95 protein-coding genes, 1 tRNA gene and 1 pseudogene (2 of these 97 cut by a window edge) are annotated in these 115343 nt (G+C 35.8%); 46 read left to right on the top strand and 51 right to left on the bottom strand.

What is annotated here, in order from left to right; genetic code table 11:
* From DDD_RS04605 to DDD_RS04640, 8 genes are all read right to left on the bottom strand, one after another.
* Window positions 1–115, bottom strand: partial view of an alpha-amylase family glycosyl hydrolase gene (locus tag DDD_RS04605; protein ID WP_015361601.1) — the beginning only. It extends 1313 nt beyond the left edge of the window; only the first 115 of its 1428 coding nucleotides appear in the window; the start codon lies at window positions 113–115; its stop codon lies off the left edge, out of view.
* 59 nt (window positions 116–174) lie between these two features.
* Window positions 175–2535, bottom strand: coding sequence for an alpha-amylase family glycosyl hydrolase (locus tag DDD_RS04610; RefSeq protein ID WP_015361602.1), 2361 nt, complete (start codon window positions 2533–2535; stop codon window positions 175–177).
* Window positions 2536–2869: 334 nt separating this feature from the next.
* Window positions 2870–4849: an alpha-amylase family glycosyl hydrolase gene (locus DDD_RS04615; RefSeq protein ID WP_015361603.1), complete on the bottom strand. Its 1980-nt coding sequence runs from the start codon at window positions 4847–4849 to the stop codon at window positions 2870–2872.
* Window positions 4850–4891: 42 nt separating this feature from the next.
* Complete coding sequence (locus DDD_RS04620; RefSeq protein WP_015361604.1) at window positions 4892–7072, bottom strand: glycoside hydrolase family 97 protein; 2181 nt, start codon at window positions 7070–7072, stop codon at window positions 4892–4894.
* Window positions 7073–7075: 3 nt separating this feature from the next.
* Entirely contained in the window at window positions 7076–9379 is a 2304-nt protein-coding gene (locus DDD_RS04625; RefSeq protein WP_015361605.1) for a glycoside hydrolase family 65 protein, read from the bottom strand.
* Entirely contained in the window at window positions 9380–10042 is a 663-nt protein-coding gene (gene pgmB / locus DDD_RS04630; protein ID WP_015361606.1) for a beta-phosphoglucomutase, read from the bottom strand.
* The gene (locus DDD_RS04635) at window positions 10035–11480 is read right to left on the bottom strand and encodes an MFS transporter (protein ID WP_015361607.1); all 1446 of its coding nucleotides are present in this window, start codon (window positions 11478–11480) and stop codon (window positions 10035–10037) included. Before DDD_RS04635 ends, pgmB begins: the two co-directional genes overlap by 8 nt.
* Before the next feature lie 120 nt (window positions 11481–11600).
* Entirely contained in the window at window positions 11601–12620 is a 1020-nt protein-coding gene (locus DDD_RS04640) for a LacI family DNA-binding transcriptional regulator (protein WP_015361608.1), read from the bottom strand.
* Window positions 12621–12811: 191 nt separating this feature from the next.
* Between DDD_RS04640 and DDD_RS04645 the strand changes: the two genes are divergently transcribed.
* The 5 genes from DDD_RS04645 to DDD_RS04665 all read left to right on the top strand — a co-directional run bounded on the left by DDD_RS04645 (window position 12812) and on the right by DDD_RS04665 (window position 21708).
* The gene (locus DDD_RS04645) at window positions 12812–15694 is read left to right on the top strand and encodes a SusC/RagA family TonB-linked outer membrane protein (protein ID WP_015361609.1); all 2883 of its coding nucleotides are present in this window, start codon (window positions 12812–12814) and stop codon (window positions 15692–15694) included.
* Window positions 15695–15706: 12 nt separating this feature from the next.
* Window positions 15707–17305, top strand: a complete 1599-nt coding sequence (locus DDD_RS04650; protein ID WP_015361610.1) for a RagB/SusD family nutrient uptake outer membrane protein — start codon at window positions 15707–15709, stop codon at window positions 17303–17305.
* 18 nt (window positions 17306–17323) lie between these two features.
* Window positions 17324–18430 (top strand): SusE domain-containing protein, encoded by a 1107-nt coding sequence (locus tag DDD_RS04655; protein ID WP_083892374.1) that lies wholly within the window; start codon window positions 17324–17326, stop codon window positions 18428–18430.
* Window positions 18431–18491: 61 nt separating this feature from the next.
* Complete coding sequence (locus DDD_RS04660; protein WP_015361612.1) at window positions 18492–21221, top strand: alpha-amylase family glycosyl hydrolase; 2730 nt, start codon at window positions 18492–18494, stop codon at window positions 21219–21221.
* Between the two features lie 256 nt (window positions 21222–21477).
* Window positions 21478–21708, top strand: coding sequence for a hypothetical protein (locus DDD_RS04665; protein WP_015361613.1), 231 nt, complete (start codon window positions 21478–21480; stop codon window positions 21706–21708).
* 52 nt (window positions 21709–21760) lie between these two features.
* Here DDD_RS04665 and DDD_RS04670 read toward each other — a convergent pair whose 3' ends face one another.
* The 12 genes from DDD_RS04670 to DDD_RS04725 all read right to left on the bottom strand — a co-directional run bounded on the left by DDD_RS04670 (window position 21761) and on the right by DDD_RS04725 (window position 33605).
* Complete coding sequence (locus tag DDD_RS04670; protein WP_015361614.1) at window positions 21761–22690, bottom strand: DUF58 domain-containing protein; 930 nt, start codon at window positions 22688–22690, stop codon at window positions 21761–21763.
* Window positions 22691–22820: 130 nt separating this feature from the next.
* A complete protein-coding gene (locus DDD_RS04675) occupies window positions 22821–23819 on the bottom strand; it encodes an NADP-dependent oxidoreductase (RefSeq protein ID WP_015361615.1) in 999 nt (332 codons plus the stop codon).
* A gap of 228 nt (window positions 23820–24047) precedes the next feature.
* On the bottom strand, window positions 24048–24365 hold the full coding sequence (gene trxA / locus DDD_RS04680) for a thioredoxin (protein ID WP_015361616.1): 318 nt from the start codon (window positions 24363–24365) through the stop codon (window positions 24048–24050).
* Window positions 24366–24471: 106 nt separating this feature from the next.
* Window positions 24472–25308: a 16S rRNA (adenine(1518)-N(6)/adenine(1519)-N(6))-dimethyltransferase RsmA gene (gene rsmA, locus DDD_RS04685; protein ID WP_015361617.1), complete on the bottom strand. Its 837-nt coding sequence runs from the start codon at window positions 25306–25308 to the stop codon at window positions 24472–24474.
* 104 nt (window positions 25309–25412) lie between these two features.
* Window positions 25413–25736 carry a DUF4286 family protein gene (locus tag DDD_RS04690; protein ID WP_041566932.1) on the bottom strand — a complete coding sequence of 108 codons (324 nt, stop codon included), beginning with the start codon at window positions 25734–25736 and terminating at the stop codon, window positions 25413–25415.
* 20 nt (window positions 25737–25756) lie between these two features.
* Window positions 25757–27547 (bottom strand): tetratricopeptide repeat protein, encoded by a 1791-nt coding sequence (locus tag DDD_RS04695; protein WP_041566933.1) that lies wholly within the window; start codon window positions 27545–27547, stop codon window positions 25757–25759.
* An 11-nt stretch (window positions 27548–27558) separates the two neighbouring features.
* Complete coding sequence (gene serS, locus DDD_RS04700; RefSeq protein WP_015361620.1) at window positions 27559–28827, bottom strand: serine--tRNA ligase; 1269 nt, start codon at window positions 28825–28827, stop codon at window positions 27559–27561.
* An 84-nt stretch (window positions 28828–28911) separates the two neighbouring features.
* A complete protein-coding gene (locus DDD_RS04705; RefSeq protein WP_015361621.1) occupies window positions 28912–30237 on the bottom strand; it encodes an HTTM domain-containing protein in 1326 nt (441 codons plus the stop codon).
* Window positions 30218–31180, bottom strand: coding sequence for a bifunctional riboflavin kinase/FAD synthetase (locus DDD_RS04710; protein ID WP_015361622.1), 963 nt, complete (start codon window positions 31178–31180; stop codon window positions 30218–30220). Before DDD_RS04710 ends, DDD_RS04705 begins: the two co-directional genes overlap by 20 nt.
* Before the next feature lie 118 nt (window positions 31181–31298).
* The gene (gene pth, locus DDD_RS04715; RefSeq protein ID WP_041566934.1) at window positions 31299–31937 is read right to left on the bottom strand and encodes an aminoacyl-tRNA hydrolase; all 639 of its coding nucleotides are present in this window, start codon (window positions 31935–31937) and stop codon (window positions 31299–31301) included.
* A gap of 69 nt (window positions 31938–32006) precedes the next feature.
* Complete coding sequence (locus tag DDD_RS04720; protein WP_015361624.1) at window positions 32007–32639, bottom strand: 50S ribosomal protein L25/general stress protein Ctc; 633 nt, start codon at window positions 32637–32639, stop codon at window positions 32007–32009.
* 24 nt (window positions 32640–32663) lie between these two features.
* A complete protein-coding gene (locus tag DDD_RS04725; RefSeq protein ID WP_015361625.1) occupies window positions 32664–33605 on the bottom strand; it encodes a ribose-phosphate pyrophosphokinase in 942 nt (313 codons plus the stop codon).
* Window positions 33606–33739: 134 nt separating this feature from the next.
* Between DDD_RS04725 and DDD_RS04730 the strand changes: the two genes are divergently transcribed.
* The 12 genes from DDD_RS04730 (at window position 33740) to DDD_RS04785 (ending at window position 42339) form a co-directional block, all read left to right on the top strand.
* Window positions 33740–33821 (top strand) — tRNA-Leu (locus DDD_RS04730).
* Between the two features lie 181 nt (window positions 33822–34002).
* Complete coding sequence (locus tag DDD_RS04735) at window positions 34003–34971, top strand: hypothetical protein (protein WP_015361626.1); 969 nt, start codon at window positions 34003–34005, stop codon at window positions 34969–34971.
* Between the two features lie 200 nt (window positions 34972–35171).
* A complete protein-coding gene (locus DDD_RS04745) occupies window positions 35172–36158 on the top strand; it encodes a hypothetical protein (RefSeq protein WP_015361628.1) in 987 nt (328 codons plus the stop codon).
* The gene (locus tag DDD_RS04750; protein ID WP_015361629.1) at window positions 36155–36670 is read left to right on the top strand and encodes a hypothetical protein; all 516 of its coding nucleotides are present in this window, start codon (window positions 36155–36157) and stop codon (window positions 36668–36670) included. Before DDD_RS04745 ends, DDD_RS04750 begins: the two co-directional genes overlap by 4 nt.
* Before the next feature lie 397 nt (window positions 36671–37067).
* Window positions 37068–37193 (top strand): hypothetical protein, encoded by a 126-nt coding sequence (locus DDD_RS18320; RefSeq protein WP_015361630.1) that lies wholly within the window; start codon window positions 37068–37070, stop codon window positions 37191–37193.
* A 10-nt stretch (window positions 37194–37203) separates the two neighbouring features.
* The gene (locus DDD_RS04755) at window positions 37204–37782 is read left to right on the top strand and encodes a hypothetical protein (RefSeq protein ID WP_015361631.1); all 579 of its coding nucleotides are present in this window, start codon (window positions 37204–37206) and stop codon (window positions 37780–37782) included.
* Window positions 37783–38223: 441 nt separating this feature from the next.
* A complete protein-coding gene (locus DDD_RS04760) occupies window positions 38224–38967 on the top strand; it encodes a MotA/TolQ/ExbB proton channel family protein (protein ID WP_041566935.1) in 744 nt (247 codons plus the stop codon).
* A gap of 22 nt (window positions 38968–38989) precedes the next feature.
* Window positions 38990–39478: a hypothetical protein gene (locus tag DDD_RS04765; RefSeq protein WP_015361634.1), complete on the top strand. Its 489-nt coding sequence runs from the start codon at window positions 38990–38992 to the stop codon at window positions 39476–39478.
* A gap of 3 nt (window positions 39479–39481) precedes the next feature.
* Complete coding sequence (locus DDD_RS04770; RefSeq protein WP_015361635.1) at window positions 39482–40111, top strand: ExbD/TolR family protein; 630 nt, start codon at window positions 39482–39484, stop codon at window positions 40109–40111.
* A 2-nt stretch (window positions 40112–40113) separates the two neighbouring features.
* On the top strand, window positions 40114–40599 hold the full coding sequence (locus DDD_RS04775) for an ExbD/TolR family protein (RefSeq protein ID WP_015361636.1): 486 nt from the start codon (window positions 40114–40116) through the stop codon (window positions 40597–40599).
* A 320-nt stretch (window positions 40600–40919) separates the two neighbouring features.
* Window positions 40920–41546 carry an ExbD/TolR family protein gene (locus tag DDD_RS04780; protein ID WP_015361637.1) on the top strand — a complete coding sequence of 209 codons (627 nt, stop codon included), beginning with the start codon at window positions 40920–40922 and terminating at the stop codon, window positions 41544–41546.
* Between the two features lie 82 nt (window positions 41547–41628).
* Window positions 41629–42339 (top strand): porin family protein, encoded by a 711-nt coding sequence (locus tag DDD_RS04785; RefSeq protein WP_015361638.1) that lies wholly within the window; start codon window positions 41629–41631, stop codon window positions 42337–42339.
* 86 nt (window positions 42340–42425) lie between these two features.
* Here DDD_RS04785 and DDD_RS04790 read toward each other — a convergent pair whose 3' ends face one another.
* The 8 genes from DDD_RS04790 to DDD_RS17935 form a co-directional block, all read right to left on the bottom strand.
* Window positions 42426–43031: a hypothetical protein gene (locus tag DDD_RS04790; RefSeq protein ID WP_041566936.1), complete on the bottom strand. Its 606-nt coding sequence runs from the start codon at window positions 43029–43031 to the stop codon at window positions 42426–42428.
* Window positions 43032–43037: 6 nt separating this feature from the next.
* A complete protein-coding gene (rpoN, locus tag DDD_RS04795; protein ID WP_015361640.1) occupies window positions 43038–44495 on the bottom strand; it encodes an RNA polymerase factor sigma-54 in 1458 nt (485 codons plus the stop codon).
* A gap of 200 nt (window positions 44496–44695) precedes the next feature.
* Window positions 44696–46144: an asparagine--tRNA ligase gene (asnS, locus tag DDD_RS04800; protein WP_015361641.1), complete on the bottom strand. Its 1449-nt coding sequence runs from the start codon at window positions 46142–46144 to the stop codon at window positions 44696–44698.
* Window positions 46145–46296: 152 nt separating this feature from the next.
* On the bottom strand, window positions 46297–48684 hold the full coding sequence (locus DDD_RS04805; protein WP_015361642.1) for an efflux RND transporter permease subunit: 2388 nt from the start codon (window positions 48682–48684) through the stop codon (window positions 46297–46299).
* Between the two features lie 79 nt (window positions 48685–48763).
* Window positions 48764–50956 (bottom strand): DUF5686 family protein, encoded by a 2193-nt coding sequence (locus DDD_RS04810; protein WP_111474634.1) that lies wholly within the window; start codon window positions 50954–50956, stop codon window positions 48764–48766.
* 128 nt (window positions 50957–51084) lie between these two features.
* Window positions 51085–51639, bottom strand: a complete 555-nt coding sequence (frr, locus tag DDD_RS04815) for a ribosome recycling factor (RefSeq protein ID WP_015361644.1) — start codon at window positions 51637–51639, stop codon at window positions 51085–51087.
* 42 nt (window positions 51640–51681) lie between these two features.
* Window positions 51682–52389: a UMP kinase gene (gene pyrH / locus DDD_RS04820; RefSeq protein WP_015361645.1), complete on the bottom strand. Its 708-nt coding sequence runs from the start codon at window positions 52387–52389 to the stop codon at window positions 51682–51684.
* Between the two features lie 53 nt (window positions 52390–52442).
* The gene (locus DDD_RS17935; protein ID WP_015361646.1) at window positions 52443–52610 is read right to left on the bottom strand and encodes a hypothetical protein; all 168 of its coding nucleotides are present in this window, start codon (window positions 52608–52610) and stop codon (window positions 52443–52445) included.
* A 144-nt stretch (window positions 52611–52754) separates the two neighbouring features.
* Here DDD_RS17935 and DDD_RS04825 point away from each other — a divergent pair, with 144 nt between their 5' ends.
* The 4 genes from DDD_RS04825 (at window position 52755) to DDD_RS04840 (ending at window position 58166) form a co-directional block, all read left to right on the top strand.
* Window positions 52755–53318 (top strand): DUF3109 family protein, encoded by a 564-nt coding sequence (locus DDD_RS04825; protein WP_015361647.1) that lies wholly within the window; start codon window positions 52755–52757, stop codon window positions 53316–53318.
* Between the two features lie 362 nt (window positions 53319–53680).
* Window positions 53681–54673 (top strand): ribonucleotide-diphosphate reductase subunit beta, encoded by a 993-nt coding sequence (locus tag DDD_RS04830; RefSeq protein WP_015361648.1) that lies wholly within the window; start codon window positions 53681–53683, stop codon window positions 54671–54673.
* 149 nt (window positions 54674–54822) lie between these two features.
* Complete coding sequence (locus DDD_RS04835) at window positions 54823–57429, top strand: ribonucleoside-diphosphate reductase subunit alpha (protein ID WP_015361649.1); 2607 nt, start codon at window positions 54823–54825, stop codon at window positions 57427–57429.
* Window positions 57430–57719: 290 nt separating this feature from the next.
* Complete coding sequence (locus DDD_RS04840) at window positions 57720–58166, top strand: ferritin-like domain-containing protein (protein ID WP_015361650.1); 447 nt, start codon at window positions 57720–57722, stop codon at window positions 58164–58166.
* Window positions 58167–58237: 71 nt separating this feature from the next.
* Here the strand turns inward: DDD_RS04840 and DDD_RS04845 are convergent, their stop codons facing one another.
* A complete protein-coding gene (locus DDD_RS04845; RefSeq protein ID WP_015361651.1) occupies window positions 58238–60676 on the bottom strand; it encodes a sodium-translocating pyrophosphatase in 2439 nt (812 codons plus the stop codon).
* A gap of 223 nt (window positions 60677–60899) precedes the next feature.
* Between DDD_RS04845 and DDD_RS04850 the strand changes: the two genes are divergently transcribed.
* A complete protein-coding gene (locus DDD_RS04850) occupies window positions 60900–61739 on the top strand; it encodes a bacteriorhodopsin (protein WP_015361652.1) in 840 nt (279 codons plus the stop codon).
* A 184-nt stretch (window positions 61740–61923) separates the two neighbouring features.
* Here the strand turns inward: DDD_RS04850 and DDD_RS17215 are convergent, their stop codons facing one another.
* The 3 genes from DDD_RS17215 to DDD_RS04865 all read right to left on the bottom strand — a co-directional run bounded on the left by DDD_RS17215 (window position 61924) and on the right by DDD_RS04865 (window position 70645).
* Window positions 61924–66690 (bottom strand): BspA family leucine-rich repeat surface protein, encoded by a 4767-nt coding sequence (locus DDD_RS17215; protein ID WP_015361653.1) that lies wholly within the window; start codon window positions 66688–66690, stop codon window positions 61924–61926.
* A 248-nt stretch (window positions 66691–66938) separates the two neighbouring features.
* The gene (locus DDD_RS04860) at window positions 66939–69527 is read right to left on the bottom strand and encodes a DUF5686 and carboxypeptidase-like regulatory domain-containing protein (protein ID WP_015361654.1); all 2589 of its coding nucleotides are present in this window, start codon (window positions 69525–69527) and stop codon (window positions 66939–66941) included.
* A 137-nt stretch (window positions 69528–69664) separates the two neighbouring features.
* Complete coding sequence (locus DDD_RS04865) at window positions 69665–70645, bottom strand: pyruvate dehydrogenase complex E1 component subunit beta (RefSeq protein ID WP_041566937.1); 981 nt, start codon at window positions 70643–70645, stop codon at window positions 69665–69667.
* A 284-nt stretch (window positions 70646–70929) separates the two neighbouring features.
* On the opposite strand from DDD_RS04865, the gene DDD_RS04870 reads away from it, so the two are divergent.
* The 12 genes from DDD_RS04870 (at window position 70930) to DDD_RS04925 (ending at window position 80854) form a co-directional block, all read left to right on the top strand.
* Window positions 70930–71676, top strand: a complete 747-nt coding sequence (locus DDD_RS04870; protein ID WP_041566938.1) for an electron transfer flavoprotein subunit beta/FixA family protein — start codon at window positions 70930–70932, stop codon at window positions 71674–71676.
* A gap of 97 nt (window positions 71677–71773) precedes the next feature.
* Window positions 71774–72742 (top strand): electron transfer flavoprotein subunit alpha/FixB family protein, encoded by a 969-nt coding sequence (locus DDD_RS04875; RefSeq protein WP_015361658.1) that lies wholly within the window; start codon window positions 71774–71776, stop codon window positions 72740–72742.
* A gap of 100 nt (window positions 72743–72842) precedes the next feature.
* Entirely contained in the window at window positions 72843–73454 is a 612-nt protein-coding gene (locus tag DDD_RS04880; protein WP_015361659.1) for a bifunctional nuclease family protein, read from the top strand.
* A 14-nt stretch (window positions 73455–73468) separates the two neighbouring features.
* Complete coding sequence (locus DDD_RS04885; RefSeq protein ID WP_015361660.1) at window positions 73469–75184, top strand: NupC/NupG family nucleoside CNT transporter; 1716 nt, start codon at window positions 73469–73471, stop codon at window positions 75182–75184.
* 79 nt (window positions 75185–75263) lie between these two features.
* Window positions 75264–75662, top strand: a complete 399-nt coding sequence (locus DDD_RS04890) for a hypothetical protein (protein ID WP_015361661.1) — start codon at window positions 75264–75266, stop codon at window positions 75660–75662.
* Between the two features lie 156 nt (window positions 75663–75818).
* Window positions 75819–76643 carry a thymidylate synthase gene (locus DDD_RS04895; RefSeq protein ID WP_015361662.1) on the top strand — a complete coding sequence of 275 codons (825 nt, stop codon included), beginning with the start codon at window positions 75819–75821 and terminating at the stop codon, window positions 76641–76643.
* An 8-nt stretch (window positions 76644–76651) separates the two neighbouring features.
* Window positions 76652–77311 (top strand): hypothetical protein, encoded by a 660-nt coding sequence (locus DDD_RS04900; protein WP_015361663.1) that lies wholly within the window; start codon window positions 76652–76654, stop codon window positions 77309–77311.
* Complete coding sequence (locus DDD_RS04905) at window positions 77302–77856, top strand: hypothetical protein (protein ID WP_041566939.1); 555 nt, start codon at window positions 77302–77304, stop codon at window positions 77854–77856. The genes DDD_RS04900 and DDD_RS04905 overlap by 10 nt, the downstream gene beginning before the upstream one ends.
* A 141-nt stretch (window positions 77857–77997) precedes the next feature.
* A complete protein-coding gene (locus DDD_RS04910; RefSeq protein ID WP_015361665.1) occupies window positions 77998–78288 on the top strand; it encodes a hypothetical protein in 291 nt (96 codons plus the stop codon).
* Between the two features lie 151 nt (window positions 78289–78439).
* Complete coding sequence (egtB, locus tag DDD_RS04915) at window positions 78440–79609, top strand: ergothioneine biosynthesis protein EgtB (protein ID WP_015361666.1); 1170 nt, start codon at window positions 78440–78442, stop codon at window positions 79607–79609.
* The gene (locus DDD_RS04920) at window positions 79606–80568 is read left to right on the top strand and encodes an L-histidine N(alpha)-methyltransferase (RefSeq protein ID WP_015361667.1); all 963 of its coding nucleotides are present in this window, start codon (window positions 79606–79608) and stop codon (window positions 80566–80568) included. Before egtB ends, DDD_RS04920 begins: the two co-directional genes overlap by 4 nt.
* A 4-nt stretch (window positions 80569–80572) precedes the next feature.
* A complete protein-coding gene (locus tag DDD_RS04925) occupies window positions 80573–80854 on the top strand; it encodes a DUF427 domain-containing protein (RefSeq protein WP_015361668.1) in 282 nt (93 codons plus the stop codon).
* A gap of 195 nt (window positions 80855–81049) precedes the next feature.
* Here DDD_RS04925 and DDD_RS04930 read toward each other — a convergent pair whose 3' ends face one another.
* Complete coding sequence (locus DDD_RS04930) at window positions 81050–81562, bottom strand: DUF5004 domain-containing protein (RefSeq protein ID WP_041566940.1); 513 nt, start codon at window positions 81560–81562, stop codon at window positions 81050–81052.
* 294 nt (window positions 81563–81856) lie between these two features.
* Here DDD_RS04930 and rplM point away from each other — a divergent pair, with 294 nt between their 5' ends.
* The 4 genes from rplM to tsf all read left to right on the top strand — a co-directional run bounded on the left by rplM (window position 81857) and on the right by tsf (window position 84713).
* Window positions 81857–82312 (top strand): 50S ribosomal protein L13, encoded by a 456-nt coding sequence (gene rplM, locus DDD_RS04935; protein WP_015361670.1) that lies wholly within the window; start codon window positions 81857–81859, stop codon window positions 82310–82312.
* Between the two features lies 1 nt (window position 82313).
* Window positions 82314–82700, top strand: coding sequence for a 30S ribosomal protein S9 (gene rpsI, locus DDD_RS04940; protein ID WP_015361671.1), 387 nt, complete (start codon window positions 82314–82316; stop codon window positions 82698–82700).
* 190 nt (window positions 82701–82890) lie between these two features.
* Window positions 82891–83712: a 30S ribosomal protein S2 gene (gene rpsB / locus DDD_RS04945; RefSeq protein WP_041566941.1), complete on the top strand. Its 822-nt coding sequence runs from the start codon at window positions 82891–82893 to the stop codon at window positions 83710–83712.
* A gap of 38 nt (window positions 83713–83750) precedes the next feature.
* Window positions 83751–84713 carry a translation elongation factor Ts gene (tsf, locus tag DDD_RS04950; protein WP_015361673.1) on the top strand — a complete coding sequence of 321 codons (963 nt, stop codon included), beginning with the start codon at window positions 83751–83753 and terminating at the stop codon, window positions 84711–84713.
* Window positions 84714–84770: 57 nt separating this feature from the next.
* On the opposite strand, the gene DDD_RS04955 is transcribed toward tsf, so the two are convergent.
* From DDD_RS04955 to trmB, 3 genes are read right to left on the bottom strand one after another with little or no spacing between them, the layout of a single operon-like run.
* Window positions 84771–85109: an MGMT family protein gene (locus DDD_RS04955; protein WP_041566942.1), complete on the bottom strand. Its 339-nt coding sequence runs from the start codon at window positions 85107–85109 to the stop codon at window positions 84771–84773.
* On the bottom strand, window positions 85106–85732 hold the full coding sequence (locus tag DDD_RS04960) for a LysE family translocator (protein WP_015361675.1): 627 nt from the start codon (window positions 85730–85732) through the stop codon (window positions 85106–85108). Before DDD_RS04960 ends, DDD_RS04955 begins: the two co-directional genes overlap by 4 nt.
* The gene (trmB, locus tag DDD_RS04965; RefSeq protein ID WP_015361676.1) at window positions 85732–86400 is read right to left on the bottom strand and encodes a tRNA (guanosine(46)-N7)-methyltransferase TrmB; all 669 of its coding nucleotides are present in this window, start codon (window positions 86398–86400) and stop codon (window positions 85732–85734) included. Before trmB ends, DDD_RS04960 begins: the two co-directional genes overlap by 1 nt.
* 69 nt (window positions 86401–86469) lie before the next feature.
* Between trmB and DDD_RS04970 the strand changes: the two genes are divergently transcribed.
* Window positions 86470–87579 (top strand): glycosyltransferase, encoded by a 1110-nt coding sequence (locus tag DDD_RS04970; protein ID WP_041567332.1) that lies wholly within the window; start codon window positions 86470–86472, stop codon window positions 87577–87579.
* On the opposite strand, the gene DDD_RS04975 is transcribed toward DDD_RS04970, so the two are convergent.
* Entirely contained in the window at window positions 87483–88571 is a 1089-nt protein-coding gene (locus DDD_RS04975; RefSeq protein ID WP_015361677.1) for a sensor histidine kinase, read from the bottom strand. The two genes, DDD_RS04970 and DDD_RS04975, sit on opposite strands and share 97 nt — an antisense overlap.
* Window positions 88561–89247, bottom strand: coding sequence for a response regulator transcription factor (locus DDD_RS04980; RefSeq protein ID WP_041567333.1), 687 nt, complete (start codon window positions 89245–89247; stop codon window positions 88561–88563). The genes DDD_RS04975 and DDD_RS04980 overlap by 11 nt, the downstream gene beginning before the upstream one ends.
* A gap of 283 nt (window positions 89248–89530) precedes the next feature.
* Here DDD_RS04980 and DDD_RS17220 point away from each other — a divergent pair, with 283 nt between their 5' ends.
* Entirely contained in the window at window positions 89531–91285 is a 1755-nt protein-coding gene (locus tag DDD_RS17220) for a T9SS type A sorting domain-containing protein (RefSeq protein ID WP_015361679.1), read from the top strand.
* Between the two features lie 80 nt (window positions 91286–91365).
* A complete protein-coding gene (locus DDD_RS04990; protein ID WP_015361680.1) occupies window positions 91366–92340 on the top strand; it encodes a LuxE/PaaK family acyltransferase in 975 nt (324 codons plus the stop codon).
* Window positions 92341–92418: 78 nt separating this feature from the next.
* Here the strand turns inward: DDD_RS04990 and tyrS are convergent, their stop codons facing one another.
* On the bottom strand, window positions 92419–93717 hold the full coding sequence (tyrS, locus tag DDD_RS04995) for a tyrosine--tRNA ligase (RefSeq protein ID WP_015361681.1): 1299 nt from the start codon (window positions 93715–93717) through the stop codon (window positions 92419–92421).
* Between the two features lie 83 nt (window positions 93718–93800).
* Between tyrS and DDD_RS05000 the strand changes: the two genes are divergently transcribed.
* Window positions 93801–94799, top strand: a complete 999-nt coding sequence (locus DDD_RS05000; RefSeq protein ID WP_015361682.1) for an NAD-dependent epimerase/dehydratase family protein — start codon at window positions 93801–93803, stop codon at window positions 94797–94799.
* 20 nt (window positions 94800–94819) lie between these two features.
* Here DDD_RS05000 and DDD_RS17225 read toward each other — a convergent pair whose 3' ends face one another.
* From DDD_RS17225 to DDD_RS05015, 3 genes are read right to left on the bottom strand one after another with little or no spacing between them, the layout of a single operon-like run.
* The gene (locus tag DDD_RS17225; protein WP_015361683.1) at window positions 94820–95239 is read right to left on the bottom strand and encodes a DUF4296 domain-containing protein; all 420 of its coding nucleotides are present in this window, start codon (window positions 95237–95239) and stop codon (window positions 94820–94822) included.
* Window positions 95236–96576 (bottom strand): dihydroorotase, encoded by a 1341-nt coding sequence (locus DDD_RS05010; protein ID WP_015361684.1) that lies wholly within the window; start codon window positions 96574–96576, stop codon window positions 95236–95238. Before DDD_RS05010 ends, DDD_RS17225 begins: the two co-directional genes overlap by 4 nt.
* Window positions 96573–97304, bottom strand: coding sequence for a polyprenol monophosphomannose synthase (locus tag DDD_RS05015; RefSeq protein WP_015361685.1), 732 nt, complete (start codon window positions 97302–97304; stop codon window positions 96573–96575). The genes DDD_RS05010 and DDD_RS05015 overlap by 4 nt, the downstream gene beginning before the upstream one ends.
* Window positions 97305–97383: 79 nt before the next feature.
* On the opposite strand from DDD_RS05015, the gene DDD_RS18390 reads away from it, so the two are divergent.
* Both DDD_RS18390 and DDD_RS05025 read left to right on the top strand, forming a co-directional pair.
* Window positions 97384–98034: a DUF4271 domain-containing protein gene (locus DDD_RS18390; protein WP_015361686.1), complete on the top strand. Its 651-nt coding sequence runs from the start codon at window positions 97384–97386 to the stop codon at window positions 98032–98034.
* Between the two features lie 29 nt (window positions 98035–98063).
* A complete protein-coding gene (locus DDD_RS05025; protein ID WP_015361687.1) occupies window positions 98064–98804 on the top strand; it encodes a uroporphyrinogen-III synthase in 741 nt (246 codons plus the stop codon).
* A gap of 124 nt (window positions 98805–98928) precedes the next feature.
* On the opposite strand, the gene pckA is transcribed toward DDD_RS05025, so the two are convergent.
* Both pckA and DDD_RS05035 read right to left on the bottom strand, forming a co-directional pair.
* A complete protein-coding gene (gene pckA, locus DDD_RS05030; RefSeq protein WP_015361688.1) occupies window positions 98929–100542 on the bottom strand; it encodes a phosphoenolpyruvate carboxykinase (ATP) in 1614 nt (537 codons plus the stop codon).
* A 54-nt stretch (window positions 100543–100596) separates the two neighbouring features.
* Window positions 100597–100992, bottom strand: a complete 396-nt coding sequence (locus DDD_RS05035) for a DUF423 domain-containing protein (RefSeq protein WP_015361689.1) — start codon at window positions 100990–100992, stop codon at window positions 100597–100599.
* A 53-nt stretch (window positions 100993–101045) separates the two neighbouring features.
* Between DDD_RS05035 and DDD_RS05040 the strand changes: the two genes are divergently transcribed.
* Window positions 101046–102410, top strand: a complete 1365-nt coding sequence (locus DDD_RS05040) for a saccharopine dehydrogenase family protein (RefSeq protein WP_015361690.1) — start codon at window positions 101046–101048, stop codon at window positions 102408–102410.
* Window positions 102411–102478: 68 nt separating this feature from the next.
* Here the strand turns inward: DDD_RS05040 and DDD_RS05045 are convergent.
* Window positions 102479–103165 (bottom strand): annotated as a pseudogene (locus DDD_RS05045) (zinc metallopeptidase).
* Window positions 103166–103316: 151 nt separating this feature from the next.
* On the opposite strand from DDD_RS05045, the gene DDD_RS05050 reads away from it, so the two are divergent.
* Window positions 103317–103697: a group III truncated hemoglobin gene (locus DDD_RS05050; protein WP_015361693.1), complete on the top strand. Its 381-nt coding sequence runs from the start codon at window positions 103317–103319 to the stop codon at window positions 103695–103697.
* A gap of 10 nt (window positions 103698–103707) precedes the next feature.
* Here the strand turns inward: DDD_RS05050 and DDD_RS05055 are convergent, their stop codons facing one another.
* From DDD_RS05055 to sov, 6 genes are all read right to left on the bottom strand, one after another.
* The gene (locus DDD_RS05055) at window positions 103708–105828 is read right to left on the bottom strand and encodes a hypothetical protein (RefSeq protein ID WP_041566943.1); all 2121 of its coding nucleotides are present in this window, start codon (window positions 105826–105828) and stop codon (window positions 103708–103710) included.
* A 99-nt stretch (window positions 105829–105927) separates the two neighbouring features.
* Window positions 105928–106749, bottom strand: coding sequence for an energy transducer TonB (locus tag DDD_RS17230; protein WP_015361695.1), 822 nt, complete (start codon window positions 106747–106749; stop codon window positions 105928–105930).
* A gap of 102 nt (window positions 106750–106851) precedes the next feature.
* Window positions 106852–107580, bottom strand: coding sequence for an energy transducer TonB (locus tag DDD_RS05065; protein ID WP_015361696.1), 729 nt, complete (start codon window positions 107578–107580; stop codon window positions 106852–106854).
* Window positions 107581–107645: 65 nt separating this feature from the next.
* Window positions 107646–108059: a VanZ family protein gene (locus DDD_RS05070; RefSeq protein ID WP_015361697.1), complete on the bottom strand. Its 414-nt coding sequence runs from the start codon at window positions 108057–108059 to the stop codon at window positions 107646–107648.
* Entirely contained in the window at window positions 108059–108436 is a 378-nt protein-coding gene (gene gcvH / locus DDD_RS05075) for a glycine cleavage system protein GcvH (RefSeq protein WP_015361698.1), read from the bottom strand. The genes DDD_RS05070 and gcvH overlap by 1 nt, the downstream gene beginning before the upstream one ends.
* Window positions 108437–108639: 203 nt before the next feature.
* Window positions 108640–115343: the 3' portion of a T9SS outer membrane translocon Sov/SprA gene (gene sov, locus DDD_RS05080; RefSeq protein WP_015361699.1), read on the bottom strand. It continues 508 nt past the right edge of the window; the window shows 6704 of its 7212 coding nt (coding positions 509–7212); the start codon falls outside the window, past its right edge; the stop codon is at window positions 108640–108642.

Genomic DNA, 115343 nt, shown 5'->3' on the forward strand with positions numbered 1-115343 from the left:
GAATAGGTGTGTAGGCAACTTCTGTTGTTTCTTCTAACTCAACGGTCTCTTTTTTGTCTTCTTTACAAGCAAAAATTAGGGTCAATGTTAATAATCCTAAAATGTATTTTTTCATTTACTTTATTTTAATTGTTACGATCAAATTTCAATATTAGTTTTTAAATGAGAAAAGTATCACTTCTTTTCTTCACTTTTTTCATCCTTCATTTGCAAAATCATGAAGTTACCAGGTTTTATCTGGATGTTCTTATCTGTTACCACAGCGTTTATTGCAGTACCGCTTTCGCGAAAGCGTTCATTATTAGCAACCATATTTAAGATCAATCCTGTCTCGTTAAAGAAAACTGTGGTTTGCTCTCCAAAATAGCGACGTTGAATGTCCAAAATACCATTACTCTCTGACATCACTTGAGTCGTCCCGTATAAAAGCGACATGGAATTACGCCTCAGTTTTACTAATTCCTGAACCAACTCGCGCAGGTTTGTCTCCCGATCAGAAAGGTTATCAAACTTCATCATCCTGCGGTTATCAGGATCGTTTGCACCTATCGAGCCATATTCATCACCATAATAAATCACTGGCACGCCTGGCATGGTCATATTAAAAGCCTGCAACATACCTAATCGGTCATAAGCGGTAGAATCACTCATGACTATGTCTCGTGTCCAGCCAGCTTTCTTTGCGTCTTCATCAAATCTCACATCGCCACTCGCATAACTTATGAATCGTGCACGATCTTGATTTCCTGAAATATTTCCCATCAAATGATGGTGACCGTAATACTCTAATCCTTTTTTTAAGGTTTCTGTCAAGTTTGCATAATCGCTATCCGCTTTCGCGAAAGCGGAAACAGCAGCATCATACTGATTAAAATCAAACTGCGCATCTAGCATTCCTGTACTTACATAGCTTCTAATCAAATCGTAAGAACCGTAAGTTTCTCCTATTTGATAAATAGGCCTGTCGGTATTATTGCGTACTTTTTGAGTCAATGTTCTCCAATATTCTTCTGGCACATGTTTGGTCGCATCATGACGAAATCCATCTAATTTATACTCGGTAACCCAATACAAAGCACTATCTGTCATTTTTTCTACCACTTCTGGTTTAGAAAAATCGAGCGTAGGCATAAACGTATCAAACCAAGTGGTTAACCTTTGGTCGTCCCATCGCTCTGTGTTTAAACTTCCATCTTCAAGATATAAGTTAGTCGCCCATTCTGGATGATTTTTATAAACAGGATGCTCTTCATGAACATGATTTGCCACATAATCGAGAATCACATTCATGTCTCTTTTATGTGCTTCTTCAATGATCTCTTTCATGACTTTTTCATCACCAAAACGGTAATCTACCTTTGTATTAGAAATAGGCCAGTAACCGTGGTAACCGCTAAATTTTGTGCGCGGCTCTGGCCACAAGCCGTATGCACCTTCTGGATTCTGAGTAATAGGTGATAACCAAATCGTGTTGATTCCCATTTCTTCAAAGTAGCCGTCATTTATTTTCTCCAACACACCAGCCAGATCACCACCCATGTAATTGGCTGCGGGCAAAATCTCTGGATCGGGAACTGGTTTAGTATTGGATGTGTCTCCGTCTAGAAAACGATCTACCATCATAAAGTACAATACTTGAGTATGGAAATCGCTTCTAGCTAGTTTTGTTGGATCTTTTACAACCTGGCTGTCTTGCACTGGAATCAAAAGGTCGTTTGTGCGGCCATTTTCATCGCTGGCATAAACACGTACGAGTTGTGTTTTAGAAATACGGTCAGAGAAATCTACTTTAGGTAGTTGCACTGTGAATGTGTTTCCTTCTTTTTGAGCTTCTATTTTTTGGTTTTCATAGAGAATCACAACGTTATCTAATTCTCCAGTAGACTGAAAAGTAAATCCTTGATCTAGAATCTCTCCGTAGGACAATTGTGCTGGATTTGCTTTACGGCTGTTATCAATAACACGATTAAAACCGCCCATTCCATTGCTAACCACGTTAGGCTCATTTCCTGTTAGTTTTTCTTCTTTTCCACCTTCCAGAAATAGGTATTGGAATTTACCTTGTGGAACTGTTGCTCGATATATGATTTTACCATCAACCACTTCTGTATCTTGTGGTGCCCAATTGGTAAACTCTCCTTTTATTCGGACGTTTTTAAAATTCCCAGAATATGGAATTTCTATTGTTTTGCTCGTGCTTCTAAAAACAGGAATATCGTTTCTTATTCCTTTTGTCCATAAAGTGATGTGTGTTACAAATGGTGCGCCTCCTATCTCTATTTCATCTACTTCAAATGTAAAAACGCTATCAATATTTACGCCTTCTCGTTGTGCTATCCCTACATTTAAACTTATGCTATCTGGTTTTATATCACCCAAATAATCGGCATAGATTAGCTCTGTATTTCCCGTAGCATTTTCATAAATAGGCGTAGTCATCACCTGGATAACACTGGCTTTTGCTAACTCTTCTTCTTTTTTAGTATCGCAGCTTAGAATTAAAATTGCGATGAGTAGGATTAGTATGTTTTTCATTTTATATTTTCAATCTAAATGTTTCACTTATGCGCAAGCCCCATTGTCCTGCGGACATTTCCCCAAAGGGGAAAATTTTACTGTGTCGCTCTGCTCCTTCTTTAGTTCCCATTGTCTTTTCTTCGACATGCTCAGTACAAGGCGGAAATTATGCATTCCTCTCCTTTTCACTAATGTGTTTTCACTCTTGCGCCAACACCCTTTGTCCTGCGGACACTATGCATTCCTCTCGCAAAAAGCTCGTCGGATGCAAGAAGGGAAACCTAGAAACAAACATCTCGATGCAGCCAACCTCACAGGTTTTGAAAACCTGTGAGGTTTGGCGGTAATTTAATTAAAACCATCTTGGTCCACTACCTCGATGATCTAGATCTATAACTAAACTCGTTTTCCCTTTAACCTTGATGTTTTTTGTCAAATCAAATAGCTCGTTTGTTAAGATATCCTGACCTTTTTTTCTTCCATCAATACCTTCTGCGAACTTATTCAAATCTAAAGTGACTTGTTCTGTATTATTATTAATGATTATCATAACTCTACTTTCATGTAAAGCTAAACCGACTTGTCCCGTAGATCGCAGCTCTTCATGAGCATACCTAAAATAGACATAACAATTATTCTCTGGAACATATTGTAGTAATTTGCCGTTATGGATTACTTCTTTATTCCTTCTGTAATTGAGTAGTTTTTTAGTGAAATCTTGATAGGCTTTTTGCTCTTTTGATGGTTTATCAAATGCATTTACAACATCGCCGTTCCAGCCACCAGGGAAATCTCTACGTATATCGCCATCACCATCAGTATCTCTATTTCCTCCCATTCCTATCTCGTCACCATAATAGATTTGTGGAATTCCTCTAGTGGTTAAAACTAAAGTCATGGCTAGTTTGTATTTGGCAAGGTCACCGTTATACAATCCGTTACCGTTGATGCGATTAGTATCGTGGTTTCCTGCAAAAACTAAGATGTTATCAATATCTGGATATAAGAAGTCGTTGACAAAATTCTCATACACCTTTGACATTCCTTTGTCCCAGCCTTGTTCATTTTCATTAAAAGCAACCATAATAGCATCGTGTAGCGTAAAATCCATGACACTAGGTAGATGTGTATTGTAATCTTGAATAGCGGCAATTTTTGAGTCTTTTTGCCAGTAAGCAATTTGAGCCTGATCATGCAACCATGTTTCTCCTACGATATTGAAATTAGGATATTCATCCATGATTGCTTTGGTCCATTTTGCGATTCCTTCTTTCTCGTTGTAAGAATAAGTATCTACTCTCAAACCATCTAAACCAGCGTACTCAATCCACCAAATGGTATTCTGAATCAAATAATTTAATGCTAAAGGTTCGCTTTGATTGATATCTGGCATGGTGCTTACAAACCAACCTTTTTCTGCATAAATGGCATCTCTTTTACTTACGTTTGGGTCCATTTGTGTGGTCTGTCGGTAAGAAGAATTTGCATATCCAGCTACTGGGAAGTCCTTGCCTTCATTATCATCAAATTGATGAATCCAAGTTTTCGTCGGCAAATCTTGCATCATCCAGTGCGTCGCGCCCCAATGATTAGTCACATAATCCATGATCAACTTCATATCACGTTTATGCAATTCATCACCAAGACGTTTATAATCTTCATTAGTTCCATAACGTGGATCGATCTTGTATAAATCACTTTGCGCATAGGTATGATAAGAGTAACGCGCATCATTATCTTCTAACAATGGCGTACTCCAGATGGCAGTTGCCCCTAAATCATCAATATAATCTAGATGATCGATAATTCCTTGAATATCGCCACCATGACGACCACCTTTGAAGTCGCGGTTTGCTTTTTCAGCAAGTCCTTCTACCGTATCATTAGATGGATCTCCATTTGCAAAACGATCTGGCATGATTAAATAAATGGCATCGCTGGAGTCAAATCCTTTTCTTTCTTTACTATTTTGTTGTCTTTCTAATAAGTCATAAACAATAGCAATAGTATCACCTTCATTACAATCTTCTGTACATAAATTGATATTGTAACGATTAGGCTCGATACTCATATCAAAGGTTACAAATAGGTAATTTGGATTATCAGTCTTACGCACATTCAAAATTGTCAAGTCGCTTCTTACCTCATCAAATTTGGCAATATTTGGGCCATGAAACATAACTTCTACCTCGTTATGTTCCATCCCAGACCACCAAAATCTAGGTTCTATATGTTCTAAAGGTAGTTCTACCTCGGTGTATTGTGCTGTTACCGCTTTCGCGAAAGCGAGACTAAGAAGAATACTTAAAACTATAGTTATATGTTTTATCATGTATCTAAATTTTGATTTCGTTTTATAGCAAGAAAATCATATTTATTTTATTTCCACAATACTAATTCCAAAACCACCGCCAGGAGCCGTAAAAATCTTCAAATCAGATTTACTAGTGACCTTTTTAGTAGTGATTTTATAGGCTTGCGGATTAGTCTTATAATGAGCATCCTGAGCATCTGCATAGATCGTAGCTTTGTACTTTTTACCTTTTTCTAGAAAGTCTAAAGAAATTCTAGAAGTTCTCGCCCTAGTTCCGTTAGAATTACCAATAAACCAGCTGCTGGAATTTTTATCCTTACGAGCAGTCGTGATATAATCTCCTGGCTCTGCTTCTAGATAAACACTCTTATCCCAATCTACAGGAACGTCTTTTATGAACTGAAATGCATCGAGAAATTTGTTATAATTCTCTGGTAAGTCTGCCGCCATTTGTAATGGACTGTACATAACCACATATAATCCTAGCTGATTTGCAATAGTGAAATTAGCATGGGAATTATTATTAGGATTCAATTTAGAAATATCCATTTCAAAAATCCCTGGCGTATAATCCATAGGACCACCGATTAATCTGGTGAAGGGCAAAATAGTTGAATGATTGGGTTTTGAACCACCGAAAGCCTGAAACTCTGTTCCTCTTGCCGACTCATTTCCTATCAAATTAGGATATGTACGCGCAATTCCTGTAGGACGTACTGCTTCATGCGCATTAATCATAATTTTATAATCGGCTGCTTTTTCTAGAACGTATTGATAATGATTTACCGTCCACTGACCGTAATGATGTTCTCCACGTGGTAGAATATTACCTACATAACCAGTTTTCACCGCTTCATAATCATAGGCATTCATGAATTGAAATGCCTCGTCTAAGTGTCGTTCATAATTACGAGTAGATCCGGAAGTCTCGTGGTGCATGATCATTTTAACGCCTTTAGACTTTGCATATTTATGCACTTCTTCTACATCAAAATCTGGATAAGGAGTGACAAAATCAAACACATAATCCTTAGACTGTCCGAACCAATCTTCCCAACCTTCATTCCATCCTTCTACAAGAACGGCATCAAAACCATGTAAAGCAGCAAAATCAACCAATTCTTTTACATGTTCTGTAGTTGCGCCATGGGTTTCATTAGGAGTTAATTTTGTATAGTCTGTTTTTCCTAATTGAATGGCAGGAATGTCATCAGTGTAAGCCCAAGAGCTTTTACCAGTAATCATTTCCCACCATACACCTACATATTTTACTGGTGTAATCCACGAAGTATCTGCAATAGCAACTGGTTCATTCAAATTATAAGTCATTCTAGAAGCAAGAATATCCGTAGCATTATTTCCTACTATAATCGTACGCCATGGAGTAACCGTAGGAGCTTGTAAATATCCTTTGTCTCCATTTACATCTGGAGTTAACCACGACTGAAAAACCATGTTTTTATCATCTAGATTCAGGTGCATGCAACTATAATCTATTAATGCAGCTTCATGTAAATTGATGTACATGCCGTCGTCTGTTTTCATCATTAAAGCTGTTTGAACACCTGTAGGTGAAAACTGCTTTTGAGAAGCATTAGGTGAAATAGATTCTTTGTGCAAACTTCTTATCTCTGATAATCTAGAAGTCGTGTAATCATATTCCTGCGAGTCATAATCGCCAGCGATCCAGTAAGCGGTGTGATCTCCAGTCATAGCAAACTGGGTCAACTCTTCTTTAATCGTGAAATAGGTAAAATCTTGTTGAGGGAATTCATACCTAAAACCTAATCCATCATTAAAAAGACGGAACCTGATAATCATCTTACGATCAGTTTCTTTTTGCTTTAATATGACGGCAAGCTCATTGTAATGATTACGTATTTGAGATTCTTCTCCCCAAACTGGTTCCCATGTCTCATCAAAAGTGCTACTTTCTGTATCGATAATTGTAAAATCATCTTTGAGAGACTTGCTATCATTTTTGATATCAAATCCTAAAGAACTAAGTTTTATAACTTCTTTATTCTTGAAATACAATTGATATTGAGGAATTCCAGCATCTGACAGACGAAACTGCATTTTAAAAGAGCCATCAGGTGATTCTAGTGTTTGTAATTGTGAAGCTTTTTGTTTTTTTTCAGCTTGAAAAAAGCTGGTTTTTAGTTCCGCTTTCGCGAAAGCGGAACTGAAACAAAAAATAATGCAAAAAACTAATTTAAATACAAGCACCAAATTTTTCATGATCTAAGCATTTACGAGTTGTGGTTCTAAAGTAACAGTCTCACCATTAATAATAACATCTTGAGGCGTTTTCCCTTCTAATGTTATGGTAGTACCAGTTTTGGCTATTTGAACATTTAAAATCTGGTTTCTAAAATTGATTTTGAAACTGAAACTATTCCACTGTTCTGGCAACTTTGTTGTAAAACTAGGCTTGTCATCTACAATTTGCAGGCCTCCAAAACCTTCTACAATACTCATCCAGGTTCCAGCCATACTTGTTATGTGACAACCTTCTTCTACTTCTTTATTGTAATCGTCTAAATCAAGACGAGAAGTTCTAAGATAGAATTCATAAGCCTGATCCATACGATCTAGCTTTGCTGCCTGAATACTGTGTACACATGGAGAAAGAGAGCTTTCATGAACGGTTAATGGCTCATAAAAGTCGAAGTTTTTTGCCAGTTCTTCTTTACTGAAGTGATCTTCAAAAAAGTAAAAACACTGAAGGACGTCGGCTTGTTTTATATAACAACTTCTCAAGATGCGATCCCAAGACCATTTTTGATTAATGGGTCTGTGTTCCTTAGGTAAATCAGATACAGGTATAATCTCTTTATCTAAGAAACCGTCTTGCTGTAGGTAAACACCTAGTTCTTTATCAAATGGCTCGTGCATATTATCTGCCACTTCTTTCCATGCTCCTATTTCTTGATCTGTAAGCTCAGTTTTAGCAATAATTCTATCATAATCTGCTTTATGATCTGCTTTTACTTTGTTGATGTTTTCTACAGCATAGTTGATACACCATTTTGCTAAATAATTAGTATACCAATTATTGTTTACGTTGTTCTCATACTCGTTAGGACCGGTAACACCAAGAATCATGTACTTCTTAGCTCGTTGTGAATAGGTTGCTCGCTGGTGCCAGAATTTTGCAATGGCAATCATTACTTCTAGTCCCATTTCTGGAATATAGCTGTAATCACCAGTATATCTTACGTAATTATATATGGCAAAAACCATTGCCCCATTACGGTGAATTTCTTCAAAGGTGATTTCCCACTCGTTGTGAGATTCTTCTCCATTCATGGTAACCATAGGATATAGAGCAGCTCCAGAAGAAAATCCTAGTTTCCCAGCATTTTCAACGGCCTTGTCTAGCTGCTCATATCTATATCTTAATAAATTACGTGCTACTTGTTGATCTTTTGTAGCCATGTAGAACGGAATACAATATGCTTCTGTATCCCAATAAGTAGAACCTCCATATTTTTCTCCAGTAAATCCTTTTGGACCTATGTTTAATCGAGAATCCTTACCTAAATATGTTTGATTCAATTGGAAGATATTGAAGCGTATTCCTTGTTGTGCTTTCAGGTCGCCGTCTATTGTAATATCTGCCATGGCCCAAATTTGCGCCCATGAATCTGCTTGCAATTTAACTAATTTTTCATAACCTTCTTCTGTCGCTCTTTGGAGAACTGCTTTTGCCGCTGACTGAAGCGTTAGATGGTTGTGGTTTAAGCTAGAAACATAACCTGCGTATTTTCTAAGAGTTACGCTTTCGCCTTGAGCGATATCACAAGCTGCCTTATGTCTTACGACGGTATTATTTTGATCAAAATGATCTGCATATTGAACATGCTCACCGTTTTTGAGAAGCTCAGACTGCATGAAAGTAGTCACGTAAAAGTTAGTTTTATTAGTACGACTGCGCACCATACCTTGATGACCATCAGAAACTACATCTTCAATTTCCCAAAAGGCATCATCCCAATTGGTATCTTCATTTGTAATCCCACCATCTACATAGGGTTGAAACGATATTCTCATGTCGCCTTTAACCGCAGTGACCTTATAGTTGATTACTGCAAGTTCATCAATTTCAAGACTCATGAACCTACGAGCGATAACTTTTATAGCCTTTTCTTCTGAAAAATGAGCTATAAAAGTACGCTCTAACCAGCCTTCTTTCATGTTTAATTCAAGACGGTAATCGGTTACTTCTTGTACAGTTGCCAGATCTAGTTCTTCTCCATCTACAAAAACATCGATACCGATGAAATTAGGCGCATTAAGAACTTTTGCAAAATATTCTGGATAACCGTTTTTCCACCATCCTACTCGAGTTTTATCTGGATAATAAACGCCCGCTACATAACTTCCTTGAAAAGTTTCACCTGTATATTTTTCTTCAAAATTAGCTCGCTGACCCATGGCTCCATTACCTATAGAGAAGAGACTCTCACTAGATTTTACTTGAGATGGTTTCCATCCTTCTTCAATGATAGACCACGCGTTTGGTATGATATATTCTTGATTCATTTATTTGTTCTTACTTAGTAGTATATTGATATAATCTTGAGGCATATCTGTAAAGTGTGCAAAAACTTCATCTGCCTCATTTAAAATAGACTGATCTCCTAATCCTATAGAAATCATTCCTGCAGTATTTGCTGCTTGTACTCCTGCGACGCTGTCTTCAAAAACAACGCTCGCTTGTGGATTATAGCCTAACTGATCGCATGCGTTTAAGAAAACTTCTGGATCTGGTTTTGCTTTAGTAACATTGGTTCCATCTACAATGACGTCAAAAAGATCCTTAATCCCTAATTTCTCTAAAATAGGTCGCGCATTTTTACTTGCACTTCCTAAGGCTATAGGTTGTTCTTTTGCTTTGAGTTCTAGTAGAAAATCATGAACTCCTGGAAGTATGTCGTTAACGTCCAATGTTTTTATAAGCTCTAGATATTCTTCGTTTTTCTGATCCATTTTGGCTTGAAAAACTTCTGGAGAAACTTCTTTATTTCCCCACTCAAGAATTTTCTTCAAAGAGTTAACACGAGAAACTCCTTTAAGCTGTTCGTTTTCTTCTTCTGTAAAATTGATATCGAGAGAAGCTGCGAGACGCTGCCAAGCTACAAAATGAAACTTTGCTGTGTCAACGATAACTCCATCGAGGTCAAATATGAATGCTTTTTTATTCATTCTCTAAAACTGGCTGATACATGATCGCCTTTTTGTTAGTTATTAATAAATTTGAAAATGCTGCAATGACTAAGAAAATTCCAGCGATAGTCATAGCGTGTATAGATTCTTCTCCTATTAGATTGTGTAAAAGCACAACGCCACCTACTGCAGCAATAATTTGTGGAATTACAATAAACATATTGAAAACTCCCATCATCAATCCCATTTTTGAGGACTCCACAGAACTAGATAGCATAGCATAAGGCATAGATAATATGCTTCCCCATGCAATTCCTATCAAAGAAAAAGAAATGTATAGATTATCTGGTTCTCCTGGGCTGTAAAACATATATAAAAATCCTAAAGCTCCCAGAAATAAACTCGCCATGTGAATGTACTTTCTATTGATGGCCTTGAATGAGGTATAAAATGTCAGTAATAATGCAAAAAGCATTGAAGTTAGTCCATAGATTCCCATTTTAGAACCTACATCATCACTAGCTTCATTATAGGCTTTATCTGCTGTTTTATAATCTGCAGCAGATTGATCGTTTAAAAATAAAGTAACACGATCTGCATCAAGAATAGGTTCTCCAGCGTCATCCAGTTGTGCGTATTCTACAATATCCGGTTTTGGCGCATCATAAATATGAGTGGTAAGTGCAGGGTTTGCAAGAGTCCACATAGCAAAAAATGCAAACCAAGAAAAGAACTGTACCACACCTAATTTTTTCATTATGGTAGGCATCAATGCATAAGTTCCCATAATAGTTTCCAGCATTCCTTTCTTTTCTTCAGGCTCACCTGCATCATCAAAAGCTGCCATTTCTTCTGGCGAATACTCTTTAGTGGTAAAAATAGTTACTAGAATTGAGGTAATAAAAACAAATGCTCCTACACCAAAGGCAACTTTTACCGAATCTGGAACAACTCCTGGAGCAGCTTCATTAGAAATCTCTAAAGTATTATTCACCCATTTAGGTAAGTTACTTGCTACCCATGTTCCTACTCCTATTATTAAAGTTTGAACAACAAATCCGTAACTACGTTGTGATTCTGGAAGTTTATCTGCAACTAGAGCTCTAAAAGGCTCCATAGAAATATTTATGGATGCGTCAAGAACTAGAAGTAAACCAGCTGCCATCCACACTTCTGAAGAATACGGCATGAATAATAGAGCAATGGAACTAAGTATTGCACCTATCAAAAAGAAAGGACGACGACGACCTAGTGTTTTGTGCCAAGTATGATCACTTAAATACCCTATTATAGGTTGCACAATAAGACCAGCAAGTGGTGCGGCAATCCATAACAGTGGAATATCATCCTTAGCAGCTCCTAAAGTCTCAAAAATACGAGACATGGTTGAGCCTTGTAAGGCAAAACCAAACTGAATACCCAGAAATCCGAAACTCATGTTCCAAATATTCCAGAAACCTAACTTAGGCTTTTGCATATCGTTATTTTTTTAATGACGATAAGCCTTATGACTTATCAAAACTTATTGTGTGTGAAGAAGATAAGTTTTGAAATCTGGATAAAGATATAACTTTATACAGAACTGTAAAATTAAAATTTATGGAGTAGATTCCCTTTCTACTAAAGATGTTTTTACGATAACGGTTTCGTAGCTTTCATTATCGTGGTCACTAGATTCCAGCTTCTCAATAAGTTTTGCGGCAGCAATTCCTCCCATTTCTTCACCCTTTTGCCCTATTGTTGTTAAAGTAGGGCTGGCATATTTAGAAAGGATTCCGTCGGTAAAAGCAACAATAGCAACATCTTCCGGTATTTTCTTACCTAACTTTTGAATAGCTTTGCTTGCAGTCACAGCAAACAATTCATTTACCGCTACCAGCGCATCAAAATCATTATCAGCGATAAATTGTTCTATTTTTTGTTCACATCTATCTATGTCTTCAATTTTCAAAAATTGGTGATCATGAACTTCAAAGCCACGTTGTTGTAGCGCCTGACTGAAACCTTGAGAACGCAATCTTCCTACATTCACATAATCTACAGTACTTATTATCCCTAATTTATTTTTCCCCTTCCTTAATAAAAACTCTGTAGCTTCATGTCCAGCGGCGACATCATCTATAATAATTTTATCGCAAGGTATATCGTTTGAGACACGATCAAACATAACGATAGGCATCCCTTGATTAGTCACCTCTCTAAGGTGGTGAAAATCTTGCTTCTCCATAGTTTCCTTAGAAAGACTCATTATAAAACCATCAATACTACCGTTTGCAAGCATTTCCATGTTCACGACTTCCTTATCAAAACTCTCACCTGACAAAGTAATAATCACCTGATAGCCTTTTTCATTTGCTACTCGTTCCACCCCAGATATAACGGTTGCAAAGAAATGATGCACAATTTCTGGAATTATAATCCCTATTTTTTTTGTCTTCTGATTTTTAAGACTTAACGCAATACTATTAGGCTTGTAGTTAAACTCTTTGGCATATTTCTTAATTTTCTCTCTCCTTTCTTCACTTATTTCATGAGAGTCCCGCAAAGCCTTAGAAACAGTTGATATAGATACATTTAAATCTTGAGCTATCTTCTTTAACGTGATCTTTTGAGCCATTATAACTTAGATTAATTAGATGGATGATTATCTCGCTTTCGCGAAAGTGAAGATACTACAAATTTAAGCTACGAAAAGCCGAAAACGTTTTCGTAGAATATCATTGAGAAAATCTTTTCTTAACATTTAGTTTACATAATTTTACGGCGTGTGAGAAGAAGACAACACTAACTAATAATTAAATCAAAGAAATGAATCAAAAATTCAAAGCAGTTTTACTGTTATTTTTATTGCCCTTTTTCGCATTTGCGCAAAGTGTAATTACTGGTACGGTCCTAGAATCAAACGGTCTTCCAGCTTTAGGAGCTACTGTAGCGGTTAAAGGAACATCTAACGGTACTTCAACAGATTTTGATGGGAATTATACATTAAATAATGTCCCAGAAGATGCGGTTATTGTGTTTTCTTTTGTTGGATATGTAACACAAGAAATCCCTTATACTGGTCAATCGACTATTAATATAACCTTAGAGGAAGATGCTTCTGAACTAGAAACTATAGTTCTTATAGGTTATGGTAGTATCAAAAAAGAAAACGTAACCGCTGCACAAACAACAGTAAGTGATGAAGAGTTTAACAAAGGTGCTATCACTTCTCCTGGACAGCTATTAGCTGGTAAAGCAGCCGGTGTTCAAGTTACAGCTGCCTCTGGACGTCCTGGTGATGGGCCAGTAATAAGAGTTCGTCCTGGATCGACCCTAAGTGGTAATTCAGATGCACTATATGTAGTTGATGGAGTGCCATTAGATCAACGTAATGCCAACTTAAACTCTATCAACCCAGCAGATATTGAATCTTTTACAATTTTGAAAGATGCGAGTGCTACTGCTATTTACGGTAACAGAGCCTCTAATGGTGTAGTGCTTATAACTACTAAAAAAGCTAAATTAAACAGCGACCTTAAAGTAAGTTACAATGTTCAATTTGCAGTTGAACAAGTAGATAATTACACAGAAGTTTTAACTGGTGATGAATTTAGACAATTAGTTGCCGACCAAGGCAGAGATACTTCCATATTGGGAACTGCAAATACAGACTGGCAAAATGAAATTTACCAAAATGGTACAAGGTCTATACATAGTCTAGTTTTAGAAAAAGGATATGAAACAACCTCTATAAGAGCTTCTTTAGGTTATAACAATGAAAATGGTATCCTTCAAAAGTCTGGTTATGAAAGGGCTAATTTAGGACTTAACATACGTCAGAATTTTTTAAAGGGAGATTTAAGATTGACGTTTACCTCTCAACTGGCGCAAGAAGAAAGGAGATTTGCTGATGAGGGAGCAATAGGATCTGCTGTCGTGTTTGATCCTACGCAATCAATTTTCAATAATACCGGAGAATTCGGTGGTTTCTTTGAATACACAAACAATACTGGACCAGAGCCTAATGCTCCTCGCAATCCTTTAGGGTTATTGAATAGCTTAGATGCTCAACAAGATAATGTTCAAGCAAGGTTAAATATGAACGCTGCATATAATATTCGTCAAGTTCCTGGTTTGAAATTTACAGGTAATGCTGGATTTGATTACAATGAATATGATGGTTATTCTATTAGAGACCGTGATTCTGGAGCTGGTTTTCGTGGAAACAACAGAAGTTTTAATGAAGGTTTTAGAAGAAACCAATTGTTAGATGGAAAATTTGATTATAAGAAAACTCTTGAGACGTTTAAAACTGATATGACTCTTACTTTAGGTGGAAGTTATCAAGAATTCTTAAGACAAGATACTGGCAGGTTTTCAGCTAACAATGAATTGCAAGAAAGTCCTATTAATATTGATGAATCTGCTTTAGTTACCGCGTTTGCGAGAGCGTCCTTTGATATTAATGATTTATATGTTTTATCCGCTTCAGCTTCGCGTAACGGTAGTTCTAGATTTTCTGAAAATAACAGATGGGCCAACTTCTACGGAGCGAGTGGTGCCATCAAACTTACCAATACAGACTTTGTACAAAACAGTGGTTTCTTATCTCAATTAAAGCTGCGTGGAGGTTTTGGTCAGACAGGTCAACAAGATATCGATGCATCATTTGCATTTTTATCAGTTTTTACTCCAGGACAGCCACAAGCAGCTGTTCAATTTGGTAATGAATTTGTAACAACTATACGTCCTGAAGGGGCAATAGACCTTAAATGGGAAACAACAGACCAATGGAACGCTGGTATCGATTTAGGTTTCTTTGGCGATCGTATAACAGGTAGTGTAGATGCCTTTTACAGAGAAACTAGCGATCTACTATTGTTTGGTCCTCTTCCAGCAGGTGGTTTAGAAAATGGTAGTCTGCAAAATGCAGGTTCTACTTTGAGTAGAGGTATCGAAACAACCATTGCAGCAAAAATAATTCAATCTGAGAATATAAACTGGACTGTTTCTGGAAATGCAACTGTTCAAGAAATAGAAATTACAGATCTTGCTGGTGCTGAAAATGCACCTGTCCAAGTAGGAGGGATTTCTGGAGGTGTAGGTAATAATATACAAGAATGGGCAGTAGGTGCAGACCCTACTTCTTTTCATGTTTTCCGTCAAGTTTATGATCAAGATGGAAACCCTTTAGACGGTGTTTACGTAGATACTAATGGAGATAACATTTTAAATGATGCAGATCGAGTTAGATATAAGAAAGCTAATCATGATGTTTATTTTGGTTTCACTTCAAATTTTAATTATAAAAACTTTGATATGAGCTTTACATTTAGAGGTGCTGCTGGAGGATACAACTACAATAACATTGCTTCTAACGCAGCAAACTTTGGTAGTACTTTTCCAACGAATACTCAGAATCCGTTATATTTAAATGCGCCTGTCGATATTCAGAATACTAATTTTTCTCAACAACGTTTTTTCTCTGACTACTACGTTCAAAAAGCTGACTTTATAAAACTAGATAACCTATCGTTAGGTTATAACTTTCCAGGCGACAAAGTAGACATAAGAGCCTCTGTTACTGGAACTAACTTATTTACAATTACTGATTATGAAGGTGTAGATCCAGAAGTATTCGGTGGAATAGATAACAATCTTTTTCCTCGCACTAGAGGGGTTATATTTGGATTAGGATTTAATTTTTAAAAAAGCAATAAAATGAAAATGTACAAAACAATTATCTTTTTGTTTCTTGGAATGCTTGCTTTTACCGCGTGTGATGAAGCACTTACGGTAGAGCCGAGTGATAACCGAGTGACAGAAGCAGAGCTATTTCAAGACCCTGCTACTTACCGCGGTATTATCGCAAAAGCTTATGCTGGTCTAGCCGTAGGCGGACAAGCTGGTGGTGATGGTGATGCAGATATTTCTGGAATCGACGGCGGATTCTCTAACTACCACAGATTATACTGGAACATGCAAGAGCTTACTACTGATGAAGCCATTATAGCATGGAATGATGGTACAATTAAAGATTTACATGGACACGTTTGGACTGACGGTAACGAATTTATCAACGCTATGTTTTCTAGAATAAACTATCAAATAGCTGTATGTAATGAGTTCCTAGAGCTAAGTACAGACGCTAAGCTAGACGAATATAATATTCCTAATGACATAAGAGCTAGTGTTGCAGAATATCGCGCGGAAGCTAGATTCTTAAGAGCTTACTCTTACTATCATGGTATGGATCTTTTTGGAAAAATGCCTTTCAGAGAAGCAGGTTATGACCCAGCAGTGTTGCCAGAAGTTAAAAATCGCGCAGAATTGTTCGAGTATATTGAATCCGAATTGCTAGCTATCGAAGATGATATGGTAGATGCAAGAATGAATGAATATGGACGTGCAGATAAAGCAGCTGTATGGATGACTCTTGCTAAAATTTATTTAAACTCTGAAGTTTATACAGGTACTGCAAGGAATACAGAGGCGATCACACAACTCAATAAAGTTATTACTGCTGGCTATACTGTACCAAGTGTTCCTTACGCTTACAGCTTCTATGCAGACAACAATCGTAACGGAGCTGAAAGTGAATTTATCTGGACAATTAACTTTGACGGTTTAAACACTCAAACCTTTGGTGGAACAACTTATTTAACTCATGCACCAGTAGGTGGTAGTATGGACCCTACTGAGTTTGGAATCAACGGTGGTTGGGGTGGTATTAGAACTACACCAGAATTTGTTGAATTATTTCCAAACGAAGAAAATTCTGCTGACATGAGAGAGACGTTTTATACGGACGGACAAACTAAAGAGATTCCAGATGTTGGACAATTTACTGATGGATTTGCAATTCAGAAATTTAAAAATATTAACGTTGATGGAACACCTGGAAGTGATTCGGTTGGAGACTTTGTAGATATTGATTTTCCTGTTTACAGATTGTCTGACGCTTACTTGATGTATGCTGAAGCAGTTGTAAGAGGTGGCTCTGGCGGTGACCTTAATACTGCAGAGAGTTATATCAACCTAATACGAGAAAGAGCTTATGGCGACACGTCAGGAAACATATCTGCTGGACAGATTGACTTACAATTTATTATCGATGAAAGAGCTAGAGAGTTACATTGGGAATCTCATAGACGTCAAGACTTGATACGTTTCAATCAATTTAGCTCAAACAAAGTTTGGGCATGGAAAGGAAACGTACCTAGTGGTACGGTTACAGCACCGTTTAGAAACCTGTTACCTATCCCTGCACAAGAACTAAATCAAAATCCTAATCTACAACCACAAAACACTGGTTACTAATTTAATACATATCACAAAATGAAAAAGTTTTCAATATTAATGTTATCCTTCTTAGCCATTGCAAGTGTTATTTCTTGTGATGACGATACAGAAGAATTGTTCACTACTCAAGTAAAAGAAGGTTTTGCCCTTACTTCAGTACCTAATGCTAGCTACCTTTTATCTTTCGAAACAAAAGATAATCTAGCAGAAAGGTTAACCTGGAGTCCACTAGAGCTTACAACCCCAGTTGCCGTAACTTATGAAGTACAAGCGTCTGCAAATCCAGCTGACTTTGAAAATGCTGCTGTTGTCACCTCTACAAGTGAGCTCTCTACAGCCTTAACTGTAGAAGATTTAAACAATCTTGCTGGCTCATTAGGTCTAACTCCTTTTCAAGCAGGTTCTATAGCTATGCGAGTAAAGGCAAGTCTGGCAGACCCAGCTGTTGAAAGTGAGTTTACAGAAGTAATTGTACTTAACGTTACTCCTTACACAACTGAAAGCCCAAGATTATGGGTTCCTGGAAACTATGCTGCCGCAAGCGGTTATGGTGCTGACTGGGCTCCTGGAGATGCTGCTACTCCTTATCTAGAAGCAGTAGAATTTGGTAGTACTGAATATGAGGGGTTTGTAAATATGGATGTTGCATCTCCTATGTTTAAAATTACTTTAGAACAAGATTGGGATGAAGCATTCGGAGATTCTGGTACACCAGGAGAGTTAAGTTTATCAGGTGGAGACCTTTCCGTACCTGGAGCTGGTTTCTATTACATCACTGTAAATACGGATCCTGATGGAGATGGTGACTTTAGTGATGCAACTTGGACTGCTACACCTACAAGCTGGGCAATGATCGGTACTGCTACACCTAATGACTGGAATGACCCAGATACAGACATGACTTATAACGCAACTACTCAAAAATGGGAAGTTACTTTAATGTTATCTCAAGACCAATTCAAATTCAGAGCAAATGATGATTGGGGAACACCTACAAACAACTTTGGACAGAGTTCAGATAATCCAGATTTATTAGGATTTAATGGTGGTGACCTTACTTTTGATCAAGCGCCAGGAATGTATAAAGTAGAACTAGATTTGAGTACGCCAAGAGCTTACTCTTTCACTGCTACTTCAATTTAGAGATTAATTCAATTCAAGAAAAAGGCTGGCAACGGCCTTTTTTTTGCTTAAAACTGAAATTATGAAAAAGATTACTTTATGTATTGTAGTATTGTTATGTTTCGCTTTCGCGAAAGCGCAAGTAACATTACAGCCCTCCACAGCAACTCAAACAGATCAAGTTACCATATTATTTGACGCTACTGGAACAGCTTTAGAAAATGAAACTGGTACTTTCTACGCTTATACTGGTGTCACGATAAATGGTCAGAGATGGCAAAATATTATTGTACCTACTTTTAATGATAATAATGGAGCACCACAGTTTGTAAACGCTGGTGGAAATAATTATCAACTTACTTTACCAACCTCTATTGAGCAATTCTATAGTGTTGCACCAGGTGACGTTGTTTCTGAGATATGCTTAGTTATAAGAAACTCTAGTGCCACGGTACAAACTAATCCAGATATATTCTTAGATGTTTTTCCTCCTGGATTGAACACAGCAATAACATCTCCTCAAAATGGCGACATTTTTACTGTCAATCAAACCATAACAGTTGCTGGAGACTCATCACAAAATACCTCATTAGATCTAAGTGCAAATGGAACCAGCATAGCTACTGCAACCGCAATGAGCATTAATGCACAGTATACATTTCCTGCTTCTGGAGCTTACACATTTACCATATTTGCAGATAATGGGGCTGATACCTCAACTAATTCTGTAAACGTATTTGTACCTAGTGCTACTCAAAACGCACCTCGCCCAGCCGGATTGAAAAATGGAGTAAATGAAAATGCAGATGGAAGTGTTACTTTTCTACTTGCTGCTCCTTTGAAAAACGATGTAATGCTTATAGGTGATTTTTCTAACTGGAATCTAGATCCTAATTACCAAATGAACAAAGATGGTGATTACTTCTGGGTAACAGTTCCTGCATCAGAATTTACTGCTGATCAGATTTTTCAATACCAATATCTTGTAGATTTTGACATCAAAGTAGCAGATCCATATTCAGAATTAATTTTAGACCCAGGTAGCGACCAGTTTATTAAACCAGGTAATTACCCTAATCTTCCAGTATATCCTGACGGGCAAACTACGGGAGATGTTTCTTTACATAGATATCAAGCTACTCCTTATAACTGGACTACAAATAACTTTCAAAGACCTGATCAAGAAAATCTTGTGATCTATGAAATACTAGCACGTGACTTTTCAGAAGAAGATAGTTTCCAGCAAATTATTGACCGTATAGACTACTTAGAAACACTTGGTATTAATGCTTTACAGTTCATGCCGATAAATGAATTTGAAGGAACCGATAGCTGGGGTTACAATCCTAAGTTTCACGGAGCAATAGATAAAGCATACGGTCCACCAGAAAAGTTTAAAGAATTAGTAGACTTATGCCACTCTAAAGGTATTGCCGTAATCATTGACGTTGTGTACAACCACGCCTTTAGTCAAAGTCCTTTATGTCAAATGTGGTGGGATCAAGCAAACTTTAGACCTGCACCAAACAATCCTTATCTAAACCCAACTCCTACTCATGATTTTAATGTAGGATATGATTTCAATCATGAAAGCCAGTGGACCAAGGATTATGTGAAACAAACCTTAGAATACTGGGTAGATGAATATCGAGTAGACGGTTTTAGATTTGACTTATCAAAAGGATTTACTCAAAACGTAACTATAGGAAATATAGGGGCGTGGAATGCTTATGATCAGTCTCGTGTAAATATTCTTAACGATTATAAAAACACTCTTTGGAATGCAACAAGCAACGATATTTACATGATTCTTGAGCATTTAGGAGATCAACCTGAAGAAGCAGCTCTTGCCAATGACGGTTTTATGTTATGGGGTAAGGTTACTGATGAATTCAACCAGAATTCTATGGGGTTCAACAGCAACACTAACGTTTTCAGATCTTATTTCACTTCTAGAGGATTTAATGATCAACATCTTGTTTCTTATGCAGAAAGTCATGACGAGCAACGATTAATGTATAAAAACCTCCTTTTTGGTAACAGTTCAAACGCTACACATAATGTTAGAGATCTTGCAGTAGCTCTTGATAGACAAGAAGCAATCGCAGCAATTTTATATAGTATTCCAGGACCTAAAATGCTTTGGCAATTTGGTGAATTAGGTTATGAAATAGACATCGACCAAAATGGTCGTACAGGTCGTAAACCTATTCCGTGGACATTAGGTTATGACACTGATGCAGACCGTATGGATCTTTATAACGTAACAGCTACAATGATCAATTTTAAAACATTGTATCCAGATACCTTTAATAACACTAACAACAACCTTGATGTTAGTGGTCTAGTGAAGAGAATCAACCTAGATGGACCTCAATTTGATGCTGTAATCGTAGCAAACTTTAATGTTACTGCACAAAATGTAAATCCTAATTTCTCACAAACAGGAACTTGGTACGACTATTTTAGTAATAATAACGTGATTAACGTTACTAATACTACCGCACCTATAAACCTACAGCCTGGAGAGTATAAAGTGTTCACGACACAACAGCTCAACAATCCTTTAAGCAATGAAGATATAAGTTTACAGAATCAAGCCGTAAGGTTGTTTCCTAATCCTGCAACTGAATCGTTTAGGGTAACTCAAGAAGTAGAAAAAATTCAAATTTATAATGTTTCTGGCCAGCTAGTAAAAAGTTTTCATCAAGCTCAAAACAACTATGAAATAACTGATCTTAAACAAGGAATTTATTTCGTACAGCTTTGGACTGGAAGTAAAGTACAAATTGAAAAATTAATTAAAAGTTAGATATCTATAATTTAGGTATTTGATCTAACAAAATTAAAAAGCACTGTACAATTTATATCGTTGAACCTTGATAGAGCTATAATTGTAACATCAAAGAAGAACGTCGATGAACCCTAATGATTTGATAGTTTCTTTGTAGTAACCATTACTCTTTTCATAATTCAAACGGTTACTAAAAGCCTATCTTCGGATAGGCTTTTTCTTTACCTATTATTCAAAGTATAGCTTTACCTTTAATTCAGTAAAAAACTTCCTAATGAATATCTATTTAAAAACCTTATTAGTTCTAGCGATATTATCCATCGCCTTTACAAGCTGTAGAGAAGAAAAAACAGCCGAAGAAACTGCTAGTGAAATGATTGAAAACGGTGACCAAGTAAAAGTCAAAGAAGACAAAGTGAAAATTGAAAATGAAGATGGATCAGAAACTAAAATCAAATATGACGAATTTGGTTCTGTAGAAAAAATAAAAACAGACGATAACTAACCCTTCACTGTACCTTAAATAGGCTCGACTAAATCATTTAGTTCGAGCTTTTTTATTTGAAAAGTTGACGTTCCAGTAGAAATGTGGTCATCACGACATCAAAACTCTGTTGAATATCAACTGGCATGTATTTGATTCTGTTTTGACCGCAACGTACTCGTAGTTTTTCAAAGTATTCCTTCACCGCTTGCTGGTAATCTTTACGTACATTATCTGCGTAAAGATTGATGAATTCACCAGTCTCTACATCTGTATATCGAGTAGGTTTATTAGAGAAATTAAAATTGACTTCAGTGGCACTGTCGTACGTATGAAATAGCACTACATCATGCTTGTTGTATTTTAGATGTCTTAAGGCTTCAAAAAGTTCGTCTTCATGTCTATCGCTTTGAAACATGTCTGTAAATAATATTATAAGGGAACGCCTTTTAATATTTTCGGCAATTTCATGCAAGTATTTGTACGTATCTGTAGTCTGACCAACTGGCTGTTCACTAGATATTTTATTCAATTGGTCTAGAAGCATGTTATGATGGCGTTCACTACCCTTTTCAGGAGCATAATAGTCGTAATTGTTAGAGTAAACACTTAAACCTACCGCATCTCGTTGCTTCTTTAACAAGTTCATAACACTTGCTGCTGCTAGAGCTGTAAAACCTATCTTATTAAGCGAACCTATTTCTTGCTTTTTAGTTATAGGGTAATGCATAGACGGACTGTTATCTATGATTAAATGACATCGCAGGTTGGTCTCTTCATCATAACGCTTTGTGTACAACTTATCTGTTTTGGCGTACAATTTCCAATCAATGTGTCGTGTACTTTCTCCAGCATTATAATTTTTATGCTCAGCAAACTCTGCACTAAAACCATGAAAAGGAGATTTATGCATCCCGCTTATATATCCTTCTACAACTTGACTTGCAAGAAGCTGTAAGTTTTTAAATCCAGAAGTTTTATTGAGTTCTTTTTGTACATCCATGAGGTGAAGATAATAAAATTATAGCACGATATTTTGAGCAGTTACTCCTGCTTATTTGTTCTATTTTAAAATATAAATGTTCCGCTTTCGCGAAAGCGGAACATCAATCTAGACCATTAAAAAAATTAATTTAATCTACCTTAACTACCATTTTACCAATGTTTTTCCCATCAAATAGGTCGATAAAAGCATTTGGAATTTGATCAAAACCCTCTACAATTGTTTCTTCATGTTTTAATTCTCCAGAAGCTAACCACTTTGATAATTGCTGAATCCCTTCGTTGAATTGATCCTCATAATTTCTAACTATAAAGCCTTGCATTTTCACACTTTTTTTAACGAGCGTAGTTTCTAATCGTGGTCCTTTAGGTTGTTCTGTCTCATTATATAATGAAATCGCGCCACAATTAATAACTCTACCATGACGGTTGATGTTATTCATAGCTGCATCTAGTGTGTAGCTTCCTACGTTATCAAAATACACATCAATCCCGTCTGGAGCAAGCTCTTTAATAGCTGCGGTCATATCATCGGTTTTACCATAATTGATTCCTTCATCAAAATTAAATTTCTCTTGGATCAATTTTATTTTTTCATCGCTACCTGCAATTCCTACTACTTTTAAACCTTTGATTTTACCAATTTGTCCAGCAATAGACCCTACTGCACCAGCAGCTCCTGATACTAAAAGAGTTTCTCCTTTTTCTGGCACACCTATATCAGTCATACCAAAATAAGCGGTAAGTCCAGTCATTCCTAAGACACCTAAATAAGCACTCAAACTCACTTGGTCTCCGTTTACCTTTCTAAGATTTTTTGCATTTGAAGTTTGAAACATTTTCCATTCTAACATTCCTGTAAGAAAATCTCCTTTTTGAAATTTTTCATGTTTACTTTCCACAACTTCTGCTACCACTGCAGAGGCTAGAGGTTGATCTAACTCAAATGGTTCTATATAGGATTTCTCATCTCTCATACGTCCTCTTAAATAAGGATCTACAGAGACAAACTTAGTCTTTAATAACACTTCACCATCTTGAGGTTCTGGCTTTTCAATTTCTTTAAATTCAAAATTTTCTAAAGTAGGAGTTCCTTCTGGACGGCTTTTTAATACGATTGATTTATTCATTTTTGTTTTCAATGTACATTTTTACTACATATAGCATTGCTAGTACTTTCTTAAAAAATACCTGCTTCAGGTTAAAGTTTTAAAAAGTTAAGGAATCAAACAAGGTTTCAGTAAATCTTTTATCGCTTCATATCAAACCTTTAGGTTTTCAAGGAACGCGATTACAAGAAACAAAAAAGCCTACTTCTTAGTTAAGAAATAGGCTTTTATAATAAGTATATATTGATACTACATTAAAGCATCTAAAGCTTCAGTGTAAGCGTTTTTAGGAGCTACTCCTACCTGACGACCTACTACTTCTCCATTTTGAAAAACTAATACTGTTGGAATGTTACGTACTCCGTATTTTGCAGCAAACTCTTGATTTGCATCTACATCCATCTTTCCTACTACTGCTCTGTCAGCATACTCCGTAGAAACTTCATCGATGATAGGCCCTACCATACGACAAGGTCCACACCATGCTGCCCAAAAGTCTACCAATACTGGCTTATCACTTTTTAATACTGTTTCTTCAAAATTTGCATCTGTTATTTCTAGTGCCATGATATTTTTATTTTAATTAATAAACAAAGTTAAACAAAACCAATACCACAAAACAACTCCAAGTATTGTAGTTGCTTATATTGATATATCGGTTTTAAATATGCAATTAGTCTATTTGTTCTATCTCTTGTACTAATCCCACAAACATCTCAACGCTTATTTGCTCGGGACGTAAATTAAAAATCTCTTTTTCCCTCATCTGGTCCGGTAGATTCATCGTTTTCAACGAGTTTCTAAGTGTTTTACGTCTTTGTTGAAAAGCTAGTTTTACCACTTGGCGCAATTTTGAATACGAACATGGTAACGCATCATAATCTGCTTTGCGAGTTAAAAGCAAGACACCACTATCCACCTTAGGCGGCGGATTAAATACATCAGGTCCGACTGTAAATAAATAGTCGGCATGGTAATAAGCTTGTGCTAGAACAGATAATATTCCATAAGTTTTTGAACCGTGTGGCGCACAAATACGTTTTGCTACTTCCTTTTGAAACATACCACCAAATTCTGGTATTTGATCTCTATTTTCAATGGTCTTAAAAACGATTTGTGTGCTTATGTTATAAGGAAAGTTACCTATTATCGCAAAAGAGCCATCACCATAAATCTCTTTCAAATCTTTTTTTAAGAAATCTGCTTCTATGACTTGAAAAGTGTTCTCGTTTACAATTTTAGCATGTTCTATTGGGAAACTGTGCTTTAAGTAAATCACAGACTCGCTGTCTAATTCTAAAGCCGTTACCTTAATATCTTTCCTAATGACATGTTTAGTAAGAACTCCAGTTCCGGGACCTATCTCAAGTACTTGATCATAGCCTTTATAACTTAAACAGTCTGCAATACGTATGGCGACAGTATCATCTTTTAAGAAATGTTGCCCTAGATGTTTCTTTGCAGTAACACCTTTGTCTTGTGATTTATATTTTGGTTTGTATTTAGCCAATGGGTTTTAGTTATCTGTTCGTAGTGACATTTGATGCGTAACTACTTTTCTGTAAAAGTTATCGCTTAATTTAAAATCTCAATTCTTTGTTACCAAGACGGCGATTAATTACGTCTTACATTATACTCGTCAATGAGTTCTAATTCTGTTCTAAAAGACAGCACTCGCTCACCAAATTTTTCTACACTTTCTTTTCTTAGCACTGGAGCGTGATTTTCATAGTATTTAAGTAGCGCCTCTTTACTGTTTGCTTTGTACTGAATAGAAAATGTGCTGTGCCCATCTTCATCCTCGACAAGAACTCTAGTAAATCTAGCGTCCATAAAAAGACCTGTTCCTAATACTTTTGCTATATGCTCTCTGATCCATGGAATCCACTCTGGTTCTACAGATGCATGCATATTACAAGTTACGTTATATATAATCATTGATTTCTTTTAATGAGGCTTTAAAATGCCTTAATATTTTCATCTCCTCGCAGTCTACGATAACGCCTGCGGGCATCTACAAAGTGAATACTATCTGCATGTGAAAAGATTATTTTCTCAAAAAGACTCTTTGCCTTTTCAGGATCTGCAAGCTGTTCTTGGTAAAGTAAGCCCAATCTATAATAAGCATCATCGGCTAGAATGCCATCGCTATAATTATCGATTATCGTTTGATAGTTATCTCGTGCCTTTTCATAATTGCCTTCTATTTCGTACAATTTAGCTTGTTTTAATAAAGCTTCATCTTCGATTGGATCGCCTTTGTGATCTAGCAACAATCTATCATAAAGTGTAATAGCCTCTGCTCTTTTATTTTGATAATGTTTTAATTCCGCTTTCGCGAAAGCTTTCAAAGCAACAAAGGTCGTATCTTCTAAAGAGTGATCTGCAATAACCAGACTAAGCTCCATGGCATCGTTTGCAATTAATTTACTAGCAGCGCTGCGCAGCACCTTCAATTGCGTGAGACTCCAAGGAAAGTCGCCTTGATAATAACTCGTGCGAGCTACTTTAAATTGCGATTCTTGAGAACGCAAATCATTAGGAAGATCATTCTGAATCTGACTATAGAAAATCAGAGCACGGTTAAATTGCTCTTGTAAAACAAGTATGTCTGCCAGCAACATTTTCACGTCTGCCTTTTGAAATTTACTTAAGTTAGTTTTCTCTAACTGCGTGAGTAAATCACTCGCTTTTGCAGGATTGTTATTTTTAAAGGCTAGAAAACTAGCATAATCTAATTGTAATCTAAAGGTTTCCTTTTCTGCTCCATAGGTGGCAAGAAGTTTCTCATATTCTTGATTGATAAACTCATATTCAATGGCTGCAGCAGCGTTTGCCTTTAATCTTATTTTCAATACCTGCGCTAGATATCTCACGTTAATAGATTGCGTTTCTTCAATCATATAATCCAGTATCTCGTCTGCAGCTTCAAGATCGTTTTCATCTATAGCCGTTTCTACAAGATCCTGAATATTATTCATATTAGTTTCTTCACGTTTATAAATGGCTTTCTCCTGAATAAATGCTTTTTTAAAATCCTTTTGCTGCACAAATAGCCATGATAGCAATTGGTTATAAACAGGATCTGGATTACCACGCAATCGCAATAAGAGGACTTTTCTTAAGAGTTGGTTCCCTTCATTTTCTGCATCATCAGTAACGTATTGAGAAAATAAGGCTTGTGCACGAGGGCGATAAGCTGCGTTTTGCTCGATGAGTTTAATGTTTGCATCAAACATTTTTTCTAGATCGCCTTGTTCTCCATATAGTCTAGCCAATTGATAGTTGTAATTGAGCTTATCATTGATGGCCATTCCTTTTTCAAATGCTTCAATCGCCTCATCCAGCTCGTTACGTTCTTCAAATCTTCTCGCAATTTGATAGGTTAAATTAGGCATAGAATCTATCACCTGAATGGCTTCTTTGTAATATAAAGTCGCTAGGCTATCGTTACCTTTTAATGTAGCATTATAGCCTTTTTCAATTATAAACTGTTTATTGCGAGGAGATAGTCTTTGAGCTACATCTATTAAAGAATCTGCACTTTCATAACGTTCTAATTGCTGATAAACTTCTATGATATTAAAGATGGTTCTAGGATTGCCGCGGTTTTGCTCATAGATTTTTTTATAAATACTAAGAGCTTTATTGTATTCTCCTTGATCCATATAGTTTTCTGCTAGTTTTGAATCTTGAGCATAACTCGAGAAACAGAAACAACAAATTAAAATGGTAAGAATACAGCGCATAATCTTTAAAGTTAATCTATCGTATCAAAACCGCAATACGGAATCAAAACTTTAGGAATTTTGATACCACCATTTACTTGATAATTTTCTAAAATACTAGCTAGAATACGAGGTAAAGCTAAAGCACTTCCATTCAAAGTATGGGCAAGTTCTGTACCTTTTTCTGCACGGTAACGCAATTTCAAACGATTAGCTTGAAACGTCTTAAAGTTAGAAACACTACTTACTTCTAACCATTTTTCTTGGGCAGTACTATAAACTTCAAAATCATAGGTGAGCGTAGAAGTAAATCCTAAATCTCCACCACAAAGCCTCAAAATACGATATGGTAATTCTAACTCTTCAAGAATACCTTTTACATGCACCACCATAGCATCAAGAGCTCCATCACTTTTATCTGGATGCTCGATGCGTAAAATTTCTACTTTATCAAATTGGTGCAATCGATTTAAACCTCTTACATCACTTCCATAACTACCAGCCTCGCGTCTAAAGCATGGCGTATAACCAGTCATGGTGATAGGAAAGTCCTTTGCTTCTAGAATAGTATCTCTATAAATATTTGTAATAGGAACTTCTCCTGTTGGGATTAAATACAAATCATCCACGCCTACGTGGTACATTTGTCCTTCTTTATCTGGTAACTGACCTGTTCCATAACCACTCGCTTCATTTACTAAATGCGGTACTTGCATTTCATCATATCCAGCTTCGGTATTTTTGTCTAGAAAATAATTAATTAAAGCACGTTGTAATCGTGCTCCCTTATTTTTATAAACAGGGAAACCAGCACCTGTAATTTTATTACCTAATTCAAAATCAATAATATCATAGTCTTTAACCAGTTCCCAGTGTGGTTTTGCTTCTTCATGAAGTACTGGTATTTCTCCATGTTGAGAAACTACCTCATTATCTTCATCAGTATTTCCAGCTGGTACACTTTCCTGCGGAATATTAGGTATCTCATATAAAATCGTCTGTAATTTTGCTACAGCTTCATTCAATTGATCGCCTAATTGTTTTGAAGACTCTTTTAAATCAGCCGTTTGCTTTTTAAGTTCATTTGCCTCAGCAGCTTTTCCAGATTTATACAACTCTCCTATCTCTTTAGAAAGTTTGTTAGACTTAGCTAGAGTTTCATCAAGTTGCCCTTGAATGCTGCGACGTTGTTCATCTACCTTTATCGCATTCTCTAATAAAGGAAGCGCATCGATGTTTCTTTTTTGCAATGCTTTTGCAAAAACGTCTTTGTTTTCACGTATTTCTGCTATTTGTAGCATGTGATCTGATTTAAATATATAAGGGGTAAAATTAGCGATTATCGTTTACATAACGATAGCAAGTACAACTTAGTTTTCTAGTCTTTACTTTTCTTTATCTAATTGAGAAGGTATGATCCAAGAATGGTGTTTGACATGGCTCCACTCCTCTGCAGCAAGATCTACTTTAGGATCCGTTAGCTGATAAAAAGGCCGTCCATTAATAGATACTTTCAAATCAGCATACACTTCAATCTCCTTGCCTTGCTCAGCGTAAACTTTTTCTAACTTTTGAGCAAACTGCCATACAAAATCTGGCTTTGAAAGAACTGATCGCTCTTGCTTAAAACTCAATAAATTTGCAAGCTGCACCGGTGTCTTTTTACCAGTATCCTTCTCTACAACATAAATAGTACCTTTTCCTGATCTACTGCGCAGCATCATGCGCCAGCTTAGTCTATGTCCTTCTTCAGTCCATAATACGTCATCCTCAATGACCCAATGTCTTAAAGGCAGCAACAACATCACTAATAAAAAAGCTGTTCCTGAAAATATAATAAGGTTCCTCGTTTTTGGGACAATAACTTCAGCAGCTCCATAAAAAGCTTTCTTGCTTAAAAACCTTTTATGGATAACTTCAGCAGAGAAGAAGAATACTAGAAACGATAAAGCTAAATAAGGGAAAATTCCTATTTGAAAAACTATACTATTGAAAATATGAAAGAATACAGATGCTATGACAGCCAGCCATCGCGTTCTTTTCCACAATAAAAACGGGACTATTAATAGGTCAAAGAATAATCCGAAATAAAGAATAGCCTGGTGTGCCCAATCTTGTTGTAAAATATCAAAATTTCTACCACGTGTGCTCATTAAATACTTAGGAAAGCTGCCGTCCAGCCAGTCTGGATAAAACTTTGCTACACTTGCATAGGCATATATAATTCCTAAAAAAGCAACAATGAATGTATAAATCCATCGAGACATGTGCTCTTTCCTAAAACTAGGATTTAAACGAGCATCTATGGAGGCTGACCTATTTGCAGGCAATAACACCATTAAAAAGTTGAGCAACATGAGTAGATAGCAATGATTATTGTAACTGCTCTTTTGCAGCAAGTAAACATAAGCCCATGCAATGGCATAAAATAACATTGCCATTCGGTATTTATAACCTACCATAACTAGTAGTCCCGCGCACCCCATAACAACGTACAAAACGTACATCCAGTTTCCAGGCAGCGGCTCTAGAAACTCAAAACCTATGAAGGTGAAGGTGAACTCAGGTTCGATAAAAAGTCTTCTTACGGCACCTAAAGCTATAGAGCCAAAAGCTTCGCAGGCTATAAGTAAACCGAAAAACATTCTAAAAAGAACTAATGCAGAGTTATCTATTTGAGTAAAAAGCCATTTATCTAGTTTGCTGTGCATAATGCCTGGTCTTTTGCTCGTCTTGTTTCATTGCAGCAACTAAATCTTCAAGATCTTTAAATTTCTCCTCGCTTCTCAAACGTTTATGAAAAAACAATTCCATTTTACGGTTGTACAAGTCTTCATTGAAATCAATGTAATAGGTTTCTATAGTCTGTTGCGCCTCATCAGAAACAGTGGGATTAGTCCCGATGTTAGTCATGCCGTAAACGCGCTTCCCATCTATTACAGAACTTGTCACATAAACTCCAGCTGCCGGAATAAGCTTGTAGGCTTCCTCTACGTGTAAATTTGCGGTAGGATAACCTATGGTACGACCTATTTTTTTACCTGATTTAACTATACCGGTTATACTGTAATCTCTGTTTAAGTAAGTATTGGTTTTTTCTATCGCACCACTTTGTAGCGTTTTTCTAATCTTCGTGCTGCTTACTGCTACTTCTTCTACTTCCTTTTTAGAAATTTCAATGACCTCAAAATCAAATTGGACAGCAAACTCCTTTAACTCAATGATACTAGCAGATCTATTGATACCAAATCTATGATCATATCCTATCACAACAACTTTTGCATTAAGCTGGTCTACCAGAATATTTTTTACATAATCAAAGGCTGTAGTCCTTGAGAATTCTTTAGAAAAAGGATGAATAACTATATTTTCAATTCCTTGGTTAGAAACGAGTTGCACTCGCTCATCTATGGTATTTATTAATTTGAGATCATGATCTGGTTGTAACACCATTCTAGGATGAGGAAAAAAAGTTAGCAAAACGCTTGTAAGTCCTTCGGTCTTTGCTCTTGATACTACTCGATCTAATATTTTTTGATGCCCTTGATGCACTCCATCAAAAGTTCCTATTGTAACTACGGCTTTTTTGGTAGCCTTATATTCCTCAATATTATAGTAGGTATTCAATTCTAGATCTTCTGTATTAAGGTGCAAATTAAAATAATATGATTAGAAATTTAGATTTTTAAGAACCTTTTAATGGAAAAGAGGAGGTTATAGTTCTCGCTTTCGCGAAAGCGGAATTACAACAACCCTTAACAAAATAAACACGCTATTTCCCGTTGTACTGATTCATGGTATTTGCCAGACCAGCATGGGTAAATGATAACGCCATTTTTGCCGCAGTATCAAGACGTTCTGGAAGTGATTTTTGCTCCTCACTATTCCATTCACCTAATACATAATCTACCTGGCGACCTTTAGAAAACTCATCTGAAATACCAAAACGCAATCGCGGATATTTAGGCGTATTTAATGTAATTTGAGTGTCTTTCAAACCGTTGTGTCCACCGTCAGTGCCTTTGGCCTTCATGCGTAGTGTTCCAAAAGGCAAATTTAAATCGTCAGTTATTACCAATATGTTATCGATAGAAATACCTTCCTGCTTCATGTAGTATTTAATTGCTTTACCACTTAAGTTCATAAACGTATTAGGCTTAAGTAACAGCACACTTTTCCCCTTATGAGTGATACTCGCCACATCTCCAAGTTTAAGCGTTTCAAAACTAGCCTCCTTTTCGGTAGCTATTTCATCTAAAATCTTGAAACCAATGTTATGCCTAGTTTCAGAATATTTTGCACCTGGATTTCCCAAGCCTACAATCAAGAATTTTTTCATGGAGTCTTCTTCATTTAAAACAGTTGTGATTCTTGCATCACGAGTAAATATTTTTTTAAACCAATTCAACATGTTGTAAAAATAAAAAAGCTGCAAGATTTATTTCTTGCAGCTTTTATAAAATTATAAGTGCTTTCTGTTTTATTTAACAGCAGCCTCATCATCAGTTTGTGTGGAAGGAACATCTCCTGCTTCCACTTCTTCTTCTTCCTCCTCATCAACAATAGCAGTACGAGAAGTTTTGATCATTACTACAACAACAGAGTCTGGATGCATGATTTCATACTCGTCTACTCTTAAGTCACGTACATATCTTTTATTACCAATTTTCATGTCAGTAATATCAATTGTAATGAAGTCTGGTAAATTTGCAGGAAGTGCTTTTACCTTAAGTTTACGGTTGTTACGACGTAATACCCCACCATTAAGTACACCCTTTGAAGAACCTGTAAGTTGCACAGGAACTTCCATAGTTACCATTTTATCATCAAAAATTTGATAAAAATCAGCATGTAAAAGAAGTTCTTTTACTGGGTGCCACTGCATGTCTTGAGCGATAGCGTTGTACTTACCATCTTTTCCTAAATCCACAACCACAGTGTGCGCATCTGGAGTATAAACAAGCTTTGTAAAAGCATTAATCTCTGCTGAAAAGTGTATAGGCTCGTCTCCTCCGTAAATTACGCAAGGAACCAATCCAGCATTACGTAAGGCTTTTGTTGCTTTCTTGCCCACGCTTTCTCTTTTTGATCCTAAGATCGTGATTGATTTCATGTTATATATATTTAGTTAATGAAATTACATTATAAAGTGTTCACTTATCGACTTGTTGTTCTGTACACTTTGCATTACTTCTGCAAAAAGTGACGCACATGAAAGTACTTTAATTTTAGGACTTTCTTGTTTCAACGGTATCGAGTCAGTGACGATTAATTCTAATAGTTGTGAGTTATTGATGCGCTCATAAGCTTTTCCTGAGAGAATGGCGTGAGTACAAATAGCTCTTACACTTTTTGCACCTCTTTCCATCATGACGTCAGCAGCTTTGGTTAATGTTCCAGCAGTATCTACCATGTCGTCTACTAGAACTACATTTTTCCCTGTCACATCACCTATAAGTTCCATGTGAGAAATTACATTTGCTTTTTGTCTTTGCTTGTAACAAACCACTACGTCGCTTTCTAACGTCTTTGCGTAGGCATAAGCTCGTTTTGAACCTCCCATATCTGGAGAAGCAATAGTAAGATCGCTTAAATTCAAACTCTTTAAGTAAGGAATGAATAAAGCACTAGCAAAAAGATGGTCCACTGGTTTTTCAAAAAATCCTTGAATTTGATCTGCATGTAGGTCCATCGTAATAATACGAGTAGCACCTGCAGATTCTAAGATTTTAGCAATCATTTTTGCACCTATAGGAACACGAGGCTTATCCTTCCGATCTTGACGTGCCCAACCAAAATAAGGTATAACGGCAGTTATGTGTCTTGCACTAGCCCTTTTTGCAGCATCGATCATCAAAAGCATTTCCATCAGATGATCACTGCTAGGCTGAGTAGAACCTATAATAAAGATACGACGACCTCTTATAGACTCCTCAAAAGATGGCTGAAATTCTCCATCACTAAATGTAGAGAAATTCACTTTTCCTAAACTTGCTCCATATTTTTCAGCAATGGAAGCGGCCAGCGTCATACTTTGACGGCAACCAAATAACTTAGCATCTTCTATAGGGTAACTCATAATTTAAAACCTTCTGGTTCTGATTTTAAGGCTGCAAAGGTACTTATTATTTTAGAGACCACGATCTAAATATAAAACGATTTGTATTCTTTAAGTAAATTTATTTATTACTTTTGCATTTCCAATTACAAAACGCCTCAGTGGTGGAATTGGTAGACACGTTGGATTCAAAATCCAATGCTTCACGGCGTGCCGGTTCGATTCCGGCCTGAGGTACTTCCTTTAAAAAAACCCTGTAAACGCAGGGTTTTTGTATTTATCTAAACTTATTAAAAATTCGGTTAAAATGCTCTTATTTGGTAAAGTTCTGTATTTAGAGTATTTTGGTTATAAATTAAGTTCAAATCATCAGCATTCTAAATATCTAGGTTAAATAAAAACTTTTCAAAGCGATAAAATGAAAGATAATAAAGGAAAGAATAGCTATTCCTTCAGGGATAAAATGAACATCGCATTCGTTGCAATTTTAATAATTGCAATCATTGCATTGTTCATCTTTCATATAGTTGCTGAAGACCCAACTGATACAGAAACGGCCTTATTTGCTTTCCTGCAATTTATATTTTCAACATTCCTGGCATGGATACTGGCTAACTATAGTTCTAAGAAAGAGTTTGAGGCCAGTCAAAAGAAATTTGCAATATCTGCATACAGGCGTATTAATGAGATCGAGCGCGGTGTAGATTCACTAATTGCAGTTACAACAACTCATAGTAAAATAAATAATACCGGTGATCTTAAATTTATTGAGGCCATAGGAAACAATATTCAAAATACTATTCAATCCTCTATTGCTGACTGGGCCGATGTCATAGGAGAGGAAATTGCAACAGAAAATGAAATTGAGAAGCTGAAACGTGAGCAAGAAAACCTTCTTAAAACATTTACAGATAAGAATGAGGAAAGTGAAGAAAAGGTAAAAGAAGAACTTGCTGCTCATGATCTTAAAATGAAGAAACTCATTGATTCTCTGCCAAGTTCATTAGCTATTCAAAACAACTCTGAAGAAGCTGTTAGTGAATACAACCTTCATCGCAAAAAGCTTAGAAATAAAATATATCATACAGGTATATTGACAGTAATGTTTAGAGGTGATTTATCTAAAATAAAGAAATATAACGAGGTAACAATGAGATTGCTATCTCATTCAGGTGAAGGCATATTTTTGCTATATAATGAGAGTGATGAAGTATTAGCAACTATGTTTAATGCTAGTCCTCTTTCAGAGTCTAGTTATACCATATTAATATATAGCCTTATTAATACAAAAGAATTAACTGTAGATGTAAAAGATCAGGTTCGTGAATTTGATGTTCCTAACCGAGAAAAGTTAATTGCTGTTGATTTAGACGTTGTGTTATCATGATTTTAAAGCTACTAGCAATTTTTATCGTGCCGTTAATTGAAATTGGATTGATATTATTTATAACTAGTTTAGAAAAAAGAAGAAATGCTACCTTGAGAGTGCAGCAGAAATATAAAATAAATAACCGCTCTGAAACTAACGATAATAGACATCGTAGCCTTTTTTATGTAAGAGCACTGATTTAAAAACAGATAACATATATGGGAATAGAGACAATGCCAGTGAGATTTCATTATTTTGATCTTAAAATGGTGCCATTAGCATCACAAAGAGGCAAATACACGTCATCCTCTTTATTAAAAGCCTGTATAACTGAGATAAATAGGGCTAGAAAAGACGATCATAACGCTATAGTTTTAGATCGCAACCATAAAAATAGTAAGGAACTAAAACGTGAGCTTTTCATCAGTACCATCGCAATAAAACAACCAGAAAACAAATATAAAGGCACTATTCATCTTATTAGAGATAATAAAAATCCTATGCTAGTAGACAGAGAGACTTATAAGCTAGCGCCAATGAATGAAGTTAAGAATGGAAGCATGATTGCTGAAACTACACATTTCTATATTGATTTTTCAAAAGAAATACCTTTAGTATGTTGTGAGTTCAACAATGACGGACCCAGAATAAGTGATATTGAGTATTATTTTAGACAAATAGGCGCGAAAGTTTTAAATTTATCTTATTCATGTCAAGCTGAAAGAAGAAGCTCTGGAGATATAAAAACGTTCTTAAAAAATCTCAACGATGTTATTAATATCAAAATAAAAGCTAAACCTAGTAAACTGCCATACCTTACAAACAAATTAAACGAATCATTTATAGCACGTATGCAAGGATTAAGCAATACTATTGAAAATGCAGCTATAAAAGTAGAGACTTCATTTAGAGCTCCTGGCTTAAGGAAGACTAAAAGCATAGCAGGAATTGCGTTTGTAAAACGAGTTTTAGGTAAAGTAACAGAGGAAGAAGAGATCATAGAGGCATTAGAGGATTTCTCAGTAATTTATGATAGTAACTCTGGTACTCAAGAAACGTTTAATTTAACAGGAAGTTTAGTGGAGTTTACGGTAGATTGTCCTTTGACAAAAGGTCGTACTCTTGAATCAAAACAATTGTTTAACTTAGCCAACGTTGAATTTGATGATTATATAAACAGAACGAATCAAAGCGTTTCATCATGATTTTGGAAGCATATTATAAAAGACCGTTGTTATACGATTACTTGTTAGCAGGAATTGTATGCGCTGGTGTTTTATTCATTAGAAAACAAGGTCTTTTATTGATTCCTAAAACCGAATTGATTAATCAAATAGCTTCAGATCTAGCAACTATAGGAATTACAATATCGGGATTTATACTTACGATAATGACATTATTTATCACGATGAAAAGTTCACAGATCCTTGAGAAGAGAATTTTAACCGAACAAAGTAGCGCATTTGAAATTTGGTTAAGATCCCCTATGTATGAAACTTCAATAAAAATAATTAAATACGGTGTGTTTTCATTACTAGCTGTATCAATAACACTATATGTATTACAATTGTTTATAGTGGATAAGTATGAGAATATAATTTTTTATTTTGACATATTGATATTAATTTTAATTTTTACTACATTTTTAAGATGCTTTTATGTTCTAGATCTTATTTTGAAAATGCAGCAACGTCCACCAGTTGATTTTGATAATTAATTTTATAACCATCAAAATCATAAATTTTGATTAATTTTCACATTTGTTACGTTTATATAGCCATTTTAAACTCAAAAGATGTTTATTTTTTTTGAACATTCGATAACTGGCTATATAAATACGATGATCGACAAATAAAAAGGATAGGGATTCATAAAAAAATAAACATAAGTTATAATCACACACCTTAAGCATATTAAAAATCAGATCAACTGCACAAATACACAGTTATAAAGTTGCTATGTAATGGTAATGTAATAGTAATGTCTTACATTTGTCTCCTTAATGAGGTAGTTTTTTATAAATTCTGAATCATTAAAATTAAATCTATTACAATAAAGTCATAGGTATATAATTATCAGTTATGGGATTCCTGAATAAAAAAACCAGTTTAACAATGTCAAAAAAGGCATCTACAATTAAACCTGCAACTGGACAGGTTGTTCACAAAATTAGACGCGTTTCTTCACAAGAAGTTATGGATAATAGATCCAAAGCATACTCTTTTCTTACTATAGAGTAGTTACAATTTCTTGGATCGATTTGAATACATTTATAAAGGCAAGTCTATAATTAATGGCGTTACCACAGAAATATATGCTTTCAAATGTAAATTTAATAACTCATACGTTCTCGAGGTAGAATTGTTTGAAAATGATATTCAAATAATAAAATACTATCAAAAAAATCATAGAGATAGCGAAAAGCGTTACTCTTTAATGAACGATCAACAACAATTTGATCTTAAAGACGGAAAACCTTTTAACTCGTCGACAAACGTGATTTATATAATGAATACTATTAGAAATTTAATGGTAGAAAAATTACGTGAAAGTAAAAAGATTTCGTTTGGTTTTATGGGTGCTCCTAAAGAGGAAGAGTTAGACATTGAAAATAATGGTCGTAATATTAACAGTGACGGAACAGTTAGGAACACTCAGAGGGCTAATATCTATACATCTTATGTAGATCGATACTTTGCGCCGGATAAATTTATTCGCCGCTCTATGGAATCTAGTAGTAGCCATATGATAAGTCACATTGAAAATAACTCACTAACGGACGAAATTGCAGAAGAGTTTTTTATAAACTATATAAATAACTACGGATAACATTTTTTTTTAATAATCTTCTGTAGCTATGACATTACACTTCTTAATCAACATTCAAAGGAGCACCTTAAGACGACTCATTTAATTACAATTAATTAAGTATTAACATGAAAAATCGCATGCATTAAAAATCCAATGCTTCACGGCGTGCCGGTTCGATTCCGGCCTGAGGTACAAGAAAAGCTTTCTACGTTTGTAAGAAAGCTTTTTTTATTCTCTAATCAGAAACAATTGTTAACAAATAGATAACAATCCTCCTCAAATAGCACTAATAAACTGAAAGCCTTAAGGTTTCTAGTCTATTCAAATAGTACTTAAGCGGCAGAATCAAGTACATTCACTGAAATTTTAATCATACATTAAGAAATGTTATGATATTTTTGCTCAATAAATTATATATTTACCCCTTAACTTGAAAATTCAATAAATCAAATAAGTCAAATGAAACGATCACTTTCAATTTTATTCACGGCAGCCATGACAATAGGTGTTACTGGTGTAGCTTCAGCTTCAGCATTAATCCAAGAAGCTCCAGAAGTAGTTAAAACAGAATCTTTCCACCAAGTCTTAAAGAAAAACTTTATTGATGGAGGACCTGGATTCATGGCAATTGTATTAGTATGTCTTATATTAGGACTAGCAGTAGCAATTGAAAGAATCATTTATTTAAACCTTTCTACTACAAATTCTAAGAAACTTGCTGCAAATGTGGAGCAAGCACTTCAAAGTGGTGGTATTGAAGCTGCAAAAGATGTATGTCGTAATACAAAAGGACCTGTTGCTTCTATCTATTATCAAGGACTTGACAGAGCCGATGAAAGCATCGAAGCTGCAGAAAAAGCAGTTGTTGCTTATGGTGGCGTACAAATGGGTCAATTAGAAAAGAACGTATCTTGGGTTTCATTATTTATCGCTCTTGCACCTATGCTTGGGTTTATGGGTACGGTAATAGGTATGATCGGATCGTTTAACAGTATTGAAGAAGCAGGTACAATGGAACCTTCTCTTGTAGCAGGTGGTATTAAAGTAGCACTTCTTACGACTGTATTTGGTCTTATTGTTGCAATTATCCTTCAAATCTTTTACAACTACATCGTTTCTAAAATTGATAGTATTGTAAATGATATGGAAGATGCTTCTATTACTCTTATCGACATTCTTGTAGATTACAAGAACGGTAAGTAATTAATTCTCATAAAAACAAATCATGGTTTTACATAAAGTATTAAAATACCTAGTTCTTCTTTTGAGCGTTATAGCATTGGGGTTTTTCTTTTACACCTTAGCTATAGGCGATGAAGCAATAGAACTTAATACGGAAGGCAGCCAGGCTGTTACCGTATCACCGTTGATCATACTAGCATATATAACATTAGGACTTACTATCTTGATCGTTGTACTATTCGTATTGAAAGGATTATTTACTAGTCCAGAAGCTCTTAAGAAAGCTGGTATTTCTGTAGGTCTATTGTTGTTAGTTACAGCAATCTCATACGCCCTAGCAGACGATTTGAACACAGTAGGTTTTGTTCCAGTTGAGGAAGGTGGCAAAGTTATTGAGCTAGACAATGGACAAGAACTTTCTACAGGAACTTCCAAATGGATAGGTACCTCATTATATATGTTCTATATACTAGCCTTTGTTGCAGTTGCGACTGTTGTATGGGCTGGAATAAGTAAACAATTAAAAAAGTAAGTTATGGCTAGAAGATCTGCACCAGAAGTAAATGCCGGATCGATGGCAGACATTGCATTCCTATTATTGATCTTCTTCCTGGTAACTACCACGATAGAGGTAGATAGTGGTATTGCAAGTAAATTGCCTCCACCTCTTCCAGAGGACACGCCTCCACCACCTATTAAAGAGAAGAATATATTTCAAGTCATTGTAAATGCTGAAAATAGACTTCTTGTGGAAGAAGAGGATATGGAGATCAAAAACTTGACTAATGCTGCCGTAGCATTTTTAGATAACGGTGGTGGTACTGACCCAAGAAACGCTTGTACTTATTGTAGAGGTGCTAAGGATCCAGAATCGTCCGACAATCCTAAGAAAGCTATTATATCACTAGTCAATGATAGACAAGCATCTTACAAGATGTATCTAGCTGTTACTAATGAATTAGTAAGAGCTTATGCGATCCTTAGAGACCGTGAAGCAAAACGACTTTATAATGAGACGTATTCGTCTATGACAAATCGTTATGCAGAATGGCCTGCTACTGAGAAGGAAAGTCCGGAATATCTTGAGTTAGAAGATAGAATTGATAAGGTAAGAGAATTATTTCCTAGAAATCTTTCTGAAGCCGAACCTCAAAACAGAGAATAATTATGTCTAAATTTAATAAAAAGAAAAATGCTGAGGTACCTGCGGTAAACACTGCTTCCCTACCTGATATTGTATTTATGTTACTGTTTTTCTTTATGGTTGCAACTGTAATGAGGGATGATGAACTTCAAATAGAAAACCAACTTCCTAAAGCTAACCAAGTAGAGAAGCTTGCAGAGAAAAAGAAAGTTGTGACAATTTACATCGGAAAGCCGAGTCCGAATTTCACTAAACAATATGGAGTTACTGAGGTAATTCAATTGGGTGATAAAATTTCTCCTTTAAGTGACGTACAGACGTATGTGAACACAAAGAGAAATGCGATGGATGAGGATGATAAAGATGAAATGATGGTGTCATTAAAAGTAGATCAAAACTCTCAAGTAGGAATTCTAACAGATGTAAAACAAGAATTGAGAGATGCATTAGCTCTTAAAATAAGTTATACTTCTATAGAAGGTGATCCCCTTAGAAATTTGAAAAACTAAAATTTTCAACTTATAAATTATTAAAATAGCCGTTCTAAAAAGAACGGCTATTTTTTTTGACTCAATTTTAATGAAAATACTTCCTGATTACCAGCGGCAGAGCTATTTAAGTTCGATTATAAGCTGAGAGAAACCTTTCAACCCTTCATACTGTAACTACCCTTAGAGTCTGTTATTTACTGGCAAGGTTCTTGAAACTAGTAATTTCAATTCACCTTATCAATAAATCATTTGTCACATTAGACTACAACATTGTTCTCAAACTTCAAAATGTAATCAATGTATGTCTTATCTCTTGCGGCAGTTTAAACAAAAACATCATGGCTCAAAGAAACGCACCAGAAGTAAACGCAGGATCAATGGCAGATATCGCTTTCCTATTATTGATCTTCTTTTTAGTAACAACTACCATAGAAGTAGATAGCGGTATTGCGAGTAAACTACCACCTCCGATTGATAAGCCAGATGATTTTAGACAAAATAAGAGAAACCTGTTTCAAGTCATTGTTAATTCTGAAAACAGGATTCTAGTTAATGAAAAGGATATGGAGCTAAAAGATTTAACAAAAGCTGCCATCAATTTTTTAGATAACGGTGGCGCAACAGATTCCAAAAACATTTGTTCCTATTGCAAAGGAGATAAAGATTCAATGTCCTCAGAAAATCCTAAAAAGGCAATTATATCACTAGTAAATGATAGGCAAGCGTCTTATAAAACCTACATCGCCGTTACTAACGAGCTAGTAAAAGCCTACTCTATGCTTCGAGATCGAGAAGCTCAAAGACTTTATAATGAGACGTACACTTCAATGAATAACCGACTCCATAACTTGCCAAAAACAGAAAGTGACCATCCTGAATATCAAAAACTAGAGCAGCAAATTAAAACTATCAGAGAATTATTCCCTCGGAATCTATCTGAAGCAGAGCCTAGAAAAATAGAATAAAGAACCATTTAAAATAAAGCTCGTTGCTTTTCTTTACCATCGCGATTGTTATATCTTTACTAGATAATAGTTGAGACCCAAAATGAGATCACTTTTACTCTTTACTTTTTTAAGCGTTTGCGCTCATTTAAGTACTGCTCAAAAATCAGAATTTCCAGATAACGCCATTCCTAATGTGGTGGATTCGCTCTATAGGGAAGATCAATTTTATATAGGTTTATCTTTTAACTTAGTTACAAATCAGCCTAGTTCTTATTCTCAAAATGGATTTTCAGGTGGATTGCATGCCGGTTTTATAAGAGATATGCCTATTAATAAAAGACGTAACCTAGCTATAGGTGTAGGATTAGGAGTCTCTACTAATACGTACAATTCCAATCTTTTTATAGGACAAGATGCAAATGGTGAAAGCATCTACAGTATTCTAGATGGTGATATAGATGTAGACCGTAATAGATTCAATACTAATCTTGTTGAAATGCCTATTCAGTTAAGATGGCGCACTTCTACGCCTACAGAATATACTTTTTGGCGCATTTATACTGGTATCAAACTATCGTACATATATCACTATAAAGCGACTTTTAAAAATGAATCCTTAAATGCTTCTCAAACTAATATTCCTGAGGTAAACCGCTTTCAATATGCAGCAACTCTTAGTTTAGGACATGGAAGCTTCAACGCATTTGTTCAGTACAACTTAAACACTTTGTTTAATGAAGATGCGCTCATAGATTTAGAGCAGGTCAACTTACAGCCTATTAAATTTGGGATTGAGTTTTACATCCTTTAGAACTCAAAGCACTTAATATATTCTAGATACTTATAAGCTTAGGAAGTCTTTTATTTGTCTCGCTTTCGCGAAAGCGGAATCAAAAACTAGCTCACAAAATAACTGAAAGCCAAAATCTGACTAGCGAGCCCAAGTGAAAAGCCAAAAATCAACTCATGGCCTTTATGCGCTTTCATACTTAATCTTGAGGTGGCTGTAAGACCGCTTACGATTCCCATAATGGCAAGAGGCAACAGCAAACTTATTCCTTGAGTAAAGGATAGCATGATTAAAAAGCCTAAAACTCCTCCGGTAGCCATTAAATGCAAACTGATCTTATACCTCAACGACGTGATAAGTGTCGCTACAAAACTGGCAATAAGAACACCTATAAAAAAATAATATAATGATAGATGCAATCCATCGGTAAACGTACCTCTTAGTAACATTACTAAAAGAACCATGTAAATACACAATGGTAGGATGCGCTCTTTAGTACGTGATAAATGAATACTATCTACCCAACCTAAGATTTTAAGCATGGTATAAATAAGCAATGGTATCGCAGCGGTAAGTATTAAAATAAGGTACAATTTAAGTCGTACGCTTTCTGGGTCACTATAGTAGTTAAAGTTAAAATACCATAAAGAGACCAGAGAAGGAATAAATAGCGGATTAACCACATAGCTCCACATCCTAAGAAACCACTTCATAATAGTCTAGATTTCCTTTCTCAAACGTGCCACAGGAATGTCTAACTGTTCTCTGTATTTAGCAACTGTTCTACGAGCAATAGGGTATCCTTTTTCTTTTAATAAGTCAGCAAGTTTTTGATCTGTAAGCGGTTTTTTCTTGCTTTCTTCACCTATTACGGTTTCAAGAATTTTTTTAATTTCTCTAGTAGACACTTCTTCACCATCAGAGTTAGTCATAGACTCTGAGAAAAATTCCTTGATTAACTTAGTACCATAAGGAGTGTCCACGTACTTAGAGTTTGCCACACGAGAAACAGTAGATACGTCCATGTCTATCTTATCTGCAATGTCCTTGAGAATCATGGGACGCAAGTTACGCTCATCACCAGATAAGAAATATTCTTTTTGGTAATGCATAATAGTAGACATGGTCACAAATAAAGTCTCTTGTCTTTGTTTGATCGCTTCTATAAACCATTTTGCCCCATCAAGTTTTTGCTTGATAAACATTACCGCATCTTTTTGAGATTTAGTTTTCTCCTTTGCTTCCTTATAACCTCTCAACATATTAGAATAATCTCTAGATACATGTAATTCTGGAGCGTTACGGCCATTCAATGTGAGTTCTAACTCACCATCTTTTATACGTATAGTAAAATCCGGCACTACTTGCTCCACAACACGTGTGCTTCCACCAGCATAAGAACCTCCAGGTTTAGGATTAAGATGTTCTATATCATCAATAGCATCACGCAATTCATCTTCGGTAATGTCGTATTTAGCAATGATTTTTGAATAGTGCTTTTTACTAAAAGCATCAAAAGAATCTCTGATTAATTTAATGGCCAGCTCAGTACTTTTAGAGTTACGCTTTCGCGAAAGCTGAATCAATAAACATTCCTGCAAATCACGAGCTCCTACACCAGCAGGATCTAATCCATGAACTACCTGCAGTACTTTTTCTACTTCTTCTACCTCGGTATATAAATTCATGGTAAAAGCGAGGTCATCTGTAATGTCTTCAAGAGACCTTCTAATGTAACCACTGTTATCGATGCTACCTACAAGAAACTCTGCAATGGCGCGATGGTCATCACTCAATCTCACAGTGTTGAGCTGGTCGATGAGCGTTTGAGTAAATGACTTTCCAGAAGCATACGGAACGCTTTTCTCGTCATCGTCAGCACTATAATTATTTGCTCTTGTGCGATATTCGGGAATATCGTCATCACTCAAGTAATCGTCTACATTGATATCTGTCTCAATAGACTCATTACCATCGTCATAATCATCTTGATTAGAAAATTCATCATACTCATCTTCTGACTGCTCTTTGCCGTCATCCAGTGCTGGATTTTCTTCCAGCTCAGACTTTACTCTTTGCTCAAAGGCTTGTGTAGGCAATTGTATCAACTTCATCAACTGGATTTGTTGAGGAGAGAGCTTTTGAGATAATTTAAAATTTAATGACTGTTTAAGCATGGTTGTTTTCTAACTACGTAAAAATACTAAAAGACTAATTGATTAAAGCTAAAGTTAAGAAAAGAAACGACTCTCCTACATGCTTTACAAATCATAATAATCTAAACCAGATCAATATTAAACTGGCAACATACCATACACCGAATAAAAAATCCCGATTTGAAAGAACAAATCGGGATTTTTAAAACTAATAATTTTATTTAAAACGCTGCATTACCAGGCGTACGTGGATAAGGAATAACATCTCTTACGTTACCCATACCAGTAACAAACATGACCAGTCGTTCAAAACCTAGTCCAAAACCACTATGCACCGCACTACCGAATTTGCGCATTTCTAAGTACCACCACAGCTCTTCTTCTGGAATTCCCATAGTGTCCATCTTTTGCTTTAAGACATCATAACGTTCCTCACGTTGCGATCCACCAGCTATTTCACCTATTCCTGGAAAAAGAATATCCATCGCTCTTACGGTTTCGTTTCCATTAGCATCTTTATCATTGAGACGCATATAAAACGCTTTAATTTTTGCTGGATAATCAAAAAGTATCACAGGACATTCAAAATGCTTTTCTACCAGATAACGCTCATGTTCTGATTGTAAATCTGCGCCCCATTCATTGATAGGGTATTTAAATTTCTTCTTTTTATTAGGCTTAGAATTTCTAAGAATATCAATCGCTTCTGTATAAGAAACACGCTTGAAGTGATTCTTCCCAATAAAATTTAATTTATCTCGCAATGGCATAGGACTGCGCTCAGCTTGAGGCTTGCTCTTATCTTCTTGCTCTAATCTTTTTTCTAGAAACTCAATATCGTCTGCACAATTATCTAATGCATATTGAACAACGTATTTGATAAAATCTTCGGCGAGGTCCATGTTTGCATCTAGATCATTAAAAGCAACCTCAGGCTCAATCATCCAGAATTCAGCTAAATGACGAGACGTATTTGAATTCTCTGCTCTAAAAGTCGGTCCAAAAGTATAGACTTGTCCTAATCCCATCGCATAAGTCTCAGCCTCTAGCTGTCCAGAAACAGTAAGGTTAGATTCCTTTTCAAAAAAGTCTTCTTTATAATTGATGTTACCGTTTTCATCCAGCGGCGGATTCTTTGGATCTAATGTAGAGATACGGAACATCTCACCAGCACCTTCGGCATCACTACCTGTAATGATAGGCGTGTGTGCTTGATAAAAACCGTTCTCATTAAAGTATTTGTGCACCGCATAAGATAAAGCAGCACGTACACGCATCACTGCACCAAAAGTATTCGTACGCACACGCAAATGTGCCTGCTCTCTCAGTGTTTCTAGTTTATGTCTTTTAGGAGATAGAATCGTTTTCTTTACCTCTTCAGGATCGGCGCCCGCAAGAACTTCTACCTTTGTAGCTTGAAGTTCTACACGCTGTCCAGAACCTTCACTTTCCACTAATAGTCCTGTAACAGCAACAGCGCTAGCAACGGTAATTTGATCTAATAATTCTCGATCAAAATTCTCTGGCTCAATCACAGCCTGCAAATTATGAATGGTAGAACCATCGTTAATCGCTATGAATCTATCGTTTCTAAAACTACGTACCCAACCTTTGACGGTCATCTCGATCATACTAGGATCGGACTGGAGTATGGCTGCTATTGTTTTCATTCTGTTGTTACATCTATTACAAGCGGCAAATATAATTTTTATGCACCTATAGAACAATTATTACAGCTTGTAAAACGTATAGAAAGTAAAGTAATGGGTAAAATTATTGTTAATCATTTCGCTTTCGCGAAAGCGAGAACATCAACGCTACTCTATTCCTCTTCATCACTAACTGGCTCCACCAAAGGAATCGCTGGTTTTTTAAGCGTGCGCTCGTTTGCAATACTTCGTTCTAAAGACAGCAGCATACTAGGCAACAGTAATAAATTTGCCGCCATAGCAAAAAGTAAAGTCGCACTTACCAAAGCTCCTAACGCCACTGTACCTCCAAAACTTGAAATCGTAAACGTAGAAAAGCCGAAGAATAAAACAATGGATGTATAAAACATGCTCACTCCTGTTTCTCTCAAAGCTGCATAGACTGACTTTTTAATACGCCAGTTGTTTGCGGTAAGTTCTTGGCGGTATTTGGCTAGAAAGTGAATGGTATCGTCTACAGAGATACCAAAGGCGATAGAAAATACTAAAATGGTAGAAGGCTTAATAGGAACTCCTAAGTAACCCATCAATCCTGCAGTAATTAATAAAGGAAGTAAGTTAGGAACCAGAGATACAAAAATCATACGCAAGGACTTGAACATCCACGCCATAAATAATGCAATGAGCACAATAGCCAGCGATAAAGAAAGGATCAAGTTATTGATCAAGTAATCGGTTCCTTTTTGAAAAACCAATGCTTTTCCTGTTAAGGAAACTTCATAACGATCATCAGGAAAAATAGTTTTGATCTTTTCACGCAGGTTTTCTTCTACACGCTCCATGCGGTCGGTTCCCATGTCTTTCATAAAGGTTGTGATACGAGCGTTACGGCCTGTACTATCCACAAAACTCTTCATTAAAGAAATATCATTAGAGCTTTTCTTTACCAATTCTGACATAGTAACCGCGTCATAAGTAGAAGGCAATTCAAAGTATTCTGGATCGCCACCATAAAATGCTTGCTTACTAAATTTTACCGCACTCACTATAGACATAGGTCTAGAAAGCTCTGGCGTTTCTATAATATGCTCCTCTAATTTATTGAGCTTTTTAAGTGTTTTAAGACCAGTTACTTTTTCGTTTCTACTGTAAACCACTATCTCTAATGGCATGATTCCATCAAAGCTTTCTTCAAAGAACTTGATATCTTTATAGAACTGCATCCCTTTAGGCATGTCTTCAATAAGGCTTCCTGAAACTTTGATTTGGTAGATTCCTATAAAACTCAAGATCAACACAACTACACTAGTAATGTAAATAGGAATGCGCTGTCTTTTTACCATACGCTCATTCCAGTCCGTAAAGGAATTGATCCATGTTTTACCTAAATGCTCTAAATGGCGTTCTTTAGGAATAGGTAAATAACTATAAATGATAGGAATGATCATCAAGCTCAATAAGAAAATAGCTAAAATGCAAATACTAGCTACTACACCAAATTCTACGAGCAGCTTACTCTCTGTAAAAATAAAAGTAGCAAAACCACTTGCTGTAGTCAAGTTAGTCATTAAAGTCGCATTACCTACTTTAGTAATCACGCGCTGTAACGATTTAGCTTGGTTACCATGGTTTTTAATTTCCTGTTGGTATTTATTAATTAAAAAGATACAATTAGGAATACCTATGACAATAATCAACGGTGGTATCAAAGCGGTAAGCACTGTAATCTCATAACCTATCCATCCCAATATTCCAAAAGCCCACATGACTCCTATAACAACGGTAACGATAGAAATGAATGTCGCACGCCATGATCTAAAGAAGAAAAAGAAGATTCCAGAAGTTACCAATAACGCTGCAAGCAAAAACATTCCTATTTCGTCTACGATATTCTGCGCGTTTAGAGTCCTGATGTAAGGCATTCCAGAAGTCCTGATATCAAGATTGTATTTATCTGAATAGGCATTTACTAGAGGCACAAAGTCATCTAGAATAAACTCCTTACGCTCTACAGTATTTACGATGTCTTTCTTTAAATAAATAGCAGTGCGTATCACACTATCATTTTCGGAGTAGATTAAGTTTTTATAAAATGGCAGGTCGTTAAACAGCTTTTGCTTGAAATCTTTTAGGTCTTCGTTACTTCTTAATTGCTCTGTAAGAACAGGACCCACAATAAATTTTTTATTGTCTTCTGTTTTAGAAAGATTAGGTAAATTAGAAGTAGATAAAACCATTTCTATTTCCTTAAAAGTAGCAAGCGAATCTGCTAATTCATTCCAAGCATTAAAATTTTGAAAAGTTTCAAGGTTTTTATTTTCTACACCTAAAATGATAAGGTTTCCTTCTTCACCAAATTTATCTAGAAACTGATTGTACTCTTCGTTAATTGGGTGATCATCTGGCAGTAAGTTAGCCTCAGTATGCGTAAACTGCATGTGCTTCCACTGCGTTGCAAAAGCAATAGTTATAATAACAATAAGCCCCAAAATAATTTCCCTATTGCGCAGAATGAGTCTAGCAATACTGTTCCAAAATCTAAAACTGAATAACTTTTGCATGCGGGAATTTAAGGGGTGCAAAGGTACTTAAAAGACCTAAGTATGAATCAAAAAAAAGTTAATAATGAACAGTCCAGTACTATAGCTCTAAGTAGAATGTAAATTTTAAAGCGAGGTTATCTTCAAAATCTGGCAAGTGGTAAGCTCCATAACGATAACTAGCACTTAATCCAAATCCAAAAATCAATTTATTGAGCTCCAAACCACTTTCTAAATATCCTTTCTCTAGTGAATTTACCGTCACATTTTGATGTCTTTCTACATTATCTATATCGCCCCAAGCAACTTTAGAAACGAGTACCAATTCAGGTTTTAGGAAAGAGAATACATCAAACGGCGCAAATCTATGTCGCACTTGCCCAATCATAATTTTATCAGAGAAAAATTCATTGAAATACATGGTTTCAAAACTGCGACGACCTGCAACTGAGAATCGTTGTAACACCTCATCTTTATTGGGCGCGTTAGGATAAGCGTGAAAAAGATGAGTTAAGGGTACTTCTCCAGTGCTGTAATGTCCTTCTACAAGAAATTCTGTAAAAGAATTATCAGGTCGTTTAATGGCATACTCTGCTTTTCCAGACACTTTTAAGTAATTGAAATTACTTTCTGCTATTCCTCTTATTCCTTGAGTTATTTGCCCGCTAAGAATAGGATACCCACGAGATATTTCTTGATATCCTTTAGGAGTGCGCATAAAATCACTTAAAGGACTCCATCGTGCTCCTAGAGAAACTTCTGCAAGAACATAGTCAGAAAACACCACGTCGTTATCAGGAATGAATTGATAACTGGTGGTTTGAGAAATCCGCTTTCGCGAAAGCGAGACCTCACTAATTACAGATGGAAATAAACGCTGCTGCAGGCTCATTCCATATTGTTTATATAAATAAAAGGTAGGAATATTAATCAATCGCGGTTCAAACAAAGAATACACACGCGCATCTGTGAGAAAGCTCTCCGCAGCAAATTCGGTAATATCATCCTGTTTATAAATGTTTAACCAGGTATTCTTTTCTTTATTTAAACGATAACCTATTCCGATTTTATGTTTAAAAACAGCATCTTTTGTACCGTAAGCGAGGTACCCATTGATCCTAAAATTATCACTCAGCTTTTCATTTGTTTGCCCACCTATCCCTACTCTAAAAGCTTCATAATCATTAAACTTTACGAGATATTTTAAGTCAATATCTACAAAACCAACTGGAAAATAACCCACTTTAAACTTATCGAGAGTTTCAAGATTACGTGTGATTTTGCTAGCAGCAACAATGCTATCCAGATCCATGAAGCGAGCAAGTTCTGTGGTAGAAAAAGCATCGTCACCACGGTATTTATCCCAATAGATTTCTTTTTGAGTCAACGCACTGTCTTGAATCTCTATCTTTAAGCCTTTCCTACCGTAGTCAATTTCTTTGTTAGTTTTAAAGTTAGCATTGATCGCTTCGATAATCAGATACAACTCTTCTGCAGCTTTATCGTCGTCATTTACTTTTTTCTCAATTCCTACTTCTAGTCTACCTCCAAAAAGTTCTAATTCTTTTCTCGTTTTTTCTTGACGTACGTATAATTTCCTAGAACTATTGTACCATAAAGAAGACTTACTTTCATAAGTAAAATCGTGGTAAGCTTTGATGTTTAGGTCACCAGATTTTTCAAAAATTGCTCTTGCGACAGCATAGTTTTCTTGATCAATAAATAAACTTCCTAAAAATAATACATTGTTATTTTCGTCCTTAGGTGAGAAATTTATTTTAGTCACCTTTCTACCAGAGATAATAGAATCTTTTTCTACATTAAAGTCATAGTAGGATATAGCTTTCTTATATAATGGGCTGATGTATTCCTGATCAAATATGATATATCTAGAATCATATACATTCTCAGACTGAAAATTAATGTTATAGATAGGATAAACAGGTTCATCAAAACCAGGCATGTTTGCGCCCGTAATAATTTCTTTATAACCTTCTTTCTGATTATAAATATGAACCGAGGTTTTCTCTGTAAAAAAAACACCTGTTTTCTTAAGCGTTTTACGCAACTCAGTCTTTTTATAGCCCGGACCAGTAAGCGCTTCTGGATCTCCAGATACTTTTAAATTCTCATAAGCATCGTACTTATAGGAATCTAAAACTGTCGTAGGATCATTTTGAGGAATAGCATCAAGCACTTTTTCCATGAGCTGCTGGGCTTCTTGGGTATTTTTATTTTGAGCGATCGTTATCGCACAAAATAAAAATGATAAAAAGTAAACCGTAAACTTCATGAACATAAAACTAGATGGGTTAAAAATAGAACAAGCTTTACTACTAAGATATTGTACTTAAGGAAGTATTAAGAAAATAAAAAACGCCAGCAAATGCGCTGGCGTTTTTTATGATATACAACTTGTAATTAAACAGTCATTATTTCCTTTTCTTTAACAGTTAAATGCTCATCAATTTTTGCAACGTACTTATTAGTTAAATCTTGAACATCACCTTCGGCATTTTTTAATAAATCTTCAGAAATGTCTAATTTCTTAAGATCGTTCATAGCGACTTTTCTATCGTTACGCACGCCTATTTTTGCTTCTTCACCTTCAGCTTTTGCTTGTTTTACAAGATCTTTACGTCTTTCTTCAGTAAGAGCTGGAACATTAATGATAATGCTTTCTCCGTTGTTCATAGGGTTCAAACCTAAGTTTGCATACATGATACCTTTTTCAATTTCGGTAATCATTCCTTTTTCCCATGGTGAGATGCTTAATGTACGTGCGTCTGGAGTAGAAACGTTAGCAACTTGTGAAAGCGGCGTCTGGCTTCCATAGTAATCTACCATTACCGTACTTAACATAGCAGGCATGGCTTTCCCAGCGCGTATGCTTAGTAATTGCTTCTCAAGGTGTGTGATAGCATTATCCATGTTTTCTTTGGTGCTATCGAGTATAAAATTAATTTCTTCTGTCATTGCAATAGTTTTATAAGATGCTTAGCAAATATATTGCCGTTTTTATAATTGTACTTTGGTTCCTATGTTTTCGCCTTTAAGGAGTTTGATTAAATTACCGTTAGTATTCATATCAAAAACAATAATAGGCAACTCATTTTCTTGACTCAATGTAAAGGCTGTAGTATCCATTACTTTAAGACCTTTGCGCAATACGTCTTCAAATGTAATGAAGTCAAATTTTGTTGCAGAGGCGTCTTTTTCAGGATCGGCGGTATAAATACCATCTACTCTTGTGCCTTTTAGAATGACATCTGCTTCTATTTCTATAGCTCTTAAAACTGCAGCACTATCAGTGGTAAAATATGGATTACCAGTTCCACCGCCAAAGATAACAACACGCCCTTTTTCAAGATGTCTCATCGCTTTACGACGTATAAACGGCTCTGCTACCTCATTTATTTTTATGGCAGTTTGTAATCTTGTAGGAATACCAGCATCTTCCAGAGCACTTTGTAACGCAAGTCCATTAATCACCGTAGCAAGCATTCCCATGTGATCACCTTGTACGCGATCCATTCCATTACTAGCTCCAGCAACTCCTCTAAAAATGTTTCCTCCACCTATAACGATGGCCACCTCAACACCTAGATCGGTAACTTCTTTAATTTCTTGAGCATATTCAGCCAGACGTTTTGGGTCTATACCATACTGTCGCTCGCCCATTAAAGCCTCTCCAGATAATTTTAATAAAATGCGTTTGTACTTCATAAGAATAAGATGTCTTGTGCAAATATAAATGAATTAGAAATCCTATTAAATATTTATTTTAAGTCCGCTTTCGCGAAAGCGAGATAGATAAAAGCAATAATCAATTTCCAACTTTGTAGCCCGTCTTCCGTCTTGCTAAAGGGAAGAAAACGCTGCGAGGCTCTTTTCAAATTCGAATTCGAGTTCAAGTTCAAAGAGTCATCCCAGAAAATTTGGCTCATGCTTCTTCATTTTGCCTTAAAAGCGAGTTCCAAATTTATCAGGGATCGGCTGGAAGTTTTCTCAGTCTTTGCTCATATAGACTTAGATTTAAATTTAGGTTTAACTTTTCAAAAGGTATCTTTGCAACCTTAATTACTCCTATTATGTTTCAGCTAGGTAAAACTATAGTTTCTGATGATCTTCTTGAAAAAGATTTTGTGTGTAACCTTACAGCCTGTAAAGGTGTTTGTTGCGTTGCTGGAGAAGCTGGAGCACCGCTAGAAAGAGCAGAGCTAGACATTCTAGATAATGAATATGAAAACATAAAACCCTTTTTACGTCCTGAAGGAATAGCCGCAATAGAAGAACAAGGCACCTGGATAGAAAGAGAAAATGGGGAGTTAGAAACTCCTTTAGTTGACGGTGCAGAGTGTGCATACGCAACTTTCAAAGAAGACGGCACTGCGTTGTGCGGAATAGAAAACGCTTACAGAGACGGCAAAACCACCTTCTACAAACCTATTTCTTGTCATCTTTATCCAGTACGCATTCAAGAATATACCGACTTTAAAGCTGTTAATTACCACAAATGGCAAATTTGTGATGATGCATGTGCTTTAGGTGAAGAATTAGGTGTTCCCGTTTATAAATTTCTAAAAGAACCGCTGACTAGAAAATTTGGTCAGAAATGGTATTCTGAATTAGAAGAAATCGCAAAAGATTTTTAGAGTACTTTTTGAAAATATGCGTTCAAAAAAGCCAATTTAATTTTTTTCTATCTTTCAAAAAGTGGATAACTTCTCAGAAAAAAATAAATTCCAACTGTAAGAATTTACTTCAAAATAGAGCTGAGTAGTGATAAAAACTACCGTTCCAAAACTCTTGTTCTACAAATGAACCGAAAAACACGATAAAGGTTTAACATACTGTATTTCTATATGTTACGAACTCATATTTAATATTTGTTAACTTTTACGCATGTTGAAAACTTGTGAAAAATGTAAATGTTAAACTCATGGAATCGCTCTAAAGTTGAGCCATATTTGTTAGTCCCGAGTTTAAAGAAATAACAGAGAAAATTTACAGAAGTATGGAAACGACCCAAGAACCTATTTTACAAGAGAACCCAAACAGATTTGTTATTTTCCCTATTCAACATGATGATTTATGGGAATGGTACAAAAAACAACAAGCATGCATCTGGACCGCCGAGGAAATCGATCTACAAGTAGATCTTACCGACTGGCAAAACTCTCTTAATTCTGACGAGCGTTATTTCATTAAACACATTCTAGCATTTTTTGCGGCAAGTGATGGAATCGTAAATGAGAATCTAGCAGAGAACTTTGTAAATGAAGTACAATATTCTGAAGCTAAATTTTTCTATGGTTTCCAGATCATGATGGAAAACATACATTCAGAAACTTATTCTTTACTTATCGATACTTATGTAAAAGATGATAAAGAAAAAGATCAGTTATTTAAAGCTATTGAAAACTTCCCTGCGATCAAATTAAAAGCAGACTGGGCAATGAAATGGATAGAAAGTCCATCTTTTGCAGAGCGCCTTATTGCTTTTGCAGCAGTAGAAGGAATTTTCTTTTCTGGGGCATTTTGTTCTATTTACTGGTTAAAGAAACGCGGTCTTATGCCAGGACTTACTTTTTCTAATGAGTTGATTTCTCGTGATGAAGGAATGCACTGCGATTTTGCTGTTCATTTACACAATCATCATTTAGTTAATAAAGTACCTAAAGAACGTATTACAGAAATAATTGTAGACGCGTTAAATATAGAACGTGAGTTTATTACAGAATCATTACCTGCTAGTTTGATAGGTATGAATGCTAAGTTAATGACTCAGTATTTAGAATTTGTAACAGATCGACTACTCGTAGAACTAGAATGCGATCCTGTTTACAACGTTACTAATCCATTTGATTTTATGGATTTGATCGGTATGGAAGGTAAAACGAACTTCTTTGAAAAAAGAGTTGGTGAATACCAAAAAGCCGGAGTAATGAATAGTACCAAAGAAGATAAGAGCACCATGGACTCTTTCTCTCTTGATGCCGATTTCTAAACCACTCTATTTCAAAATAGAACAATCTATAACTTAGATTGACCCATAAATAATATAGAAGGTATTTACCGATGCTTTCGCAACTGTTAACCCTAATTAATGAGAAAGGGATAAGAATCCTTTTCTCATAACCCAAAACCGAGTTCATTATGTTTGTAGTAAAAAGAGACGGCCACAAAGAGCCAGTAATGTTTGACAAGATCACAGCGAGAGTACGTAAATTATGTTACGGCCTTAGTAACCATGTAGATCCTGTAAAAGTAGCCATGAGAGTTATTGATGGTTTGTACGATGGCGTTACCACAAGTGAACTAGACAACCTAGCTGCAGAAACTGCTGCGACAATGACTACGGCTCATCCAGACTACGCAAGACTTGCTGCGCGCATCTCTGTTTCTAACTTGCATAAAAACACAAAAAAGACCTTTAGCGACGTGGTAACTGATTTATATGAATATGTAAATCCGCGTACGAGTAAAAAGGCGCCTATGATCTCTGACGAGGTTTATAAAGTAATACAAGATAATGCAGACCGTTTGAACTCGGCCATTATTTACAATCGTGATTTTGGGTACGATTACTTTGGGTTTAAAACTTTAGAGCGCAGTTATTTATTAAAAATAAACGGTCAGATTGCAGAGCGACCACAGCACATGTTGATGCGTGTATCGGTAGGAATACATATTGACGATCTTGATGCTGCCATTGAGACTTATGAGTTGATGTCTAAAAAGTTCTTCACTCATGCAACGCCTACCTTATTTAACGCAGGAACGCCTAAACCTCAAATGTCTTCTTGTTTCTTATTGACAATGCAAGATGATAGTATAGAAGGTATTTACGATACATTAAAACAAACAGCTAAAATCTCACAAAGCGCTGGCGGAATAGGTTTGTCTATTCACAACATACGCGCTAGAGGTTCCTACATCGGTGGTACTAATGGTACTTCTAACGGTATAGTTCCTATGCTTAAAGTATATAACGACACTGCTCGTTATGTAGATCAAGGTGGAGGAAAGCGTAAAGGTTCTTTTGCTATTTATATGGAACCATGGCATGCAGATATTTTTGACTTCCTTGATCTTAAAAAGAATCACGGTAAAGAAGAAATGCGTGCAAGAGACCTATTCTACGCGATGTGGATCTCAGATCTTTTTATGAAGCGTGTGGAAACTAATGATACTTGGACATTAATGTGTCCTCATGAATGTCCAGATCTTTATAATGTTCATGGTGATGAGTTTGAAGCATTGTACACTAAATACGAGCAAGAAGGAAAAGGTCGCAAAACCATTCCCGCACGTGAGCTTTGGGATAAAATTCTAGAATCTCAAATTGAAACTGGAACACCATACATGTTGTATAAAGATGCAGCAAACAACAAGTCCAATCAGAAAAATCTAGGTACTATTAGATCATCAAATCTTTGTACCGAGATTATTGAATACACGGCACCAGATGAAGTGGCTGTTTGTAATCTAGCGTCTATCGCCTTACCTATGTTTGTGAAGGATGGTGCTTTTGATCATAAAGCCTTATACAAAGTAACAAAAAGAGTGACACGTAACTTGAATAAAGTTATCGATCGCAACTATTATCCTGTTAAAGAAGCCGAAAACTCTAACATGCGTCATAGACCTGTAGGGTTAGGTATACAAGGTCTTGCAGACGCTTTTATCATGCTGCGTTTGCCTTTTACATGTGATGAGGCAAAACAATTGAACTCTGACATTTTTGAGACATTATATTTTGCAGCTTGTGAAGCCTCTATGGAAATGGCACAAGAAGAAGGTGCTTATTCTACGTTTGCTGGTTCACCTATGTCACAAGGACAGTTTCAATATAACATGTGGAACATCAATGACGACCAATTAAGCGGAAGATGGAATTGGGCAGACTTGAGAACAAAAGTAATGGAGCATGGTGTAAGAAACTCACTTCTTGTTGCACCTATGCCTACAGCGAGTACATCACAAATACTCGGAAACAATGAAGCCTTTGAACCTTATACTTCTAACATTTATACACGTAGAACACTTTCTGGTGAGTTTATAGTAGTGAACAAGCATTTGTTAAAAGACCTCGTAGATTTAGGCCTTTGGGATGATAGCTTGAAAAATGCTATCATGCGTAATAATGGTTCTATTCAAGCAATAGAAGGAATTCCAGAAGATATTAAAGAGCTTTATAAGACCGTTTGGGAATTAAAGATGAAAGACATCATCGATATGTCTCGAGAAAGAGGTTACTTTATTGATCAATCACAATCTTTGAACCTGTTCATGGAAAACGTGACGACATCAAAGTTGACTTCTATGCATTTCTACGCATGGAAGAGCGGTTTAAAAACTGGAATGTACTACCTAAGAACAAAAGCTGCCGTAGATGCCATCAAATTTACTGTAACTAAAGAAAAGAAAGCTGTTCCAGTAGCTACACCAGTAAGTACTCCTGTAATCAATACAGCAGCGCCAGCCCAAGCAGCAAATACGTTACGAGCGCAGCAAGTTCAAAAGCCTGCACCTGTAGCAGCTCCTACACCAGTTGCTCCGGCACCAGGACAGACACAATCTCTATTTGTAGATGACAGCGCGCCTGCTGCAGCAAATGTTATGAATCAAGCGCAACCTATCGTAAACACTAATGTGGTTACAGAGAATGAAGAAATGAGTGCCGAAGAGTATAAACTTATATTACAACGCGCCAAAGAAGCTGCCAGCAATGGTGATGATTGCGAGATGTGCGGATCTTAGTAAGTGATCGATTCCATAAATTTAGAAAGCCTGATCCTATGATCGGGCTTTTTTATTGGTGAAAACTAGATCAAATTATATGAGCAAGGTTAAGTGTAACGCTTTCGCGAAAGCGAGATAACAACATCAAAAACGACCCAATAGTTAATTCATTTAACACATTTTGAATTTAAGTCACTTAAAGCCTAAATATATACTAAGCTTAGCGTAAACCTATCTTAATCGCTCGTTGTCAACTGTATTCTTATCTTATATTAAGAATATAATTATTAACCATACAAACAAATACAATGAATTACACAAAAGAAGTATCCCAAAAATTAAACGATTTACTAACTAAAAATTACGATGCTGAGGCTGGATATAAACTTGCCAAAGAACAAGTAGACAGTACTAGATTGCAAAATTTCTTTGATAGACAAGTACAAGAGCGCTATAACTTTGGACATGAATTGAAAGAGGAAATTAGAAGTTATGGAGAAGAAGTAGACAAAGGAACAAGCTTAAAAGGAGATGCACATCGCACATGGATGAATTTAAAATCTACTTTTACTTCAGATAATGAAGAAGCGATCTTAGAAGAAGCGATCCGTGGAGAGAAAACTGCAGTAGAAGAATATAACAAGGTAATTTCAGAAACGACATTACCGCCATCTACAAAAAGTATTCTAACCAAGCACAGAGATGAAATTCTCAACTCATTAACAAGAGTAATTGCAATGGAAGAAATAGCCTAAGCAAATTGCATCTAAATAAAAAAGCCGTCTCATTTTCATGAGACGGCTTTTTTATAATGAAAAAGAGGCACTTATTTAAAACTAGTTACCTCGGCATCTAATTGTGCTATTTGAGCATCTACCTCAGCTTTAGTGCCTTTTAAATGATGTGTTTTTGAAACTGTAGCACCATTTACTTTACGTTTAATAGTAACATTTGCGGTTACCATTCCTGTTTCATCATCAACAGTTTTTTGCACATCAACATCTTGTATAGTAATACTTTCACCATTAACAGCTACATCTTGTATGTTATTCACTTCTATAACAGTTGGCACAGCGGCTTGTGCATCATCAGTGTGACCACCCAAAATAGGAGCAATTACTAAACCTATTAAACAAGTTAACTTGATTAAAATGTTCATAGAAGGTCCAGACGTATCTTTAAAAGGATCTCCTACAGTATCGCCAGTCACTGCTGCCTTGTGTGCATCAGAACCTTTATAAGTCATTTCACCATTAATTTCTACACCTGCTTCAAATGATTTCTTTGCATTATCCCAAGCTCCACCTGCGTTGTTCTGGAAAATTGCCCATAGCACACCACTTACAGTAACTCCTGCCATGTAACCACCTAACATCTCTGCAATAGCAAGATGATCCATTCCAAAAATCATCGGAACAAAAGCTATTACTAAAGGAAAACCTATAGTAAGAACACCTGGTAACAACATTTGCTTTAAGGATGCTTGTGTAGAGATATCTACACATTTATCATATTCGGGCTTACCAGTTCCTTCCATTATTCCTGGAATATCTCTAAACTGCCTTCTTACTTCTTCTACCATCTCCATGGCTGCTTTTCCTACAGCATTCATCGCAAGAGCACTAAATACCACTGGCACCATTCCTCCTACAAACAACATTGCAAGTACTGGCGCTTTAAAAATATTGATACCGTCTATTCCTGTAAAAGTAACATAAGCAGCAAACAAAGCCAGTGAAGTTAATGCGGCACTAGCAATTGCAAAACCTTTACCAGTTGCAGCGGTAGTATTCCCAACAGAATCTAAAATATCAGTACGTTCTCTAACGATAGGTTCTTGCTCGCTCATCTCGGCAATTCCACCGGCATTATCAGATATAGGGCCGAAAGCGTCGATCGCTAATTGCATTGCTGTTGTTGCCATCATCGCACTAGCTGCAAGAGCAACTCCATAAAAACCTGCAAAAGCATAAGATGCCCAAATCGCACCAGCAAATAATAATACTGATGGGAACGTAGAAATCATACCTGTCGCAAGACCTGCAATGATGTTCGTTCCTGCGCCTGTAGAAGATTGCTGTACAATTTTCAAGATAGGCTTTTTACCTAATCCTGTATAATATTCAGTTACAGATGATATTACAGCACCTACTACTAGTCCTACCAGCGTTGCATAGAAAACATTCATCGAAGAAATCTCAAGAAGTCCTTCACCAAAGAATTCCATTCTCATCGTTTCAGGAAGCATCCATTTACAAAGACCAAAACATGCTGCAGCAACAAGAACTATAGAAGTCCAGTTACCTACGTTTAAAGCACCCATTACCTGAGCCTCTTTTGCATCGTTACTTTTTATTTTAACCAGCATAGTTCCTATTACAGAGATAATAATTCCTACACCTGCAATTGCCATAGGTAAAAGAACCGGACCTATACCACCAAATCCTTCACTGACAATATTGCCGCCCATATCTTTGATTACGTAATTTCCTAATACCATCGCCGCAAGAACGGTCGCCACATAAGAACCAAATAAATCAGCACCCATTCCCGCTACATCACCTACATTATCTCCTACGTTATCTGCAATAGTTGCTGGGTTACGAGGATCATCTTCAGGAATACCAGCTTCTACTTTACCTACGAGGTCAGCACCTACGTCTGCAGCTTTGGTGTATATTCCACCACCTACACGTGCAAAAAGCGCAATAGACTCTGCTCCTAATGAGAAACCAGCTAGCGTCTCTAGTACAATAGTCATTGCATCAGTATCAGTCCATTGTCCACCCATAAAATAGTGGTAAAAGAAGATAAAGAAAGCTGTGAGACCTAAAACAGCAAGTCCAGCAACACCTAAACCCATTACGGTACCACCGCCAAAAGATATCTTTAAGGCATTTGGTAAACTCGTACGAGCAGCTTGAGTAGTTCGCACGTTAGTTTTGGTAGCAATTTTCATCCCTATATTTCCAGCATATGCAGAAAATACAGCTCCAAAAATAAATGCTATTACAATTAACCAGTGTGTTGTTGGTACCACAAGAGAAACTACAAAAAGTGCCACACTCACTATAGCTACAAAAATAGCTAGCAATTTATATTCAGCTTTTAAGAAGGCGAGTGCACCTTCATAAATGTAATCTGAAATCTCTTTCATTTTTCCATCTCCAGCATCTTGTTTCAAGACCCAAGATTTTTTGATGAACATGTAAAGTAATCCTAGAGCTGCCAGCACAAGTGGCATATAAATCATGTATGATTCCATAAATAATATTGTTTGGTTTTTAAAATCTTGCTAAAGTAATAAAATAATGTTAACAAAACCATCCTTATGATAAACATGAATAGCGCCTATTACAGGAATCGCATTAATGTTAAGACTATTTAAAATTTGCGGATCAAACGCTAAAAGTCTCTTATAGTTTATAACATAAAATGTAAAAGATTATAAATTAAAGGCTTATCTCCTTTATCTTGAAAATAAAAAGATGATACAAGATTTAGGAAATTCAAATTTTGAGAATTATGTAGGTGCTACAGACGGATTCTCTGAAATGGCTTATCAAATGACATCACACGTACTCACATTGGGATATGCTGTAATGTTTGCTGGTTTGCTCTATTTTATTTTAACTATTAAAAATGTAGATAAGAAATACAGAATGTCCAATATACTTTCTGCTGTGGTGATGGTTTCTGCTGCATTGCTTTTATATGCTCAAGCAGGAAACTGGACAGAAAGTTTTGCTTTTGATGCAGAAAGAGGAAAGTACTTTCTAGTTGAAGGTGGCGATTTGTTTAATAACGGTTATCGTTATTTAAACTGGCTTATAGATGTACCGATGCTGTTATTTCAAATACTATTTGTAGTGCAACTCACTAAATCTAAATTAAGCTCTGTACGTAATCAATTTTGGTTTTCTGGAGCAATGATGATTATTACAGGTTACATAGGTCAATATTATGAGGTAACTGATTTAAGCGCATTCTTTATTTGGGGAGCAATATCGACAGTATTTTTCTTCCATATATTATGGTTAATGAACAAAGTTATTAAAGAAGGTAAAGTAGGAATCCCTAAAAAAGGTCAGAAAATATTATCTAATATCTGGATTTTATTCTTGGTCTCGTGGTTCTTGTATCCAGGAGCTTATTTAATGCCGCATCTCGGTGGAATTGAAGGATTCTTGTTTAACGAGTCAGGTGTCGTAGGAAGACAAATCACCTACACTATTGCAGACGTTTGTTCTAAAGTAATTTATGGTGTATTACTTGGTAATTTGGCACTTGTATTAAGTAAAAACAAAGAAATGATAGAAACAGCCTAAGTAAACGCTAACTTTTTTCAGAAAGCCAACCCTTTGATGAGTTGGCTTTTTTTTGATCTCGCTTTCGCCCTGAGCTGCCTCAGGATAAACTTCTATTTTCAAAAAAGAAAAATAGAAAGCAGAAACTAAAAAAGCCCATTTACACTAAAGTAAATGGGCTAGATTATTTTAAATTATTAGAAAATTACTCTTTTATCAGTTTTAAAACAGAGCTGCTTTGATCGCCTTTTACCTCAACAAAGTACAATCCTGAAACCAAATGATCCACGAGAATATCCTGACTTAAAGTTGGACTATCTAATTTTTGCTGTAAGACAATTGCTCCTAGCGTATCATAAATCGTGTATTCATTAAACGCTAAGTTACTGGTTAGACTAACCGTGTTTTGAGCTGGATTAGGATAAAGACTTACTTCTAACAAATTGCTATCATTTATATTTAATGGAACAGCAACTGTTGTAGTTTCTAGATTAGTAATAATAGGGAAGTTGAAATCAAAATAAATCTCGGCTTGATTAGTAAAATCATCTCCTAAAACTAATGTATCTACTGTTTTGATTTTAAACAACACATATCCTTGACTGGCTGGCGCGGTAAATGGTAAATTAATATTATCAAATAAGAACTCTACTTTATTTCCTTCTGTAATTGTGGTAGTGTAATCGTGGCTGGCGCTTAATGGTTTCAATGTTGCAATATCAAACTTTGAAGTATCAATGTAGTCTACAATTTTAACGTTTACAGCACTTGCTGTTCCTTCATTCTCAAAACGAATTCTATAATGCACATATTCTCCTACCATAGTCGGTAAAATAGTCTCGCCTTGTAAACAAGTCTTATCATTAGGATCGTAAGAATTCACAACAGTTTGTTGTAAATCAAACACGTTATCTAGTGGCGTGTCGTCATTTGCCGTTGGGTTTATAGTCGCACTAAAGTCTAACAAATCATTACTATTTAAAGGAAAAGCAGGATCTGTAGGTGCATTAAGATTCATAGTAAACTCAATCTCACGAGTTTCAAATGGATCAAGGTTTACAAAATCCCAACTCAACATTCCTGTACTTGAAGAAGTTGTCGCAGGATTTGCTGTTAGAAAATTCATAAAATCATCTTCATAGGTGAAGTTTACAGAGCCTGACAAACGAGTGTTTCCTTTGTTTTTATAGATGAGTTTGTAGTTGGTATCAAAACCTGGTCGGGCATCTTCTAGTGGTAAAATGGTTATTTCTAGATCATCAACTGGAGTTGTTGCGGTGAGGCAGAAGTCTTGGGTTTGATTTGCGCCACCTGCAATAGTAACAGAGACAGATGGAGGCGTAGAAATAAACAAATTTGAATTCACCTCTGGTGTTAGCGTAAAATTATCATCAGGTAAATTTACACTGTACTGACCATCAATAGTATAAACTACTAGTTCGTTCGTACCGTCAGTAATAGTAATAGCCATATTTTGAGCAGGGAAATCAGAAGGATCACAACCATTTAAATCAAAATCGTACAATACATTACCAGAAAGAATAGTGTTTGGGCAAGATGATGATAAAGTATCTCCCACTATAGGCCATCCATTTTGAATAAGTATTTCTCTTGAAAAACTGTCGCAATACTCTAAGCCACTGGCATTGAAAGTATAACTGCCACTATTAGTATAAGAAACATTAAGTTGAACATAACGCTGTAGCAAAGCGTCATAATTATCAATATCCAGACCAGATCCACTAACAAAATATGTACTCGAAATAAATTGATTAAAATTCCATGACGATAAATCTTGATTAAAAGAAATGGCATCATTAAACATAAGATTCATTCTAAAGACGTTAGAAACATCCCAGTTATCTAACGGTTGATTAAATGAAGTAGCACCTTTAAACATTCCATTCATCTCAGTAACTCCAGAGACATCCCAACTATTTAAAGGCTGATTAAAAGAAGTTGCGTCTTCGAACATTCCCTCTGATGAATTAAAAAAACTTACAAAATTATTAATAGAAGTCATTCTCATTACGCCGGAAACATCCCAAGTATTCAATGGTTGATTAAAAGAGGTGGCGCCCTGAAACATAGCACGCATATCTGTAACACTTGAAACATCCCATGAAGATATGTCTAAATTAAAACTCGTGGCACCAGAAAACATGCCTCGCATACTGGTCACATTAGAAACATCCCAAGAATCTAAGAGTTGATTAAAATCAGTGGCACCAGAAAACATTCCTCGCATACTTGTCACACTAGAAACATCCCAGCTATTTAAAAGCTGGTCGAAGCTATTAGACCTTCCGAACATATTACTCATATCGGTAACATTTGAAACATTCCAAGTATTTAAAGGTTGATTAAATACACTTGCTTCATAAAACATATTGCTCATATTAGTCACACTAGATACGTCCCAAGTATTTAAAGGTTGATTAAAAACACTTGCTTCATAAAACATGCCACTCATATTTGTCACACTAGATACGTCCCAAATATTTAAAGGTTGATTAAAAACATTTGCGCCATTAAACATATTACTCATATCCGTTACACTTGATACATCCCAATTGCTTAAAGGTTGATTAAAGCTGCTCAAGCTAAGTGATGTTGAAGCAAACATAGAACTCATATCAGTAACATTAGAAACATTCCAGCTATTTAATGGTTGATTAAAAACATCAGCACGAGAAAACATATTAGACATATCTAGAACACTAGAAACAACCCAATTACTAATATTTTGGTTAAACGAAGAAGCATTATTAAACATGTGGGACATGTCGGTAACGTTTGAAACGTCCCATAAAGCTAATGGCTGATTATATGATGAAGTTTGTGAAAACATGTAACTCATATCAGTAACATTTGAAACGTCCCAATTATTTAAAGGCTGATTGAAATTAAAAGCTCGATGAAACATACTATTCATGTTAGTAACGTTTGAAACGTCCCAATTATTTAAAGGTTGATTAAAGTCTGTCGATGCATTTCCTCCAGTAAACATATAACTCATATCTGTAACATTAGAAACATCCCAGTTTGATATATCAGAATTGAATGTAGGAGCATCATAAAACATGTAAGACATATCGGTTACTTGACTTAAGTCAGGCGCATCGTTTGCTGTGATAGTTAAATTTGCACAACCGCTAAATGCTTCAAACATAGTTTGCCATGTTGAAGTTCCCCATTGGATAATAGTTAACGGATTATCTCTTGAAAATTTAAAAGAATCTAATTGATTATTAATTATGATCGTGTAAACAGCAAATGAGGATGGATAGCTATGAAAAACCCCTTGGTCTGTTACATTAGTAAAGGTATCTGTTGTCCCATCACCCCAATCAATAGTCACCGTGCCTGTTGCAGAAAATTGAAAAGAATAAATATATTGTCCTGTAGTCTCAACACTAAATACAAATTCATCTGTTGTTGCATTAGAACAAGATGATGATAAAGTATCGCCTTGGAAGTTCCATCCATCTTGAATAAGAGCTGCGCGAGACAAAACATCGCAATATTCTAAACCATTTACTCTAAATGAACTTGAAGACATTGAATTATATGGTAAATTGAGCTGTACAAAGCGTTGTAATAAGGCGTCATAATTATTGACATCCAGACCAGAACTAGATATAAAGAAAGTAAGGTCAACAGTGTTATTAAAGTTCCACGAAGATATATCTTGATTAAAAGATGATGAATTGTAAAACATAAAGGACATGGTAGTTACGCTAGAAACGTCCCAAGTATTTAAAGGCTGATCAAAAGACGTTGCACCATTAAATAAACTCCTCATCTCAGTAACACCAGATACATCCCAATTATTTAATGGTTGGTTAAAAGAAGTTGCATCATTAAATACAGCATTCATAACGCTAACGTTAGAAACATCCCAGCCGTCTAAGGGTTGATTGAATGAGGTGGCACCTCTAAACAATTCAATAATTTCGGTAGCATTGGAAAGATCCCAATTATTTAAAGGCTGATTAAATGAAGTTGCATTCCAGAACATATTTCCCATATCTGAAACACTAGAAATATTCCAATTATTTAAAGACTGGTCAAAACTAATTGCATTGTGAAACATTTCATTCATATTAGTAACTCCAGAAACATCCCAATTATCAATAGGCTGATTAAAATCTGTTGCTTCCTCAAACATATTTCTCATATTAGTAACACTAGATACGTCCCAAGTGGATATATCAGAATTAAAAGAGGTAGCTTCTGTAAACATATATGACATCTTAGTAACACTTGATACATTCCAATTATTCAAAGGCTGGTTAAAAGTTGATGCTCTCAAAAACATATATTCCATGTCAGTAACAGAAGAAACATTCCAACTATTTAAAGATTGATTAAAACTTGTGGCATCATAAAACATTCTATGCATAATAACAACATTAGAAACATCCCAGCCGTCTAAGGGTTGATTGAAACTTGTGGCGTCACTAAACATCTCACTCATATTAGTAACTCCAGAAACATCCCAATTTGATATGTCAGAATTAAAATTACTTGCACCTTTAAACATTATACTCATGCTTGTTACAAGGCTTAGATCTGGTGTATCGGTAGTTGAGATGGTTAAATTTTCACAATTGGTAAAAGTATTAAACATCGTTTTCCATACTGATGTACCCCATTGGGTAATTGTTAATGGAATATCTGATGAAAATCGAACCGTGTCCAATTGATTGTTGATAAAAACTGTATAAACTGCTTGAGAAGAATAGTTATGTGTAGCAGTAACTGGCTGGTTGCTACTAGTGTTGTTAAAATAATTATCGCTTGTACCATCACCCCAATCTACAGTAACAGAGCTAGCTGTGTCAAGTTTAAAAGAATAAGCTGTTGAAGGACTATTTGTCAAATCAACCTCAAAAACAAAATCATCCACGGTCTGCGCACTTGCAATAAATCCAAAAAACAAAACAGCTATAAAAGTAAAAAGCCTCATAAAAATATAATTTGCGCTAAAATAGAAGATTATCACGGCATATTCTTACAAAAGAGGAATTTATGTGATCTCGCTTTCGCCCTGAGCTGCCTCAGGATAAACTTCTATTTTTAAAAAAGAAAAATAGAAAGCAGGAAAAAAGTAGAAAATAAGATTAGAATCATTGCTAGCCGATACCGCTATGCAGCGGTATGACAGTTGAAAAGAATAAGCAGATTACTTCGTCGTGCACTCCTCGTAATGACGTACTAGAAACTAAAACCAAAACTACCTGTAATCGCCATAGAACGTGCATCTGGCAAGAAATTATAGCCGCCTCTAAAACTCACGTCCAGTCGTAGAATTTTAAAAATATTCCCTATTCCTGCACTGTATTCCCAAAACACATCTTCTGGAGCGAGGTAATTGATGTTTCCTGCATTAAGCGCAATGTTCTCATCGCTTATTTTTCCATACACTGCACGTATTCCTACAAGCTCTCTTAAATTAAGATCGCGCAATCCTGGAATTCTAGAAAATATACGGCCGTTAAAATTATGGTCCAAGTGCATGGTAACATATTCATCAGTTACAAATTCGTAGAAATTGAGCGTATTAAAAGCACCTGTTAAATTAAAGTAAGTCTGGTTACCAGGGACAACATTTAGTAAAGCAAGTGGTACCTCTCCAAAGGTTTTACCGGCTTCCACTCTTGCTGTTAATCTCCCAAAAGGACCTAATTGAAATGGATGACTGTAGTAAAACTGGACTTTATCAAAATTAAAATCACTTTCTAAAAAACCGTCAAAACCCTTAGTATAACTTGCATAAAGAATAGGATATTCACCACTATTGATAAGCGTTCTATCTACTCCATAATTAGAAGTTTTGCGGCCTGGAGTGTAAGTCATGGTTAATGACGCATCGGCTTGTCTTGTTTCTGTAGCGATACCAGTAGGTGAATCAGGATCAAAATAATCCAAACTAAAAATATCTGGAGCACCGCTTTTTATAGTTCGATAACTGGTACCTAATCTAAATTCTAGATTGTATTTGGGTTCAAAACTAATTCCTAATGTTGTCAAATTAATACTGGAAAGACTATTATTATTTCCTGCAGTTATTAGTGAACTTGAAGCCAGACTTCGCCCTAAAACATCATTTGTATTAGTCAAACTGGCACCTAATTGTTCTATATCTCTCCGGTTTCCACCAGATATGGTAAGCCTGCTTTTTTTATCGATCAACCATTTACCTGCAAGACCATATTTAAACTGATTATCTCTAAAACCATAAGCTAGATAACCTTCTAATCGCCATAAATCGTTTGAAGTGAAATAAGTTCTTCCACCCAACCTCACACGCATTCCTTCTACCTGATTAAAACCTAAAAGTCCAAAAACTGGTCCTATATCAAAGTTATCTACCTCATAATATCCTGAGGCAAGAATGGTTCCTATGTTATAAAGACGCTTAAACTTTTTATTAGTTTTGAGCGTGTCCAGCATGGTATAGATTTGCTTCTCGTCTTTATTGAGCTTTTCTAGTCGGTTCTCGTCCCAATATTCCTCACTACGATCATAAATCATAGGATCGTAATCGTTCACTCGGCGCTTATAAAAATCCTCTTCTTTTTTAATGTCAAATTGATAATTATCAAACAACGTGGTGCGTTTACCGTAAATCCCTTTAGATTCTTCTTTTTTGTTAAGCGCAAAATCACTCATGAAGTAATCTCTAGTAATTAAGAAAAGGCTGTCATTTAAGACATCATATTCTTGCTCTATGTAAATTTCTTTTACCCAGTTTACATTGGCGCTTTTAGTAGCTTGTAAATTAATTTCTTTGATCGCATAAGAATCGGCAGCCACCCAGAAATCTCCTTTAAAAGTAAGCTCTCCTTTACGACGTGGATAATAAACTATGTTATACGCCTCTACTCCATCTACCATAGCAGTGTCTCTAAGCACATAATTGTAAGTATCTATTCCAGCTTTACCTACTGGACTCGTAAAACTCTTATCAAAAAACTTTAAGTAACGCTCGTACACGTCAATATCTGCATAGAGGTCTTTTACAAAAGCGATAATGGTTTGATTATCAGAAAAACCAGAGTTCTTATTTGCCTTAATGACTTCTTTTTCTTTATTAGCTTCATTATCTCCATAAACTGATGCCAGCGATTCATTGATAAAAATAGGCAAGTAGGTTTTTCCAGTCACTCGACTGGTGTCAGCATAATTAAAAATGAATTCCATTCCATTAAAAAGCTTGGAATTGATCATGGCACTATCAATTGTATTCATGTCAAATTCTAGTTTCTCATACTTATCGTACTGGTATTGTTTGAACTGAGAAAGACCATTTTTACGCCTATTTTCCCATACTTTGCGTAAGATATCGAGTGCCGGATTGTTCTTTTTAGAAGTTTTACCACTGTAAACGACAACAGCATCAAGCTCTGCTGTGTCCGTGGCGAGTGTTATTTTTAAATCTGTAGAAACTCTGGACTCTAAAGTGATGGTTTGCGTTTTGTATCCTACGAAAGAGAACTCCACCGTTTTGTAGGTTTGGTCCGACTGCAAATAGAATCTTCCATTGTCATTAGAAATCGTTCCTTCGCTGGAATTAGGAAATACGACGTTAGCAAACGGCACTGGATCACCAAATTCGTCATAGATAACTCCACCTACTTTAGTTTGAGCAACTACAGCAGCTGTAAACAAAAAGAAAACAAATAATGATAAATAATTTGCTAATTGATGGTAGGAATCTCGCTTTCGCGAAAGCGGTATATCAATCTGTATATTTTCCATAAAGCTAACTTCTGGAACATTAGTATTAAAATCTCTTTTCATAAGCAAAATGCAAAAATCAAATGTAGGACTACTGGAGTAAATGCTAGTTGTATAACTTTAAAAAAGTTGTGATATTCTTTAAGAAGCAAAAAACCCAGCTTATCGAGCTGGGTTTTAAATTTATATGCGTAAGGTTCTTACTTCTTGTACATCACCTTCTTCACACCTTCTATCACGTCTTTATGATTAGGCAACCACTCTTCAAAAAGCACTGGAGAGTAAGGAGCTGGTGTGTCTTGTGTGTTTATTTTATAAATAGGAGCGTCTAGATAATCAAAAGCTTCTGCTTGAACCATGTGAGAAATCTCAGTAGATACATTTCCAAATGGCCATGCTTCCTCAAGAATAATCAAACGGTTTGTTTTCTTAACCGATTTTAAGATCGCTTCTTTATCATAAGGACGTACTGTTCTCAAATCGATAATTTCACAAGAGATTCCTTCTTTTTCTAACTCGTCTGCAGCTTTGTAGGCTTCTTTTATAATCTTACCAAAAGAAACGATAGTCACATCACTTCCTTCTCTTTTCAACTCTGCAACACCTATAGGAAGTACATATTCATCTTCTGGTACCTCACCTTTATCACCATACATTTGCTCAGACTCCATAAAAATTACTGGGTCGTCATCACGTATTGCTGCCTTAAGTAATCCTTTTGCATCATAAGGATTTGAAGGAACGATTACTTTAAGACCTGGCGTATTTGCAAACCAGTTTTCAAAAGCTTGTGAGTGCGTTGCAGCTAGTTGTCCAGCACTTGCCGTAGGACCACGGAAAACGATAGGACACTTGAACTGTCCACCAGACATCTGACGTATTTTTGCTGCGTTATTGATAATTTGATCAATTCCTACGAGAGAGAAGTTAAAAGTCATGTATTCTACGATGGGACGGTTACCTGTCATGGTAGAGCCTATCGCAACACCAGCAAAACCGAGCTCAGCAATAGGAGTATCAATCACACGCTTAGGACCGAATTCATCTAGCATTCCTTTAGAAGCTTTATAGGCTCCATTATACTCTGCAACCTCTTCACCCATTAGGTAAATAGCCTCGTCGCGTCTCATTTCTTCACTCATCGCCTCGCATATTGCCTCGCGAAATTGTATTGTCTTCATATATTATGTGTGTAGAATAGCATCCAATTATAAGAAACAAAAATAACCTACATATTAATAGGATGCGAAAAAAATTGATTAAAATATCGCTTTTAAATCACGATATCTTTTTAAATCTAAGAACTTTCTGTACTTCTACTCAACTTAAAGCTGGTGCGACATGAAAATGTAATTATTTGATAGATAAAATTTAAACAAAATTTTATTATGCATGCATAGTTTATTATTTGTTTTTTACGTAATTTCGCAAACGATTGAAAAAGAAATTTTAAAGACTTTAAAATATGAAAATATTAGTTTGTATCAGCCATGTGCCAGATACCACTTCAAAAATCAATTTTACTGATAACGATTCTCAATTTGACACAAGCGGTGTGCAATTTGTTATTAATCCTAATGACGAATTTGGTCTTACACGCGCCATGTGGTTTAAAGAAAAACAAGGTGCTAGTGTAGATGTAGTAACTGTAGGCGGTGCTGAGGTAGAACCTACATTAAGAAAAGCACTTGCTATAGGAGCAGACACTGCAATACGAGTAGATACTCCTGCGGTAGATGGCTATCAAGTAGCAAAGCAGTTAAGTGCTGTAGTAAAAGATGGTGGTTATGATCTAGTAATAGCTGGTCGTGAATCTATTGATTATAATGGTGGGATGGTTCCAGGAATGGTAGCGGCTATGACGGGCGCAAGTTTTGTAAACACCTGTATCTCTCTAGAAATAGATGGTAATAATGCTACCGCAATACGTGAGATAGACGGTGGTAAAGAAACTTCTACTGCTACACTTCCACTAGTTATAGGTGGTCAGAAAGGTCTTGTTGAAGAAAGCGACTTAAGAATACCTAACATGCGTGGTATCATGATGGCGCGTAAAAAACCATTAAATGTAGTTCCTGCAACTGATGCAAGTTCAGAAACAAATTCAGTTTCTTTTTCAAAACCAGAACCTAAAGGTGCTGTTACTCTTGTGGAGGCAGATAATCTAGATAAATTAATTGACTTACTTCATAACGAAGCAAAAGCAATTTAAATTTTAGGGATTCATATTAATCTCGCTTTCGCGAAAGCGGAATTACAAATAAAATATTAAGTAAACGTCCAGTTTATGGACGCAAAAAATTAAATATATGTCAGTACTCGTATATACAGAATCAGAAAATGGTAGTTTCAAAAAAACTGCTTATGAAGTAGCCAGCTATGCAAAAGGTGTTGCCGATATGATGGGAACAGACGTTGCTGCAATATCTTTTAATGCAAATGACGCTGGAGATCTAGGAACTTATGGTGTAAACAGATTGCACAATGTAAGCGACTCAAAATTAGATAAATTTAATGCCGCTGCTTATGCAAACGCCATAGCACAAGCTGCAAAGACAGAAGGTGCAAAAGTAGTTGTGATAAGCTCTAGCGCAGACTCTAGATACCTAGGTTCACTAGTTAGTGTACATTTAGAAGCAGGATATGTTTCTAACGTTACAGAGCTGCCTTCTTCTACAGATCCTTTTACTGTAAAAAGAACTGTTTTTACAAACAAAGCATTCTCAAATACAGCTATCACAACAGACGTGAAGTTAGTAGGCTTATCTAAAAACGCTTATGGTCTTAAGGAAAATGCAACAGAATGTGCCGTACAATCTTTTGAGCCATCTTTAACTGATAACGACTTTTCAGTTACAGTTCAATCAGTAGATAAAGCAACTGATAAAGTAACTATTGCAGATGCAGAAGTTGTGGTAAGTGCAGGTCGCGGAATGAAAGGTCCAGAAAACTGGGGCATGATTGAAGAACTAGCAGACGTATTAGGTGCTGCAACAGCATGTTCTAAACCAGTAAGTGATTTAGGATGGAGACCTCATGGAGAACACGTAGGACAAACAGGAAAGCCTGTTGCGTCTAATTTATACATTGCAATAGGTATTTCTGGAGCTATCCAGCATCTTGCTGGTATCAACTCTTCTAAAGTTAAAGTAGTAATTAATACTGATCCTGAAGCACCTTTCTTTAAGGCTGCAGACTACGGTGTTGTAGGAGATGCTTTTGAAGTAGTACCTGCATTAATTGATAAATTAAAAGCGTTTAAAGCTGCAAATGCTTAATTTTCTCTTTAGTTAATTAAGATTTTATTAGATTTAAGGCTGTGCAATAAGAGAAAAACCTCATTTTTGCACAGCTTTTTTTAATCTAAGATTAAAACTCATGAGTCTAAAACGACTTAACATACGCGGAATTTCTTATAGCCAAACTCAAAATGGTGCTTATGCACTTGTTTTAAAGGAGGTAGATGGACCTAGACAGCTTCCTATAGTAATAGGAGCATTTGAGGCGCAAAGTATTGCCATCGCTCTAGAAAAAGAATTGAGTCCACCTAGACCGCTTACTCATGACTTATTTAAAAGCTTTGCACAACGATTTTCTATCGTAGTCAAGCAAGTCATTATTCATAAATTAGTTGATGGTGTTTTTTACAGCAGTTTAATTTGTGAAAGAGACAAAATAGAAGAAATTATCGACGCACGTACTAGTGATGCCATTGCTCTTGCCGTACGTTTCAAAGCACCTGTTTTTACATACGAAAACATACTAGAAGAAGCGGGAATACAACAGCATATTAAACCAGACAAAGAGCTCCAAATGGAAGAGTTTGAAAAGGAGGATATGATTGAAGATTTAATTAGCTCTGCTTCTCAAGATTCTAATGACTACAGTGAATTTTCATTGTCTGACCTTAACAAAATGCTCGGTGAAGCAGTTGCCAATGAAAATTACGAACTTGCCGCTCAAATAAGAGACGAAATATCTAAACGATAACCCTTAACAGAATTATGAATTTCAATATCGCTAGATTTTTCACGCTTGTTGTATTTCTATTTATATCTATAACAACATTCTCCCAAGAAAGTACCGCTATAGAAGGTACGTGGATTATAGACTCTATCAAAAATGATAATACTATATCGACTGCTTCACAGAAGCTGGATAGTATTTCTTTTAAAAATCAAGATTACCGATATTACACTGGGATAGATAGTTTAAACTCTCAAGGAAGGTTTATTCTTCAAGGAGATTTTATCGCTTTATATCCAGATCAAGAAACTCAAGGTTTCAAAAAGTTTGACCTTAAAAAAGTGGCTGGAGATAGCCTAAGTTTAAAAGTTAATGAGTCCACCTATAATTTACTTTTGAGAAAAGAAGTGGTTATTGAAAAAAATGTAGAAATAAAGAACGATTTAGGATTCAGCTTTGAGAGTTTTTACCGTGGGCTTATAGGAATGGTCTTTATTCTTGGATTGTGCTATGTATTAAGTAAAAACAGAAAGAAAATAGACTGGAGACTTGTAATAGTTGGGATCACATTACAAATTGTTTTTGCGATTTCAGTGCTCAAATTTGAAAGTGTCGCTTATGTTTTTGATTCCATTTCTACAGGTGTCGTAAGATTTCTAGCAGTAAGTGAAGCTGGAGCAGAATTTGTTTTTGGTAATTTAATTGACGTAAAAGGTAGTTGGGGTTATGTATTTGCATTTAAAGTACTTCCTACGATCATCTTCTTTTCAGCATTTACGTCGTTATTATATTATTTAGGGATTCTTCAAAAAGTAGTTTATGTACTTGCATGGATCATGAGTAAAACCATGAGGTTAAGTGGTGCAGAATCTTTAGCTGCGGCAGCAAACATCTTTATCGGTCAGACTGAAGCTCCTCTTGTGGTCAAACCTTATCTCGAAAAAATGACCAAATCAGAGATTCTATGCCTTATGGTAGGTGGAATGGCCACAATTGCTGGTGGAGTTCTTGCTGCATTTATAGGTTTCTTAGGAGGAGAAAGTGAAGCACAGCAAATACTTTTTACCAAGCATTTACTTACCGCTTCTATTATGAGTGCTCCAGCAGCAATTGTTATTGCCAAAATGCTTTTTCCTGAAGAAGATAAAACTAAAATTGACCGTTCTTTAAAAGTATCCAAGGATAAAATAGGATCCAACATTCTGGACGCCATTTCACGTGGTACGACAGACGGATTGAAACTTGCCGTTAATGTAGGAGCTATGCTTTTAGTATTTACAGCACTTATTGCTGTTGTAAATTTTGGACTTAAGGATTTGATAGGAGAATACACTGGACTTAACGCGATTATAGAGTCTTCTAGTAACGGTAGGTACGATGGTTTTTCTATGCAATACATTTTAGGAAATCTTTTTGCTCCTATCGCGTGGATCATAGGCGTGCATGCAGATGACATTGTTCTGGTCGGGCAACTACTAGGGGAAAAAACTATCCTTAATGAGTTTATTGCCTACGGCTCCTTAAAAGACTTAAAAGAAGCTGGAAAAATAGCACATCCTAAATCCATTATTATTGCCACCTACGCATTATGTGGTTTTGCAAATTTTGCATCTATAGGAATTCAAATAGGTGGAATAGGAGTATTAGCACCAGGCCAACGTAAAACTCTAGCCGCTTTTGGGATTAAAGCGCTTATAGGAGGAACTTGCGCTGCTTTACTTACTGCAACCATTGCTGGTATGCTTTTCGGCTAAAAAAAGATTTTTTCTAATTTATTCTTGAAAAAATAAGCTACTTTTAATCAGATTTTGATAAAATATTAGAATTTACCTTTTGAAAACTGCCAACTACAATACACATTACCGTTATCCTTTCGGTGACATTTATTGCTATGATCACTATGTCATAGGGAAAATAAGTTCTGGTGTCTTTGTAAACAATGAAATAGCAAAGCGTATTCTCACTGATATTAACAAACATTACGGAAAACAAAAGTTTGTTTTTGTTTCTAATCGAGAATTTGAAAACAAGATTGATCTATCGGTTTATAAATTGATAGACGCAAAGACTATGGTAGGAATTGCAGTAGTTGGGACTACGAATGAGCAAAAGGTGCAAGCAGCATCTGAGCAGTCTATATACAGTGGTTCTTTTAGTTATTTCAACAATTTAGAAAGTGCTATTGCTTGGGCAGAGTCTTTTGCTAAAGATGTTTCCAATTTTAAGAACTAGTTAATAAAAGTTAGTTTTTTCATCTGATTTCTTTCCTCTTTACAATAAGTTTTTAAGTATTTTGCTATGCTTGTAATCTCATAAATTATAAGTTTTCAAAATCCATTTGTAATTCCGCTTTCGCGAAAGCGAGATCGCATCAACAGCTTTAAAGACATGAAACAGTACCAAGATTTACTTCAAGATATTTTAGATAATGGCGTAGATAAAGGCGATCGTACTGGAACTGGAACACGCAGTCTCTTTGGTCATCAAATGCGGTTTGATCTTCAAAAAGGTTTCCCGCTTGTCACTACTAAAAAAGTGCACCTCAAATCCATTATTCATGAGCTGCTGTGGTTATTATCTGGCGACACTAACATTAAGTATCTTAAAGATAATAATGTGCGTATATGGAATGAATGGGCAGATGAGAACGGTGATTTAGGTCCTGTATATGGACATCAATGGCGCAACTGGGATAGCCAAGGGATAGATCAAATAAAAAATGTGATCGATACTCTTAAAACTAATCCCAACAGTCGTCGCATGATGGTGACCGCATGGAATCCTAGTGTAATGCCAGATACCAGCAAGAGCTTTTCGGAAAATGTTGCCAATGGCAAAGCCGCATTACCTCCATGTCACGCGTTCTTTCAGTTTTACGTTGCAAACAACAAACTAAGCTGTCAGCTTTATCAACGCAGTGCCGATGTTTTTCTAGGAGTACCATTTAATATAGCAAGCTATGCGTTACTCACGATGATGGTCGCTCAGGTTTGCAATCTAGAATATGGAGATTTTATTCACAGCTTTGGAGATGTTCACATCTATAACAATTTAAGAGAACAAGTGGAATTGCAACTTACAAGAGCGCCTCGAGATTTACCTACCATGAAAATTAATCCTGAGATCAAGGATATTTTTGCCTTTAAGTACGAAGACTTTACTTTAGAAAATTACAATCCGCATCCTGCGATTAAAGGTATTGTAGCTGTTTAAAATATTCTATGAGAATAACAATCATCATTTTTTTATTGAGTGTAAGTTCTGTCTTCTCACAGGAAAATATTTTTAATAACTATCGCCTTGTAGATACCACTCAATATAAAACTACAAGAGCTTTGTTCTTGCACGACTTAACGCTAAAAGAGTCGCACAATGAAGGTAAGGTTATTTTAGAATGGAAAAACCAGCGTAATATCACCTTCCATCTAATAGAAATGCGTGACCCTACTACTGGCGAACTTATTTATAGACAAAAGCATTATACTAACATTGCTGAGTTTCCTAAAGAAGGTGATTTCACCATCTATCCGCTTTTTAAAAAGCAAAAAGGAGAACCTGTATCGATTAATTATGAAGATGCTGCAAAGCGCAATTTTGAACCGATTTCTTCAGATAGTTACTTCACATTTCTGGAAAAACAGTCAGAACTAAATGAACGAAAGGCAAATGCCGCTGCTGCTAGAAAAAAACAAGAGGCTGCGCAGAAAGAATATGAAAATGCGAGAGCAAACCGCATCACTCCTAAGGTGGTAATTCTTATAGGCGCACTATTCTTCTTTGCCTTTGTCATTGTTTTTACTATTTGGTTAGTTCGTTATTTAACAAAGCCTAAAGAATCAGAGCACTACTTGAACAGAGACCGTAGGAAACGATGGGATTAAAAAGAGCTGTTTTGAGCTTCTTATTTATACACTGTACCGCAACTATCCTTGCTCAGAATAACGTAGTTGACAGTACATTGTTGAAAACCAAACCCTTGTTTGGACTCAAAAAAATAGACTCTATAAGAAATGCTTATTACCTACCGTGGAAATTCATTGACACGATAGACTATCCTTCTAGATACCTTACCAAAGTAGAAAACATAGAGCTAGAAATTAAGGATCAAAACACCGCTGTATTGAGCTGGGATCATCATAAAACTATAGACTCTTTCCTTGTAGAGATGAGATATGATTTGAATAAACAACTATTTCATCGCAAAATCTATCACAAGTCTTCAATCCTAGTGCCACGCGGCCAGCTGTATACAATTTATCCTTTTTACAAAAATAAACTAGGTAAACTTGCACCTGCTAAGAATGAAACCATCGCTTTGAAAAAAGATGCTTACGAGGGCTTTTGGAATTTTCTTGCCTCAATATCACTTTTTTTGACCTTAGGTATGGGCATTTATCACTTCATAGAAAAAAGAAAGAGTAAGTAATCACTTGTTTTCTAGACTAATGGAACAATATTACACCGGTTTATATGTTTAATAGATAAGGTTATAGTCATGTTATATAAACTAGCACAGTAAACTTAATTGTCTAATAAGCTTAAATATCTCTTCATAAATCCCTAAATTATGAGCACAAAATCTAACACTTATAAAACAGAAAAAGAACTTCTTTATCTAGTGAAATTTGATGAAATAGAGGTAATAAAGGACAAAACAGATCGCAAAATGCGTCGGCTTCAATTATTCAGAGGCATGCAATTAGGGAATCTTTATAAAAGCAAAGTAATGATTACTTTTAAAGACTCCTTAGATAATTTGCTTGTGATAAACACCACCATTTGGGGACTTACACAACAAGCTATTATTCTCAAAAAAGGAGTTACCATTCCTATTCATAGTATACTTAAAGTAGATTAATTCCTAGGCTTACCTGTTACAATCAAGTCTTAATACCACTATATATTTCATATGCTTACAGTAGCCTATTTTAAACACAAGGATTCTTTTTAATATGAGATTAACGCTTTCGCGAAAGCGAAATAGATAAAAAGATCATAACTTTGAGAAAATGATGACCATAAAAAATCTTCTCGACCTCTTTTCTCAAACACGCGCAGATTCAGAAAAAATCTGCCAGCCTTTACAAACAGAAGATTATGTAGTACAACCTATAGTAGATGTCTCGCCACCTAAATGGCATTTAGGTCACACTACCTGGTTTTTCGAAGAATTTTTATTAGACCCATATTTTCCTGATTATAAAAGATTTCATAAACAATATGCTTATGTATTTAATAGCTATTATGAAAGTGTAGGTAAAAGAGTAGTGCGCACAGATCGAGGAAATCTTTCAAGACCTAGTGTTCAAGAAATTTATGAATACAGGAAGTACGTAACTCAACACATGGAAGAGCTGATTTCAAACCATTGGAACACAGAATGGAATCCAGTCCTAGAAATAGGAATTCATCATGAAAAACAGCATCAAGAATTACTTTTAACAGACATAAAATTCATTCTGGGAAATAATCCTTTGCAGCCTATTTATGGAGAAATTACCGATGAAGTTCTCATAGAAAATACTCAAAAAGAATTCATAGAGATAAAAGAAGGTATTTATCATATAGGCCATGAATTAGAAGAATTTTGTTATGATAATGAGCAACCTAAACATCGTGTTTTCTTAGAACCGTATGCTATTGCAAATAGGCTTGTTACAAACGGTGAATGGATAGAATTCATCAACGATGGAGGCTATTCAAATAGCTTATTGTGGCATACCGAAGGATGGGATTGGGTAAAAAAGAATGGTATCAACTCACCTATGTATTGGTTTAAAAATCAAAATGAAGAGTGGTCGCATTACTTATTAAGCGGTGCCAAAAAAATAAATACAAAAGCAGCTGTAACGCATATTTCTTATTACGAAGCATTTGCATTTGCACAGTGGAAAGAGCTGCGCTTGCCTACTGAGTTTGAATGGGAAGCTGCACAATCAAAAATCAATCACGGGAGTAGATGGGAATGGACTGAAAGCGCCTATTTACCTTATCCTAATTATAAAAAACCAGACGGCGCACTAGGTGAGTACAATGGTAAATTTATGGTCAATCAAAAAGTACTGCGTGGTAGCTCTATCGCTACAGCAGCAAATCATGCGCGACCTACATATAGAAACTTTTTTCACGCGCCATTAAGGTGGCAATTTACAAGCTTGCGTCTTGCCAAATCATTATGACTAAAACAGAAACCTTCCGAAAGGAATTTGAAAATCACGTAACAGAAGGTCTTACCGCATTTCCTAAATTTTTAAGTTCTAAATATATATACGATGATCGTGGGGACAAATTGTTCCAAGATATTATGGCATTACCAGAATATTACCTCACAAATGCCGAATATAACATCATCAAAACCTACAAGTCCCAACTCAAAGAGCTTTTTGAAAATGACAAGGGTTTTGATCTTATAGAATTAGGCGCTGGTGACGGTAAAAAGACTAAAATACTTCTTGAGGAATTAGTTAATAGCAATGTGGACTTTACCTATATCCCTATAGACATCAGCCAGAATGCGATCGATCAACTTACTGATTCTTTAACTACATTCTTACCCAACTTAAATGTTCAAGGCGAGCAAGGAACTTATTTTAAAGTACTAGAGAAAATTGCAACCTATAATCAAAGACCTAAAGCGATTATAGTCTTAGGGTCAAACATAGGCAACTTGCAGCATGAAAATGCTATCAATTTTCTAAATCAAATCCAACAAAGCATGTCCTCAACAGACTTTTTGTTTATGGGCTTTGATCAAAAGAAAGATCCGCTTACGATTCAAAATGCTTATGCTGATAAAACAGGAGTAACTCAAGAATTTAATCGCAACCTTTTGCATCGCTTAAATAAAGAAATGAATGCTAATTTTAATGTGAACCTTTTTGAACATTGGGAAGCATACGATCCAGAATCTGGGACAGCAAAAAGTTATTTGTTTGCAACCGAAGAGTGCGATGTGTTTATTGAGAAATTAAACCTTAAAGTACATTTCAATAAATGGGAAACGATACATACTGAAATCTCTCAGAAATATGACGACTTAATAGTAGAATGGCTTGCAAAAGAATCTGGACTTGAGATAGGTCAAATTTTTGAAGATCAAGAAAAGTTATTCAAAAACTATTTATTTAAAAAAATATAAGACTATGAAAGCAATCTGGAATAATCAAGTAATCGCAGAAAGTAATGATACCAAAGTTGTAGAAAACAACCACTATTTTCCTGCTGATAGTATTAAAAAAGAATTTTTCACAAATAGTGAGACAAAATCTAATTGCCCTTGGAAAGGAATAGCAAGTTATTATTCTATTGAAGTAAACGGTTCTCAAAACAAAGACGCTGCGTGGTACTATCCTGACACAAAACATGCAGCAAAAGAAATAGAGGGACATGTTGCATTTTGGAAAGGTGTGGAAGTAACTGAATAACGATCTATTAATTTTAAAAACCTTCACGTAAAATTCACTTTTGGCGTACAGCTTAGGAGTAAAACATATACCAAAATTGGAACGACATCTTAAATATTAGAAACTAAAAAATCCAACACTATTGTAATCAACTTTATAGTAATGTTGGATTTATTATATGTAATGAATCCACAAATTATTATAAGTGCAACGTTCCTAAATTCTAGTATAAACAGCTACTAAGGAAGTAATATTTCCAGCTGGCGTTCCTGCTCTACCATTTATATAGCGATTCAAATCTGCATCACTTACTGTAAATTCTATAGTAGTAGGAGTTACCGTTAATTGAATATTTTCTGTTACGGTACCACCATTAACATTTGCCGTTACCATTAATAAATTTGAAGCGTCTATCGTGTAAGTTCCTGTTTGCACGCTTGTCGGGCAAGATAAAACGTTCATAGCATCAAATTCTGGCTCTGCAACTGTTGCAGTAAAATCACCATTGGCCATAAAACTAATATCCATATTTGAGAAACAAGTCGCTTCATTAAGTAACTGCGTCTGACTTACACCATCTTGATCAAAATCTACGGCAGTATCAGCAACTAGAGATGTGAGCACATAATTACCTGTAATTGTAGACATCGTGGTGTTCGTATTTGAAGCATCTTTTTCACAACTAGCCACTATAAAGAGTAAAGCTAGTAAACCAATATATTTTTTCATCATTTTAATTTTGGCATAAAGATAAATAAAATATATTATTGCCTGATTTCAAACAAGTTTCCACTCTGTTAATGGAAATTATTGTGATCTCGCTTTCGCGAAAGCGGACTTAAAACAATCCTTATTTTTACAATTAAAATATAGATTATTTGTGCCCGTTAAAATATTAAGAGAGAGATGGAAACAAAATTTATATAAAAATAAAAAAGCCGCTTGTCATTCTAAATTAAAAGATTACATTTGCAGCCCGATTTTAGTTAGTAAAATCAGACAAAGAATTAAAACTATTTCAAGGTGAATACTTTAAGTTACAAAACAGTTTCAGCAAATAGCGCAACAGTAAACAAAGAATGGGTACTGATAGACGCTGCTGAACAGCCACTAGGTCGTATGTCTTCAATAGCTGCAAAGTTTTTGAGAGGTAAATACAAGACTAATTTTACTCCACACGTAGATTGTGGTGATAATGTAATTATCATAAATGCTGACAAAGTAACGTTAAGCGGTAATAAGTGGAGTGAGAAAACATATATAAGACACACTGGCTATCCAGGTGGACAGCGTAGTCTTACTGCAAACGAGCTTTTTGCAAAAGACCCAACTCGTGTAGTTGAGCGTGCTGTAAAAGGAATGTTGCCTAAGAATAAATTAGGAAGCGCTATTTATCGCAACCTAAAAGTGTATTCAGGTTCAGAACATGGTCATGAAGCACAACAACCTAAAACCATTAATCTTAACGAGGTAAAGTAATATGGAAACATTACACAAAATAGGTAGAAGAAAAACTGCCGTTGCCCGTGTTTACCTTTCAGAAGGTAAAGGTGAAGTAACAATTAACAAGAAAGAGCTTACTGACTATTTCACAACTGGAACATTACAGTATAAAGTAAAGCAACCATTTGCTTTAACAAACACTACTGATACTTACGATGTAAGAGCAAGTGTAAATGGTGGTGGAATTACTGGACAGGCTGAGGCGATACGTCTAGCTATTTCTAGAGCTCTAGTTGCTATAGATGAAGAAAATCGTCTTGCATTGAAGCCAGAAGGACTTATGACTCGTGACCCAAGAATGGTTGAGCGTAAGAAATTTGGTCAAAAGAAAGCGAGAAAGAAATTCCAATTCTCAAAGCGTTAATATCACATTATTATCATTCCCGTCTCGATGCATTTCAAGACGGGATTTGTTCTTTTTTTATTTATATTAATTTGCTGTCACGCCTGGTTGCCGCCAGAGCTCAGTTTAGCATCTAAATAGTGGAGGCGATTAAGTAGGATTACTTATGACCACTTCATTATTGCTATCGACAGAACGTAAACTAACAATTATGGCAAATACTTCAGATGTCAAGTCACTACTTGACGCAGGTGTCCACTTCGGTCACTTAACTCGTAAATGGGATCCTAACATGGCTCCTTACATTTATATGGAACGTAACGGGATCCATATTATCAATCTTTATAAAACAGCTGCAAAGCTGGATGAGGCTACTCAAGCATTACGCAAGATCGCTGCATCTGGTCGTAAGGTTCTTTTTGTTGCTACAAAAAAGCAAGCAAAAGATATCGTTGCTCAGTATGCTAGTGAAGCAAACATGCCTTACATCACAGAAAGATGGCCTGGTGGAATGCTTACTAACTTTGTAACTATACGTAAAGCGGTAAAGAAAATGGCTACTGTAGACCGTATGAAAAAAGATGGTCGTTATGAAACTCTTTCTAAGAAAGAACGTCTTCAAGTAGACCGTATGCGTGCAAAATTAGAAAAGAACTTAGGTTCTATTACTGATATGACACGTATGCCAGCAGCTCTTTTTATTGTAGATACAGTACGTGAGCACATTGCTGTAAAAGAAGCTTTAAAATTAGGAATCCCTATTTTTGCAATGGCTGATACAAATTCTAATCCTCGTGTTATAGATTTTGTAATCCCTTCTAATGATGATGCTTCAAAATCTATTGAAATTATCGTAAAAGCTGCTACTGACTCTATAATTGCTGGTACTGAAGATCGCAAATCTGAAAAGAATGCTGAAGATCAATTAAAAGCAAAAGAGAAAGAAGAAAAAGAAGCTGCAAAAGCTGAAGCTAAAGCTCAGAAAGAAGAAGCTAAAAAAGCTAAAGCAACTGTAAAAGACGAAGAAGAATAAATTAACAACACTAGGTAACTAGTAAAAACCGTATTAAAATGGCTAAAATATCTGCTGCCGAAGTAGGAAAATTAAGAAAGACAACCGGAGCTGGGATGATGGACTGTAAAAAGGCCCTTGTAGAAGCTGAAGGTGATTTTGATAAAGCAATTGAAATTCTTAGAAAAAAAGGTCAAAAAGTAGCTGCAAAGCGTGCTGATCGTGATTCTTCTGAAGGTGTTGTTGTTGCAAATATAAATGACTCTAATACTAGAGGAATTCTTTTATCACTTAACTGTGAGACAGACTTTGTTGCAAAGAATGATTCTTATGTAGAGCTTGCAAATAAAATTGCTGAAGTTGCTTTTAACTGTAATTCTAAAGAAGAAGTACTTGCTGCTGACCTTGACGGAATGACTGTTGAAGAAAAACTAATTGAGCAAACTGGTGTTATAGGAGAGAAACTAGAAATAGGTGGCTTTGAAGCTTTTGAAGCTCCTTTTGTAGGTGGTTATGTGCACGGTAACAAAATCGGTGCTTTAACTGGACTTTCTACAGCTAGTGATCACGCTGAAGAAGTTGCAAAATCAGTATCTATGCAAGTAGCTTCTATGGGAGCGACTACTTTATCTTATAAAGATTTTGATCCTGCATTTGTGCAATCTGAGACAGAGTCTCGTATTGCTGCAATTGAAAAAGATAATATCGAGCGTGGACGTTTAGGTAAAAACCTTTTAAACATTCCTCAATTTATCTCTAGATCTCAATTGACTGATGAAGCTCTTGCAACCGCAAAAGCAAATTACGAAGCTGAATTGAAAGAAGAAGGAAAACCAGAAGCAATATGGGATAGAATTATTCCTGGTAAAATCGAAAGATTTATTGCTGATAATACTTCTCTTGATAAAGAACAAGCCTTATTAGACCAAGATTACATCATGGACGACAAGAAAACTGTTGCTCAGTACGTGGAATCTAAAGGAGCTGATGTAGTAGGATTCAAAAGAGTTTCTATAGCTTAATTGAATTCTTATTAAATATATAAATCCGATTTAGTCTTGTACTAAATCGGATTTTTTTTATTCCTGCAATCCTATTTCTTCCATAGGATCCCAAAACCGTTCTTTAAAGTTTTTTATTTGGTCGTCTACAATGATCAATCCTTCACTTTCAAGCAACTGTTGCATCAAATGAGTACCAGGAAAATGATGTTTACCTGTTAGCACGCCGTTACGATTAACCACTCTATGAGCAGGTACATCTATATCGCTATGTGATGCATTCATCGCGTATCCTACGGTTCTACTACTTTTAGGAGTTCCTAACACCTTTGCAATCGACCCATAACTAGTTACTCTACCATGAGGTATTTGTTTCACAACTTCATAAACTCTCACGAAAAAGTCGTTACTGCTCATCCGTAGATTCTATAAATGGTAAATACCGCAATAAATAGCGTAAGTCCTCCCAAAACATAATTTATTTTACGCGCAAATGTATTACTGTCAAAAGCAAATTTCTTTACATATTTAATATATGCTAATAACATTAAGAAAGTACCCAAAGCTGCTCCTAAAATGAATAAATGCGCCATGGGATAACTAAACTTAAATAATCCACGACTAGCTAGAAAAGAGCTAAATCCTATATAAAAAGGAATCGGAAAAATATTTAAAACTGATAAAATAATGCCTTGACCAAATAGTTTAATAGGCGATTTATCAATCTTTTTAACCTCTGGGCTACCTGTGTCCAGCATTGCTCTTATAAAAAAGAAGATGGACAAACCTATAAACGCAATAGCTGCAAATTGTTCTAACAACAACAGCGTTTCTGGATTATCATTTAATAATTTAGAGAAAAACACTCCTACATAAACCTGCGCTATCACCACAACAGAAGCTCCTAAGGCAAACATAACTGCCGCCTTTCTAGTTTGTTTCACACTTATCTTTGCAGCCGTTAGGTTCAATAGTCCTGGAGGAATAACACCCACAAAACCTATAATCAAGCCAAATAATAAATGCAATACAATACTCATTACTTTAATCTAAACTTTATATAAGTAATAGCCTTACCGGTTTCAAGATATTGTTTTTCATAGAAAGTTTGCGTTCCTGTGACTTCTTCTGGGGACTCTGTATTAGAATATATATCATGATGTGAATATAATATCTCTTCTCCTCTAGCCTGTAGCAATCCTAGTGTGTAACCATGCATAAACTCAGAATCAGTCTTCAAGTTTACAACTCCATTAGGCTGCAAGATATGCTTGTATTTTGCTAGAAAATCTGGATTTGTCATCCTATGCTTCGTACGCTTGTACTTTATTTGAGGATCTGGAAAAGTGATCCATATTTCTTGTATTTCCGCTTTCGCGAAAGCGGAATCCACTAACTCAATTTGAGTTCTCATAAAAGCCACGTTATCTAGACCTTCTTCTAGAGCTGTCTTAGCTCCACGCCAAAAACGTGCTCCTTTTATATCTATACCTATAAAATTACGATCTGGATATTTACGTGCTAATGCAACAGTATACTCACCTTTCCCACAGCCTAGCTCTAGCGTGATAGGCTTATCGTTGCCAAAAAACGAGTCCCAATTACCTTGGTATTTAAAATCAGATAGCACCTCTTCTCTAGTAGGCTGAATAACGTTTTTAAAAGTTTCGTTTTCGTGAAATCGTTTGAGTTTATTTTTACTTCCCAATACAATTATTTAAAGATTACTTAATGGGTACAAATATACCTGATTACAAAGTCATTGTATATTTACCTTGTGCAAAATTCAAAAAACATTTTAATAGCTCCCTTAAATTGGGGTCTCGGACATGCCACTAGATGTATTCCTATCATTAATGCGGTACTTGATAATGGTGATCATCCTATTATCGCGAGCGATGGTCAAGCACTTGAATTATTAAAAAAAGAATACCCTGCAGAAACCTTTATAGAACTTCCCTCATACGATATTGAATATGCTAAAGAAGGGGAAAATCTAAAGCTCAAAATGCTCAAAGACTCTCCTAAAATCTGGATGGCCATACGCAGTGAACATAAAGTACTCCATGAAATTATACATGAGTATAAAATAGAAGGCATCATATCTGACAATCGATTAGGTCTCTATAGCAATCTAGTTCCGTCTGTTATTATTACACATCAATTACAAGTTTTATCAGGCAGTACCACGTGGTTAAGTACGCAATTGCACTTGCATTATATTAAAAAGTATGATTATTGCTGGATTCCAGATGTAAATGACACTGATAACCTAACTGGAAAATTATCTTATAATGATGACTATGACCTAGAGAAAGTATATTTAGGGCCGTTATCGAGATTTGAAAAAACAGAAAACTACCAGAAAAAATATGACTTGATGGTATTGCTTTCTGGACCTGAACCGCAACGTAGTATCCTTGAAAAAAAGCTGATCGAAGAGCTCAATCGATTTTCTGGGCGTGTTTTATTTATATCTGGTAAGGTAGAAGCTGAACAGAAGGTCCTAAAAAAAGGCTCCATAACATTTTATAATTATTTATCTACTAGTGGTCTACAAAAAGCATTTGATCGCAGTGAGGTCGTTCTAAGTAGGAGTGGTTACACTACCATAATGGACTTACAAAAACTAGGCAAAAAAGCATTCTTTATTCCTACATCAGGACAATTTGAACAAGAGTACCTAGCACAGCTTCTTGAACAAAAAAATATTGTACCACAAGCATCGCAAGCCGATTTTAAGATAGAGATGTTAGATCGTGTAGAGAATTATCAAGGTCTTTCTTCCATTCAACCTTCGACCACTTCAATATCTTCCACTTTAAAAGCTACCTTCTCTAGAGTAAATGAAAATTCAGATCCTATTCCTAACTCACTATCTACATAGACTCGCTCTTTGTGCGCTTCAATGATGTGTTTTACAATAGAGAGACCTAAACCAGAGCCACCTTCCTTACGAGAACCTGTCCTATCTACTCTGAAGAATCGCTCAAATAATCTAGGAATAAAGTCTTTTTTAATTCCTTCTCCGTTATCTGTAACTCGTACGATGACCTTATTATTGATCAGATCTTCAATGGCAACTTCAGTTGTACCATTTTCTTTACCGTACTTGATGGAATTTACTACTAAATTGGCTACTACTTGTAGGATTCTCTCCTTATCTGCATGAACCATGATCTTATTATCATATTTCATGTCAAAGACAAGAGATATATTGTTTTTTGCAGCCTTCATCTCAAACTGATCAAAGACCTGTTCAACGAGCTCCACAATATCAAAATCTTCCTTATCTAGACTCATGTCACCAGCTTCTAGTCTGGTTATCATATCCATATCTTTCACAATATAAGTCAAGCGATCCACGCCTTTTTGTGCTCTTAATAAGTATTTCTTACGAATAGCTTTATCTTTATGTGCACCGTCAATTAAGGTATCAATATATCCTTGTACTGTAAATAAAGGTGTTTTAAGCTCGTGTGATATATTTCCTAAAAACTCTTTACGATAGTTTTCTCTAACTTTTAAAGTCTCGATTTCTGTCCTTTTGTTTTGCGCAAATCGCTCTACTTGCTCTTTAAGAGTACGCATATCCGTTGCGATTTCTTGATCTTCAAAGCTAGAGGATTCAATAAGAGAAACATCTTCATAAATACGAGCAATACGTCGGTATATAAACCTTTTAACTCGGTACTGTATAATCGAAAAACAAACTATAAAACTTATTGCAAAAAGTACTGCGAGTACTGGATAAGCGATAGTAACAAAGTCAAAATAATCTAAAAGAAATAGAATAGAAATCAGTACGATAGTAATATAGATCGAAGATCTAAAAGCAAAACGATAACTATTTTTCTGTGGTGCTTTACTATTTGACATACTTATAACCTACACCTTTGACAGTCTTAAAGCTGTCATCTCCCAACTTCTCACGCAACTTTCTTATGTGAACATCTATGGTACGTCCACCTACGATCACTTCATTACCCCACACAACATCCAGAATCTCTTCTCTCTTAAAAACCTTTCCTGGCTTAGTGGTAAGTAAAGAAAGTAGCTCAAATTCCTTACGAGGTAAAATCATCTCTTCTTTTTTGTAGATAATTTTATATTGATCTCTGTCTATGACAAGATCTCCTAATTTAGTGATATTACTAGTTGCTGGCGCTGTATTGTCCTTACGTCTTAAAAGCGCTTTAACCTTAGAAACTAAAACCCTAGGCTTTACTGGTTTTGTAATATAATCGTCGGCTCCAGCATCAAAACCAGCAATCATGGAATAATCTTCACCACGAGCCGTTAAAAAAGTAATCACAGTGTGTTCTAGATCGCTTATTTTCCTGATTTTTTCACAAGCTTCTATGCCATCCATAACAGGCATCATGACATCGAGAATGATAAGATCTGGCTTCTTTTTTTTAGCTTTTTTAATAGCTTCTTCTCCGTTTTCGGCAGTATATACTTGATAACCTTCGTTTTTCAAATTATAACTAACAATTTCTAGGATATCCGGCTCATCATCGACGAGTAGGATTTTAGCTTTGGCGTCTTTCATTTCTTCTTGCATATACTTAAAGTGCTAAGTTAGTAAGATGGTGGTACAAGGATTTTAATTCCATGTTAGCTTTAGGTTAACTCAATGTTTTAAAAAATCTAAGTTAAGCAAATAATTTGTGTTGCTCTCGCTTTCGCGAAAGCGGAATAACAACAACCAGGAACGAGATATGTAAATTACTTTAAATCAGAGCTGTTATCAGGTATGTTATCTTAGTATTAAATAAAAGAATCCATTCATTCAAGACTTATTAATCCCTTATATTTGCAAAAAATCAAACACAATGAAACAAATTTACTTATCAATTTTAATTTTATTTACTGCTGCAATCAGTATGAATGCACAAGTAATGTATTCAGAAGATTTTGACGCTACGAGTGTAGCAGATGGAAGTGGTGTAGAAGGATCAACAGGTGGTGTACTAGTTAATATAGGAGATTATCCTGCATCAGTAGATTGGACTATCGACGCAAGCGCTGCAACATTATCTGCAAGCTCTGACTGGGCAAAAACAGATGGTGGTCAGTTTGCTTTTAGAGATACTGATGGTGACATTATTTGGGATTCAGAATTGATCGATATTTCCATGGCAACTGGAGCTTTTAATTTCTCTGTTGATGCGTCTAACAACAATGGAGGATTTGAACCTACTGATTATTTAGATGTTTTATATTCTATTGATGGCGGTGCGTTTGTTTTAGTTCAAGACTGGAATGGTCTAGGTGATACAACTCACACATTTTTGGGTGAAAAAAATGGTATGGATTGGGACGGAAGCGTTCCAGAAGTAGTAACAGTAAGCGGTCTTAATGGTACGAGTACATTACAAATAAGAGTTATAGGTAATGTAAATGCCGGTGGAGAACAATTATTCTTTGACAACATCAATGTTTTTGAAGGTGCACCAGCTCCTTCTTTATCTATTACAAGTCCAGCAGATAATGAAGTGCTAGCTTCAGGTGATTTTGCTGTGTCGTTCTTAGTAAATAACTTCATGGTTGCACAAACTGGTGGTGATGGTTATGTACAATATTCTCTAGATAGCGCTCCAGTTACTGATAAATTTGACACGACTGATATTTCTTTCACAGGAATTGCTTCAGGTCAACACTCGATTACTCTAGAATTAGTTGATAACTCAGGAATTTCACTGACTCCGGCGGTGGTACAAACAGTAAACTTTGAAGTTGCTGGTGCATTACAAGTACAAGATCTAGCTGGTTTGAGAGCAATTACTCTTCCATCTACAGATGTTGTTACCGTTGCAGGTGAGGTTTTTGTAACGCATACAGAAAGCTTTAGAAATCAAAAGTGGGTTCAAGATGCAACAGGTGGAGTACTTATAGATGATAATGCTGGAATCATTACTGCTACAATCGTAAGAGGTGATGGACTTACTGGTATTACTGGTACAATAAGTGAATTTAACGGATTACTTCAATTCACTCCAACTGCTGATACTGGAGCTCCTACTTCTACTAATAACATGCCTGCGCCTCAGGTTGTGACTCTAGCTATGTTAAATACAAATGCAGAGGATTATGAATCTGAATTAGTTCAAATAAATGGAGTAACCTTTGATAACGCTGATGGTACAGTTGCATTTTCAAATGGATCTGAGGAGCCTATTTCTTTAGGTACTGACGTTTTTACACATAGATCATTATTTAATGTAGATTACATAGGACTTCCTTTACCTACTGCACCTTCTGATATCGTAGGATTCATTACTGAAAGAATAAATGGTTATTCAGTACAAGCTAGAGATCGTAGTGATGTATCAACACTTTCAAACGAATCTTTTGAAACAAATACGTTCAAAATCTATCCTAATCCAGCGACTGGTAATACAGTAAACATCACTTCTTCAAATGGAGAAGCTGTAAACGTAGTAATCTATTCTACTTTAGGTCAAAAGGTTTTATCTGCCACTTCTGTAACAAATGAATTAAACATCAGCAATCTTGATTCTGGTATTTACATCGTTAGAATCACTCAAGGAAGCGCAGCACAAACTCGTAAGTTAGTTATCAAATAATCGATAATTTCATTTTATAATACAAGGCGTCGCAATTATATTGCGGCGCTTTTTATTTACTTTTGTTTTAAATATTTCATTTGAGATTCCCAGTTTTTACTATTGATTCTAAACAAGCGTTTGAAAAAACGGCTTTAGAAATATACCGTTATCAATTACAAGAGAATAAGGTATATAGCCAGTATTGCCGCTTAATTAATAGAACCGAAGCAAAAACAATAGAGGAAATACCCTTTTTACCCATTCAGTTTTTTAAATCTCACCCTATTATAAGTAATAATAGGGCAACTGAAATAACATTTACAAGCAGCGGGACAACAGGAAGCACCGTTTCAAAACATCATGTAACAGATTTAAAAGTCTACGATTTAAGTTTAGACCATAGCTTTGAACAGACGTATGGCAACATCGAGGATTACGTTATTCTAGCCTTATTACCGCACTATTTAGACCGCACTGGTTCATCTCTAGTTTATATGGCTCAACGCTGGATAAATCACTCTAAAAGGCCAGAAAGCGGCTTTTACCTCAATAACTTAAAAGAACTTTCTCAAGTTCTTGAAAATCTTCAAAAAACACAACAAAAAGTAATTCTTATAGGAGTAACCTTTGCCCTATTACAGCTCGCTGAAAACCATGCAATGCCTCTTGAAAACACTATTATCATAGAAACTGGCGGCATGAAAGGAATGCGCAAAGAGATCGTTAAACCAGAGTTACATCAAATTTTGAGAAAAGCTTTTCCTAAAGCCAGTATTCAAAGTGAATACGGTATGACGGAGTTGCTTTCACAAGCTTATGCTAGCGATGGTATTAACTTTACCACACCACCATGGATGAAAGTATTTACTCGTGACACAAATGACCCATTAGCAAAGATAGGATACGGCAAAACTGGCGGACTGAATATTATTGATCTAGCCAACTATAATTCTTGTTCTTTTATTGCTACACAAGATTTGGGTAAATCTTTTCAAGATGGTAGTTTTCAAGTTCTAGGTAGGTTTGATCATTCTGATATACGTGGTTGTAATTTAATGGCTGTTGATCAATAGTTTCTAGCAAAAACTTTTTATATAGAAAAAGACAACTTGTTTCCAAATTGTCTTCCTATTTGATCAGTATTAAATTTACTATTTTAAGATTACCAAAAAGTAATTCTTTTTCCCTCGTTGCAATAAAATCATATTTCCAGCAATAACATCTTCCTCAGATACTACTTTGGAATCATCGATTTTATTTTTATTGATGCTCAAGCTATTTTCTTTTAATGCTCTACGCACTTCACCATTTGATGATAAAAAGCCGGTAGTTTCATTCATAAATTCAACCACCTCAACTCCATTAGAAATTGCACTTCGTTCAATTTCTACCTGCGGTACTCCTTCAAAGATTTCAAGCAATGTCGCTTGATCCATTTTCCCCCATTGTTCAGGTGTCACTTTTTTAGAAAACAAAATTTTTGAAGCTTCTACAGCCGTTTCAAATGCTTCCTTGCCGTGAACCATAGTCGTTACCTCTTCTGCAAGGCGCTTTTGTAACACACGGTATCCTGGGTCTTTTTGATGTTCTTCAATTAAAGAGTTACAAGTTTCTTGATCCAAGAAAGTAAAAATCTTGATCCAGTTCATGGCATCATCATCTGTAGCGGTGATCCAGAATTGATAAAATTTATAAACACTGGTTTTATCTGCATCCAGCCAGATGTTTCCGCCTTCTGTCTTACCAAATTTTGTTCCATCAGCCTTGGTTACTAATGGAGTGGTGATAGCATAGGCTTTACCTCTTGCTTTACGACGTATCAATTCTGTACCTGTAGTAATGTTTCCCCACTGGTCAGATCCACCTATTTGTAATTTACAACCTTCATTTTCATAAAGATGTAAATAGTCATAACCTTGAAATAACTGATAAGTAAACTCTGTAAAGCTCATTCCGTCACCTTCTCCAGAAACACGCTTCTTAACAGATTCTTTTGCCATCATGTAATTAACCGTGATGTGCTTACCTATATCTCTTGCAAAATCTATCAAACTGAAATCCTTCATCCAGTCATAATTATTCACCAGTTTTGCACGAGTCGCCTCATCACCACCTTCAAAATCAATGAATCTAGAGATCACACTTTTAACTCCAGCAATATTTTTATCTAGAATGTCTTGAGTCAGTAAATTACGCTCAGCACTTTTACCACTTGGGTCTCCTATCATACCAGTTGCGCCACCTACAAGAGCAATAGGTCTATGACCTGCACGTTGTAAATGCATCAACAAAATAATTTGCACCATGCTACCTATATGAAGCGAGTCTGCAGTAGGATCAAAACCTATATAGCCAGAAACAAGTTCATTTTGTAACATTTCTTCCGTATCGGGCATGATATCATGTATCATACCTCGCCATTCTAATTCCTTTACAAAGTTGTAAGCCATAAGAGTTGTTTTAAGCGCTGCAAATATATGCGTTTGGCTGTTTTTAAACATTTTTTAAGGCTGGTATTGTTTACTTTTACTGCATGATTTTAATCACAGGTGCAACAGGATTAGTAGGTGGACATTTGTTATACCGCTTTCGCGAAAGCGGAAAAAACATCACAGCAACTTACCGTGATATTAATTCTCTAGATAAAACACGCGAGATCTTTGAATCCTATAAAAAAGGAGCCAGCACTCTAGTCGATAGTTTTCAATGGATTCAAGCCGATATTCTTGAAATTCCCAGTCTCGAAAAAGCAATGCAAAATGTACGTATCGTTTATCACTGTGCGGCTGCAGTAGGCGACCACAGTTTTGAAGAAATTAAAAACATTAATATGCGTGGTACAGAAAACGTTGTTAATGTGGCGCTCTCTAGTGGTGTTAAAAAATTATGTCATGTAAGTAGCATTGCGGCTTTAGGTGATCCTATAGGTGAAAAAGAGGTCAACGAAGAAGATTTTTTTAATCTTGACGGCCTAAATACCAACTATGCGATCACAAAATTTGGCGCAGAAATGGAAGCCTGGAGAGCTACCCAAGAAAATCTCGAAGTCATAATTGTAAATCCAGGTATCATTCTGGGTGAGGGAAATTGGGAAAACGGTTCTGGCCAATTTTTCAGTAAAACAGCTTCTGGAAATAATTATTATACAAAGGGTTCAAGTGGGTTTATAGATGTAAGAGACGTGACTAAATTGATGGAAACATTAGTAGGAAGCTCTTTGAAAAACGAGCGATTTATTCTGGTTGCAGAAAATCGAAGTTTTAAATCTGTACTAGATAAAATAGCTACTTCCATAGGTAAAAAGAAACCGAAATTTCTTTTAAACAAACCTCTATTAATTACAATTTCGTATTTATTAAAAATCTTAAACTTATTAGGGTTTAAACGCAAACTAAGTACGGCAAAAGTTGAGTCTCTTACATCGAAAACTAATTACTCTAATTCAAAAGTTATACAAGCGACTGATTTCGAGTTTACTCCTATTGACGAAACAATCGAAAGAATAGCTGCTTTTTACAAATCAAGGAACTAATAACTGTTTTCAATATCAACCTATTTCTTTTTTGCAGGTGGACTTTGTTCTTTAATAGTATTTTTAGGTATCGTCTCCTTTTCTCCCTTATTTATTTTCTCTTGTCTAACTCTTACGGAATCTTGTAAAGATTTCAGGTCATCCTGAATTTTATCCATTATAAAGAGATAGTCTTCAACTCTATCATTATAATAATTTAGGTTCTCCTTGAAAGTAAGACTATCAATATCATATTTTTTGTAAATGTAGGAACTAGGCTGTATACCAGATTCTATATAAGCTGATCTATTAGAAGAAATAGCTCCTTCTATTATATATAAATCACTTAATATAGTTGCCATTTGTTCTTTAGACAGCAGCTCATGTGGCTCAGGTGCCTTTTCTACATTTGAACATGCAAACAACAGGAATAAAAATGATATTATTAGAAATTGCTTCATCTTACAAATGATAATTCCTGAGCGTTTTTAGTTTCTGTTACTTTGAAATTTTTATAAGCCAACTCACCATTTACGAAAGTTTGCATAATGCGACTTTTAAAAGTAACGCCTTCAAATGGTGACCATCCACATTTTGCCAACACGTTATCTTTAGTAACGGTCCATGGATTGTTAGTGTCTACAACTATAAGATCTGCTTTATAACCTTCTCTTATGAACCCTCGTTTTTCAATATCAAAAAGTAATGCCGGATTGTGACACATTTTTTCTACCACTTTCTCAATTGTAATTTTCTCGTCATGAACAAATTGAAGCATCGCAGGTAGTGCATGTTGTACTAATGGACCACCGCTTGGACAAGAGGTATAAGGATTTGCTTTTTCCTCAAGAGTATGAGGAGCGTGATCTGTTGCAATAACATCAATACGATCATCTAGAAGTGCTTCCCATAATTGCTCCCTATCACTTGCTTTTTTTACCGCAGGATTCCATTTGATAAACTTTCCTTTAACAGCATAGTCCTCATCGCTGAACCATAAGTGGTGGATACAAACCTCTGATGTAATTTGTTTATCTACAATTGCTTCTTTATTATCAAAAAGTGCCGTTTCTTTTCCTGTTGATAAGTGGAAAACATGGATTCTCGCTCCTGTTTCTTTAGCTAGCTCTACTGCACCGCTACTACTTAGATAACAAGCCTCCTCACTTCTAATCACGGGATGTTGATCCATAGGAATATCTTCACCATATTCCGCAAGTGCCTTCTTGAAGTTTTCCTTAATAGTTTCTTCATCTTCACAATGAAGGGCAATTCTCAATTTTACATTAGAAAATATTTCTCTCAATACTTCTTTATCATCTACAAGCATATTTCCTGTTGAAGAGCCTAAGAAAATTTTTAAAGCAGGAACACGAGAAGTGTCTATTTTTAAGATTTCGTCTAGATTATTATTACTTCCTCCGAACATGAAAGAATAATTTGCATGACTGTCTCTCGCCGCTATTGCCATTTTACTTTCCCATTCTTCAATAGTAGTAGTTTGTGGATTTGTATTAGGCATCTCCATATAAGTAGTAATACCACCAGCAACGGCCGCAGCACTTTCTGTAGCTATAGTAGCTTTATGTGTAAGACCTGGTTCTCTAAAGTGAACTTGATCATCAATTACACCTGGTAATAAATGGTTTCCTTCTAAATCAATAACTACAGTATCTGCATTTTTTGCACTGATACTCTCTGAAATTTCCACGATTGTATCGCCTTCAATATAGACATCACCCTCTTTTGTGACTCCGTCTGTTACTATTTTAGCGTTTTTAAAAAGTATTTTTTTCATATCTCAAGTTTCCCTAACAAACTTTTTATTTTCATTATAAGAACGCCAGTTACGGCTTCTTGTATTATCCCACCACTCATTTTAGACTGACCTCTAGATCTATCTGTAAAAATAACTGGTAATTCTATGATTTTCGCATCTAACAAAAAAGATTTGAATTTCATTTCTATTTGAAATGCATATCCTACAAATTTAATCTTATCCAAGTTGATTTTACTCAAAAGTGATGCTCGATAGCAAACAAACCCTGCAGTTGTATCATGAATGTCCATTCTAGTTATAAAACGAACATACTTTGATGCGAAATACGAAAGCAAAACCCTAGACATAGGCCAGTTTACCACATTAACACCTTTAACATATCTACTACCTATTGAAAGATCTGCTCCATTTATAGCACAAATATTATATAAATCTTTGATATCATTGGGATCATGAGAAAAATCTGCATCCATTTCAAAAATAAATTCATAACCCCTTTTCAAAGCCCATTTAAATCCATGGATGTACGCAGTCCCCAGTCCTTGTTTACTATGACGCTCCTCCAAATGTAATCGATCTGGATATTCCTTAAAGTTATCTCTAACAACTTGAGCAGTACCATCAGGAGAGCCATCGTCTACGATTAGCATGTGTAAATTCTCATTTTGAGAAAGCACAGCATTAATCATTAACTGAATATTCTCCAGCTCATTGTAAGTAGGGATAATAACAAGCGTGTTTTTCATAACGGATGGCAAAAATAGACAATTAATCTACTAGCAGAGTAAACGTTTGTTAATTCGTGTTATTTTTACAGCCTTAATCATGGATTTAGAATTACGCCAAATAGAATACAACAACTGGATATTAATCGTCCTAATCACCTGCATTTGCGCAATCGCAATAGCAAGGTGGTTGTCCTCTTATCGTATAAGTGATTTACTTAGTTCGTTTTATAAATACAGATTTATCAAGATTACAAGAAATAGTGAAAAAGGCGCTTCCATTCTTATAATAACAAGTATTGCAGTGTATACAATTCAGAGTTCTTTGTTGATTTACTTGTGGCTGGAACGATCAAACAGTGATTACAAAGGAATAACTTCTTATTTGATCATATTAACCTTAATATCAGCTTTTCTCTTAGCTAAACATTTCATAGGAAAACTTATTGCTGAAATCTGTAATTTTCAGGAACAATTAGAGCTCGTTGACCATCAAAGGAATATTTATCGAGCAATGTTAGGATATGTTCTTTTGATTTTAAACAGCATCGTCATATACTCAAGTCAGCTAGAGTTTATTGCTCTAAAGGCAGCCACGATTATTATGGTTATATTCCTCTTAGCTTATAATATAATTTTAGTTTACACTTACAGAAAAATGTTGTTTCCTACAATTTTCTATTTTATTTTGTACCTTTGCACGCTTGAAACCACACCCTATCTACTTTTATATAAGTATTTTAAGTTGTGAGCGCCCATTTTTAATAGAAAAATACATTTATGAAAGTGAAAACAATTTTAGTTTCCCAACCTGAACCTAAAATGGAAAATTCACCATATCAGAATTTGGTGGATCGAACAAAGGTAAAAATAGACTTTCGCTCCTTCATACATGTGGAAGGAGCACCAGCTAAAGAAGTTAGAGAGCAAAAAGTAGATTTATCTAAGTATACTGCTATCATATTAACGAGTCGTAATGCTGTAGATCATTTCTTTAGAGTGGCAGAAGAAATGCGTTATAAGATTCCTGATTCACTTAAATACTTTTGTCAAAGTGAAGCCGTTGCCTATTACTTACAAAAATATGTTGTTTACCGCAAGCGTAAGATATATGTAGGTAAAAGAACGTTCTCTGAGTTAAGTCCTTTAATTAAGAAACATAAGAACGAGACTTTTTTAGTTCCTAGCTCTGATAAAGCGAGCGGAACTATGAATGAAGAATTAGATAAATTAGGTGTAAAATGGAAGAGTGCGACATTCTTTCGTACCGTAATCAGTGATCTTTCAGACCTAGCAGACGTCAAGTATGATGTTTTGGTATTTTTTAGCCCTAGCGGAATTGAATCACTATTTCAGAATTTCCCAGAATTTACTCAGGAGCAAACACGTATAGCTGTGTTTGGAAATACTACCATGAAAGCAGCAAAAGATAAAGGTCTTAGAATCGATATTCAAGCTCCTACTCCAGAGTCACCGTCAATGACGATGGCTATCGAGAATTACATAAAAGATAAGTCGTAAGTAGTATTCTCGCTTTCGCGAAAGCGGGAACCATATTACTATAACACAAAAATTCAATATTCCTTACAATCAAAAAACGTCCTGAAATTAATCAGGACGTTTTTTTTATTAAGCATTTTCAATTTTATAATTTCCTAGGAGGACCACCTGCTAAAATCTCTTCTGAGGCTTGAGATTCAAATTTCTTGAAATTATTGATAAAAAACTCTCTTAGTTTTTCAGCAGTTTCATAGTAACCTTTATCATTATTCCATGATTTACGTGGACTCAAGACCTCTGTAGGAACATTAGGACATGTTCTAGGTTGCGCAACTCCAAACATGGAGTGAAGATGATAGTTACCTTTATTAGCCTCTTCAAGAGAACCGTCTAGAGCGGCGGTAATCATCGCTCTGGTATACTTCAATTTCATACGCTTTCCTACTCCATAAGGTCCACCGGTCCAACCTGTGTTTACTAACCACACTGTTACACCAGACTCCTTCATCTTCTTGCTTAACATCTCAGCATAAGCTGTAGGATGTAACGGCATGAACGGCGCTCCAAAACAAGCTGAAAAACTAGGAACTGGCTCATTAACACCTGCTTCTGTACCTGCCACTTTTGCCGTATAACCACTTATAAAGTGATATGCCGCTTGACCTGGTGTCAATTTAGAAATAGGAGGCAATACTCCAAAGGCATCTGCAGTTAAGAAAAATATGTTTTTAGGGTTTTTACCCTTAGATGGTTTTTTAATATTTTCTATATGATAGATAGGATAACTTACTCTTGTGTTTTGAGTAATAGTCGTATCGGCAAAATCAACACTTTTATCATCTTTAAAAACGACGTTTTCTAGTATCGCTCCTGGCTTGATGGCATTAAAAATTTCTGGTTCTCCTTCAGGATCAAGATTAATAACTTTTGCATAGCAACCACCTTCAAAATTAAATACTTCGTTATTCTCTGTCCAGCCATGTTCATCATCACCTATCAATGCTCGATCAGGATCTGTAGACAGCGTAGTTTTTCCCGTACCACTAAGTCCAAAGAAAATAGCCGTACTTCCATCTTTACCTTCATTTGCACTACAGTGCATAGGTAATGTGTTCTTATACACTGGTAAAATGAAGTTCAGCGCGCTAAAAATACCTTTTTTAATCTCACCGGTATATCCTGTCCCTCCTATTAAAGCAATTTTTCTTGTAAAATTCAAGATAGCAAAATTATGCTGTCTAGTACCATCTTGATCTGGCACCGCCATAAATCCAGGTGCATTAATCACCGTCCATTCTGCTTCAAAACTTTCAAGTTCCTGATCCGTAGGTCTTATAAACATGTTATACGCAAACATGTTAGACCATGGGTACTCATTTATTACTCTCAATTTGAGTCGGTAATCTTCATGTGCACAAGCAAATGCATCACGCACAAAAAGTTCTTTACCATCTAAGTAACTCGTTACTTTTTCTAGCAACGCATCAAATTTATCTGACTCAAAAGGAATATTAATATTTCCCCACCATACCTTATCTTCTGTTACAGCATCTTTAACGATAAATCGATCCATAGGTGATCTACCTGTAAATTCACCTGTATTCACTGCAAGTGTACCGTTATCAGTTTCTTTGCCACCATAATCTTCTACAGTTCTTTCCTGTAGGATTTCAGGTGCGAGTTGGTAATTGATTTTGGAATTTTTGATTCCCCATTCGGTTAACGCAATCGTTTGCGTAGCAGAGGTGTTTGAACCCATAATAATCTGTTTAATTAGATTTTGTGCAAAAATATAACACTTATATGGGTCTCGCTAATTATTCACAGAATTATGTGCAATGATTTTCCACAAGGCAAATAACCATCCACCTATTAAACTTAAACCTCCTAATGGCGTTACTGGACCTAAAAACTTCAAGTTAATGTCGAGCCACTTAGACAAGGACAACCCATAAATACTGAAAGAAAATAATATAATTCCTATAACAAATAAATAAAACACAACACCTTTAGAGGAGTCGTTCAATAGACTTATTTGAGAAAATATAAGTAGGGCAATGGCATGAAATAACTGATATCTTACTCCTGTCTCAAAGCTTTTTAATTGCTGTGGCTCAAGTACTTTTTCTACAGCATGCGCTCCCAATGCTCCTAAAATAACAGCGATTACCGCAAAACTACAACCTGCAATTAATAACTTTCTTTCCATTGTATTTAAATATTTGTTGAAGACTAGTAAATTGCTGCAAAATTACAACAGCTATGCGTGACATCTTAATAATAGGTGCAGGAAAATCCACCGGTGTACTAGTGGACTATCTTTTGAAAAAATCTAATGAACATCAATTACATCTTACAATTGCAGATAAAAATATAGAAAGTGCAAAAGGTTTGAGTCAAAGCCATTCTAATGCGACCGCAATAGAGCTTGATATTTTTGAGCCAGCCCAGCGCAAAGAGCACATTCAAAAAGCCGACATTGTTATCTCCATGTTGCCCGCAAGATTTCATATAGAAGTGGCAAAAGATTGCGTCACCTTCGGTAAAAATATGGTTACCGCGAGTTATGTGAGCCCAGAAATGGAATCTCTTGACAAAGAAGTAAAGGCAAAAGGTCTAGTTTTTATGAATGAAATAGGTGTAGACCCTGGAGTAGATCATATGAGCGCAATGCAAATTATAGATCGTATAAGAAATCAGGGTGGTAAAGTTTTGCTTTTTGAATCGTTTACTGGTGGGCTGGTTGCTCCAGAAGACGACAACAATTTATGGAACTATAAGTTTACTTGGAATCCACGTAATGTTGTAACCGCTGGACAAGGTGGTGCCGCAAAGTTTATTCAAGAAGGTAAGTATAAGTACATACCTTATAATAGACTTTTCAGAAGAACTGAGTTTCTAGAAGTAGATGGATATGGTCGTTTTGAGGCACTGGCCAATAGAAATAGCCTTAAATATAGAGAGGTGTACGGCTTAGAAGATGTTTTGACCTTGTACAGAGGTACTATGAGACGTGTAGGTTTTAGCAAAGCTTGGAACATGTTTGTACAGCTAGGTATGACTGATGACACCTATGAATTAGAAGGATCTGAAGACATGACTTATAGAGACTTTGTAAATAGTTTTCTTCCTTACTCGCCTAAAGACAGTGTAGAACTTAAGATGAGACATGAGCTTAAAATTGATCAAGACGATATCATGTGGCTGAAACTAGAAGAACTCGATATTTTCAACAAAGAGAAAAAAGTAGGCTTAAAAAATGCTACTCCAGCACAAATGCTACAAGCTATTCTCGAAGATTCTTGGACATTACAACCAGGTGAAAAAGATATGATCGTTATGTACCATAAATTTGGCTACGAATTGAATGGTGACAAGAAACAGATCGATAGCACCATGGTATGCCTAGGCGATGGTGAGTTACAAACTGCAATGGCTAAAACTGTAGGGCTACCTGTTGCTATAGCAGCTTTAAAAATATTAAACGGTGAGATCAGTGAGCCTGGTGTACAAATTCCCATTAACGCCTCCGTTTATGAACCTATTCTAAAAGAGCTAGAGTTGAATGGTATCCGCTTTCGCGAAAGCGAGACAGAATATCTAGGTTACAATAAATTGAACCTTTAGAAATCACTTCATAAAAAATAAAAGCCTTTGATTACAATCAAAGGCTTTTGTTTTGAATTAAGTATATACTAGCGTCTTCTCAAAAAGATAGAAATAAAATATAATAATGTCGCTAGAGATCCAATTGCGGCAACTAAGTAAGTTCTTGCTGCCCACTTTAAAGCATCTTTTGCTCCAGCATGCTCTTCTTGAGTTAGCATTCTCTCGTTTTCTAACCAGGCAAGTGCTCGATTACTAGCATCATACTCTACTGGTAAGGTTACAAAAGCAAATAAAGTTCCCATTCCGTACATAATAATTCCTGCAAGAAGCAACCAATTGCCAAATGCTGTACTAGCTGCCAAAGCAATACCTCCTATGATAACCCATTGAGAGTATTTTGACGCAATACTAACTACTGGCACAAGCGAGGATCGCATTCCTAACCAAGAATAAGCGGTAGCATGTTGTACAGCATGACCAACTTCATGAGCGGCAACAGCCGCAGCAGCAGCGTTACGCTGTGAATAAACCGCTTCACTTAAGTTTACTGTTTTGTCTCTAGGGTTATAATGATCTGTTAATTGCCCAGAAACTGATATAACTTTTACATCTCTAATACCATTATCATCTAGCATTTTTTAAGCAATCTCTGCTCCACTCATTCTGTTTCTTAAAGTCAGTTTAGAATAGTGCTTAAATTTAGATTTAAGTTTATTGCTCACATACATGCTCACCAGCATTACTAATCCACCTATTATGTAATAACCCATCATACTACCATTCATCATATTCTATGTGTTTAAAATTAAAGTTCTAAATTACATTTTTTACTCAAAACAAAGATGTAATTGTTGCCTAAACTATTGTCAAAAACAACTTTGGTAAATTATAATCTATAAACTAATCAGGAACAAATTGAAGCAATTGAAAGATATAGCAAACAGAAATGACGTGCATCTTCTAGTATCTAAATTTTACATAAAGGTGCGCAAAGAACCTGTGCTTGGCCCAATATTCAATCGAGCGATTCAAGACTGGCCAGCACATTTAAATCACATTACTGACTTTTGGGAAACGAGTTTATTAATGGTAAACAACTATGATGGGAATCCTGTAACAGCGCATCAAAAACTAGATCAAGCAGAAAATCACACCATAGAAATGTATCACTTCGGTCTATGGATCAATTTATGGAAAGAAACAGTTTATGAATTATACAAAGGAGAAATAGCAGATTTAGCCATTAGACGTGCAAAAAATATGGCAAGTATTCTATTTATAAAAATGTTTGAGGCTCGATCATGATCTTAGAAGCTTACCTATCAAATGACCAGTTCATGATATCTGTACGTAAGCCTACATTTAACCACATCGTACTTTCGCCTTGAACAACTGCATTGTTAAATTGAGGGTTTTGACTTCTGTAAATTAATTGCCCAAATACTTTTAACCTACTTGCAGGATTAATTACATAGCCTGCTTCTAAATGTCCATAAAAGAAATTTGAAGTATTTCCCTGAGCCAGTTCATTACCGTTATCTGAAATGCGATTGTCCTCAGATCTATAAATATCTCCACCATAAAAAGCATTATCACCGTTTGAAAGTACGTCATAACCACGCTCTCCATAAATAGCCTTTGCGATTCCATACCATCTATCCTTGGTATATCTACCTATCAAAATAGCTTCATAAAAATTTGCTCCCCAAGGATGTGCTAGCGCTTGATTACTGTTACCATAATTTAACACCACGCTATTATGGGAATAAGTATAAGGTCTCACTCTATTATATTCCATTTGCATCATTAAGTTGGGTACTTTAAATGCATTTTGCCATTTCACACCTAATTGATAAGCACTTTTGTTTTGATAACTTCCATCACCGCTTGCCACTGAGGCACCAGAAAACTCATCAATAGTAAGCTGTCCATATCCAGTAATAAAATCTGTAAATTTATATTTTGCAGTAAATCCTAAAAGCGCATTCCCACCGCGCGATCCTGTTTGCAATTCTATAGATTGATAAAATATAACAGGGTTTAAGTAATTGAAATCAAATCCACGTTGGTTATCATCTTGCCATAAAACACTTTCAAAAAAGCCTAGATTCAGACGTTTTGTAACATTGTAACTTAAGTAATGGTGTGTCATATACTTGGTGCGAAAAGAATCGTCAGCTGTTACTTCTGGTCTTACATCTCTCAAGGATGTATACAAAACTGTGTAATCTAATTTCCAGAACTTTGCATTCAGCTTAAAATAAGGAAATGGTTGAGAGTTGTCACTAAGGACAAGCGACCTATATCCATCACCTATGAAATGCTGCCCATGTCCTAATTGTAAATCAAAGTATTTGCTCGGTTTGTAATTTACATAACCAGTCGCTACAGGATAATCAAAAATATTCTCGCCGCCATCTTCTGCTATACCTCTACCTGGAACGATTCCAGGATTACCACCATCAGGAGCTCGCGATGTGACTTCTCTGGCAAAGTAGCCCGGAAATCTGGCTTGTGATTCTTGAACACTAGCTCCAAATGTTATTTGTGATCCTATCCCACCACTCACATTTACAAGTCTTGTATTATTATAAGTGGTTATTTCCTCTCTTGAATCTCTTCCCAGTTGTAAATCCACACCTGGATCTACCACAAACCAATAATTTTCTCCAGCCACTTCAAAAAAGTGCTCGTTGGACCACTTACGACCCAACCAGGTTTGTTTATCAAGAAGCATCGATTCACGTTCTGCTTCTAAATCAAAATATTGATCTACATAATTGAAAGTATAAGGTTTAACAGCGGTATGTGCATTATTACCTATTCTATTCATTGCAGCTTCATAACGATGATATCTTTGATAAGAAAGTGGGATGATAGCGTCTGACTTAAGCTGGTTCCTATCGTATTGATCACTAATTATGGCGTTGTATTCTTCATTCGCTTTCGCGAAAGCGAGACTATCAACAGCAGTATTATTGTTGCTTTCCTTAGTCACATCATCTACCTGAGAATTGCTATAAATTTTAAATGAACCAGATTCGTTCATAGGCACTGGTATGCTAAGTATGAACTGCATATAGGTGGGAACGGCGTTGAAAGTAGGAGGTTCTATTTGCGGAAGTTGTTCAAATGACTTTAGCATCTCGTTTTTCACATTGGCCTCAAAAGCATCTGCTCGTACCAATACAAATGTTCCATTACGATCAACTTCAAACCTCAACGTCACTGATCTATCAGAAGTGTCGCTACTTTCTAAAGGGTGTTTATAGTTATCCTTGAGCTTTTTATATAATTGCTCGTAGAAACAATCTTCTAGATCATTTGCGGCAGAGTCTTTACATTCATTAAAAACTGGGAACTTTTCTATATCAGATTGGGCCACTAATGAAGTGGAGCAAAAAAAAAGAAAAGCTAGTATATATAGAGATTTCATGATGATATATGTAAGGCGCAAATATACTTTTTTTAATAGCCGCCCCAAAAATAGAAAAGCCATGAAAATTCATGGCTTTTACAGAATATTGAAATATGTCTAGTCGTATACTTTAAACATTATAGGCAATGCGTAAGTTACATTAACTGGCATATTATCTATTTTACCTGGGGTCATTTTAGGCAATCTAGAGATCACCTTGAAGGCTTCATCCTTAAGTTCCTTATTAGGTGCTTTAACTTGAATATCTTTAGGTAGACCATCAACACCGATAGTAAACATTACAGATATTTTTACTACATCTTTGCTATCTAAAGTGCGCCCTAACCTCGTATCAAACTTGCGCTGTACAAATCGAGCCATTTTATCATTAAGGCAATCTACTCGCTCTGCTCTATTCATACCAGCATTACAACCAGGAAACAAAGGTACCTCATGCACTGATGCTAAGATCTGAGTCTTTACTGGAGTAGGTTTAGATTTTGAATCAGAACCTGAAGTAGATGACCCTTTTGATAACGGCTCAGCAGTAATTGTTGAAATAGGTTCTACTTTACTATCTGGAATGTCTGGCGCTTCATTCTTTACAACTACTGGAGCTTTGTTAGGGTCTGTCTTAACGACTTTTGCCTTCGGAGCCTCTTTCTGTTTAACTTTAGGTTTTGGCTCTTCATTAGGTACCTTAACAAACTCTCCTATAAATCCAGTAGGCTGAATCTGTGCCACCTTCTTTTTTTCAGGAAGCTTATTAAGTGTCCTACCAGTTGATAATTCCATGATTAAAAACGCTGCTACGAGAGCGGCAATCAAACCGATTTGAAAATTAATTAAAGGATTGACTTTTGTGTTGACAGATTTCTTATCATCCATCCGAGTTTTTTCAGGTGTTGCAGCACCGCTTTTCTCTTTTAAATTATTCATAATAAATGGTTTTATGTTATTTAAAAGAGAAATCAAGAATGATACCAAAAAAAATCCCAGCTTCTAAAAGCTGGGATTGATTTTTATAAAAAATAGTGAGAATTAGTCCTGCACCTGAAATATAATAGGAAGTGCATAAATCACACCTACTGGTTTACCTCTTTGCATACCAGGAGTCATTGAAGGCAATTCGTTAATTACCCTAGCTGCTTCTTCTTGAAGTCTTGGATGTTTTGCTTTAGATTTAATACCTACAACATTACCTTTAGAGTCAATTTTGAATTGTACAGATATTTTTTGTCTTCCTTCGAGTCCTAAATCTTGAGCAAGTCCTGTATTAAATTTTCTATTCACAAATTTTGTGATTTTCTCGCTCATACATTTCTTACGATCTGCATTGTTTTTCATGTCTTCACAACCAGGATAGATTGGTACATTTTCAATGATGGCAAAAGGTACGTCTGCAATTACTTCTTCAACACCTACTTCTTCAGCAACCTCTTCAATCTCTACGATCTCTTCTTGCTCATCAGTTTCTGTGTCCTCTATGATTACTTCCTCAATTTCCACATCGTCTTCAACAATCTCAATCACTTCTGGTGCTGGTGGCGGTGGCGGTGGCGGTGGTGGAGTGTCTAACATTTGAGTAATAGGAATTTCTTCCTCAATGAAAAGCTCTTCTGGCTCTTCAAAGACCTCTTCAATTTCTACTGTTCTAGACTCATACTCCAGTCCTTGCCATGAAAGCAACAACATAAAAGCTAGTCCTGATAATGCATAGAGCGTAATATTTTTACGCAAATCTGCTTTTTCTGATTTTTTTACTTCCATAATGGTTGTATTTAATAGAGGTTAAAAATAATGAAATCTTTGTGCTATATAAAGATTTATCACTGTTAATATTTGTTTAAGGAATTATTTAAAATCCACAAGAATAAAGCTGCAAGAATTATGCCAGTAAAATTTGCTAAAACATCCATGATATCCATAGTGCGATTTAAAGATATAAATTCTTGACCCAACTCTATCAATACTCCTATAATGAACGATAACACGCTTGACCCTATGATAACTGGTCTTGAAAAACTTTTGAGCACTGTCCCCAAAGTATAGTTTGATAAACCTTGCTTATTTAGATAACGAGAGTAGAAAAATATATACCAAAGCGAATTCATTATTAAATAAGCAAACGCATGATACCATTTATCCACGTGGTCAATACTTACTGAAGGAACAGCATTATCAACCAAAGAACCTATTACTATGACAGCTGTATAAAACGGAGCTGTCCAGTAAATTAGTTTAGACATTATCCTACAAGTTCTTTGTAAGCCTCTGAGGTCAATAAACCTTCAATTTGAGAATCGTCTGAAAATTGCATTTTAATCATCCATCCTTCTCCATAAGGATCAGAGTTTACTAGTTCTGGTTCATCTTCAAGTTTTTCATTGAATTCAGTGATTTCTCCAGAAAGTGGTAAAAATAAATCTGAAACCGTTTTTACAGCCTCTACAGTTCCAAAAACTTCTTCTTGATCTAATGTCTCATCCACAGTTTCTACTTCCACATATACGATATCTCCCAACTCGCTTTGTGCAAAGTCTGTAATACCTATGGTAGCAGTGTCACCATCAATTCTTATCCATTCGTGGTCCTTAGTATATTTTAATTCTTCTGGGATGTTCATTTTGTTCTGATTTTATTGGGGTAAATTTACTATAAGTCTTTGTAATTATTCAAGAGGTAGCAACTTTATTTTATTAGTTTACATAAGTATGAATGCTATATATTCAATTTATAGCGACTGTTTAAAGAGTAAATAACTCTTTCAAATATCACAGCAGTGATTATTTTCTAAAAATTAAATATAGTCTTGATTCTAAAACAAATTTAGTTTCCAAATGTATATCTCAAAGTAAAACCACTACGTATGGTAGTTTGAGGAAAAGCTGTAGAAATAGCAAACTCTGAGAACGTATGATCGTAATAAAATATGGCTGTAAATGCCTGACTCAAATTATAATCTGCTGTGAATTTAAGACCATAAATAGTTTGGCCTGCCGTTGCTTGACTATTATCGAGATCTAGATATCTAATAATGGTTACATTATCTCTTATAGACCCATCTAATCTCAGGTTTAAATCTGACTTTATCACACGACTTCTACCACCGAAATTTGTTTTAAACCTTAAATCTTTAATACGGTATCCTAGACCTAAAATTAACTCATTACCATTTATCTCTGTAAGAAGGTTGTTGTCAAAACTTAAAGACACCACTCTATCTTTTCTATATTCTGCAGCTATCGAAACTGAATTTTTCATTTCAAAATCTACTTTGATCAACGGTGTAAATTGTTCTGCAAGATTTATATTAAAGTATAGATTACGTGACTTAAAATCTCCGTTTTGGTTCACGGCATTTGTACCTACCTGTTCTTGATAAGAAAGCGCTCCATTACCTTCGGCAAAATCAAGATTAGTTTGAAACTGATTGATCGTATAACTAGATCGGTATCCATGATTGATAGAGAATCTTCTGAAACGTTTCTTAAACCAGTTCAAATTCATTAATCCAGTATACTTTAACGTCCAGTTAGGAAGTGGTATGTCCCTAAAGGCATTTGAATCTTGCTTCTCAATATCTCTACCTTCATAAGCAGCAAGAAATGCTGGTAATAATACTTGCTGGCTATTTCTTGAGAATCCTTCTGGAAAACCATCTGCATCTCTGGCAAATGTATTGCCACCATAAAACTCGGTAGCAAGTCTTTCAGCAACGGCGAGTCGATTAGTTCTAAAGGTATCAAATGTAGGAGAACCATCTATAGTACTTTTCTGGAAAGCAGTACCTATCATCAAATTAGAAATGTTGAAATTACCAAACGTATTAGGCGTCAAAGACTGGTAAGTTAAATCATCTGGATCAACTCTATAATTCTCTGTATAGTTCTCTTGATAACGGCGATCACCTAATATATCAAGAGATAATCCTTTTAATAAATCTACACTAAAATTAAAATCTAACTGGCGTGTTTCTACTTCAGTATACTGTTGATTAAAGTCTTGGAAGACCGTTAACCACCCACGTCTTGCAGCAAGATCACGAACTTCTGCCTGACTACCAAATACAAAACCTGAAGTAGGCTTCAATGTACCGATGAATCCAATATCAGGAGTATAACCTGGTAAAAAGATACCGTTTGTTTCCTGATAATTTATTTGAGCTCTCTTTACAGCAGTTACGATTCCTATTAACGTGTTGTATGCTTGATTCCCAAAGTTCTTTTTAGGAACCTTCGGCTTGTTTTCTGCATCTTTTCCAGCCTCTGGAGTAGGTGGCTTTCTACTTCTCGATCTTGCATTACTTCTAGACCTTGCAACTGCATTTGCTGCAGCTCCAAATTTCTTTTTCTCAAGACCAACATATTTATATAATTTGTCTAAATCCAGAGTTCCATTGATACGATGCGTATTTGCATTTTGTATCGTGTTACCTAAATTCGGTATGCCATCTAGCTGTAAAAATTGTTGCTGGTTACGAGTCCAGTTAAAGTTAGATGTGTATGTGTAGTTCGCTTTCGCGAAAGCGAGAAAAGGAAACTTATCAAAAGGTAATTTATAAGTAAGCTGTAATTGTTGAGAGTGAGAATTAGGAATCCCTTCATCAAAAAAGTCAGTCCAAATCGTGTAATCTTCATTAATAGAATCATCTTCATTCACATAACTGCGTATCAATCGATCGTTATTTGCCGACAGATTAACTTGAAGAGATTTAGTAAGATCCCAGTTAATCGCATACTGATGATTCATAGTAAAATTGCGATTTGTAAGTGGGGCAAGTGTAATGTTTTGAGCATCTGGAATACCATCACCATTCAAATCTACAGGATTGGTATCCAACTGTAAGTCTCGAAACTTCTGCGTGTTGAACTGTCGTATAACATTCAATCCAGCAGTAAAATTATTAGGAAGCGGATTAAAATTTACATCCTTTAAAAACTGTAAATACTTATTGCTTAACCACTTTGATTCCCTAAATGGCTCCAACTCTAACTTAGGAAAGGCATAATTATAAGTTCCACCAGCATTAATAGACTGATCTTGAAAGTTTTCTATCTCAAAGTTGCGCTGGTCTGTCTGATTATAAGAGCCAGAAAAAGTAAAGTTCTCAATATCGTAAGGCATCGGTTTTGAATCTCCAGTACGCTCCTTACGCACGCCTATTAAATTGATACTTTGCCTTCTTGTGTAATCTTCTGACTGTTCTCTTATCGCATCTCTCTCAGCATCGTTTGCAGCATTGTCCAGTCGTGTTTCTAATTCTATGTCTTCAAATTGTGGATCAAATTGAGGTGTAATGGTTTCCTCTGCAATACTATAGGAGAATGGTAGAGAAACGCCCCATTTAGGAGGCAATAATTTCCCTAAGCTCATATTTGTGGTTACGTCGTATTGAGTTAGATTTTCTCTACTTCTTTCTTGAGGACCTTGCTCAATTGCTCCAAAACCTATGGTACTTCTTCTACCTGTGGCGCTCACACTAGCAAAGTCTGCCATGTTTGCATCCATATTAACTACGGCTGCATAACCACCTTGATTTTGTAATCCCGCTAGACGCATTTCATTGAACCACACTTCACCACAAATATTATTAGAGGTTGCATTGCGCACACCTATCATCATGGCTCTGATGTCTCCAAAGTTGGGATTACCTTTAATTCCGTACTGTTGTTGATTTTCTTCTCCTGCACTACTAGGGTCTAAATCTGCTTGATCGAAGAAATTAAGAGTGCTTATGTTTAAAGTATTATCACTTAAAACTCTCGCTTTTATTTCTTGAAGTAAGGAAAGGTCAATATCAAAATTGTTTGCTTGCGGCCAGATTTCTTCTCTAACATCTGTTCCAAAGGCAGTAGGTTGTAAAGGCAACCTAATTTCATAAAAGTTTTGAGTGTAATCAACTCCTATTCTTATGAAAGCTTCTAACTCACCATCTGCAATAGCCATTTCATTCACTAAAGACTCTGCATGAGTAAACATTTGAAGCGATTCATACTGACGCATGTCTATTCTTATATTTTTAAATACCGCACGCGCATCTCCTGGTTCTAAATCACAAACTCTTAAAGCGAGAGATTGCTCGTTCTGTCTTATGTTTTGATTTTGGGTTCTTAGTTCTTCACGTTCTACTCCTGGCGGCAATCTATAAGGAATAGGAGATCTAGATTCATTATTTTCGATATTTACACCTTCTACCTCAAAAGTTGTTGGATCATCGGAGGCTATAGGATCGTCCTCATCTAAACTATCTGTAAAACGTCTGTAATCTCCACGAACTAAATCAAGAGAACCAAATCTCAAGAATGTATCAACTTCAAAGTCTGTTAGGTACATTCTCATAAAACGAATGGCTCTAAAATCTGCAATACCACCTATTTCTTCCCGATTAGGATCATTTAATGGCACTCTAAATTGCACCCATCTGGTATCGATAGTTGTACCGTTGGGTAATGTACTTTGAACTTCCTTGGTATCAAATATGTACTCGCTAGTTGCGACATCCATTCCTGGGAAAATCTCAATATCATACTCATAGTAACTATCTATCGTATTCATTGTATTATCACGGTTGATGTCTTCTACATCTGGCAAAGTAGTAGAACCACGATTATCTTGAGTTACTGTGGTAGGCGAGTTACCTTCTGTCCCATTATAGTTTTTATACCTCATTGGTATATCTCCTGTTGCAGCAACAAAAAATTCATAATTATCTCCAGCTGGATCTATCGGTCCAAAAGCTGCAAAGTCGGCAAGCTCTTCATTATCACTATAACCGTCTAGACCTATATCTTGATTATCGCGTTCTGCTCCTTGAGTATCAAAGGCATAAACTAATGATTGATTAACTGGAACTTTTCCAAATGCTGTATTTATAGTTAGATCGGTACCGCCATCTTCCGGCAGCCCATTCTCAAATTGTTTCCTGTTATCTTTTAAAATATCCTCAGAAATACTTCCTAAATTAATCGATATGGTACCACCATTATTTGTTGGATCGTATTGAAACGGATCCATGATCCAAAACTGGATATACTCTACGTTAGTTTGCTCAAAATCTGTACTTGAAAATTGTCGCATTATTCCACCCCAACTATCTGCCGGATTGGGTAAAATATTTGTTCCTGCAGCTTGTGGGTTGTAATTATACTGTCCACGCTCATCTGGATAATAGGCCATGTCTAGCGTATTGATGACTTGCTGCTGTCCTTGTTGTAAATCTACATTAGGGAACAATTCATCTACAAATACTCTTCTTGTTCTGTAATCAGAAACATCATCATCTGTTATTCCTGCAGGTCTTTGATTGCCATAAAATATTGGGTCGATGGAATACCAAGCCATTTTTGCACGACTAAAATTGTATGCCAATGGATTTGCTGCGCTTCCTCCACCTTCAAAAGCGACTGGCGTACTGGCCAATGTCCAAGAGAAAGGCGTCAGTATATCAATTGTGGTTTGCGACCCTTCAAAATCGTCTACATAAGCAGCTGCTTGACCGCCAAAATTATCTCCCGCTGGAGATCCTGGAAACAAATAAGCAATCTCACCTCTTAATGATAGGTTTGAAGGTACGTCTGTATCTACGTTAGGTAATTTATTTGCTAGTCTAGTTAAAAAGGGAACTTCTGTATTGTACAGAAAGTTCATTCCCATAATCGTGTTGTTGATAGGCTCAAAACCGTAAGTTGATTTTTGAGTTATAGGTCGTTCTTTAAGGTTAAGAAATGTACCTCCTAATATAAAATCTTCACTGAATTTGTGCTCTACATTCACGCCGGTAAAACGTTTTGTCTGCTGATTGAAAACAGAATTGTTTTCTGTAGAAACTTGAATCGGCGTATTAGAATTTAATAAAGCCTGGTCAAGAATGATTACTCTACCCAATTGATAGTCTACAGTATAATCAATTCCCTCTTGTAGTGTTCTTCCTCCAGCCGTTACTGTAACTGATCCTCTTGGAACATTAAAACCTCCTATGGGAATCCCTTCTTGCCCAGTAGATTTGTATTCTCCTTTAATGAGGTATTTGTTTTTATCTGCACTCTGTAGTGCTTGCGCTTTTGTCGTACGATACATATCTCTATATACGTACTGCGCTTGATTTGCATTATAAGTGGATGGATTGTTATAATCTGCTCCTGGAGTATTGTCTAGTTTATTAAATATATGACTTCCAAAAGGTTCTACCGTAGTAAATATAATCCTACCATTTTCTTGATCGATCGTAAGTCCGGGAACATAATCAAAAAAACCATCACCTTGCGGCTGTGGATCTCCTTGTTGATTCAATCTATCAAGATTAAAGACACGTATTAAGGTGGTTTGATCTACATCATCTGGTAATGCAACTGCTGGATTAGCCATCGTACCTTCAGCAGCGGTGATATAATTCAACTCTGGCGGATATTGATAAAAGATATTCAATCTAAAATCTTCGGGAGTCAATTGAAAGCCTCCTAGATTATAAATATTCTTCATCATTAAATCCCAGATAGGCTCACTTACATTGGTAAGGTTACTCTTAAGTAATTTAACTACCAGACTTTGATTACTTACTGGCGGTTGATTAGGGTTTGGACTTGCTATTACATCTGTAGCAACAACTCCATCATTAGCAAATTCACCTACTTGAAATACTTGTCCACCTACTGTATATTGAAAAGCAACCGCAAGAACCTCGTCATTATTTAATCGTTGTCTCAAGGATATATATCCCAATTGCGTGTTTAAAGTATATTCTTGAGGAGTAAGTTTTCTAGCATTCTCTAAAGTAACATAGTCAAAACCTTCATTTACCGTTGCACCTCCAAATCCTTGCTGCGCTGTAGCAATATCTCTTATCTGACTATTGAGCAAAGTTTGCGCACCACCACTAATTCCTTCTGGGTTAAAATCATTGTTTTCGTTATCTGGAAAACTTCCAGCAGGTACATTTATAAACCCACTAGGTCTCGTATCAAGACCTATATTTTCGACTTCTGATTCACCTATATCTTGAATTGCTACAAGATTACGCACGTCTTGTGTTCTATTACCACGGTTAGTGATCCATACTTCAGCTCGAGTAATCTGAATGTTATTTCTTATAAATGGGAAATCTTGTAAAGATGTGTCGTAATTATCTCTAAAGTAATGAGAAAGAAAATAGTGGCGATTCTCATCATAATCTAAAGAGAAAAAATCAAAGTCATTTACCGTAGCTCCACCTGCAGCCTGAACTGTTCTGGATTCAGATTGTTGCTCAGAAAAGACAGCAGTAATTCTAGTTTTACCAAATTGCAATTCAGTTTTAATACCGAATAAGCTTTGAGCACCTCGTATCAATTGGGAATTAAGAGGCATCGCAACGTTACCTACTTCAATACTTTGTAAAATATCATCTTCAGTAGGTGTGTAATCTAGCTTGATTTGATTTTGGAAATTAAAGGTACTTTGAGTGTCATAGTTTGCATTAACTTGTAATCTTGTACCTACTTTACCCACAAGACTTAAATTGATACGCTGATTGAAATCAAAGGTTAAGTTCTGTC

Origin of the sequence: Nonlabens dokdonensis DSW-6, assembly GCF_000332115.1 — a bacterium.
Taxonomy (GTDB): domain Bacteria; phylum Bacteroidota; class Bacteroidia; order Flavobacteriales; family Flavobacteriaceae; genus Nonlabens; species Nonlabens dokdonensis.

What these genes read in the sequence shown, in the direction of transcription:
- DDD_RS04705 (WP_015361621.1), bottom strand. Translation starts at nt 30,237, where the DNA reads ATGCACAGCAAACTAGATAAATGGCTTTTTACTCAAATAGATAACTCT.
- rpsI (WP_015361671.1), top strand. Translation starts at nt 82,314, where the DNA reads ATGGAAACATTACACAAAATAGGTAGAAGAAAAACTGCCGTTGCCCGT.
- pckA (WP_015361688.1), bottom strand. Translation starts at nt 100,542, where the DNA reads ATGGGTTCAAACACCTCTGCTACGCAAACGATTGCGTTAACCGAATGG.
- tyrS (WP_015361681.1), bottom strand. Translation starts at nt 93,717, where the DNA reads ATGGCTTACAACTTTGTAAAGGAATTAGAATGGCGAGGTATGATACAT.
- DDD_RS04910 (WP_015361665.1), top strand. Translation starts at nt 77,998, where the DNA reads ATGAGCACAAAATCTAACACTTATAAAACAGAAAAAGAACTTCTTTAT.
- DDD_RS05055 (WP_041566943.1), bottom strand. Translation starts at nt 105,828, where the DNA reads ATGAAATCTCTATATATACTAGCTTTTCTTTTTTTTTGCTCCACTTCA.
- DDD_RS04830 (WP_015361648.1), top strand. Translation starts at nt 53,681, where the DNA reads ATGGAAACGACCCAAGAACCTATTTTACAAGAGAACCCAAACAGATTT.
- DDD_RS05065 (WP_015361696.1), bottom strand. Translation starts at nt 107,580, where the DNA reads ATGGAAGTAAAAAAATCAGAAAAAGCAGATTTGCGTAAAAATATTACG.
- DDD_RS04760 (WP_041566935.1), top strand. Translation starts at nt 38,224, where the DNA reads ATGAAACGATCACTTTCAATTTTATTCACGGCAGCCATGACAATAGGT.
- DDD_RS18320 (WP_015361630.1), top strand. Translation starts at nt 37,068, where the DNA reads ATGTCAAAAAAGGCATCTACAATTAAACCTGCAACTGGACAGGTTGTT.
- DDD_RS04920 (WP_015361667.1), top strand. Translation starts at nt 79,606, where the DNA reads ATGACTAAAACAGAAACCTTCCGAAAGGAATTTGAAAATCACGTAACA.
- DDD_RS04805 (WP_015361642.1), bottom strand. Translation starts at nt 48,684, where the DNA reads ATGCAAAAGTTATTCAGTTTTAGATTTTGGAACAGTATTGCTAGACTC.
- DDD_RS05070 (WP_015361697.1), bottom strand. Translation starts at nt 108,059, where the DNA reads ATGTCTAAACTAATTTACTGGACAGCTCCGTTTTATACAGCTGTCATA.
- DDD_RS04975 (WP_015361677.1), bottom strand. Translation starts at nt 88,571, where the DNA reads ATGTCAAATAGTAAAGCACCACAGAAAAATAGTTATCGTTTTGCTTTT.
- DDD_RS04785 (WP_015361638.1), top strand. Translation starts at nt 41,629, where the DNA reads ATGAGATCACTTTTACTCTTTACTTTTTTAAGCGTTTGCGCTCATTTA.
- DDD_RS04635 (WP_015361607.1), bottom strand. Translation starts at nt 11,480, where the DNA reads ATGCAAAAGCCTAAGTTAGGTTTCTGGAATATTTGGAACATGAGTTTC.
- DDD_RS04750 (WP_015361629.1), top strand. Translation starts at nt 36,155, where the DNA reads ATGATTTTGGAAGCATATTATAAAAGACCGTTGTTATACGATTACTTG.
- DDD_RS04955 (WP_041566942.1), bottom strand. Translation starts at nt 85,109, where the DNA reads ATGAGCAGTAACGACTTTTTCGTGAGAGTTTATGAAGTTGTGAAACAA.
- DDD_RS04655 (WP_083892374.1), top strand. Translation starts at nt 17,324, where the DNA reads ATGAAAAAGTTTTCAATATTAATGTTATCCTTCTTAGCCATTGCAAGT.
- DDD_RS17230 (WP_015361695.1), bottom strand. Translation starts at nt 106,749, where the DNA reads ATGAATAATTTAAAAGAGAAAAGCGGTGCTGCAACACCTGAAAAAACT.
- DDD_RS04665 (WP_015361613.1), top strand. Translation starts at nt 21,478, where the DNA reads ATGAATATCTATTTAAAAACCTTATTAGTTCTAGCGATATTATCCATC.
- DDD_RS04845 (WP_015361651.1), bottom strand. Translation starts at nt 60,676, where the DNA reads ATGGAATCATACATGATTTATATGCCACTTGTGCTGGCAGCTCTAGGA.
- DDD_RS04690 (WP_041566932.1), bottom strand. Translation starts at nt 25,736, where the DNA reads ATGATTATATATAACGTAACTTGTAATATGCATGCATCTGTAGAACCA.
- DDD_RS04610 (WP_015361602.1), bottom strand. Translation starts at nt 2,535, where the DNA reads ATGAAAAACATACTAATCCTACTCATCGCAATTTTAATTCTAAGCTGC.
- DDD_RS04735 (WP_015361626.1), top strand. Translation starts at nt 34,003, where the DNA reads ATGAAAGATAATAAAGGAAAGAATAGCTATTCCTTCAGGGATAAAATG.
- DDD_RS04960 (WP_015361675.1), bottom strand. Translation starts at nt 85,732, where the DNA reads ATGAGTATTGTATTGCATTTATTATTTGGCTTGATTATAGGTTTTGTG.
- pyrH (WP_015361645.1), bottom strand. Translation starts at nt 52,389, where the DNA reads ATGAAGTACAAACGCATTTTATTAAAATTATCTGGAGAGGCTTTAATG.
- DDD_RS04675 (WP_015361615.1), bottom strand. Translation starts at nt 23,819, where the DNA reads ATGAATAAATCAATCGTATTAAAAAGCCGTCCAGAAGGAACTCCTACT.
- DDD_RS04725 (WP_015361625.1), bottom strand. Translation starts at nt 33,605, where the DNA reads ATGAGTTACCCTATAGAAGATGCTAAGTTATTTGGTTGCCGTCAAAGT.
- DDD_RS04835 (WP_015361649.1), top strand. Translation starts at nt 54,823, where the DNA reads ATGTTTGTAGTAAAAAGAGACGGCCACAAAGAGCCAGTAATGTTTGAC.
- trxA (WP_015361616.1), bottom strand. Translation starts at nt 24,365, where the DNA reads ATGGCACTAGAAATAACAGATGCAAATTTTGAAGAAACAGTATTAAAA.
- serS (WP_015361620.1), bottom strand. Translation starts at nt 28,827, where the DNA reads ATGCTACAAATAGCAGAAATACGTGAAAACAAAGACGTTTTTGCAAAA.
- DDD_RS17215 (WP_015361653.1), bottom strand. Translation starts at nt 66,690, where the DNA reads ATGAGGCTTTTTACTTTTATAGCTGTTTTGTTTTTTGGATTTATTGCA.
- DDD_RS04810 (WP_111474634.1), bottom strand. Translation starts at nt 50,956, where the DNA reads ATGAAGTTTACGGTTTACTTTTTATCATTTTTATTTTGTGCGATAACG.
- DDD_RS04765 (WP_015361634.1), top strand. Translation starts at nt 38,990, where the DNA reads ATGGTTTTACATAAAGTATTAAAATACCTAGTTCTTCTTTTGAGCGTT.
- DDD_RS04900 (WP_015361663.1), top strand. Translation starts at nt 76,652, where the DNA reads ATGAGAATAACAATCATCATTTTTTTATTGAGTGTAAGTTCTGTCTTC.
- DDD_RS05040 (WP_015361690.1), top strand. Translation starts at nt 101,046, where the DNA reads ATGCGTGACATCTTAATAATAGGTGCAGGAAAATCCACCGGTGTACTA.
- DDD_RS04860 (WP_015361654.1), bottom strand. Translation starts at nt 69,527, where the DNA reads ATGAAAAGAGATTTTAATACTAATGTTCCAGAAGTTAGCTTTATGGAA.
- DDD_RS17220 (WP_015361679.1), top strand. Translation starts at nt 89,531, where the DNA reads ATGAAACAAATTTACTTATCAATTTTAATTTTATTTACTGCTGCAATC.
- DDD_RS05010 (WP_015361684.1), bottom strand. Translation starts at nt 96,576, where the DNA reads ATGAAAAAAATACTTTTTAAAAACGCTAAAATAGTAACAGACGGAGTC.
- DDD_RS04790 (WP_041566936.1), bottom strand. Translation starts at nt 43,031, where the DNA reads ATGAAGTGGTTTCTTAGGATGTGGAGCTATGTGGTTAATCCGCTATTT.
- DDD_RS04650 (WP_015361610.1), top strand. Translation starts at nt 15,707, where the DNA reads ATGAAAATGTACAAAACAATTATCTTTTTGTTTCTTGGAATGCTTGCT.
- DDD_RS18390 (WP_015361686.1), top strand. Translation starts at nt 97,384, where the DNA reads ATGGATTTAGAATTACGCCAAATAGAATACAACAACTGGATATTAATC.
- DDD_RS04645 (WP_015361609.1), top strand. Translation starts at nt 12,812, where the DNA reads ATGAATCAAAAATTCAAAGCAGTTTTACTGTTATTTTTATTGCCCTTT.
- DDD_RS04980 (WP_041567333.1), bottom strand. Translation starts at nt 89,247, where the DNA reads ATGAAAGACGCCAAAGCTAAAATCCTACTCGTCGATGATGAGCCGGAT.
- DDD_RS04840 (WP_015361650.1), top strand. Translation starts at nt 57,720, where the DNA reads ATGAATTACACAAAAGAAGTATCCCAAAAATTAAACGATTTACTAACT.
- DDD_RS04780 (WP_015361637.1), top strand. Translation starts at nt 40,920, where the DNA reads ATGGCTCAAAGAAACGCACCAGAAGTAAACGCAGGATCAATGGCAGAT.
- rpsB (WP_041566941.1), top strand. Translation starts at nt 82,891, where the DNA reads ATGGCAAATACTTCAGATGTCAAGTCACTACTTGACGCAGGTGTCCAC.
- DDD_RS04660 (WP_015361612.1), top strand. Translation starts at nt 18,492, where the DNA reads ATGAAAAAGATTACTTTATGTATTGTAGTATTGTTATGTTTCGCTTTC.
- DDD_RS05015 (WP_015361685.1), bottom strand. Translation starts at nt 97,304, where the DNA reads ATGAAAAACACGCTTGTTATTATCCCTACTTACAATGAGCTGGAGAAT.
- DDD_RS04720 (WP_015361624.1), bottom strand. Translation starts at nt 32,639, where the DNA reads ATGAAATCAATCACGATCTTAGGATCAAAAAGAGAAAGCGTGGGCAAG.
- asnS (WP_015361641.1), bottom strand. Translation starts at nt 46,144, where the DNA reads ATGAAAACAATAGCAGCCATACTCCAGTCCGATCCTAGTATGATCGAG.
- DDD_RS04875 (WP_015361658.1), top strand. Translation starts at nt 71,774, where the DNA reads ATGTCAGTACTCGTATATACAGAATCAGAAAATGGTAGTTTCAAAAAA.
- DDD_RS04825 (WP_015361647.1), top strand. Translation starts at nt 52,755, where the DNA reads ATGTTTCAGCTAGGTAAAACTATAGTTTCTGATGATCTTCTTGAAAAA.
- DDD_RS04865 (WP_041566937.1), bottom strand. Translation starts at nt 70,645, where the DNA reads ATGAAGACAATACAATTTCGCGAGGCAATATGCGAGGCGATGAGTGAA.
- DDD_RS04895 (WP_015361662.1), top strand. Translation starts at nt 75,819, where the DNA reads ATGAAACAGTACCAAGATTTACTTCAAGATATTTTAGATAATGGCGTA.
- DDD_RS04905 (WP_041566939.1), top strand. Translation starts at nt 77,302, where the DNA reads ATGGGATTAAAAAGAGCTGTTTTGAGCTTCTTATTTATACACTGTACC.
- DDD_RS04930 (WP_041566940.1), bottom strand. Translation starts at nt 81,562, where the DNA reads ATGAAAAAATATATTGGTTTACTAGCTTTACTCTTTATAGTGGCTAGT.
- DDD_RS04850 (WP_015361652.1), top strand. Translation starts at nt 60,900, where the DNA reads ATGATACAAGATTTAGGAAATTCAAATTTTGAGAATTATGTAGGTGCT.
- DDD_RS04775 (WP_015361636.1), top strand. Translation starts at nt 40,114, where the DNA reads ATGTCTAAATTTAATAAAAAGAAAAATGCTGAGGTACCTGCGGTAAAC.
- DDD_RS04640 (WP_015361608.1), bottom strand. Translation starts at nt 12,620, where the DNA reads ATGGCTCAAAAGATCACGTTAAAGAAGATAGCTCAAGATTTAAATGTA.
- DDD_RS05025 (WP_015361687.1), top strand. Translation starts at nt 98,064, where the DNA reads ATGAAAGTGAAAACAATTTTAGTTTCCCAACCTGAACCTAAAATGGAA.
- DDD_RS04770 (WP_015361635.1), top strand. Translation starts at nt 39,482, where the DNA reads ATGGCTAGAAGATCTGCACCAGAAGTAAATGCCGGATCGATGGCAGAC.
- frr (WP_015361644.1), bottom strand. Translation starts at nt 51,639, where the DNA reads ATGACAGAAGAAATTAATTTTATACTCGATAGCACCAAAGAAAACATG.
- DDD_RS04925 (WP_015361668.1), top strand. Translation starts at nt 80,573, where the DNA reads ATGAAAGCAATCTGGAATAATCAAGTAATCGCAGAAAGTAATGATACC.
- DDD_RS04745 (WP_015361628.1), top strand. Translation starts at nt 35,172, where the DNA reads ATGGGAATAGAGACAATGCCAGTGAGATTTCATTATTTTGATCTTAAA.
- DDD_RS04880 (WP_015361659.1), top strand. Translation starts at nt 72,843, where the DNA reads ATGAGTCTAAAACGACTTAACATACGCGGAATTTCTTATAGCCAAACT.
- DDD_RS04870 (WP_041566938.1), top strand. Translation starts at nt 70,930, where the DNA reads ATGAAAATATTAGTTTGTATCAGCCATGTGCCAGATACCACTTCAAAA.
- rpoN (WP_015361640.1), bottom strand. Translation starts at nt 44,495, where the DNA reads ATGCTTAAACAGTCATTAAATTTTAAATTATCTCAAAAGCTCTCTCCT.
- DDD_RS04620 (WP_015361604.1), bottom strand. Translation starts at nt 7,072, where the DNA reads ATGAAAAATTTGGTGCTTGTATTTAAATTAGTTTTTTGCATTATTTTT.
- pgmB (WP_015361606.1), bottom strand. Translation starts at nt 10,042, where the DNA reads ATGAATAAAAAAGCATTCATATTTGACCTCGATGGAGTTATCGTTGAC.
- DDD_RS05035 (WP_015361689.1), bottom strand. Translation starts at nt 100,992, where the DNA reads ATGGAAAGAAAGTTATTAATTGCAGGTTGTAGTTTTGCGGTAATCGCT.
- DDD_RS04670 (WP_015361614.1), bottom strand. Translation starts at nt 22,690, where the DNA reads ATGGATGTACAAAAAGAACTCAATAAAACTTCTGGATTTAAAAACTTA.
- DDD_RS05000 (WP_015361682.1), top strand. Translation starts at nt 93,801, where the DNA reads ATGATTTTAATCACAGGTGCAACAGGATTAGTAGGTGGACATTTGTTA.
- DDD_RS04885 (WP_015361660.1), top strand. Translation starts at nt 73,469, where the DNA reads ATGAATTTCAATATCGCTAGATTTTTCACGCTTGTTGTATTTCTATTT.
- DDD_RS17225 (WP_015361683.1), bottom strand. Translation starts at nt 95,239, where the DNA reads ATGAAGCAATTTCTAATAATATCATTTTTATTCCTGTTGTTTGCATGT.
- DDD_RS04625 (WP_015361605.1), bottom strand. Translation starts at nt 9,379, where the DNA reads ATGAATCAAGAATATATCATACCAAACGCGTGGTCTATCATTGAAGAA.
- DDD_RS17935 (WP_015361646.1), bottom strand. Translation starts at nt 52,610, where the DNA reads ATGAGCCAAATTTTCTGGGATGACTCTTTGAACTTGAACTCGAATTCG.
- tsf (WP_015361673.1), top strand. Translation starts at nt 83,751, where the DNA reads ATGGCTAAAATATCTGCTGCCGAAGTAGGAAAATTAAGAAAGACAACC.
- gcvH (WP_015361698.1), bottom strand. Translation starts at nt 108,436, where the DNA reads ATGAACATCCCAGAAGAATTAAAATATACTAAGGACCACGAATGGATA.
- egtB (WP_015361666.1), top strand. Translation starts at nt 78,440, where the DNA reads ATGATGACCATAAAAAATCTTCTCGACCTCTTTTCTCAAACACGCGCA.
- DDD_RS04695 (WP_041566933.1), bottom strand. Translation starts at nt 27,547, where the DNA reads ATGCGCTGTATTCTTACCATTTTAATTTGTTGTTTCTGTTTCTCGAGT.
- DDD_RS04615 (WP_015361603.1), bottom strand. Translation starts at nt 4,849, where the DNA reads ATGATAAAACATATAACTATAGTTTTAAGTATTCTTCTTAGTCTCGCT.
- pth (WP_041566934.1), bottom strand. Translation starts at nt 31,937, where the DNA reads ATGTTGAATTGGTTTAAAAAAATATTTACTCGTGATGCAAGAATCACA.